The sequence below is a fragment of the Diplocloster modestus genome, assembly GCF_019042245.1.
Lineage (GTDB): Bacteria > Bacillota > Clostridia > Lachnospirales > Lachnospiraceae > Diplocloster > Diplocloster modestus.
This window is the reverse complement of the sequence record NZ_JAHQCX010000020.1, coordinates 1-100,133: the sequence shown is the minus strand read 5'-3', so window position 1 is coordinate 100,133 and position 100,133 is coordinate 1. Positions and strand designations below refer to the sequence as shown.

General features: G+C 48.3%; 93 protein-coding genes, 7 tRNA genes and 2 pseudogenes. 23 read left to right on the top strand and 79 right to left on the bottom strand.

What is annotated here, in order from left to right; genetic code table 11:
• Window positions 1-212 precede the first annotated feature (212 nt).
• The 11 genes and pseudogenes from KTH90_RS25370 to KTH90_RS21470 form a co-directional block, all read right to left on the bottom strand.
• Window positions 213-1,545, bottom strand: a pseudogene (locus tag KTH90_RS25370) (MATE family efflux transporter).
• A gap of 143 nt (window positions 1,546-1,688) precedes the next feature.
• Window positions 1,689-2,141 carry a MarR family winged helix-turn-helix transcriptional regulator gene (locus tag KTH90_RS21515; protein ID WP_158352962.1) on the bottom strand — a complete coding sequence of 151 codons (453 nt, stop codon included), beginning with the start codon at window positions 2,139-2,141 and terminating at the stop codon, window positions 1,689-1,691.
• Window positions 2,142-2,389: 248 nt separating this feature from the next.
• Window positions 2,390-2,908, bottom strand: a complete 519-nt coding sequence (locus KTH90_RS21510; protein WP_238727456.1) for a DUF4364 family protein — start codon at window positions 2,906-2,908, stop codon at window positions 2,390-2,392.
• A gap of 41 nt (window positions 2,909-2,949) precedes the next feature.
• Window positions 2,950-3,885, bottom strand: a complete 936-nt coding sequence (locus tag KTH90_RS21505) for a TIGR01212 family radical SAM protein (protein WP_238727455.1) — start codon at window positions 3,883-3,885, stop codon at window positions 2,950-2,952.
• Window positions 3,882-5,033 (bottom strand): NAD(P)-dependent malic enzyme, encoded by a 1,152-nt coding sequence (locus tag KTH90_RS21500; RefSeq protein ID WP_158352964.1) that lies wholly within the window; start codon window positions 5,031-5,033, stop codon window positions 3,882-3,884. Before KTH90_RS21500 ends, KTH90_RS21505 begins: the two co-directional genes overlap by 4 nt.
• Window positions 5,020-6,354 (bottom strand): replication-associated recombination protein A, encoded by a 1,335-nt coding sequence (locus KTH90_RS21495; protein ID WP_158352965.1) that lies wholly within the window; start codon window positions 6,352-6,354, stop codon window positions 5,020-5,022. The genes KTH90_RS21500 and KTH90_RS21495 overlap by 14 nt, the downstream gene beginning before the upstream one ends.
• A gap of 56 nt (window positions 6,355-6,410) precedes the next feature.
• Window positions 6,411-7,136, bottom strand: coding sequence for a tRNA threonylcarbamoyladenosine dehydratase (locus tag KTH90_RS21490; protein ID WP_158352966.1), 726 nt, complete (start codon window positions 7,134-7,136; stop codon window positions 6,411-6,413).
• Window positions 7,137-7,152: 16 nt separating this feature from the next.
• Window positions 7,153-7,854: a polysaccharide deacetylase family protein gene (locus KTH90_RS21485; protein WP_158352967.1), complete on the bottom strand. Its 702-nt coding sequence runs from the start codon at window positions 7,852-7,854 to the stop codon at window positions 7,153-7,155.
• A gap of 112 nt (window positions 7,855-7,966) precedes the next feature.
• Entirely contained in the window at window positions 7,967-10,120 is a 2,154-nt protein-coding gene (locus tag KTH90_RS21480; RefSeq protein WP_238727454.1) for an ASKHA domain-containing protein, read from the bottom strand.
• Entirely contained in the window at window positions 10,059-10,655 is a 597-nt protein-coding gene (locus tag KTH90_RS21475; RefSeq protein ID WP_158352969.1) for a hypothetical protein, read from the bottom strand. The genes KTH90_RS21480 and KTH90_RS21475 overlap by 62 nt, the downstream gene beginning before the upstream one ends.
• A gap of 146 nt (window positions 10,656-10,801) precedes the next feature.
• The gene (locus KTH90_RS21470) at window positions 10,802-11,365 is read right to left on the bottom strand and encodes a TetR/AcrR family transcriptional regulator (protein WP_238727453.1); all 564 of its coding nucleotides are present in this window, start codon (window positions 11,363-11,365) and stop codon (window positions 10,802-10,804) included.
• Between the two features lie 167 nt (window positions 11,366-11,532).
• Between KTH90_RS21470 and KTH90_RS21465 the strand changes: the two genes are divergently transcribed.
• The 5 genes from KTH90_RS21465 to KTH90_RS21445 all read left to right on the top strand — a co-directional run bounded on the left by KTH90_RS21465 (window position 11,533) and on the right by KTH90_RS21445 (window position 19,489).
• A complete protein-coding gene (locus tag KTH90_RS21465; protein WP_158352971.1) occupies window positions 11,533-13,617 on the top strand; it encodes an efflux RND transporter permease subunit in 2,085 nt (694 codons plus the stop codon).
• A 127-nt stretch (window positions 13,618-13,744) separates the two neighbouring features.
• Window positions 13,745-15,628 carry a WXG100 family type VII secretion target gene (locus KTH90_RS21460; protein WP_158352972.1) on the top strand — a complete coding sequence of 628 codons (1,884 nt, stop codon included), beginning with the start codon at window positions 13,745-13,747 and terminating at the stop codon, window positions 15,626-15,628.
• A gap of 130 nt (window positions 15,629-15,758) precedes the next feature.
• A complete protein-coding gene (locus KTH90_RS21455; protein ID WP_158352973.1) occupies window positions 15,759-16,580 on the top strand; it encodes an MBL fold metallo-hydrolase in 822 nt (273 codons plus the stop codon).
• Between the two features lie 116 nt (window positions 16,581-16,696).
• Window positions 16,697-19,288 carry an ATP-dependent chaperone ClpB gene (clpB, locus tag KTH90_RS21450; protein ID WP_158352974.1) on the top strand — a complete coding sequence of 864 codons (2,592 nt, stop codon included), beginning with the start codon at window positions 16,697-16,699 and terminating at the stop codon, window positions 19,286-19,288.
• Between the two features lie 15 nt (window positions 19,289-19,303).
• On the top strand, window positions 19,304-19,489 hold the full coding sequence (locus KTH90_RS21445) for a DUF4250 domain-containing protein (protein ID WP_158352975.1): 186 nt from the start codon (window positions 19,304-19,306) through the stop codon (window positions 19,487-19,489).
• A 224-nt stretch (window positions 19,490-19,713) separates the two neighbouring features.
• Here KTH90_RS21445 and putP read toward each other — a convergent pair whose 3' ends face one another.
• From putP to KTH90_RS21400, 9 genes are all read right to left on the bottom strand, one after another.
• On the bottom strand, window positions 19,714-21,270 hold the full coding sequence (gene putP / locus KTH90_RS21440; protein ID WP_158352976.1) for a sodium/proline symporter PutP: 1,557 nt from the start codon (window positions 21,268-21,270) through the stop codon (window positions 19,714-19,716).
• A gap of 93 nt (window positions 21,271-21,363) precedes the next feature.
• Entirely contained in the window at window positions 21,364-21,726 is a 363-nt protein-coding gene (locus tag KTH90_RS21435) for an ArsR/SmtB family transcription factor (protein WP_158352977.1), read from the bottom strand.
• Between the two features lie 53 nt (window positions 21,727-21,779).
• The gene (locus KTH90_RS21430; protein ID WP_158352978.1) at window positions 21,780-23,105 is read right to left on the bottom strand and encodes a S41 family peptidase; all 1,326 of its coding nucleotides are present in this window, start codon (window positions 23,103-23,105) and stop codon (window positions 21,780-21,782) included.
• A gap of 66 nt (window positions 23,106-23,171) precedes the next feature.
• Window positions 23,172-24,341 carry a murein hydrolase activator EnvC family protein gene (locus KTH90_RS21425; RefSeq protein ID WP_158352979.1) on the bottom strand — a complete coding sequence of 390 codons (1,170 nt, stop codon included), beginning with the start codon at window positions 24,339-24,341 and terminating at the stop codon, window positions 23,172-23,174.
• 9 nt (window positions 24,342-24,350) lie between these two features.
• Complete coding sequence (gene ftsX / locus KTH90_RS21420) at window positions 24,351-25,259, bottom strand: permease-like cell division protein FtsX (RefSeq protein ID WP_158352980.1); 909 nt, start codon at window positions 25,257-25,259, stop codon at window positions 24,351-24,353.
• Entirely contained in the window at window positions 25,249-25,941 is a 693-nt protein-coding gene (gene ftsE / locus KTH90_RS21415) for a cell division ATP-binding protein FtsE (RefSeq protein ID WP_158352981.1), read from the bottom strand. The genes ftsX and ftsE overlap by 11 nt, the downstream gene beginning before the upstream one ends.
• A gap of 18 nt (window positions 25,942-25,959) precedes the next feature.
• Complete coding sequence (locus KTH90_RS21410; protein WP_158352982.1) at window positions 25,960-27,048, bottom strand: PucR family transcriptional regulator; 1,089 nt, start codon at window positions 27,046-27,048, stop codon at window positions 25,960-25,962.
• Window positions 27,049-27,235: 187 nt separating this feature from the next.
• Complete coding sequence (locus KTH90_RS21405) at window positions 27,236-28,099, bottom strand: YitT family protein (protein ID WP_158352983.1); 864 nt, start codon at window positions 28,097-28,099, stop codon at window positions 27,236-27,238.
• Window positions 28,096-28,818 carry a WecB/TagA/CpsF family glycosyltransferase gene (locus KTH90_RS21400; protein WP_158352984.1) on the bottom strand — a complete coding sequence of 241 codons (723 nt, stop codon included), beginning with the start codon at window positions 28,816-28,818 and terminating at the stop codon, window positions 28,096-28,098. Before KTH90_RS21400 ends, KTH90_RS21405 begins: the two co-directional genes overlap by 4 nt.
• Before the next feature lie 441 nt (window positions 28,819-29,259).
• Between KTH90_RS21400 and KTH90_RS21395 the strand changes: the two genes are divergently transcribed.
• The gene (locus KTH90_RS21395) at window positions 29,260-31,053 is read left to right on the top strand and encodes a glycoside hydrolase family 2 protein (protein ID WP_238727452.1); all 1,794 of its coding nucleotides are present in this window, start codon (window positions 29,260-29,262) and stop codon (window positions 31,051-31,053) included.
• Between the two features lie 38 nt (window positions 31,054-31,091).
• Here the strand turns inward: KTH90_RS21395 and pfkB are convergent, their stop codons facing one another.
• The 13 genes from pfkB to KTH90_RS21330 form a co-directional block, all read right to left on the bottom strand.
• Window positions 31,092-32,003: a 1-phosphofructokinase gene (pfkB, locus tag KTH90_RS21390; protein WP_158352987.1), complete on the bottom strand. Its 912-nt coding sequence runs from the start codon at window positions 32,001-32,003 to the stop codon at window positions 31,092-31,094.
• A 26-nt stretch (window positions 32,004-32,029) separates the two neighbouring features.
• Window positions 32,030-33,151, bottom strand: a complete 1,122-nt coding sequence (gene ytvI, locus KTH90_RS21385; RefSeq protein ID WP_158352989.1) for a sporulation integral membrane protein YtvI — start codon at window positions 33,149-33,151, stop codon at window positions 32,030-32,032.
• A 266-nt stretch (window positions 33,152-33,417) separates the two neighbouring features.
• Entirely contained in the window at window positions 33,418-34,251 is an 834-nt protein-coding gene (locus KTH90_RS21380; RefSeq protein WP_158352992.1) for a metal ABC transporter permease, read from the bottom strand.
• Window positions 34,248-35,012, bottom strand: a complete 765-nt coding sequence (locus KTH90_RS21375) for a metal ABC transporter ATP-binding protein (RefSeq protein ID WP_158352994.1) — start codon at window positions 35,010-35,012, stop codon at window positions 34,248-34,250. Before KTH90_RS21375 ends, KTH90_RS21380 begins: the two co-directional genes overlap by 4 nt.
• A 3-nt stretch (window positions 35,013-35,015) precedes the next feature.
• Window positions 35,016-35,969 (bottom strand): metal ABC transporter substrate-binding protein, encoded by a 954-nt coding sequence (locus KTH90_RS21370; RefSeq protein WP_158352996.1) that lies wholly within the window; start codon window positions 35,967-35,969, stop codon window positions 35,016-35,018.
• Window positions 35,959-36,549, bottom strand: a complete 591-nt coding sequence (gene yihA / locus KTH90_RS21365) for a ribosome biogenesis GTP-binding protein YihA/YsxC (protein ID WP_158352997.1) — start codon at window positions 36,547-36,549, stop codon at window positions 35,959-35,961. Before yihA ends, KTH90_RS21370 begins: the two co-directional genes overlap by 11 nt.
• Before the next feature lie 12 nt (window positions 36,550-36,561).
• Window positions 36,562-38,880: an endopeptidase La gene (lon, locus tag KTH90_RS21360; RefSeq protein WP_158352999.1), complete on the bottom strand. Its 2,319-nt coding sequence runs from the start codon at window positions 38,878-38,880 to the stop codon at window positions 36,562-36,564.
• 35 nt (window positions 38,881-38,915) lie between these two features.
• Window positions 38,916-40,226 (bottom strand): ATP-dependent Clp protease ATP-binding subunit ClpX, encoded by a 1,311-nt coding sequence (gene clpX, locus KTH90_RS21355; RefSeq protein ID WP_158353001.1) that lies wholly within the window; start codon window positions 40,224-40,226, stop codon window positions 38,916-38,918.
• 218 nt (window positions 40,227-40,444) lie between these two features.
• Window positions 40,445-41,026, bottom strand: a complete 582-nt coding sequence (gene clpP / locus KTH90_RS21350) for an ATP-dependent Clp endopeptidase proteolytic subunit ClpP (RefSeq protein WP_158347616.1) — start codon at window positions 41,024-41,026, stop codon at window positions 40,445-40,447.
• A gap of 79 nt (window positions 41,027-41,105) precedes the next feature.
• Window positions 41,106-42,398, bottom strand: coding sequence for a trigger factor (gene tig / locus KTH90_RS21345; protein ID WP_158353003.1), 1,293 nt, complete (start codon window positions 42,396-42,398; stop codon window positions 41,106-41,108).
• A gap of 1,408 nt (window positions 42,399-43,806) precedes the next feature.
• The gene (locus KTH90_RS21340; RefSeq protein ID WP_238722827.1) at window positions 43,807-44,025 is read right to left on the bottom strand and encodes an alpha/beta-type small acid-soluble spore protein; all 219 of its coding nucleotides are present in this window, start codon (window positions 44,023-44,025) and stop codon (window positions 43,807-43,809) included.
• 96 nt (window positions 44,026-44,121) lie between these two features.
• On the bottom strand, window positions 44,122-44,865 hold the full coding sequence (locus KTH90_RS21335) for a DUF975 family protein (protein ID WP_158353005.1): 744 nt from the start codon (window positions 44,863-44,865) through the stop codon (window positions 44,122-44,124).
• A 21-nt stretch (window positions 44,866-44,886) separates the two neighbouring features.
• Complete coding sequence (locus tag KTH90_RS21330; RefSeq protein WP_158353006.1) at window positions 44,887-45,438, bottom strand: DJ-1 family glyoxalase III; 552 nt, start codon at window positions 45,436-45,438, stop codon at window positions 44,887-44,889.
• A gap of 170 nt (window positions 45,439-45,608) precedes the next feature.
• Between KTH90_RS21330 and KTH90_RS21325 the strand changes: the two genes are divergently transcribed.
• Both KTH90_RS21325 and KTH90_RS21320 read left to right on the top strand, forming a co-directional pair.
• The gene (locus tag KTH90_RS21325) at window positions 45,609-46,064 is read left to right on the top strand and encodes a CYTH domain-containing protein (RefSeq protein ID WP_158353008.1); all 456 of its coding nucleotides are present in this window, start codon (window positions 45,609-45,611) and stop codon (window positions 46,062-46,064) included.
• A 154-nt stretch (window positions 46,065-46,218) separates the two neighbouring features.
• Window positions 46,219-46,638 carry a helix-turn-helix domain-containing protein gene (locus KTH90_RS21320; RefSeq protein ID WP_238727451.1) on the top strand — a complete coding sequence of 140 codons (420 nt, stop codon included), beginning with the start codon at window positions 46,219-46,221 and terminating at the stop codon, window positions 46,636-46,638.
• 122 nt (window positions 46,639-46,760) lie between these two features.
• Here KTH90_RS21320 and KTH90_RS21315 read toward each other — a convergent pair whose 3' ends face one another.
• A complete protein-coding gene (locus tag KTH90_RS21315) occupies window positions 46,761-47,348 on the bottom strand; it encodes a manganese efflux pump (RefSeq protein WP_158353012.1) in 588 nt (195 codons plus the stop codon).
• Between the two features lie 113 nt (window positions 47,349-47,461).
• Window positions 47,462-49,180: an oleate hydratase gene (locus tag KTH90_RS21310; RefSeq protein WP_158353014.1), complete on the bottom strand. Its 1,719-nt coding sequence runs from the start codon at window positions 49,178-49,180 to the stop codon at window positions 47,462-47,464.
• A gap of 210 nt (window positions 49,181-49,390) precedes the next feature.
• Between KTH90_RS21310 and KTH90_RS21305 the strand changes: the two genes are divergently transcribed.
• Window positions 49,391-49,639, top strand: coding sequence for a hypothetical protein (locus tag KTH90_RS21305; RefSeq protein WP_158353016.1), 249 nt, complete (start codon window positions 49,391-49,393; stop codon window positions 49,637-49,639).
• Here the strand turns inward: KTH90_RS21305 and dhaS are convergent.
• Complete coding sequence (gene dhaS, locus KTH90_RS21300; RefSeq protein ID WP_158353018.1) at window positions 49,624-50,184, bottom strand: dihydroxyacetone kinase transcriptional activator DhaS; 561 nt, start codon at window positions 50,182-50,184, stop codon at window positions 49,624-49,626. The genes KTH90_RS21305 and dhaS overlap by 16 nt on opposite strands.
• Before the next feature lie 173 nt (window positions 50,185-50,357).
• On the opposite strand from dhaS, the gene KTH90_RS21295 reads away from it, so the two are divergent.
• Window positions 50,358-51,248: a VIT1/CCC1 transporter family protein gene (locus KTH90_RS21295; protein ID WP_158353020.1), complete on the top strand. Its 891-nt coding sequence runs from the start codon at window positions 50,358-50,360 to the stop codon at window positions 51,246-51,248.
• Between the two features lie 93 nt (window positions 51,249-51,341).
• Here KTH90_RS21295 and rpe read toward each other — a convergent pair whose 3' ends face one another.
• Entirely contained in the window at window positions 51,342-52,013 is a 672-nt protein-coding gene (gene rpe, locus KTH90_RS21290; protein WP_158353022.1) for a ribulose-phosphate 3-epimerase, read from the bottom strand.
• A gap of 207 nt (window positions 52,014-52,220) precedes the next feature.
• Here rpe and KTH90_RS21285 point away from each other — a divergent pair, with 207 nt between their 5' ends.
• Entirely contained in the window at window positions 52,221-52,601 is a 381-nt protein-coding gene (locus KTH90_RS21285; protein WP_158353024.1) for a CidA/LrgA family protein, read from the top strand.
• A gap of 3 nt (window positions 52,602-52,604) precedes the next feature.
• On the top strand, window positions 52,605-53,282 hold the full coding sequence (locus tag KTH90_RS21280; protein WP_158353026.1) for an LrgB family protein: 678 nt from the start codon (window positions 52,605-52,607) through the stop codon (window positions 53,280-53,282).
• A 29-nt stretch (window positions 53,283-53,311) separates the two neighbouring features.
• Here KTH90_RS21280 and KTH90_RS21275 read toward each other — a convergent pair whose 3' ends face one another.
• From KTH90_RS21275 to KTH90_RS21260, 4 genes are all read right to left on the bottom strand, one after another.
• A complete protein-coding gene (locus KTH90_RS21275) occupies window positions 53,312-53,779 on the bottom strand; it encodes a hypothetical protein (RefSeq protein ID WP_158353027.1) in 468 nt (155 codons plus the stop codon).
• On the bottom strand, window positions 53,776-54,189 hold the full coding sequence (locus KTH90_RS21270) for a DUF2871 domain-containing protein (RefSeq protein ID WP_158353029.1): 414 nt from the start codon (window positions 54,187-54,189) through the stop codon (window positions 53,776-53,778). Before KTH90_RS21270 ends, KTH90_RS21275 begins: the two co-directional genes overlap by 4 nt.
• Before the next feature lie 188 nt (window positions 54,190-54,377).
• The gene (locus KTH90_RS21265; protein WP_158353031.1) at window positions 54,378-56,522 is read right to left on the bottom strand and encodes a diguanylate cyclase; all 2,145 of its coding nucleotides are present in this window, start codon (window positions 56,520-56,522) and stop codon (window positions 54,378-54,380) included.
• A gap of 14 nt (window positions 56,523-56,536) precedes the next feature.
• Complete coding sequence (locus KTH90_RS21260) at window positions 56,537-56,887, bottom strand: Hpt domain-containing protein (RefSeq protein ID WP_158353033.1); 351 nt, start codon at window positions 56,885-56,887, stop codon at window positions 56,537-56,539.
• A gap of 298 nt (window positions 56,888-57,185) precedes the next feature.
• Between KTH90_RS21260 and KTH90_RS21255 the strand changes: the two genes are divergently transcribed.
• Entirely contained in the window at window positions 57,186-59,123 is a 1,938-nt protein-coding gene (locus tag KTH90_RS21255; protein ID WP_238727450.1) for an EAL domain-containing protein, read from the top strand.
• A 155-nt stretch (window positions 59,124-59,278) separates the two neighbouring features.
• On the opposite strand, the gene KTH90_RS21250 is transcribed toward KTH90_RS21255, so the two are convergent.
• Window positions 59,279-59,358 (bottom strand) — tRNA-Leu (locus KTH90_RS21250).
• Window positions 59,359-59,471: 113 nt separating this feature from the next.
• Window positions 59,472-60,053: an HdeD family acid-resistance protein gene (locus tag KTH90_RS21245; RefSeq protein ID WP_238727449.1), complete on the bottom strand. Its 582-nt coding sequence runs from the start codon at window positions 60,051-60,053 to the stop codon at window positions 59,472-59,474.
• 203 nt (window positions 60,054-60,256) lie between these two features.
• Between KTH90_RS21245 and KTH90_RS21240 the strand changes: the two genes are divergently transcribed.
• On the top strand, window positions 60,257-61,201 hold the full coding sequence (locus KTH90_RS21240) for a DUF4397 domain-containing protein (protein ID WP_275061465.1): 945 nt from the start codon (window positions 60,257-60,259) through the stop codon (window positions 61,199-61,201).
• Window positions 61,202-61,289: 88 nt separating this feature from the next.
• On the opposite strand, the gene KTH90_RS21235 is transcribed toward KTH90_RS21240, so the two are convergent.
• From KTH90_RS21235 to KTH90_RS21115, 25 genes and pseudogenes are all read right to left on the bottom strand, one after another.
• Window positions 61,290-62,108 carry a hypothetical protein gene (locus KTH90_RS21235; RefSeq protein WP_238727448.1) on the bottom strand — a complete coding sequence of 273 codons (819 nt, stop codon included), beginning with the start codon at window positions 62,106-62,108 and terminating at the stop codon, window positions 61,290-61,292.
• Between the two features lie 17 nt (window positions 62,109-62,125).
• Window positions 62,126-67,456 (bottom strand): fibronectin type III domain-containing protein, encoded by a 5,331-nt coding sequence (locus KTH90_RS21230; protein ID WP_238727447.1) that lies wholly within the window; start codon window positions 67,454-67,456, stop codon window positions 62,126-62,128.
• A 400-nt stretch (window positions 67,457-67,856) separates the two neighbouring features.
• Window positions 67,857-67,929, bottom strand: a tRNA-Lys gene (locus KTH90_RS21225).
• Window positions 67,930-68,020: 91 nt separating this feature from the next.
• Window positions 68,021-68,092 (bottom strand) — tRNA-Gln (locus tag KTH90_RS21220).
• A 4-nt stretch (window positions 68,093-68,096) separates the two neighbouring features.
• Window positions 68,097-68,170, bottom strand: a tRNA-His gene (locus KTH90_RS21215).
• Window positions 68,171-68,213: 43 nt separating this feature from the next.
• A tRNA-Arg gene (locus KTH90_RS21210) sits at window positions 68,214-68,287 on the bottom strand.
• Between the two features lie 45 nt (window positions 68,288-68,332).
• Window positions 68,333-68,403: transfer RNA gene (locus KTH90_RS21205), tRNA-Gly, on the bottom strand.
• 12 nt (window positions 68,404-68,415) lie between these two features.
• Window positions 68,416-68,490: transfer RNA gene (locus KTH90_RS21200), tRNA-Pro, on the bottom strand.
• An 88-nt stretch (window positions 68,491-68,578) separates the two neighbouring features.
• On the bottom strand, window positions 68,579-69,061 hold the full coding sequence (locus KTH90_RS21195; protein WP_158353051.1) for a metallophosphoesterase family protein: 483 nt from the start codon (window positions 69,059-69,061) through the stop codon (window positions 68,579-68,581).
• A gap of 13 nt (window positions 69,062-69,074) precedes the next feature.
• Window positions 69,075-69,671 (bottom strand): XTP/dITP diphosphatase, encoded by a 597-nt coding sequence (locus KTH90_RS21190; RefSeq protein ID WP_238727446.1) that lies wholly within the window; start codon window positions 69,669-69,671, stop codon window positions 69,075-69,077.
• A 20-nt stretch (window positions 69,672-69,691) separates the two neighbouring features.
• Window positions 69,692-71,398 carry a lectin like domain-containing protein gene (locus tag KTH90_RS21185; protein ID WP_238727445.1) on the bottom strand — a complete coding sequence of 569 codons (1,707 nt, stop codon included), beginning with the start codon at window positions 71,396-71,398 and terminating at the stop codon, window positions 69,692-69,694.
• The gene (locus tag KTH90_RS21180; protein ID WP_238727444.1) at window positions 71,395-72,552 is read right to left on the bottom strand and encodes a THUMP domain-containing class I SAM-dependent RNA methyltransferase; all 1,158 of its coding nucleotides are present in this window, start codon (window positions 72,550-72,552) and stop codon (window positions 71,395-71,397) included. Before KTH90_RS21180 ends, KTH90_RS21185 begins: the two co-directional genes overlap by 4 nt.
• Window positions 72,553-73,106: pseudogene (gene yfcE, locus KTH90_RS21175) on the bottom strand (phosphodiesterase). It abuts the gene before it with no gap.
• A 63-nt stretch (window positions 73,107-73,169) separates the two neighbouring features.
• The gene (locus KTH90_RS21170; protein WP_158353058.1) at window positions 73,170-73,475 is read right to left on the bottom strand and encodes a rhodanese-like domain-containing protein; all 306 of its coding nucleotides are present in this window, start codon (window positions 73,473-73,475) and stop codon (window positions 73,170-73,172) included.
• A 163-nt stretch (window positions 73,476-73,638) separates the two neighbouring features.
• Complete coding sequence (locus tag KTH90_RS21165) at window positions 73,639-73,905, bottom strand: hypothetical protein (protein WP_238727443.1); 267 nt, start codon at window positions 73,903-73,905, stop codon at window positions 73,639-73,641.
• Window positions 73,906-74,222: 317 nt separating this feature from the next.
• Window positions 74,223-75,572: a magnesium transporter gene (gene mgtE / locus KTH90_RS21160; protein WP_238727442.1), complete on the bottom strand. Its 1,350-nt coding sequence runs from the start codon at window positions 75,570-75,572 to the stop codon at window positions 74,223-74,225.
• Window positions 75,573-75,914: 342 nt separating this feature from the next.
• Window positions 75,915-76,547 carry an HAD family hydrolase gene (locus KTH90_RS21155; protein WP_158353064.1) on the bottom strand — a complete coding sequence of 211 codons (633 nt, stop codon included), beginning with the start codon at window positions 76,545-76,547 and terminating at the stop codon, window positions 75,915-75,917.
• Window positions 76,548-76,632: 85 nt separating this feature from the next.
• On the bottom strand, window positions 76,633-77,730 hold the full coding sequence (locus KTH90_RS21150; RefSeq protein ID WP_158353065.1) for a VanZ family protein: 1,098 nt from the start codon (window positions 77,728-77,730) through the stop codon (window positions 76,633-76,635).
• A 155-nt stretch (window positions 77,731-77,885) separates the two neighbouring features.
• Entirely contained in the window at window positions 77,886-78,392 is a 507-nt protein-coding gene (locus KTH90_RS21145) for a DUF1700 domain-containing protein (RefSeq protein ID WP_238727441.1), read from the bottom strand.
• Window positions 78,393-78,573: 181 nt separating this feature from the next.
• On the bottom strand, window positions 78,574-79,065 hold the full coding sequence (locus KTH90_RS21140; RefSeq protein ID WP_158353069.1) for a EutP/PduV family microcompartment system protein: 492 nt from the start codon (window positions 79,063-79,065) through the stop codon (window positions 78,574-78,576).
• Window positions 79,066-79,124: 59 nt separating this feature from the next.
• Complete coding sequence (locus KTH90_RS21135) at window positions 79,125-79,502, bottom strand: BMC domain-containing protein (protein ID WP_158353070.1); 378 nt, start codon at window positions 79,500-79,502, stop codon at window positions 79,125-79,127.
• Window positions 79,503-80,199: 697 nt separating this feature from the next.
• Window positions 80,200-81,939, bottom strand: coding sequence for an ABC transporter ATP-binding protein (locus KTH90_RS21130; protein WP_238727440.1), 1,740 nt, complete (start codon window positions 81,937-81,939; stop codon window positions 80,200-80,202).
• Complete coding sequence (locus KTH90_RS21125; RefSeq protein WP_238727439.1) at window positions 81,936-83,690, bottom strand: ABC transporter ATP-binding protein; 1,755 nt, start codon at window positions 83,688-83,690, stop codon at window positions 81,936-81,938. The genes KTH90_RS21130 and KTH90_RS21125 overlap by 4 nt, the downstream gene beginning before the upstream one ends.
• Before the next feature lie 44 nt (window positions 83,691-83,734).
• Window positions 83,735-84,763, bottom strand: coding sequence for a GGDEF domain-containing protein (locus KTH90_RS21120; RefSeq protein WP_158353076.1), 1,029 nt, complete (start codon window positions 84,761-84,763; stop codon window positions 83,735-83,737).
• Window positions 84,764-84,903: 140 nt separating this feature from the next.
• Window positions 84,904-86,304 (bottom strand): MATE family efflux transporter, encoded by a 1,401-nt coding sequence (locus KTH90_RS21115; protein WP_330656144.1) that lies wholly within the window; start codon window positions 86,302-86,304, stop codon window positions 84,904-84,906.
• Window positions 86,305-86,497: 193 nt separating this feature from the next.
• Between KTH90_RS21115 and KTH90_RS21110 the strand changes: the two genes are divergently transcribed.
• Window positions 86,498-86,845 carry an MGMT family protein gene (locus KTH90_RS21110; RefSeq protein WP_158353078.1) on the top strand — a complete coding sequence of 116 codons (348 nt, stop codon included), beginning with the start codon at window positions 86,498-86,500 and terminating at the stop codon, window positions 86,843-86,845.
• A 232-nt stretch (window positions 86,846-87,077) separates the two neighbouring features.
• Here KTH90_RS21110 and KTH90_RS21105 read toward each other — a convergent pair whose 3' ends face one another.
• Complete coding sequence (locus KTH90_RS21105; protein ID WP_238727438.1) at window positions 87,078-87,446, bottom strand: helix-turn-helix domain-containing protein; 369 nt, start codon at window positions 87,444-87,446, stop codon at window positions 87,078-87,080.
• A gap of 173 nt (window positions 87,447-87,619) precedes the next feature.
• Between KTH90_RS21105 and KTH90_RS21100 the strand changes: the two genes are divergently transcribed.
• A complete protein-coding gene (locus KTH90_RS21100) occupies window positions 87,620-87,901 on the top strand; it encodes a hypothetical protein (protein WP_158353082.1) in 282 nt (93 codons plus the stop codon).
• Between the two features lie 81 nt (window positions 87,902-87,982).
• Here the strand turns inward: KTH90_RS21100 and KTH90_RS21095 are convergent, their stop codons facing one another.
• The gene (locus KTH90_RS21095; protein WP_158353084.1) at window positions 87,983-88,282 is read right to left on the bottom strand and encodes a hypothetical protein; all 300 of its coding nucleotides are present in this window, start codon (window positions 88,280-88,282) and stop codon (window positions 87,983-87,985) included.
• A gap of 204 nt (window positions 88,283-88,486) precedes the next feature.
• Window positions 88,487-89,107 (bottom strand): recombinase family protein, encoded by a 621-nt coding sequence (locus tag KTH90_RS21090; protein ID WP_158353088.1) that lies wholly within the window; start codon window positions 89,105-89,107, stop codon window positions 88,487-88,489.
• A 213-nt stretch (window positions 89,108-89,320) separates the two neighbouring features.
• Here KTH90_RS21090 and KTH90_RS21085 point away from each other — a divergent pair, with 213 nt between their 5' ends.
• A complete protein-coding gene (locus KTH90_RS21085; RefSeq protein ID WP_158353090.1) occupies window positions 89,321-89,848 on the top strand; it encodes a hypothetical protein in 528 nt (175 codons plus the stop codon).
• A 143-nt stretch (window positions 89,849-89,991) separates the two neighbouring features.
• On the opposite strand, the gene KTH90_RS21080 is transcribed toward KTH90_RS21085, so the two are convergent.
• Window positions 89,992-90,789, bottom strand: a complete 798-nt coding sequence (locus KTH90_RS21080; RefSeq protein WP_158353092.1) for a MerR family transcriptional regulator — start codon at window positions 90,787-90,789, stop codon at window positions 89,992-89,994.
• A 189-nt stretch (window positions 90,790-90,978) separates the two neighbouring features.
• Here KTH90_RS21080 and KTH90_RS21075 point away from each other — a divergent pair, with 189 nt between their 5' ends.
• The 3 genes from KTH90_RS21075 to recA all read left to right on the top strand — a co-directional run bounded on the left by KTH90_RS21075 (window position 90,979) and on the right by recA (window position 93,555).
• Window positions 90,979-91,728: a nucleoside/nucleotide kinase family protein gene (locus tag KTH90_RS21075; RefSeq protein WP_158353094.1), complete on the top strand. Its 750-nt coding sequence runs from the start codon at window positions 90,979-90,981 to the stop codon at window positions 91,726-91,728.
• Window positions 91,725-92,072, top strand: a complete 348-nt coding sequence (locus tag KTH90_RS21070; protein ID WP_158353096.1) for a hypothetical protein — start codon at window positions 91,725-91,727, stop codon at window positions 92,070-92,072. The genes KTH90_RS21075 and KTH90_RS21070 overlap by 4 nt, the downstream gene beginning before the upstream one ends.
• Before the next feature lie 475 nt (window positions 92,073-92,547).
• The gene (gene recA / locus KTH90_RS21065; protein WP_158353318.1) at window positions 92,548-93,555 is read left to right on the top strand and encodes a recombinase RecA; all 1,008 of its coding nucleotides are present in this window, start codon (window positions 92,548-92,550) and stop codon (window positions 93,553-93,555) included.
• A gap of 14 nt (window positions 93,556-93,569) precedes the next feature.
• On the opposite strand, the gene KTH90_RS21060 is transcribed toward recA, so the two are convergent.
• Both KTH90_RS21060 and KTH90_RS25530 read right to left on the bottom strand, forming a co-directional pair.
• A complete protein-coding gene (locus KTH90_RS21060; protein ID WP_238727437.1) occupies window positions 93,570-93,737 on the bottom strand; it encodes a hypothetical protein in 168 nt (55 codons plus the stop codon).
• 31 nt (window positions 93,738-93,768) lie between these two features.
• Window positions 93,769-93,960 (bottom strand): helix-turn-helix transcriptional regulator, encoded by a 192-nt coding sequence (locus KTH90_RS25530; protein ID WP_408626303.1) that lies wholly within the window; start codon window positions 93,958-93,960, stop codon window positions 93,769-93,771.
• Window positions 93,961-94,277: 317 nt separating this feature from the next.
• On the opposite strand from KTH90_RS25530, the gene KTH90_RS21055 reads away from it, so the two are divergent.
• Complete coding sequence (locus KTH90_RS21055) at window positions 94,278-94,496, top strand: helix-turn-helix transcriptional regulator (RefSeq protein WP_158353098.1); 219 nt, start codon at window positions 94,278-94,280, stop codon at window positions 94,494-94,496.
• 81 nt (window positions 94,497-94,577) lie between these two features.
• On the opposite strand, the gene KTH90_RS21050 is transcribed toward KTH90_RS21055, so the two are convergent.
• Together KTH90_RS21050 and KTH90_RS25365 are read right to left on the bottom strand one after the other, a co-directional pair.
• On the bottom strand, window positions 94,578-94,715 hold the full coding sequence (locus KTH90_RS21050) for a hypothetical protein (RefSeq protein ID WP_238726077.1): 138 nt from the start codon (window positions 94,713-94,715) through the stop codon (window positions 94,578-94,580).
• A 115-nt stretch (window positions 94,716-94,830) separates the two neighbouring features.
• Window positions 94,831-95,079: a helix-turn-helix domain-containing protein gene (locus tag KTH90_RS25365; protein ID WP_238726076.1), complete on the bottom strand. Its 249-nt coding sequence runs from the start codon at window positions 95,077-95,079 to the stop codon at window positions 94,831-94,833.
• A 125-nt stretch (window positions 95,080-95,204) separates the two neighbouring features.
• On the opposite strand from KTH90_RS25365, the gene KTH90_RS21040 reads away from it, so the two are divergent.
• Both KTH90_RS21040 and KTH90_RS21035 read left to right on the top strand, forming a co-directional pair.
• On the top strand, window positions 95,205-95,465 hold the full coding sequence (locus tag KTH90_RS21040) for a hypothetical protein (RefSeq protein ID WP_158353102.1): 261 nt from the start codon (window positions 95,205-95,207) through the stop codon (window positions 95,463-95,465).
• Window positions 95,466-95,708: 243 nt separating this feature from the next.
• Window positions 95,709-96,626 carry a tyrosine-type recombinase/integrase gene (locus KTH90_RS21035; protein WP_158353103.1) on the top strand — a complete coding sequence of 306 codons (918 nt, stop codon included), beginning with the start codon at window positions 95,709-95,711 and terminating at the stop codon, window positions 96,624-96,626.
• A 758-nt stretch (window positions 96,627-97,384) separates the two neighbouring features.
• Here KTH90_RS21035 and KTH90_RS21030 read toward each other — a convergent pair.
• The 3 genes from KTH90_RS21030 to KTH90_RS21020 form a co-directional block, all read right to left on the bottom strand.
• A complete protein-coding gene (locus KTH90_RS21030) occupies window positions 97,385-98,332 on the bottom strand; it encodes a hypothetical protein (protein WP_158353105.1) in 948 nt (315 codons plus the stop codon).
• Window positions 98,333-98,511: 179 nt separating this feature from the next.
• A complete protein-coding gene (locus KTH90_RS21025; protein WP_238727436.1) occupies window positions 98,512-99,537 on the bottom strand; it encodes a GH25 family lysozyme in 1,026 nt (341 codons plus the stop codon).
• Window positions 99,530-99,946 carry a phage holin family protein gene (locus KTH90_RS21020; RefSeq protein ID WP_158353109.1) on the bottom strand — a complete coding sequence of 139 codons (417 nt, stop codon included), beginning with the start codon at window positions 99,944-99,946 and terminating at the stop codon, window positions 99,530-99,532. Before KTH90_RS21020 ends, KTH90_RS21025 begins: the two co-directional genes overlap by 8 nt.
• Window positions 99,947-100,133: the final 187 nt, after the last annotated feature.

The following is a 100,133-nucleotide window of genomic DNA, read 5'->3' as shown; positions in this document are numbered from 1 at the left end:
AAAGAAATTTGGGAGTATTAACTCCTTTTGAAAAATACGAACAATATATGTTGGCAGCATAAAAACTGCCACCAGCTTTTCGCATCTGGTGGCAGAAATAATTTTTATTTTTTTTAATTGTCTACTTGACGGGAAGCAGTTCATAATCGTAAGAGGGCTTTTATTTTTGTCTTTCGCTGAGTTCTGATTTTGCTTATTATTTTCTATGGTTTTTACGCGAAATGATACTTCTTTCTTTTCGTGACAAAGAACAGGATCGTAACCACAATGGCCAGCAGTTCAGCTATGACGATAGCCAGCCAGATTCCGTCAATCCCAAGGAAAATCGGAAGTATGAGTACTACAGCCACCTGAAATACCAGGGTTCTCAGGAATGAGATCGCAGCGGAGACAGCCCCATTGTTCAGGGCTGTAAAAAAAGCAGATCCAAAAATATTCATCCCGCTAAACAAAAAGGCCAGAGAGTATAAACGGAAGCCGCGGCAGGTGATGGAAAGCAGCTCGGCATCAAAGCCAACGAAGATTCTGGTCAGGGGCATGGATAATCCTTCGGCCATAAGAGTCATAGCTGCGCCGGCTGTTCCGACCAGCACCAGGCTGCGCCGGAACAGGCTTTTCATTTCCGCATGATTCTGAGCTCCAAAATGATAACCGATAATCGGCGCGCTGCCGATAGCGTATCCGAAAAAGATCGCTGAAAATACAAAGTTTACATACATAATGACTCCGTAAGCGGCAACTCCATCCTCTCCGGCAAAGCTTAACAGCTGAAAGTTGTACAGCATGGTGACAATGGATGCAGAGATGTTGGTCATCAATTCAGACGACCCGTTCAGACAGGTTTTTAGAAATACTCTCCCATCAAAACCAGCCTTTGTCAATTGCAGCAGGCTGTTATTTTTTCGGCTAAAATAAATGAGCGGGACAAATCCCCCCCACGGCCTGACTAATGGATGTGGCGATAGCCGCCCCGGCAAGGCCCCAGCTGAATACTGCTACAAACAGGTAATCCAGAATGATATTGGTAACGCCCGCCCCTATGGTTACCGCCAGGCCCAGATGTGGTTTTTCCGCTGTAGCCAGGAAGCTTTGGAATACATTTTGCAGCATAAAAGGCGTCAGGGCCAGAAGCACGATCCTCCCATACAGGACACAGTCCTCGAGCATCGTTCCCTTCGCGCCCAGGAAGGCGGAGACCGAGCGGAGACAGAGTATACCCACTCCGGTAAGCAGGATGCCGCCGATAGCTGTCACATAGATCAGCATGGAAAAATATTGGCTCGCCTTCTCCTGTTTTCCCTCTCCCAGCGTCTTAGCCACGATCGCGCTGCCTCCTGTGCCGATCATGAAACCAAGCGCTCCTAAAATCATCAGCACCGGCATAATCAGATTGATGGATGCAAAGGGTGTTTTCCCCACATAGTTAGATACAAACAGGCCGTCTACCACACTATAGATCGAAGTAAAAATCATCATTACAATGGATGGCAGTACAAAACGTATCAGTTTCTTATAAGTAAAATGTTCCGATAATTGTATTCTCATTGGTCATCTTCCTTTCCGCCGCAGTGCGATCCCTGCGGAGCGTTTTTTATTTCATAGGAGCACTTTTCCACGAAATAAAAGCCCGGTTATCCTGGCATAACCGAGCGCTTTTACAATCAGATACCTGAAGAAACTTGCATTGTTCAAGATTCCAGTATTGCATTTGTCTCTGTGCGTAACAAAGAAATGTGTTTCTGTGTCAATCTCAAAAATTCAGAACGTTCCTCATCTGTCAATTTTCCAAAAGCGTTTTGTTCCGCTTCCATCAGCGGCATGACATGTTCCTCAGCATAGTTCTTTCCTTTTTGCGTCAGTACGATCTCTTTGTTTTTTCGATTTCCCGGCAATGGGACCAGTTCTATATAATCATCTGCTTCCAGATTCTTAAGCGCGGAATTCACCGTCTGTCTGCTGAACGACCAGATTTCACTCAAATCCTTTTGCGTATAAGGCTCTACGCTCTCCTGCACGGAATAGAGGATCCAGAATGCGCAGTCCGATATTCCACAATGCTTAGCAAAATCATGATACAGCTCGTCCAGTTCTTTATAAAGTTTATTAAATGCACTTAGTTGTAAAGCCACCTCATGATCCATACTCCAGATCTCCCTTCTAAAAACCAAACGCAAAATCAAGCTGTCATAATCCGATTTCGGACAAAATATATAATAATCCGAAATCGGATTATTGTCAACAAGTTTTTTAATTTATTTCCCACTTTATTACCTACTTACCCTCACAATCCCAACTTACCACATGATAGATAACCTTCTGTCCCTGCATCCGGGCTATCACCCGTGCAGAGGAGGGAAGGCGCTTTCACTCGCTGCATTTATCACATACCTCATTCCCCAATCAGTTCAGAAATCAGATACGCATAGATATCCTGGCTCTTTGCCTTCCACTGATTACACACTGCCTCCGCCTGTTCCTCTGTAGGAACCATCAGGCTCAGCTCAATCAGGTGATGCGTCCGGTCCCGGATCACGCAGTGTGCCTCAAAATCATGATGGGTCGTCTTATAATAATCCGCGATCACAGAAACTTCATTTCGAAGCTCATATTTTTTTTCTTTCAGAAATTCATCAATCTCCGTTCGGATAGTTTCCGATATCCGGTTCCCGAAGTATTCCAGGGTGTCCCGGCCCTCCTGGGTGATCTGGTAAAAAGAACTGTTCCGGACAGATTCTGCCCCGATCAGTTCCGATTCCAGCAGCTCATTAATCGCCTGCTGAAGCGTAAAATAAGTTGTGTAACCCTGATCCAGTATAAAATCAGACAGCTGAGCATTTGTCAGCGGAAAGTCCACTTTATCTAACATATAAAGAATGATCAGCTTATAGAGTGTAAATGATTCTGACATGTTATATTCTCCCCTTTCCCTTTTTATCAGGAAACTCTTCCTCAGATTCCGGTAAAATATTTCCCCTGAAAACTTTCATTTTCCCTCATCCACTTATGTATGGTGTTCAGCACCCTGGTTTTGGCAGCACTCCATTGCGGGGCGATCAGAAGTTCTCTGGGCCCGTCACCGGTCAGCCGGTGTATCACGATATCCGGTTTCAGATGTTCGATACAACGGATCACGATCCGCACATATTCCTCCATCTCAAGAGTCCGGAATCCTCCCTTCCGGTAATAATCCGCCAGATCCGTCTGCTCCAGCACATGCAAAGACTGCAGTTTGACCCCCTGAATCCCCTTCAGATTCAGATATTCCACCGTCTCAAGCATTCTTTCCTCGTCTTCTCCCGGCAGCCCCAGGATCACATGCGTGATCACATCGATCCCGGCTTTCTGGAGCTTCTCCACCGCCTCGTCGAAACAGGACAGCGGATATCCTCTGCGGATAAACTCCGCGGTGTCCTCATGGATGGTCTGAAGTCCCAGCTCGATCCAGACAGGCTTGATACGGTTTATCTCACTCAGCAGTTCTACCACATCATCCCCCAGGCAGTCCGGCCTTGTCGCGATCGATAAGACCTCCACATCGGGATAACGGATGGCTTCGGTGAATATCTCCCTTAGATATTCCACCGGTCCGTAGGTGTTAGTAAACGGCTGAAAGTAGGCGATATAGGTCATGCCCTCCGGCTTCTTCATCAGAAGGCTGCGGGCATACTCCATCTGCTCCGGAACCGGCTGCTCCGGACGGCCGGCGAATTCTCCCGATCCGCCGCCGCTGCAAAAAATGCAGCCCCCGCGTCCCACAGTCCCGTCCCGGTTCGGACAGGTCATACCTCCGTTCAGGCACAGTTTATATACTTTATGGCCGAATTTTTGTTTTAAATAATAGTCCAGCGAATAATAGGGTTTGGGCCCCCACATTCTTACAATCATCGGATATGGTCCTTCACCGCACGGCTTACCACATCCGCCACCCTGGGATCAAAAGCCTCCGGCATGATATTTTCATCGGACAGCTCATCCTCCGGTACCAGTCCGGCTATGGCCACAGCCGCTGCCAGCTTCATCTCTTCCGTGATCTGGGCTGCCCTGCCCTCCAGCGCCCCTTTGAAAATACCGGGAAATGCCACCACATTGTTCACCTGATTCGGGAAATCGGAGCGGCCAGTCCCCACCACGCGGGCTCCTGCAGCTCTGGCTTCGTCCGGCATAATCTCCGGAACCGGATTCGCCATGGCAAACAGAATGGAATCCCGGTTCATGGATGCCACCATCTCCTTCGATACGATACCCGGAGCGGAAACGCCCACGAAGATGTCCGCGCCCTTCATAGCGTCTGCCAGGGTTCCCGACTTGTCCTTAAGATTCGTAACCTCTGTCATCTGCTGCTGCATCCAGTTCAGACCCTCCGTAGATTTTCCAATGATACCGCAGCGGTCGCACATGGTGACCTGCGTAAAACCATAGGTCAGCAGAAGTTTGGCGATGGCGATTCCCGCAGAACCCGCGCCATTTACCACCACCCGGCATTCCTCTTTTTTCTTCCCGGTCACCTTCAATGCATTGATCACACCGGCCAGTACCACGATGGCGGTTCCATGCTGGTCGTCATGAAATACCGGGATGTCCAGCAGCTTTTTTAGACGCTCCTCAATCTCAAAACAGCGGGGAGCACAGATGTCCTCCAGATTAATGCCGCCGAAAGCAGGCGCGATATTTACCACCGTACGGATGATCTCCTCCGTATCCTGGGTGTCCAGGCAGATCGGAATGGCATTCACACCGCCGAATTCTTTAAACAATACCGCTTTTCCTTCCATGACCGGCATCGCGGCCTTCGCTCCGATGTTGCCCAGTCCCAGTACTGCGCTTCCGTCGGAAACGACAGCAATTGTGTTGGCTTTTATGGTATACCGGTAAGCGGCCTCCGGGTCTTCAGCGATTACCTTACACGGCTCGGCCACACCCGGGGTATAGGCGATCGCCAGATCCTCCCGGCTGGTAACAGGCGCCTTGGATACGATCGCCAGCTTCCCGTTCCACTCTTCATGCATCTGTAATGCCTTCTCATTGGTTGTCATCTTCTGCTCCTCCTTTGATCCATTTCATATGCGCTTTTATTTGACGTTCGTATCCGTTGTCGGAAGGTTCGTAAAATGTCTCATTTATGATCTCTGACGGCAGATACTGCTGCTCCACATAGTGCTTCGGATACTCATGGGCATAGAGGTAGGTGAGGCCTCTGCCCAGCTTCTTGGAGCCTTTATAGTGGGCATCCTGCAGATGGGGCGGCACCGTGGTATGCACCTGCCGTACATTTCCCATGGCTTTCTCGATGGACATGACAGCGGTATTGCTCTTCGGCGCAGTGGCTACGTATTCACAGGCCTGCGCCAGAATGATCTGAGCCTCCGGCATACCGATCCGCTCCACAGCCAGTGAAGCCGTCACGGCTACCTGTAACGCCTGAGGATCCGCATTGCCCACGTCCTCAGAGGCGCAGATCATAATACGTCTTGCGATAAACTTGATATCTTCCCCAGCATACAGCATTTTCGCCAGATAATAGACCGCCGCATCGGGATCCGATCCCCGCATGCTTTTGATAAACGCTGAGATCGTATCATAGTGGTTATCTCCTGTTTTATCATACCGGACCACCCGTTTCTGGATACATTCACCGGCCACATCCAGCGTTATATGTATCTTCCCGTCACTGCCAGGCTCCGTGGTCAGCACACCCAGCTCGATGGCGTTGAGCGCGGCTCTCGCATCCCCGCCGGCGATATCGGCCAGAAACTCTTTGGCGTCGTCCTCGATCACCGCGTGGTACGCGCCCATTCCCTTTTCCTGGTCATAAACCGCCCGGTCGATCAGCGTCTTGATGTCCTCTTTGGACAACGGCTTTAATTCAAATATAATAGACCTGGAAATCAGCGCGCTGTTCACCTCAAAATAGGGGTTTTCCGTGGTGGCGCCGATTAAAATCAGCGTTCCGTCCTCCACGAACGGCAGCAGATAATCCTGCTGCCCCTTATTGAAACGGTGAATTTCGTCCACAAACAGGATCGTCTTCTTCCCGTACATGCCCAGCGTTTCCTTGGCCTGGCGGACCACTTCTTCCATGTCCTTTTTTCCAGCCACCGTGGCGTTGATCTGGGTAAATTCCGCGCTGGTCGTATTGGCGATCACCTTGGCCAGCGTGGTTTTGCCTGTTCCGGGCGGCCCATAGAAGATCACGGAGCCCAGCTTGTCCGCCTTGATCGCACGGTACAGCAGCTTGTCCTTTCCAATGATGTGCTGCTGCCCCACCACTTCCTCCAGAGTCGCGGGCCTTAAGCGGGAGGCCAGAGGCGACTCCGCCTTCATCTGATTTTCCCTCATATAATCAAACAAATCCATGTCTTTCAACCTCTTCTCATCTTAACACGCTTAATATGATCTAAATAGATCCGGTATCATTTCCCTGGTGATGCGCAGAGATCCATAATCACTTCCCTGGCGATCAGTATTCCGGCCACCGGCGGCACAAATGCCACACTGCCGGGAATGCTTTTCTTCTCACCCGCATCCTCATCTGTTTGCACAGCCTTCGTATCGATTGGCTGCTCATCTGAATACAGAACCTTAAGTTTTGGGATCCCTCTCTTTTTCAACTCCCGCCGCATCACCCGGCACAGGGGACAGACCGACGTCTCGCAGATATCCGCGATCCGGAACCGGGACGGGTCCAGCTTATTTCCAGTGCCCATGCTGCTGATCAGCGGTATACCTGTTCTGTTACAGTGCTCAGCAATGGAAAGCTTAGCGGTTACCGTATCCACCGCGTCCACCACATAGTCCAGATCCTCTGTAATCAGATCCGCGGCATTTTCTTCCAGCACAAAAGTATGAAACGTCTGTACATGCGCTCCCGGATGGATATCCAGTATCCTTTCCCTCATCACTTCTGTTTTCTGCCTGCCAATGGTACTGTGAAGCGCCACCACCTGCCGGTTGATATTCGTCAGAGATACCGTATCGTGATCTACCAGGATCAGGGTCCCCACGCCGCTCCTGGCCAGCGCCTCGATACAGTGTGATCCCACACCGCCGACGCCGAACACCAGGACCCTGCTGTTCTTAAGTTTGTCTACGCCGGCCCCGCCAAGAAGCATCCGCGTTCTGCTGAATTCATCTATCATATCTGTTCCTTTTCCCTCATTCCAGTATCAATTCATCGACCGTCACGAACTCGTACCCCTCTTTTTGCAGGATATCCACGATCCTTAAAGCGGCCTGAACCGAACTTTCGTAATAGTCATGCAATAAAATAATATCATTTTCTTTGACTTTCGTCACTACTTTATTTACCACGTTGGTGGCATTTCCCGTAGTCCAGTCCAGCGGATCCACCGTCCACATGACCGGGATCATCTGGATTCCGCACTCCAAATCATCCTTCCATAAACCGAAGGGCGGCCGCACATATTCCGTGGGTGAGCCGGTGATCTCTTCCACCAGATTACTGGTTCTCTCGATTTCATCGCTGGCCTCCTCCTGGGAAAGCTTCGTAATCTCCACATGGTCAAAAGTATGGTTCCCGATCAGATGGCCGTCATCCGCCATTCTTTTGATAATCTCTTCATTTCCCGTAACGTTTTTCCCAATTACAAAAAAAGTAGCCTGAACATTCCTCTCTTTCAACCCATCCAGCAGCTCAGGCGTAAACACCGGATGTGGCCCATCATCAAACGTCAGTGCGATCTTCGGCTTCATATCAGATGCCGCGATGGTCTGACTGGTCTCTATAACCGTCCTCTCCTGCTCTGTCCTCTCCAGCACATGCATGCGGATTCCCACCGCCGTTACCAGAACCAGTAAGTCTAAAAATACAAATATTTGCAGCCGCTGCTTCCACATCGAACGAATTCCTTTACGGATCTTACTCTTTAACAATATATGACCCTGGGAAAAAACATATGACCCGGAGCGTGGTGACTTATACGAGGCCTTTTAAACCGGGGATAAAGGGTTAATCACCAGCTTTCTGACAGCCCCGTGCTGGAAAATACATATAATCGATATAGAGCTGCCGGAATGTTTCGCTGTCGGCTAATTGGACTTCCCTGGCCTGCTTTGCAATATGGCTGGGGATACTTCCTGCTTCCAGCATATATTTTACGACTCCGCTAAGGGAACTGTTTCCCACCGCTTTCGCTCTGGATGTCAGTTGAGGGGGAATTAATCCTATGGCGGATGCCTTGTTAAGGTCCAGGCGGTAGCCAAAACCTCCTGCTACGTACATTGCGCCGATCTCTTCGGCAGTGGTTTTGTATTCGGTGATCAGAGTCTCCAGGCCGGCACGGATCGCTGCTTTAGCCATCTGGATTTCCCGGATGTCTTTTTGGGTTATGACAATGAGAGGAATCTGTTCTTCCTGATCTTCCTGCGTCAGAGGATAACCGGTTTCAAAGTATTCCGGGACCAAGAGACCGGTTTCATCGATCAGCCCGTTCCGGTATAGTTCCGCGATTCCTTCGATCAGACCGGTTCCGCAGATTCCTATGGGCGGACGGTCTCCGATCGTTTTTATGGCGGCTTTGCTGTCCGGGCCGATTGTTACCTGGCAGATGGCACCCGGAATACTGCCTGTTCCGAACGTGATATTTCCGCCTTCAAATGCCGGTCCGGCCGCTGTGGATGTGACGCAAAGATGCCCGCCGGTTCCTATGGCCATCTCCCCGTTTGTCCCCAAATCCAGAAACAGCGCCGGTTTTCGGACTTCATGCATTCCGCAGGCATATAGTCCAGCGGTAATATCCGCACCGACAAAGGCGGATATGCCGGGCAGCAGTATGACCGGACAGTCGATCCAGGCTGCCTTCTCGTTATCCCCCGGTATTTGCGGTAATTCCTGTTGCGGTGCCGTCTGGAACAGGTCTTGACTTTTTATTACCTGCAGGCTGTTGTGATAGGGTCTAAAGGGCGCTGTTCCCAGTGTACGGCAGGGATATTCCATCAGCAGATGCAGCATGGTCGTATTTCCAGCTATCCCTATTTTACTGATCCGATCGGCAGTTACGCCTTGTTCTGTGATAAGTTGTTGGATTCCCCGCTTCAAGTCATCCCGGATGGATTTTGCCAGGGCTTTCCCCTGTCCGGATACGGAAGCCTGGATTCGGGATACCACATCCGCCCCAAAGCGTCTCTGATGATTGATCCCGCTATAGCAGCCCAGAACCTCATGGCTGACCGTCCCCACCAGCTGGAGGACCAGAGTGGTCGTTCCGATATCTACCGCTATCACACAAGGTTCTCCGTTTACACCGGCTTTCTCAATTCTGCATGGCTTCCGGCCGCTGTTTTCACTTCGCTCATATTCCTGAACGATATCAAATTCCTCTTCCCGCCTCCACTGCCCCCGAGTCCGGCAGTCCGTTCTTTGGCAGACCGCACAGTTCATGATACATCTGTCCTTCATTCTGCAATTCACCGCCTCACAAGTATTACAATCATGTCCCATTCTCATCTGGCACCGGTCGGAACTGACGGTCAGCAGATAACCCATAGTTTTAACCGGCTCGAACATATGGCCTTTCGTAAGCCTGATTTTTTCCGTCTCCCTGCATTTGACCGCTTCCAATAGCTCCTCCTGGAATTCAGCCGGCAGGCGGCCGGGCGCCTCAAGCCGCTCCCGGATTCCGATTCCTTCTTCCCGGCAGTATTCCCGGATCCTGTCCTGAATCCACTCATCCAGCCGGAACAGGTATTCATCCGCCATAGAATGAAGCAAAAGCCCCTTCACACAGTCTCCTGTTATAAAAAGCCGGTCGGCCTCCCGGCTTATTCGCTCCCCGGTACTGACCAGCACATATATCACATCCGCGTCCGGCCCCAATACTTGAACCGCCGCGGAGTCCCGGGGTATCTTCCCTCTGCGGTACACCGCCGCTGGTTTTGCCAGACCGTAAAGTCTTGGAAGAAGCTCATCGAACTCCTCCCCCATTTTCTGATAGACATCACTGCCTTTTTGGCACTCCATCCTGTGCAGAACCTGTTCTTTCCCTATCTCAGGATGCGAAACAGCGGACGTATACAGACCCGCCCGCTGATTATAATTCATCTTATTCACGTTCTTCCTGATCCTCTTGAGCAAAAGCCTGTCCGCCTGCTTTCTCCGCTTCATCCTTCTGTGCTTCTTCCGCCAGCTCAGCCTCATCTGCTTCATTGTCCGTCAGCTGGGCATTTCTGGCAGCCGCATCGGCAGCCGTGGGCAATGGAGAAGGATCCGCCTCCTCTTCCTGCACCACCTCATCCACGATTCCCAAAAACTCTTTCCTGAACTTCTGTCTCGGTCTCATACTAAAAGCATAGACAATAGCTCCCACCAGGCCCACCGTGCTGTTCCCGTCCGGATTCCCCAGCATAAATACGAACAAAACCAGACCGCCGATCCCAATAATATCTGTCCCCAGATATTTGATATATCCGGTTTTCCGTTCCGGAGTCAAATCTTCAAACTCCTTGAGCAGATACGGTTCCAAAACGTCCAGCAGCAGAACATAACACACCAGCCAAACGCCCATAATCACCTGAAACGCCGTCATATTTGTATTCTTAGATAAAATGGAATACCCAAAATACGCCAGCACAATTGCCGTAAGACCAATCAAAATTCCGGTTATCAGCCTGCGGACTTTCTTTATCTCCTGTTCACTCATATCTACACATTATCTCCTTTTTCAGTCATTGGTTTATTATATCGCATTTTCTGTACATCTTCAAGGGTCAATGCTAATCCTGCAGGATTACCCTGCCGGGCTGCGCTACCATTGAAGGCCAGCTGGGAGGGGACTGCAAACTGATTTTAAAGTCCGGCCCCATTAGACAGCCGTACAACCATCTCCGCCATCTGAGACAAAGGAATCCTGCGTTTTTCCTCCAGCCACTTCAGAATCAGGCTGAAACTCCCGGATGCGATGTAGGTATATACATATTCTGCAAGGGCCGGATCCATGGCCTTTTTCCTCTGATAGTCCTTTACGAAACCTTCCCGGATAATCATAGTGATTCTTCGCTGGAAGTCTGGGTTTCCGTTTCCTCCCAGCAGGATCAGGCACAGCTTCTCATTCTGCTCGATGTATTCCAGGATCTTGGTCAGCATCACCAGCATATCCGAGGGATTTTCCTGGTAGTCAAAGCTCTGCAGATACATATTGATATTATCGATTACTTCCTGCTCCACCGTGGCCAGCAGGTCCATCGGGTCGGTATAATAGCTGTAAAATGTGGCCCGGTTTATTTCAGCGGCCTGGCAGATTTCCGTGACCTTGATCTGGGTTACGGGTTTGTCCTGCATCAGGTTGATCAACGCTTCTTTTAAAAACAATTTCGTATAGCGGACCCGTTTATCTTGTTTTTTTATTTCCATCCTTATCTCCATGAGGGCGTTTGCCCGGCAATTTCCCTGATATTGTTTAATAATATACATTTTATAGCGTATTTGTTTGGCATATTACAGTTCGGGATTTTCTGATTGTTGAATTAGTATCACCATGTATATTATTATAGATATATGAAAGAAAGTCAACACGACGTATGAAAACAGAGGTGATTTTTCTGGAAATTTTATCGAAACACTTATTAAAACATAAAAAAAGTGTGACGGTTCTGTTTCTTACCGCGGCCCTCACATTCGGTCTGCTGATCCCCCTGGTCAAGATCAATTACAATATGGCCGACTATCTCCCCGAGCACGCGCAGTCCACGAAAGCCCTCCAGATCATGGCGGACGAATTCGGCGGTTCCGTGCCCAACATCCGCATTATGGTTCCCATTTCCTCGATACCGGAGGCATTGTCTTTTAAGAGACAGTTGGAGGCGATGGGTGGGATCTCGGAGGTCCTCTGGCTGGACAGCGCCGCGGATCTGAAGCAGCCGCTTCAAATGCTGGATCCGGACACGGTGGGAACTTATTATAAAGATGGCATGGCGCTCTTTGACGCCACGATCAGCCCCGGCGGGGAAGCCGCTGCTGTGGAAGCCCTTTACCGCCTGGTGGGAACCGGCGGCGCCCTATCCGGAGAAGCGGTTACTATCGCCTCCGCCCAGGAGATGGCCCAGACCGAAACTCTGCGGGCCATGCTGATCCTGGTTCCCCTTATCCTCCTTATACTGCTGCTTTTTACCTCCTCGTGGATAGAACCGTTATTCTTTTTGCTGGCTATCGGAGTTGCGGTGCTGATCAATCTGGGCACCAACCTGTTTCTGGGAGAAATCTCATTTATCACCCAGGCGGTCAGTCCGATTCTGCAGCTGGCGGTATCTCTGGATTATGCCATCTTCCTGCTGCATCGGTTTTCCGAATGCCGCCAGGAGGTGGAGGATCCGCAGCTGGCGATGCAGATGGCTATGAAAAAAGCCTTTTCGGCTATCGCCGCCTCCGCCGCGACTACCTTGTTCGGCTTCGTAGCTCTGAGCTTTATGAAATTCCGGATCGGCCCGGACTTAAGCCTGAACCTGGTGAAAGGAATCCTGCTGAGTTTCCTGTCCGTAATGATCTTTCTTCCGGCCATCACAATGTGCTTTTATAAATGGATCGACAAGACCAGACACCGTCAGCTGCTGCCGGTCTGGAAGGGAATCGGGAAATTCGCGCTGCGTCTGAGGATCCCGGTGCTGGTGCTGATGGCGCTGCTGATCATTCCGGGATATCTGGCTCAATCACGCGCGTCTTTTACCTATGGTATGGGGGATAATTCTCCCGGAAGCCGGCTGATGAAAGACGCGGAGGCCATCAACGATACCTTCGGGGAGTCCACCGCCATCGTTCTCCTTGTCCCCAGGGGCGACATGGCGGCCGAAAGGGAGCTGGGTCTTACCCTGAAAAAGCTGGACCCTGTGACCGGTGTCATCTCCTATACAACCATGGCGGACGCCGCGATCCCCTCCGATTATCTGGACGCGTCGGTTACCAGCCAGTTTTATTCGGAGCACTATGCCAGGATCATTGTAAATACGGATACTAAGGAGGAGGGGACGGTGGCCTTCGATACGGTGGAGCAGGTAATGGCCGCGGCACATTCCCTGTATCCGGAAGGCGTCTACTCCTGCGGGGAAAGCGTCAACCTCTATGACATGAAAACTGCCGTAACGGCAGATAACCGCTTGGTGAACCTGATCGCGCTGCTCTCCATCGCGCTGGTGCTTCTATTGACCTTCCGTTCCCTGACATTCCCGCTCCTGTTGCTTCTAACCATAGAAACGGCGATCTGGATTAATCTGGCGGTTCCATATTTCCAGGATTCCACCCTGAACTATCTGGGATTTCTGGTTATCAATACCGTTCAGCTGGGTGCCACGGTGGACTATGCCATCCTCCTGTCCGACAGGTACAAAGAGAACCGTAAGAACCTGCCCGCCAGGGAATCCCTCTGTAAAACTCTGGCGGACAATTATTTGTCGATATTGGTTTCCGGGTCCATCCTGTCCTCCGCCGGTTTCTGCCTGTATCTGACATCATCGAACCAGATTATCTCCCAGCTGGGGCTTTTGCTGGGGCGGGGGACTATTCTGTCTATGCTGATGGTCCTGCTCTTCCTGCCCGCGTTGCTGCTGTTGTTTGATCCGCTGCTGCGGATCACGACGATCCGTTCCAATTTTTACAGGAAGGGACGCAGTTAAACGCGCCACTGGAGGTTAAGGTTGAACAAAATGTTCACCCATCTCTTCGCATAGCATGTGAAAAAAGGTACCGTGTACCTTTTTCCGTAGAATTTATGGCGCGGTAAACGCGCCACTGGAGGAAAATATGAAAAAACGAATTCTCTGTCTGATTTTGGCTGCCGCGCTGCCTCTCTCCTGCTTTCTCGCTATGGCCCTGCCTGTACAGGCCGGGGAAAATAACGAACCTGCATCCGGCCAGGACAGCACCGCCGGCACCCCTCTGGATGATTATACCAAAGATGAGGTAGTCTACGGTAAGCTCTCTTCAGACGGGTTGGTCCAGTCCGTCTATGTGGTCAATACGCTCTACACCCGGGAAGCAGGGGTTGTCATTGATTATGGCGCATACGACTCTGTCTCGAACCTGACCGATGAGTCCGCCATCCGCTCAGAAAATGGGGAAAATTTCCTGACTGTGCCTGATGGTACGTTCTACTATCAGGGAAATCTGGACGCTCGCCCGCTTCCCTGGACCTATACCATAAATTATCAGCTTGACGGCGTTCTGGTCCGCGCGGACCAGCTGGCCGGCGCAACTGGACATCTGGCCCTGCAGATCCATACCGCACAGACTCCGGATATGGATCCGTCCTTCTACGACAATTATATGATGCAGATCACTGTTACCATGGATAACCGGCTCAGCCGGAATATCATCGCCCCGGATGCTTCCATCGCGAATGCCGGCTCAAACAAACAGATCGTATTCACCGCGCTTCCGGGTAAGGAAGGCGATTTTTCACTGGAAGCCGATGTGAATGACTTTGCCATGGACGGTATTATGATCGCCGCCCTCCCCTTTTCTATGGCCATCGAGATGCCGGACACTTCCGAAATGACCGGTGATATCACGGAACTGTCCGATGCCATCGATCAGCTGAATCAGGGCGTGGCGGACCTGTCCGGAGGCATCCGTGCGCTGCAGGACGGCAGCAAGGATCTGGCGTCCGGTTCTGCGAAGTTCCAGGACGGCATGCATAAGCTGGACGCAAATACGGATAAACTGCAGGCCGCCTCCGCCACGATCCGGGACGCTCTGGACACCATATCCTCCTCGCTTAAGGATCAGGCCGGAGATATAGACATGAGCAGTCTGAACCAGCTGCCCGGTGCCCTGCGGGAGATGTCCGCAGGCCTTAATCAGGCTGTCGGAGGCCTTACACAGCTCCGGGATAATTACAAGCTGGCTTATGACGCCCTCGTGCCGGCCTTAGAAGCGCTGGATGACAGTCAGCTGACTTCCGAAGAACTGGCGTTCCTGCAGTCCATGATGACCCCCGGCTCCGGTACCGGCAGTCAGCTGCCGCTGGAGCTTACCCCCCTCGTTCCGATTCTTCAAAAATTGGCCAACACATACACATCGGCCCTGACCGCCAAAGGGACTTTCGATGCTGTCAAAGAGGCGTTCGGCGCGGTAGACTCGACTCTCTCTTCGCTTATCACGCCGCTTGGAACCATCAGCTCTTCCCTTGGTACTATGGCAGACGGAATTGGACAGTCACTGAAAGACAACGATATCTCCTCCGCGCTGTCTCAATTGACGAAGGGGCTTTCCGATCTGTCCTCCAATTATTCCACGTTCCATTCCGGGCTTGTCGCATATACAAATGGCGTGTCCGATCTGGCCAGCGCTTACGACGTGCTGGATCAGGGAATCGGGCAGCTGGCCGACGGCACAAGCGAACTTGACAAAGGCGGCGGCCGGTTGAAATCCGGAACCCATGAACTCTATGTGAATACCAGGGATCTGCCCGACCGCCTGCCGGAAGAGATCGATAAGCTCATGGAGGAGTATGACAAGACAGACTTTCATCCGGTGTCTTTCGTGGACGGCCGCAATAAGCATATAGAACAGGTCCAGTTTGTCGTATCCGCGCCGCCTGTCAAAATTCCCGAGAAAGCGGCTCCACAGGCAACGGATTCCAAACCGCAGACAATTTGGGAGAAATTCCTGGATCTGTTTCGGTAGGAATGCCGTAAAACCACTCCTTCCCCCCTCCCTGAGACTGTCCAAAACTTGACAATCCAATGATGACAGGATTAAAGTATTAAATGATAGATTCGGAATCCGCACTAAAAAGAAAGGAACATCCGAAGTCATGAAGATAACCTGGTATGGGACTGCATCCATAGTACTGGAATCCGGTGGAGAAAGGATACTATTCGATCCTTTTGTCCAGCTTCGCGGCGGGGAACACATATTCCCGCCGGACACATTTGCGCAGGAAAAGCATATATTTATCACCCACGGTCATGTCGACCACCTGCTCTCAGTACCTGATATCCAGAAAATCTCCGGAGCGGATATCTATTGCACAGATCGCCCGGCAGACACTCTGGAGCATTACGGCGGCAGGTATGGACAAATGATCCGCATCACTCCGGGTGACCGGATCAGCATCGGCGGTATTCAGGTCACGGTATTGCCGGGTAAGCATATATCGTTTGACTGGCGCCTGATCGTAGTTGTGTTATCTCGTCCGCAGACTTATCTGCAGCTGCGAAACAGTCTGTTCTTAGCAAAAATGCACCACCGGTTTCCGGAAAACGGTGAGATCGTGATATATCAGATTGAGGCGGAAGGGAAAATGTTGTTATTAATGGGCAGCCTGGGCCTTTCAGACGGAGTGGATTATCCGCGGGGTGCGGACCTTTTGATCCTTCCGTTTCAGGGCCGCAGCCGGCTTTCAGAAGCTGCTCTCCCTGTGATCGAAAAACTGAATCCCAAGAGTGTGCTGCTGGATCACTTTGACGATGCGTTTCCTCCCATTTCCAGTTCAATCAGCACTGTAGAATTTGTGAAACGGATGGCAGAGATACATCCTGATCATAAAATAATCATTCCGTTGGCAGGCATACCCATTAATATAACCGCTTCCCCCTCATCCCTCAAAAACCGCATTCCTCCAAAGAACGTCTAATATTTTGAAAAAAACTATTGCTTTTTTTTCTTTTATCTGTTATATCTATTATAGAACAGACATTCAAAGAGTAAATTGACATTTTTCAGATATAATGACTATAAGGAGGAAAACATATGAACATCAGTAAATTTACCCAAAAATCCATTCAGGCCGTCAACGACTGTGAAAAGCTGGCCTATGAATACGGAAATCAGGAAATAGAACAGGAACACCTGCTGTACTCCCTGCTCACCCAGGAGGACAGCCTGATTCTGAAGCTGATCGAGAAGATGGAGATTCAGCCGAAATACTTCGTCAACCGGGTAGAACAGGGCCTGCAGAAACGGGTCAAGGTATCCGGGGGAAATGTATATGTAGGGCAGAATCTGAATAAGGTGCTTCTCTCAGCCGAAGAAGAGGCGAAACAGATGGGCGATGAATATGTGTCGGTGGAGCATCTTTTCCTGGCTCTGATCCGTCAGCCCAATCAGGAGATCAAGGCAATTTTCAAAGAATTCGGAATTACCAGAGACCGTTTTCTTCAGGCCCTTTCCACAGTCCGGGGAAACCAAAGAGTAACTACGGATAACCCGGAAGCCACCTATGATACCTTAAATAAATATGGATATGATCTGGTGGAGCGGGCCAGGGATCAGCAGTTAGATCCTGTCATCGGCCGTGATGCGGAGATCCGGAATGTGGTCCGCATCCTCTCCCGTAAAACCAAGAACAATCCCGTGCTGATCGGTGAGCCCGGCGTCGGTAAGACCGCAGTCGTGGAAGGACTGGCCCAGAGAATCGTCCGGGGTGACGTTCCAGAGGGATTAAAAGACAAAAAATTATTTGCCCTGGATATGGGTGCTCTGGTGGCCGGCGCCAAGTACCGCGGTGAATTTGAGGAGCGTTTGAAAGCCGTACTGGAAGAAGTGAAAAAAAGCGAGGGGCAGATTATCCTGTTTATCGATGAGCTTCACACGATCGTAGGAGCCGGCAAGACCGAGGGTTCCATGGACGCCGGTAATATGTTGAAGCCCATGCTGGCCAGAGGCGAACTGCACTGCATCGGCGCCACCACGTTAGACGAATACCGCAAATATATCGAGAAGGACGCCGCCCTGGAGCGGAGGTTCCAGCCGGTGACTGTGGATGAACCCACAGTGGAGGATACCATTTCCATTCTGCGGGGTTTAAAGGAACGCTACGAAGTATTCCATGGCGTAAAGATCTCGGATGCTGCCCTGGTATCAGCGGCTACCCTCTCCCATCGCTACATTTCCGACCGTTTCCTGCCGGATAAGGCCATCGATCTGGTCGACGAGGCCTGCGCCCTGATTAAAACCGAGCTGGACTCCATGCCTACGGAGCTGGATGAATTACAGCGTAAGGTCATGCAGCTGGAGATCGAGGAAGCTGCGCTTAAGAAGGAAACCGACCGGTTAAGCCAGGATCGTCTGGAATCCCTGCAGAAGGAACTGGCGGATCTGCGGGAAGAATTCCAGGGAAAAAAAGCCCAGTGGGATAACGAGAAAAAATCCGTGGATAACCTGTCCAAATTAAGAGAAGAGATCGAAGAATTAAACAAGCAGATTCAGCTGGCCCAGCGGAATTACGATCTGGAAAAAGCTGCTGAATTACAATACGGAAAACTGCCGCAGTTAAAACAGCAGTTAGAAATCGAGGAACAGCGGGTAAAAGAAAAAGACTTAACATTGGTCCATGAAAGTGTTACGGATGAGGAAATCGCCAAAATCATCTCCCGCTGGACTGGAATCCCTGTGGCGAAATTAACGGAAAGCGAGCGCAGCAAAACCCTGCATCTGGATGAGGAACTGCACAAGCGGGTGATCGGCCAGGAGGAAGGCGTAACTAAGGTAACCGAAGCGATTATCCGCTCCAAAGCCGGGATCAAAGATCCCACCAAACCCATCGGTTCCTTCCTGTTCTTAGGGCCCACCGGTGTGGGGAAAACTGAGCTGGCAAAAGCTCTGGCAACCAGTCTGTTCGATGACGAGCAAAACATGGTACGGATCGACATGAGTGAATACATGGAGAAATATTCCGTCTCCCGTCTGATCGGAGCGCCTCCCGGATATGTAGGTTACGAGGAAGGCGGCCAGCTGACAGAAGCCGTGCGCCGGAAACCCTATTCGGTGGTCCTGTTTGACGAGATCGAGAAAGCCCACCCGGATGTGTTCAACGTACTGCTGCAGGTGCTGGATGACGGCCGGATTACCGATTCCCAGGGACGTACCGTGGATTTTAAAAACACCATACTGATCATGACCTCCAACATCGGATCTTCCTATCTTCTGGAAGGTATCGACGAGGAAGGTAATATACAGTCTGAGAACGAGGAACTGGTCATGAATGACCTTCGTGCCCATTTCCGCCCCGAATTCCTGAACAGGCTGGATGAAATCATCATGTTCAAGCCATTGACGAAGGAGAACATCCGTAGTATCATCGACCTGTTGGTGGATGATCTGAACCGCCGGTTATCGGATCGTGAACTTACGATTTTCCTGACCGATGCGGCTAAGGTGTACGTCACGGATCACGGTTATGATCCGGTGTACGGAGCCAGACCTCTGAAGCGTTTCGTTCAAAAGTATGTGGAAACCCTGGCTGCCAGATTAATTTTATCCGATCAGGTTAGGGCCGGGGACACCATTGTGATCGATACTATGGGGGATGACCTTACCGCCTACGCATCACATTCAGAATAAGGAGATTTTCCATTCATGCTGCCTGACACACTGCCCAAGGACCCCGTAATACTACTGAGCTATATAAATACCCAGTTAAGAGATTTCTATCCGGACTTGTCCAGCATGTGCAAAGCACTGCAGATCAGTAAATCGGATTTGATCTACAAACTGTATGAAATTGATTATGAGTACGATCCCGCTGTCAATCAGTTCCGGTAAGAAACGGGCAGGGACTCATATAAAATAGAGTTTCGCTTGCGAAACTCTCCGCCTGCGGCGGGCCGCGTAAGCGGCATCTTCCTTTCCGCCGCTGTGCGATCCCCCGGAGGGTTTTAATTTCATAGGAGCACTTTCCTATGAAATTAAAAAACCGCGCCGGCTGTTATGTTACCCATAACAGCCGGCGCGGTTTTTATTTATACAGAGGCATCCGAGCCGCAGTTTTATTCAACACCTATATTTCCGCTTCTCACATCCTCAAATTCCTGAAGCATTTCTGTGGAAGGAGCCTTGGTCAGCAGGCTGACCACCACGATCAGGACCAGGCTGATAGCAAAGCCGATGACCAGCGAATACAGGCCCGTCACTGATCCCAGTGTCTGTCCGTTAACAAGAGGTATGTAATCCCAGATAATAACCGTCAGGCCTCCGGAGACGATACCCGCGATGGCGCCGCCCAGATTCGCCCGTTTCCAGTACAGGGACAGTAATACCGTGGGGCCGAAGGCGGCACCCAGGCCCGCCCAGGCGTTGGACACCAGTCCCATAATACTGCTGTTGGGATTCCAGGCGATGAAGTAGGCGATGACCGCGATACAGACTACAATGATCCGGCTCAATAAAAGGACATTCTTATCCTTGGCCTTCGGGTTGATGACCCCTTTGTAGAGATCCTCTGATGCGGAGGACGCCGCGACCAGCAGCTGGGAATCCGCTGTGGACATGATCGCCGCCAGGATGCCGCACAGGAAAATACCGCCGATGAACGGAATACGGATGTCTTTTGTAAATACTTGAACAATCATATTGATAAACACATTCTCAGCTGAGCCTGTGGTCTCCGTGCCCAGGATCGTGGGGAAGAGATAAGCCCTTCCGATGATACCGATAAAGCAGCCGAAGAACAGGGAGACAGCCACCCATACAATCGCAATAATTCTGGACTGTTTGAGTTCCTTCTCACTCTTAACCGCCATGAATCTGACTAAAATATGGGGCATACCGCAGTAGCCCAGTCCCCAGCCGATCTGGGAAATAATATCGATGAACCCAAAAGGTTTTCCGCCGTTATGGAAGATATTCAGATAGGAATCCACCCCTCCGGCCACATTGGTCTGAGCCAGGATATCGGACAGATTCGCAGGCCCTACAATTACATAACAGAGGATCGGAACCGTCATCAGCCCCACCAGCATCAAAAGCCCCTGGATAAAGTCTGTGGTACACACGGCCATAAAGCCGCCCATAAAGGTGTAACCCAGTATAACCACCACGCCGATGGTCAGCGCGATGCGATAGTCTACTCCAAATACGATATTAAACATCTTACCGCCGGCCGCAAACGCGGATGCCGTATAGACGACGAAAAAGATCACGATCACGATGGAAGACGCGATCAGCAGAATCCTTTTCTTGTCATGGAAGCGGTTTTCAAAATATTCCGGCAGCGTCAGCGAGTTATTCGCGCGTATCGTATACCGTCTGAGTCTGGTCGAAATGAAAAGCCAGTTGCATACGGTTCCCAGGAATAATCCGATGGCGATCCAGGACTGTCCGGTTCCCAGCGCATAGACTGTGCCGGGAAGTCCCATCAGCAGCCAACCGCTCATATCGGAAGCCTGGGCCGACAGGGCTGCCACCCATTTTCCAAGGCCGCGGCCCCCCAGGAAATAATCCTCCGTATTCTTGGTCTTGCGCATGAAGCTAAATCCAATCAGAAGCATTCCCAGCATGTAGACCGCAAACGCCACCAAAACCCATACTAAATCTGTTTTACTCATTCTCTCCTCTTCTCCTCACTTCTCTTTTTTCTGAACAGTTTCCTGTTGCTGTGTCTTACGGTATCCCCCACACCAAATGTCCGCGGAACACCTTTATTCTTCTATATGTTCCAGCCCCTGGTTCATAATCGTTTGAATGTGATCATCCGCAAGGGAATAGAAGATCGTCTTTCCATCCCGCCTGAATTTCACCAGTTTCATCTGCTTCAGCACGCGCAGCTGGTGCGAGATGGCCGACTGTGTCATGCCAAGCAGCTGTGCAATATCGCAGACACACATTTCCGCCTGGAACAAAACATATAAGATTTTGATTCTCGTGCTGTCGCCAAATACCTTAAAGAAGTCAGCCAGATCATACAACTCCTGTTCCGGCGGTATACGGTTTTTCACTTTTTCCACGATATCCTCATGTACATGGATATATTCGCAGCGTTCCACACCATTGTTATTGCTCATTGTTTCCTCCTTGCGTGCGTTTTCCCGCCCAGATCGGTATACCAATGTGCTGCTCACTGCCCTTTCAGTATTTCTATTGCCTTCTGCAGCTGATTATCCTGCTCCTTCGGGATGATCGCCATCTTTTTCAGATCGTCGTTCAATTCAATTTCCACATCCGGATCGATTCCCACTTCGTGAATATAATTCCCCTTTGGCGTAAAATATTTCGACACGGTTAATTTCACCGCAGTGTCATCTCCCAAGTCAAAGATTTTCTGTACAATTCCCTTTCCATAGGTTGTGGTTCCTACCAGGGTGCCGATGCCATAATCTTTTACAGCCCCGGCAAATATTTCTGCTGCACTGGCACTACTGCCGTTGACCAGGACTACCAGCGGAATGTCTAACGGGTTTTTCCCCTCTCCGCTGATCTCCTCGCGGTTGCCATATTTATCTTCCGTGTATACGATCAGCCCGGCCGGAAGGATCTGCTCCAGGGTCTTGCACACCGAATCCAGCACGCCGCCCGGATTATCCCTTACATCGATAATCAGTGAAGTCATCCCCTGGTTTCTCAGATCTTCCATGGCTTCCTGGAACTGTTGCTGGGTTACCAGATCGTCAAACTGGGTAATCAGCAGATAACCGATCCCATCGTCCAGCATCTCATACTCTACAGTAGAAACCGTCACCTCACGGCGTTCCACATCAAACTTAAGCGGTTCTGTCTCATCATCCCGGACGACCTCCACACGCACAGTGCCGACACCGTCGTTGCTGGTCTTTACAACGGATACTACACTCTGCAGGTCCATACCGGTCACTTCCTGGCCGGCCACTTTGTAGAGGATATCGCCTCTTTGCAGTCCCGCCTCCTCGGCAGGGGAATCCCGGAACACTCTCAGCACAGTGACCACTCCGGTCTTCATATTCTGGGACATCAGAATACCGATCCCGTTATAAATACCGGTGGTGGATTCCATCAAAGAGACGTAATCCTCTTTTGTATAATAGACGGAATAGGGATCGCCGAGCCCTGCCACATATCCATAATACAAGGTCTCAACGAGCTGCTCCTCATCTATATCCCCCATATACCTGGTATCGATCAGAGACTTGATCTGTTCCAGTTTCCGGTCAATCGCATCCGTGTCAAGCTGCTGTTCTGCCGCCGGATCTCCAGGGGTCTGCGAGGGCTGTGCTCCCGCTCCTTTCGGTTCCAGACTCTTAATAAAAAATACGACAGCCAGGACACATAAAGTGGCCAAAACTCCCCCAAAAAAGCCTTTCCAGACACCATGATTTCTCTTCGGATCATTCATCTGAAAATCTTCCGGCTCGATATCTCCATCCTTTTCCCGCTCATTCTCTTGATTCCATTCTCTTTTTTCCTGCATCTTGCCTCCTATAAGCGAAGCAGAGCTGTCCGAAGACAGCCCTTTCTTAATTTTGCCTGTTCTCAGTTAACTGACATAATTCCATGGACTGACATAGCTTCCGTTCAACCGAACCGTAAAATGCAGATGCGGGCCGGTAGAGCGGCCGGTAGAACCTACTGCCGCTATCTGCTCCCCCCTGGATACTTTCTGCCCGGAGGATACGTAAAGGGCGGAAGCATGCATATAGATCGTGTATAAACCACTGCCGTGATTGATCATCACATAATTTCCCATGACCGAATCGTAAGCGGCGCTGACAACTTCGCCGTCATAAGCCGCCAGTATCGAGGAACCGGTAGGCGCTCCGATATCAATTCCGTTGTGGAATTTCTCATATCCCAGAGTCGGATGATATCTGGTCCCATAATCGCTGGTGATTCTGGTACTGGCCGGACACGGCCAGGCGAATTGTCCGTTATCATAAGTCTGCCCTGTTTGCCCGCTGTTACTCAACTCCTGCTGGCGTTTTTTCTCTTCTTCCTCCAGACGCTTCATAACCTGGGTCATCTGGGCTAATTCCTGCTCGTACTCCTCTTTTAACTGTTCCGCGTCTGCAATGTCATTTTCGTACCGCTCGATTTCATCATTCTTTTTCTTGATCGCGGACTCCACGCTGGATTTTCGGTCCTCGGCCTCAGACTTCATATCTTCCAGCTCCGTCTTTTCCTGGGTCAGCTTTTCTTCCGTCTCTTCAATATATTCCTTGGTCTCCTGAAACTTCACCAGCATTTTCCGGTCGTACTCTGACATGGCACTCATGTACTCCACCCGTTTGAGTAATTCCGATATACTGCCTGCCTCCAAAAGCATCGAGAGCTGGGAACCCGTACTGTTCTCATACATATATAGAATGCGCAGCTTCATCGCTTCATATTGATCGGCTTCCTGCTCTTTGGCAAGCTCCAGTGCCTCCTGTGTATCGGCGATCTGCTGCTCTTTCTCGGTCAGCTGTTCTTCCAGGGAACCCAGATCATCGACGATCTGGTTCAGGGAGGAATCCAGCTTCTTTATGTAATCCTCCAGGTTTCCCTTTGTCACCTTCATATCCTTTATCTGTTGTTCAACTTCTTTTATATTGGATTCTATTCCGCTTTTTTCCTTCTTCGCGTCCTGAAGGGAGGTTGCAAAAGCGGGCGCCGCCATGACCGTTATCAGTACCCCGGACAGCAGAACCCCTAATATTCGCTTCGTCATGGACAACACCTATACCCTCAAATGCTTACGGATCGTAAAGAAACTACCCAGGAACCCGATACCGACTCCCAAAATCAGTCCAACCGGAAGCAGGGAGTGGAACACTTCCTCCGCCGGCAGAAATACAAACAACCGTGCAAGAGTGATAAACTGGGTCTGCACATAATCCACCAGCTTACTGTAAAGGTAGTAAATAATCCCCAGAGGAATCGCCGAGCCGATTAAGCCGATCAGCAGGCCTTCTACCACAAACGGCGCGCGCACGAAAAAGTCCGTGGCACCGATTAATTTCATAATTGCAATTTCTTCCTTCCGGACCGCGATGCCGATCGTAACCGTATTACTGATCAGGAACACAGCCACCGCCAGCAGGATAAAGATAATGGTAACTGATACATACCCGATCAGCATATTAAAATCGCTCAGGGTATTGGCGGTTATCTCAGACTGGTTCACCTTCTGCACCTCATCCAATGAAGTGATATAGGACACCAGCGTTTTCTGCTTGGATACGTCGTTCATGTAGACTTCCAGGTTGGCCGCCTTGGCAAGGGGGTTGTCCTGTTCAAAACCTTCTGCCAGTTCGCCGGCGTCCTTCAGATAATCCTTGGAAAAAATCTCCCACGCTTCATCCGCGGAGACGTAGATCACATTGGAAACCTCATCCCGCTTTTCGATCTTGCCTTTTACCTCCAGGATCTGCTCTTCCGTTATATTGTCCTTAAAGAAAACGGTGACCGCAACCCCGGCCTCTATATCTTTGATCATACTCTGAAAGTTCATCACTATAGCGAAGAAAAGTCCGAAGAGAAAAATACAGGCTGACATCGTGGCAATCGATGCCAGCGAAAACATTTTATTTCTATATATATTTTTCAGTCCCTGTTTGAGACTGTAGACAATTGTACTAAGCCTCATAATTGTTATACCCGCCTTTTTGTTCGTCGCTTATAATAACGCCCTTATTCATAGTTACGACCCTTTTCTGCATGGCATCCACAATCTCACGGTTGTGGGTGACCACGAGAATGGTGGTTCCCCTGCGCTCATTGATCTCGCTTAACAGCTGCATGATATCCCAGGAATTCTTCGGGTCCAGATTACCGGTGGGCTCGTCACATAACAAAATAGCCGGACCGTTTACCAGCGCCCTGGCTAACGCCACCCTCTGCTGCTCCCCTCCGGAGAGCTGTTTCGGAAATGACTTATATTTCTCCGCAAGCCCAACCAGCGAGAGCATCGCCGGTACCTGCTTGCGGATTCTTCTGGTGGGTGTCTCGATCACCCGCTGTGCGAACGCAATATTTTCATAGACATTGCGGTCCTTCAACAACCGGAAATCCTGGAATACCGTGCCGATATTCCTGCGGTATCTTGGGATCTGACGCTGCTTCAGATCCCCCAGCACTTTATTACCCACAATGATGGAGCCTTCTGTGGGTTCAAGCTCCTTTAGCAGCAGCTTGATCAACGTCGACTTGCCCGAACCGCTGTTGCCGACGACGAACACAAATTCCCCCTTATCGATATGTAAGCTTACGTTCTTCACTGCCGGCGAGCCGGTGGAATAGGATTTGCTTACGTTCTTTAATTCGATCATGTTACCTCCTGTATCTGATTAGTAATTTATCGACTCCATATACTTCATGTATTTTACAACCATCAGTGCGATCTTAAAGGTGATGGCATCCTCAAACACCCGAAGGTCCAGTCCGGTACTCTTCTGCAGTTTATCCAGACGGTATACCAGCGTGTTCCGGTGGATATACAGTTGTCTGGAGGTCTCGGAAACATTCAGGCTGTTCTCGAAAAACTTGTTAATCGTTGTCAATGTCTCTTCGTCAAAATCATCCGGCGATTTGCCGTCAAAGATCTCTTTGATAAACATCTTGCACAGCGGAATGGGCAGCTGATAAATCAGACGGCCGATCCCCAGCGCGCTGTATGCGATAATATCTTTCTCGTCAAAGAAAATTTTGCCCACGTCCAGGGCCATCCGGGCTTCCTTATAGGAGCGGGATACTTCTTTAAGTTCATTGACCACAGTTCCGTATGCGATGTGCACATCGGTCTCACCCTGAGCGGTCAGAAGATCCAGGATCATCCTGGCGGTTTTGTCCAGATCCTCATATCCTTCGTTGACAGCCACTTCTTTGACCACGATTACATTCTTTTCATCCACTGCCGTCACGAAATCTTTGGATTTCGTTCCAAACAGGCCGCGGATATTTTCCATGACGTTGTTATCCTTCTCATGGTCAGTTTCCACGATAAAGACCACCCTGCGCACATCTGTCTCTATGTGCAGCTTCTTGGCCCTGTTATAGATATCGACCAGCAGCAGGTTATCAAGAAGCAGGTTCTTAATAAAGTTATCCTTGTCAAAACGTTCCTTGTAGGCTACTAAAAGGTTCTGAATCTGGAATGCAGCAATCTTCCCAACCATATAGACGTCGTCACTGCCGCCGTTCGCAAGTAATATGTACTCTAACTGCTGGTCATCAAAGACCTTGAAAAACTGGCACCCCTGTACTACCTGGGCATCTGCTGGGGATTCCACAAAAGCCAGCACAGCGTTCTCATAGACCTCTGCTCCCGCAAACGTCGTCGCCAATGGCTTCCCTTCCGTATCTACGATGCATAAATCAATTCTGGTAATTGCTTTCAACCCTTCAATTGTGTTCTGAAGTATCTGGTTGGATATCATCTGCTTCACTCCTTCTACATAATATAGTTATTTTTCACAAAGCGCCCACAAGATTCCCCGCGATTCAAAAGTAACCTAACATATATATTAATGCAATATTACAAAAAAAGAAAGAGGAAATACGAATTTTTTTATGCATTTCCTCAACTTTTTTATGGTAAATCTGTTTTTTTGTGGTATACACAGTTCACAAATGCACTTCCAGGAACCCTTCTCCCAGCACTTCACGGGCATCTGTCACAATTACGAAAGCGTTAGGGTCCATTTTGACCACGATTTGTTTGAGCTGCACGATCTCTTTTTTGGAGACTACACAGAATAACATCAGCTTGTCCGCCCCTGAGTACATCCCTTTCGCTGGGACGCCGGTCAGTCCCCTGTCCAGCTCACTCATAATCATATCCGAGACTTCTTTTTGACGCTCCGTTATAATAAAAGCCGCTTTTGAGAATTTTAATCCTTCTATAATTCCGTCCGACATTCTGGAAACCACAAAAATCGCGATTACCGCATACAATGCCTTGCTGATTCCGAATACATACGCGCCCACCAGCACAACCAGAGCGTCCACCACCTGCATGATCTGAGCGATCGTATAATGGGGCAGATAGTGCTGGATCAGGGCAGCCACCATATCGGTTCCGCCTGTGGTGGCTCTGGCCAGGAACACCAGGCCCATTCCGATTCCGCTGATCACACCGCCGAACAGGGACGCCAGGACCAGGTCATCGATCATCAGGCTGAACACCGGGATCACATACAGCCACGCGGAGAGCGCGACGGTAGCAAACAGCGTTCTTCCTATATAGCGGACTCCTTTTATTTTAGCCGCCAGCAGAAAAACCGGAATATTCAGACAAAGGTTCGTAAGCCAAAGCGGGATACCGCCTTTCAGCAAAGGCCCTGTCATTTCCTTCGCTATTATGGCAATACCTGTGAAACCGCCGGTAACCAGGCCATTGGGATCATAGATCACATTGATGGCCACCGCCATAAGCCCCGTACCTGCCAGGATCAGCAGATAATCCACCCAGGTACTTCTCTTATTCATTTTTCCTGATTCTCCTTTTCCTGATCTCGGTACTTCGTGACTCTTCTCTTGAAAATGCTCTTCTCAATCAGTTTGCTCAGCCAGCTGGTTTTTATTCCTGTATCGCTTATCCCGCTCTGGCTTTTTCCCATACCAACCCATACTTTCGCATTGATCTTCTGCTTATTCCGGATCACGAACTCTTCCTGAAACGGAGAATCTAATGCCGCCATTACCACATCCGGCACAACACTGTTAATCTCGTTCACTATGACATCCTCATCCCCGGTAGTTGTATTCGTGGCGCAGCTGCCGGCAATGTTAACCATAGGATGATGTTCTGTCATATATTCATAAAATTTTTCAAGTTCCATTTCTGTATTCGTCAGTAAGAACAGACTTTTATGCTCGCTTTGCAGCATTTTGATCAGTTCCCGCAAGAATACGTTATCTTCGATCTCCTGCACCCGCTGCGGGTCCGGCATCTCCAGTATACTGAGAATCTCTTTTTCTCTGGCCATACACAGATCCATAGACCTGATCGCCTCTTTTAATTCCGGGTCTTCGTCCGCCGCGACAAAGAGCTCCGGTGTCAATAGCTCCAGGCTGTTCAGACAGTCATTTTCCAGATATTCTTTTACAAGTTCCAAAGCTTCCTGTGCGCTGTAGTCCATAATCTGCAATCCCAAAATATTCATAACCTGACTCATCTTATCACCCGGCAGTTTATCTGCCTTCAACTTTCCAGATTTCTTGCCTATCAAACGCAGGCAGTCCACTAGTCCTATTGAACATTCCACACTCAATAAATTTGAGATCTTAGACCCGAAAACTGCGGGAGGAGGCCCCCGCTTATTTCATTTATAACCAGATATACGTACCTAGTATATCAAACCGATTTTTACTTTGCAAGTGAATTTTGCGCTGTGTACCCTCTAGAATTTTGCGCTGTGTACCTACAGAATTTTGTGCTGTTGGAGCTGGAATTACTGGTCAATAAGATAAAATGATCCTTCGGGCGGGTTGTTATGAATATAGTTTTATAGTAAGATAATTATTATTATGTTTCATTTGTTTCTAACTTGGTTTTCTATAAGGTTTTAGGTTTTGGGGGTTGGGTTAGAATTGGGTTTGAGGGTTGATTTAGTTTCATAAAATATCGATGGAAGGGATGATGCGGTATGGGCGAAAATTGGGATGGCTTGAGAACGATATATACGAAGTGGGGAAAAAAGGTGGACCGGAAGTGCCCGCTGCCGGAGCATCCCCGGCCGCAGTTGATGCGCGGGCATTGGCAGAATTTGAATGGGGTGTGGGAGTACGCGATTCTGGATGGAGTGCCGGGGAAGATTCCTACTCGGTTTGATGGGGAGATCGTGGTGCCGTTTTCGCCGGAGAGCGCTTTATCGGGTGTGGAAAGGATGCTTGAACCGGGGCAGACTTTGTGGTACTCGAAAAAGGTGCGTTTTGACGCGGGGGACGGGGAACGGGTTCTGCTCCACTTTGGAGCGGTGGATCAGTGCTGTACCGTGTATTGTAATGGGAATACCGTGGGAGCGCATGAGGGCGGTTATTGGCCGTTTTCATTTGACATTACAGATTTTTTGAAGGATGGGGCAAATCTGATTCAGCTGGCGGTTACGGATGAATCGGATGGCGGGCTGCAGGCTTACGGGAAACAGAAAATGGAGCGGGGCGGAATCTGGTATACTCCCCAGAGCGGGATCTGGCAGACGGTTTGGGTGGAGTATGTGCCGGAAGTCTATATTCGGGATCTGAAGATTACTCCTCACTATGATGAGGGGTGCGTGGATTTTACTCTGTTTTTTCAGGATCATCTGCTGCCTTCGGAAGTGTTGGTGGAGATTTTTGACGGAGATACCGCTGTGGTGCGGGAGAAGTTTCAGAGTAACCGGATCCGGGTGTCGGTTCCGGAGTTTAAGAGCTGGAGTCCAGAATCTCCGTTTCTTTATCGGGTTATTTTGACGGTAGGTGAGGACTGCGTGGAGAGCTATTTTGGGATGCGTAAGTTCGGGATGATGGTAGATGAAAACGGTTGTCCCAGGCTTTCGTTGAATGGACGGCCGGTTTTCCATAATGGACTGCTGGATCAGGGGTATTTTAGCGACGGTCTTTATACGGCGCCGTCAGATGAGGCGATTGTGGAGGAACTGAGCCGTGTGAAAGCGCTGGGCTTTAATATGCTGCGTAAGCATATGAAGATCGAGCCTATGCGGTGGTATTATCACTGTGACCGGCTGGGGCTTTTTGTGTGGCAGGATTTTGTCAGCGGAGGGGGGCCTTTTGATATCTGGGTGGTCCGGAATCTTCCATTTTTGGGCGTGGAAGTGAAGGATAACCGGTACAAACTGCTTGGGAGAAGAGATCCCCTGGGACGCAGGATATTTGAGAAGAATATGAGGGATACGGTTAAGGCCCTGTATAATGTGGTGAGTCTGGCTGTCTGGGTTCCTTTTAATGAGGGTTGGGGACAGTTTGACGCAGTGCGGATCACACAGGCGCTGCACAAGCTGGATTCCACCAGGCTGATCGATCATGCCAGCGGCTGGTATGATCAGGGGGCGGGGGACATCTGCAGTTATCATGTGTATAATAAGCGGTTCCGGATGAAGAAGGACCCCTGCGGACGTATTCAGGCGCTGACGGAATTCGGGGGATATAGCTGGCCCTGCCGGAAGCATATGGTGTCCAGACGGTTATTTGGGTACCGGATCCTGAAGAGCCGGGAGGAATTGACAAAAGCTTATGAGAAGCTTTACCGGGAGGCGGTGCTGGCCAACGTGGAATCGGGGTTAAGCGCGGCCGTATATACCCAGGTCAGCGATGTGGAGGATGAGATCAACGGCCTGTTTACTTACGATCGTGCCGTGCTTAAGGTGAATAAGGAGACTGTACGAGGGATTAACCGGGAAATACAGGAGATGTTTGAGAAAGTGACCGCTGCTTCTGATTAGAGATACCGCGGCCTTGATCAAAGGAACTGCAGCCCTGATTATAGCGGCTGCAGTTCCTGATACGCTTTGAGAACCTGATCTTTTGTGGCCAGCCATTCCTGGAAGGCGGTAGCGCTCCCCGCAGCGATACCCATACGAAACGCGGCGGCGTAGTCCTGTTCTTTCAGATATCCGGCCAGGAATCCGGCTACCATCGAGTCTCCGGAACCAACGGAGTTTACCAATATGCCGGATGGAGCCGGGGAGGTATGGAACTGCCCATGCCGGTCTATGAGAAGGGCACCGTCTTTTCCCAGGGATACCAGTACGTTAAGGGCGCCATCCTGTTGTATCCGGATCGCTCCCTGCTTTATTTTATCCATCGTGTCACACCGGATGCCGCAGAGCTCTTCCAGCTCTGCGGCATTTGGTTTTACCAGGAACGGATGGTATTTCAACGCATTTTTTAAGAGATCGCCCGTGGCGTCTACCACAATGCGCGTTTTGCGGTCCCGCAGTCTGCGCATGATTTGTTCGTAGATGTCGGTGGGCAGGGAATTCGGTATACTTCCGGCCAATACAAGGATATCCTCCGGGCCGCAGGCATCCAGCCTTTGAAACAGCGCTTCCAGAGCTTCCGATGGGATATGGGGACCTTGGCCGTTGATTTCAGTTTCTTCCCCAGACTTGATTTTTATGTTGATTCTGGAATTCCCACGGTGCAGCGGGATGAATTCCGCGTCACAGCCGTTTTCTGCCAGCAGCCGTTCTATTTCTCTCCCTGTGAATCCTGCCGAGAATCCAAGAGCCTTGCTGGCATACCCCAGATTTGACAGCATGATCGACACATTGATTCCCTTTCCTCCCGGATACAGGGCCTGCCCTTCCGACCGGTTGGTCGCTCCCTCTGCCAGATTCGGGACCCGCACGATATAATCTAAGGATGGATTGAAAGTTACTGTGTATATCATTGTGCCCTCTCCTTATCTTTTGGTATTTAATTTTTACGGAACGTATTAAAATCATCCACCAGGCTTTTCACATCCCGTATCATATCATCAAAGATCCCTGCTTTATACAGGTTCAGGATAATCAGGCCCAACGGGACAGCCAGAATCATCCCCAGTACCCCGTCAATCCGGTATCCAAGGAACATGAATAACAGGGTCATCAGCGGATCCAGACCCACGGAATCCCCCACCATCTTCGGCTGGATCAGCTGGCGGATCAGCTGGCTCACACCATAGATGATCAACAGGCCGATGGCCATTCGGTAATCCGAGGTTAATATTTTAAATAATGCCCAGGGTATCAGCGCCGTTCCCGTACCAAAGAATGGCAAAAAGTCCAGAATGGCAATTAGTATCGCAAAGATTATCGCATAGTTGACTCCCAGGAATACGAATCCGATAAACAAAATCAGTGCCACAATTCCCATGATTTTGAACTGTGCTTTGAAATAACCGCCCAGTATATGCTTAAAATCCCCGGTAATCATGTCCACTTTCTTCTGGATGGCCTGGGGGGTATGGCGCCGGAAAAATGCCAGGATTCTCTCCCGGTCCGCAATAAAGAAATAGGCGGATAAAACTGCGAAAATAATAGAAATCAGCACAGACGGAAGGTTCCTTGCAAGGTTACCGGCAGCCGCCACGGTAGGCTTGCCGATTCCCTGCATGATCCCGCTTACGTAACTGCCAAAATCAGCAGACACTTCCGCCCACCACTCCTGCACGCCCTGAGGGAGCTTTTGAAAAAAAACGGAGAGCTTCTGTCCCGCTTCTGCAAAATCCATAGATACCGACTCATACATTTCAGGCAGATTTCCGACAAAACTTCCCAGCTCGGTAATAATTTTTGATATGGCCAGATAACCAACCAGCACCACCAACGCCAGAGTCCCGATAATGATCAGCATGGAGCCGTGCTTGCGCACAATCTTCAGCCTGCGCTCCAGCAGCCGTACCAGAGGATTCGCGATCATCGCAATGATCCATCCTATGACCAGCGGCATGAAGAATACAATCAGCCTCGGAGCAAAATAGCACAACAGCACGATTCCCACAATCCAGATCAGCAGATTCAATATCGTCTTGAAGTATTTTGTGGCCTTATTCATAACCCTTGTCCTTCCCCGCACCATAGCTATGAGCACTTAGCGGCTGTTTTATAGCCGCTTACGTGCGATGCATGAAAAATAGTCAGCGAGGCTTTTTCGAGCGCTACTATTTTTTATTGCTATGAGCACTTAGTGTCTATATTTTTTAAGCTTGTCTATCTTGTAAGTTATATTACAATTACCGGAATTTTAGAACTGTTCCATAACGAGTTCTTCCATCTTATTTTATCAAAGAACCATGGTCTCTACAAGAGAAAGCTGCCCCGCTACTTCCCATGCCGTGAATAGAAGTACGTAGCGAAGAAGATCACCGACGCGATAATGACAATCGTTGGTCCGGTAGCCGTATTCACATAATAGGATATAATGAGTCCTACAATGCCGGAGAACAGGGAGAACAATATGGAGAAGAAATGGTACTCCCGCATATTTTCAGAGATGTTCCGGGCGGAGGCCGCGGGCAGGATTAAAAGGGCATTGATGATCAGGATTCCCACCCACTTGATGGAGAGCATGACGATCACTGCGATGCAGACTGCGAAGAGATTTTCGATCAGCTTTACCCGGATTCCGCGGCTGGCGGCAAGGGACCGGTTGATGCTGATGGAGTTCAGCTGATTTGAACAGAAAATCCAGAAAATCAGCGTTCCTATGAGCAGCAGGACCAGGTAGAGGATTTCCCGCGGGGTAATACTTAAGATATCACCAACCAGCAGGCTCGAATATTTGCTGAAATTACCTCCCTGGGCCAGGATAACCAGGCCGATGGCGATGCTGAAAGAGGAGAACACAGAGATGATCGTATCGGTTGCCATCAGGTTTCTGCTCTTGATCTGGTTCAGAGCAAGGGCAAAGAGTACCGCAAAGATCAGCATGGCCAGATTCGTGTCCGGTATCCCGAACAGGACGCCGACGGCTACGCCAGTCAGGGCGGAGTGTCCCAGAGCGTCGGAAAAAAAGGCCATTTTGTGATTTACAATCATGGTACCCAGGATCCCGAACAGGGGGGTGATCAGCAGGATGGCCAGAAAGGCCTGCTTCATAAAATCGTATTGTACCCAGGAAAAAGGCAGGACAGATTCCAGCAGTTCATAGATCATTTCGCTTCCTCCTGTTCTAATTGATAGCGGACGGCTCCAAATACACCCCGGAATTCCTCGCTTTCGAAAACTTCCGCCGGCGGGCCGTCTTTTAGGATTCTGGTATCCAGAAGGATTACTTCATCCGCATATTCAGCCACATATTCCAGATCATGGGAAACCAGAATAATAGCCAGATCATGATTGTTTTTGTAGTCATAGATCGTACGGTAGAATTTGGCCATGCCGTTTTGATCTATGCCGGAAGCGGGCTCGTCCAGGATCAGCAGGTCCGGATCCTGGATCGTCGCCAGGGATAAGAGCACCCGCTGAAGCTCACCGCCGGACAGATTGCAGACCTGCTCGTCGATCAGGTGCTCCACCTGGAAGTTAGACAGCTGTTCCCGGATTCTTTCATGCTCTTTCCGGCTCTTTTTTAAGAAAACCGGGACACGGCTCGAAAAACCGGCGATCAGATCATATACGCTGGTGGGGGTATTTTTGTCGATATTTATACTCTGGGGGACATATCCGATGTGCAGGCTTTGGACCTGCCCGTTCTCCTGGTTCGTAAATACGATCTCGCCGGTGTGGGGGATCTCCCCCAACATTGCTTTGACCAGTGTGGATTTACCCGCGCCGTTTTTACCGATGATGACATTTAATTTACCACAGTGAATATGGATATTGATATCTTCCAGGATCACTTTTCCTCCCCGGACCACACCGATATGATTCATTTTTATACAGTGCAGGCCGCAGGGTTCTGTGTGTATTCCCATGAGCTACAGCGCCTCCCTCAATACTGCCAGATTTTCTTCCATACCCCGGATATAGCTGTCAGGGTCCCCGTCTCCGGTGACCAGGGAATCCAGGACATATACCCTGGTGCCGCTTTCTTTTGCAACCGCCTCGGCTACCTTCGTGCTGTACTGTTTTTCCACAAACAGCATTTTTACCTCTTTCTCTTGGATCACCTGCATCAGATGGGCCAGTTGACCGGCGCTCAGGGTATTATCCTCTTCGAGCTCGATGACATCCGCTACCTGCAGCCCGTACGCGTCCGCAAAATAGGCAAAGGAGTCATGGAAAATAATAATATTGGTCTGCCCGGCATCCCGTGTGATCTCTTGCGCTTCCGTCTGGAGCGGTTCCAGCTTTTCGCAGTACCTATCCGCATTTTGGCGGTACTGATCCGCATGAGCCGGGTCCAGGGATGCAAGTCCCTTTGCAATGTTATCCACTTCCTGCATATATTTGGAGACATCCATCCACACATGAGGATTCCTGTCCCCATGGTCATGCCCTTTATCCATATCTGCCTCCGGCCCGGATATTCCAAACGTTTTTACCTCAAGCATGGCTATCCCGTCGCTGGCTGTGATTACCGGCAGATCAGGGTAATTTTTCAGCACTGTGTCCAGAAAGCTCTCGATCCCTCCGCCGTTGATGATAAACGCATCCGCGCCCGACAAAGTCTGCATATCTTCCGGGGACAGCTGATAGTCATGGAGGCAGCCGGTCTGGGGCCTGGTCATATTCGTAAGATGTATATCGGTGATATCCCCGATGACATTCTCAGCCGCGATATACATAGGATAAAAGGAGGTGACCACCTCAAGTGCTCCCTCCCTTTCCTCATGCGGCTCTTCTGTAATTGTGGTAAAATGAATCACTGCGGCGCTGACCGCAGTGATCATCGCCAGCAGGATTCCTGCAAATACATATTTATTCTTCATTGATGAATTGCTCCATATAATCCCAGATCTCTTCCCTGCCTTGTTTGGTCAACGCAGAATAGGGAAGTACCGGTACCTGCTCCGGCACTTTGAGGCCGGTGCGGATCAGTTTGATCTGTTTTTGCAGCTGGCTTCTCTTAATCTTATCCAGCTTCGTGGCAATGATAATGGGCTGAAATCCCTGATGGTTGATCCAGTCGTACATCATCCGGTCATTGGCGGACGGATCATGACGGATATCGATCAGCAGGAACACCGCCTTTAACTGCTTCGAACCGTGCAGATAACGCTCGATCATCTTCCCCCATTTTTCCTGCTCCGCCCTGGATACTTTCGCGTAACCATAGCCTGGCAGATCCACCAGGTACATCTGGTCGTTAATATTATAGAAATTAATGGTCTGCGTTTTTCCCGGCGACGAGGATGTCCTGGCCAGGGCCTTCCGGTTCATCAGGCCGTTGATCAGGGAGGATTTACCCACGTTGGATTTGCCCGCGAAGGCGATCTCCGGCTTATCCGTTTCCGGTACCTGGCTGGTGATTCCACAGACGGTTTCCAGACTTACATTTTTAATAATCATGGGCTGTCTCACCTACTTTGCAAGGGCATATTCCAATACTTCCGTCATATTTTCCACATACCGGATATCGATGCCCTTCTTGATTTCCTGGGAAATCTCCGCGATATCCCGTTTGTTCTTAGCCGGCACCAGTACCATCTTAATTCCGGCGTTTTTCGCGGCCAGGATCTTCTCCTTTAATCCGCCGACCGGAAGCACCCTGCCCCGCAGCGTGATCTCACCGGTCATAGCCACATCGGCCCGGACCGGGATCTTCGTCATGGCGGAGAGCATCGCCGCCGCCATGGTAATACCCGCGGAGGGACCGTCCTTGGGAACCGCCCCTTCCGGGATATGTATATGAATATCGTTTTTCTTAAAGAAATCATCCGAAATCTTATATTCTTTGCTGATGGAGCGCAGGAAACTGATTCCTGCCTGAGCGGATTCCTTCATCACATCACCCATCTGGCCGGTCAGACGGAATTCTCCTTTGCCCGGCATGATATTAACCTCGATCTGGAGGGTGTCGCCGCCCACACTGGTCCAGGCCAGGCCTCTGGCGATACCGATCTCATCGGTTTCATTGGCCATATCGAAGACAAACCGCTCTTTTCCCAGGTACCTGCCCAGATTATTCTCCGTGATCCGGACCCTCTTTTTATGGTCTTCCATGATCTCCCTGGCCGCTTTCCGGCAGATCTCACCGATCTTCCGTTCCAGATTACGCACACCGGCCTCTCTGGTATAGCCGCGGGCCATCTTGTTGTAAGCGCCGTCACTGATGGTCAGAAGCTCTGGAGTCAGACCGTGTTTCTCCAACTGTTTCCGGTATAGATGTTCTTTGGCGATGTGCAGCTTTTCATTTTCCGTATAGCTGCCCACCTCGATCAGTTCCATACGATCTAACAGAGGCCTTGGGATCGCGTTCACATCGTTGGCTGTGGCAATAAACAGCACTTCGGACAGATCGATGGGAATCTCCACATAGTGATCCCGAAAGTGGCAGTTCTGCTCAGAATCCAGCACCTCCAAAAGCGCGGAGGAAGTGTCCCCTTTATAATCACTGCTCACCTTGTCGATCTCGTCCAGCAGCAGCAGCGGATTCTTCACTCCCGCCTGCCGAAGGCCGGCGGCGATTCTGCCCGGCATCGCCCCGATATAGGTACGGCGGTGACCGCGGATCTCCGCCTCATCCCGCACGCCGCCCAGACAGATCCGCACATACTGCTTGTCCAGAGCTCTGGCCACAGATCTGGCGATGGATGTTTTTCCGGTTCCGGGAGGGCCCACCAGGCACAGGATCGGGCTGTCGCCCTTTTTGGTCAGCTTGCGGACGGCCAGGAATTCCAGCACCCGTTCTTTCACCTTCTCCAGTCCGTAGTGATCCTCCTCCAGAATCTGTTTTGCGTTTTTGATATCCTCTTTGTCCTCGGACTTCTTATCCCAGGGCATTTCCAGCAGGGTCTCAATGTAAGCCCGCTGTACGGCGGACTCTGAAGAATTCTGTCCGCTGTTTTTAAAGCGTTGGATTTCCTTTTGGATCTTCTCCTTGACGGAGTCCCGCGCTGTTAATGTCTCCAGTTCCTCGGCAAAGCGGTCCGCATCGGAAACCGTATTATCCTCGCCCAGTTCCTCCCGGATTAGCTTTAACTGCTCCCGGAGAATATAATCTCTTTGATTTTTATCGATGCGTTCTTTCACCTTCTGCTGGAGATCATTTTTAATCTTACTGATCTCCACCTCATTGCTCAGTATGACACTCAGCAGCTCATATCTGGCCGTTAAGTTGACCGCTTCCAGAATCTTCTGTTTTTCCTCATAATATAACGGGATATTGATGGAAATCTGGTCCACCAGCCGTTTCAGATCCGCTATTTCCAGCAGCTGCTTGATCAATTCTTTTCCAAGCTTTGGATTCTCCATCGCGTACTGCCCGAAAATCTCTTTTAAGTTCCGGACCATGGCTTCCCGGCTGTTCTCGGGAATCTCTTCCAATTCCTCCGTATCAAACCGGATCACCTCAGCATTCAGATACGCACCATCGGTTTCCAGATATGACAGCTCCGCGCGTTCGATTCCTTCTACCAGCACCCGCAGTATATTGTTGGGCAGCTTAATGATCTGTTTGATCACCGCTATGATCCCGATTTTATAGAGCTGATCCTGCTTCGGTTCCTCCGCTTCCGCGTCCCTCTGCGCGATCAGGAAAATATTCTGATCCTGGAGCATGGCTGCTTCCGTAGCCTTGATCGATTTTTCTCTGCTTACATCAAAATGTACTATCATATCCGGAAGAATTGTCATTCCCCTGAGTGCAATTGCCGGTAAATGTCGAATAAGCTCACTCATACCGCTTCCTCCTTCGTCCATATTATTCCATCGGATCAGGCGATTTCATCCGCCTTACCGAATAATTTCCTTTTCTGGGAACGGGTCTGCGTTCCCGCCTCTATCGCCTGCCTGCGGACGATTTCCGGTTCCTGTGACCCTTCCACCGCCTCTTTCGTCAGTCTGCATTCCACGATATTATCATCGGAAGGCACTTTGAACATGAGATCCATCATGGATTTTTCCATAATGGAACGCAGTCCTCTGGCCCCTGTTTTTCTCTTGATGGATTTTTCCGCGATCATCTCAATGGCTTCGTCATCGATCAGCAGCTTAACGCCGTCCAGCTCAAAAAGTTTGCGGTACTGCTTGATCAGGGAATTCTTAGGTTCCGTCAGGATTTTGACCAGCGCGGCTTTATCCAGGGAATCCAGGGATACCACAACCGGCAGCCGGCCGATGAATTCCGGAATCAGTCCGTATTTGATCAGGTCTTCCGGCAGAACATGCTTTAGGACCTCGCCTAAGTTTTTCTCCCGGCGGCTGGCGATTTCTACGTTAAATCCGATGGACTTCTGGTCCATTCTCGTCTCGATAATCTTATCCAGGCCGTCAAAAGCACCCCCGCAGATGAACAGGATATTACTGGTATCGATCTGAATCAGCTCCTGGTGCGGGTGCTTTCTGCCTCCCTGGGGAGGCACCGACGCTACGGTTCCCTCGATAATTTTAAGCAGCGCCTGCTGTACGCCCTCTCCGGACACATCTCTGGTGATCGAAGCGTTTTCCGATTTTCTGGTAATCTTATCAATCTCGTCGATATAGATGATGCCGACTTCCGCCCGCTTCATATCATAATCCGCGGCCTGGATAATTTTCAGCAGGATATTTTCCACATCTTCGCCCACGTATCCGGCCTCTGTCAAAGAAGTGGCGTCCGCGATGGCGAACGGCACATTCAGAAGCTTCGCCAGAGTCTGCGCCAGCAGAGTTTTACCGGAACCTGTGGGGCCCAGCATGAGGATATTGCTCTTCTGAATCTCCACATCCAGATCCTTCTCCGCCATAATCCGCTTGTAATGATTATAAACAGCTACGGAAAGCACTTTCTTCGCATCATCCTGCCCGATGACATACTCATCCAGAAACGCCTTGATCTCCTCGGGTTTCAGCAGATTGATGTCGTTTAAATTTTCCTCTTCAAACTCTTCATCCTCGAATTCCTCTTCCAGGATCTCCGAGCAGATATCCACGCAGCTGTCGCAGATATAGGTACCGTTCGGTCCTGCGATCAGACGGTTTACCTGTTCCTGGGGCTTTCCGCAGAAAGAACATCTGATTTTATCGTCACTATTTTTATTTGCCATATTTACCTCCTGTGCCGCACTTTGCTGCGGCTTATTTTCAGGGATTTGTGAAATTAATTTCACATTACATCCTGTGCCGCATTTACTGCGGCTTATATTAAGGAATACATTCCATCATTTTCCTTTTGATTTTTAAAGACTCCTGCGTGAATCACAGGAGTCTTGTGATCCCTGCGGGCCGCCGGCACTACATACCGCAAAATCCACAGAGCATATCTTTAGCGTCTAACAAATACATCGTCGATCAAACCATATGCCTTGGCCTCTTGCGCATCCATATAGTTGTCTCTTTCGGTATCTCGTTCAATTACTTCAAGAGGCTGGCCTGTATTTGCCGCCAGAATTTCATTTAATTTCTTTCTCGTCTTGAGAATCATATCTGCCACAATCTTGATCTCAGTCGCCTGGCCTTTTGCTCCTCCTGAGGGCTGATGAATCATGATTTCCGCGTTGGGAAGCGCAAAACGTTTGCCCTTCGCTCCGCCGGACAGTAAAAATGCTCCCATGCTGGCCGCCATACCTACGCAGATCGTAGATACATCACATTTGATATAGTTCATTGTGTCGTAAATAGCCATTCCAGCTGTAACACTGCCGCCCGGGCTGTTGATATATAAATGGATATCTTTTCCCGGATCCTCAGCTTCCAGAAATAACATCTGTGCAACGATCAGGCTTGCTGTTGTGTCATTGACTTCCTCTCCCAGAAAAATAATTCTCTCTTTGAGCAACCGGGAGTATATGTCGTAGGACCGCTCGCCTCTGCTGGTCTGTTCAATGACATAAGGTACTAAACTCATGGCTTATCCTCCTGCCTTTCCATATAATTGTCCACTCTTCGGTCATCGGGAAACCCCTGATGCCCAAACGCGAAACAAATTATTTTGCCGTTTCAACGGCCGCTTCCGCTACAAAATCCACTGCCTTCTGAACAGCAATGTCTTTCATCATAGAAGTTCTCTCATAATCGGAGAGCGCTTCCTTTAACTTGTCGGCTTCCATCTTGTACATTTCCGCCATTTTTTCAATTTCTTTTTGTAATTCTTCCTCTGTAGCTTCGATCTTCTCCGCCTCTGTGATCGCTTCCAGTACCAGTCTGGTCTGGATTCTCTTCAGAGCCTGCGGTTTCATCTGCTCCAGCATCTGATCCGGAGTAGATCCGGTAAACTGCATGTACTGTTCCATGGACAGCCCCTGCATCTGAATCCTGCGGGCAAAGTCCTCCACCATCTGGCGTGTCTGCGTATCAATCATCGCATCCGGGATTTCCATAGAAGCATTTTCAACAATCTTATCAATCACCGCGTCTTCCTTGGCGGTTTTGGCATCTTTTTCCTTCTTCTCCTGAAGTTTCGCCTTGATATCGGCTTTGTATTCATCTAATGTATCAAATTCGGAAACATCCTGCGCGAAATCATCATCCGCTTCCGGAAGCTCTTTTACTTTAATTTCCTTGACTGTCACTTTGAACAGCGCCGGCTGTCCTGCCAGTTCCTTCGCCTGATACTCTTCCGGGAAAGTAACATTTACTTCCACTTCTTCCCCGATGTTCTTTCCGATCAGCTGCTCTTCGAAGGTATCGATAAAGGAATGGGATCCGATTACCAGAGGATAATCCGTGCCTTTTCCGCCGTCAAACGGTACACCGTCCACAAATCCCTCAAAATCGATGGTGGTCATATCGCCGTCCTGCACTGCTCTGTCGTCTACAGTGATGGTTCTGGCATTGTTCTCTCTCTCTTTATCCAGTTCTGCGCTGATCTCGTCGTCTGTAACTTCCGCGCTTACCGCTTCCACTTCGATGCCCTTATACTCGCCAAGGGTGACTTCCGGTTTCAGAGCCACTAAAGCGGTAAAGATGAAAGGTTTTCCCTTTTCCAGCTGCACGACATCGATCTCCGGCTGAGACACGATCTCTAAATCACACTCTTCGGTTTCTTTTCCATAAACATCGGGAATCAGGATATTGGCCGCATCTTCATAGAAGATTTCCGGTCCATACATCTTCTCTATCATCTGGCGGGGCACTTTACCTTTACGGAACCCGGGAACACTGATGTTACTTTTCTGCTTCAGATATGCTTTCTGAAGCGCTCCCTCTAATTCTTCGGCGGTTGCTTCCAGCGTCAGTTTCGCCATATTTTTTTCCAGTTTCTCTACTTGTAAACTCATCTTCTTTTGATTTCCTCCTTAAAAGTTATATGAAAAAGAGTTTCGCTTGCGAAACTCTCCGCCTGCGGCGGGCCGCGCACGCGGCATCTTCCTTTCCGCCGCAGTGCGATCCCCCGGAGGGGTTTTATTCAATAGGACGCTCTTTCCTGTTGAATAAAAATTTCTTCGGACGTTCCTAAAAATATCCATTCTTACAGTCATTATATGAGTATAGCATAACGTTTTCCAAAACACAAGAAAAAATTCCGTGAATCCGCTGTAGGACTGGGGTTGTGGTACTCTATCGGTATACTATGGGGAATGGGAGGATTTACTTAGGGACGGGGCGAGAGGGACGGGGCGTGGCTTTGGGCGCCGGGCGGCAAATCTTGCGGGGCCTAATCACTTCGGCTGGACCTAAGAACGGCTAACTCCGAGAGCAGGAGAACCTCTTATTGGCAGGGCCCGGAACAAACTCGCCAAAGGACGGCTCGGACAGTGTTCCAGGCCCTGCGAGGTTCTCCTGCTCTCTTCGTAAGCCGTTCTAAGGCCCGGCCTCAAGTGATTAGGCCCCGCGAGATTTGCCGCCCGGCGCCCAAAACCACGCCCCGTCCCTCTCGCCCCTGCTTTACTAAAAGCCTTTTTCCATGTTCTTATTGACCGAGGTTTCCTACTCCGCACTGAATCTTTTCTTAGTTAATAAAAATAATAAAAAAGACAGAAATTCTAAGATACGGCAGGAGCATTCTTCCTACGGGAAACGGAGCGGCTGCCAGGATTCTTATCCTCTTTCATAAAAGTTAAGCAGTAAAGACCGTTCAAACTGTGAATACAATCAATATGTACATCCCGATCAAAAAAACAGCATTTTAACTACAAACACCTACTCCTCTGCCGTCTAAGAATCTATAACCATTACAATTTACACTTTGTCTGTTTGAATACGGAAAATGGCCGTATATAAAGCAGGGCTGGGAGGGAAAGGGCGCGGCCGGGCGGCACCAGGCGGCAAATCTCGTGGGGCCAAATCACTTGAGACCGGGCCTTAGAACGGCTTACGCAGAAGTCGGGAGAACCTCGCAGGGCCTGGAACACTGTCCGAGCCGTACTTTGGCGAGTTTGTTCCGGGCCCTGCCAATAAGAGGTTCTCCCGTCTTCGGAGTTAGCCGTTCTTAGGCCCGGCCGAAGTGATTTGGCCCCGCGAGATTTGCCGCCTGGTGCCGCCCGGCCGCGCCCTTTCCCTCCCAGCCCGGCCCTTTCATCACCCTTTCATCATGCATTCAACAGTCGAAGCGTATAAAAAGCCCCAAAATAGACCAGCCGGAAATAGTCTAAGAAATTCTTGAGACTATTTCCAGCTGGTCTATTGGGCCATGCCCACTATGCGATTAATAGAAAGTCTGAGATCAGATCTTTCTATTATCATAGATTACAGATTTGATCCGGAAGACATCTGCTGTTCCTGTTTCATGATCATTTTTTTGACCATTTCACCACCGATGGAACCAGCCTGTCTGGATGTTAAATCTCCATTGTAACCATCTTTCAACGGTACTCCTAATTCGCTGGCTACTTCGTTACGGAAACGTTTCATAGCTTCTTTCGCTTCGGGTACTGCCATCTGATTTGTGTTAGAAGAATTGTTCATTGTGTTTCACCTCCATGTTTGTCTTAGACAAGTAACTTGTCTGTACTCCTATTATGTACATGTGAGATAAAACTATTACTGGAAAAAAATGTATTTTTATAGTACACCGGGCAGCTCATAAGTATTGGTAATTCCCTGGCTGAGCACGTTATTTCTTAGGACGGCATACAGCTCTGCTTCCGTAGCCGCCGGGTAGGGATTTACAAAAAGCGTGCCGATCCCGCACAGCAGGGCGCCTCCCAGGTACCAGAGAAGAAACGACAGATCCAGCACAAACATATCCCACTTATGCCCCATCGTCATCTCCCTGCTCAGCTCAAACGCACGCTGCCGGCTGATCGTTGGATTCTCTGCCAGAATATACGGGATCATCCGATATTCATAACTCTTGACTATGCCTGGGATAATAAACACCAATGTCCAAAGAAACGTGAACAGATCTCTTAAAAACATGATCCCCACGACATTCATATATTGATCGGAAAAGGCAAAGCCCAACTCGCCAAAAGCTGCTTTTACCTCCCTGCCGGCCAGGAAGAATCTTTTTCCGCCTACCATCAACGGATTCGTAATAAATACCACAATCACTACAACTATCACGGATGCAACCGCGGCCACAGCGAAAACCGTGACGAACAGCAGCGCGATGTACTGCGCGCCATGTCCCACCGGTGTAGAATAGTTGGCCGCACTCACCGCACCATTGCTGAGTGTCTGCGCTGCCCCGCCGCTGTTGTCCCCTCCCAGGATTCCCAGTATCAGGCAAATCAGGAATCCCATCCAATAGTTGATTCTAAGCCGGTCTTTTGCCCGGTTCTTCAGGTCACTTCTCGTCCACATCTCCTAAATCCTCCTCACTCTTTATTTCCGATATACGATCGCATCCCGCACCTTTTGCGCGGTTTCCTCGTCTGCCAGGCGGCGGATTAATTCCAGCCCAAAGGGAATCGCAGTCCCCAGCCCCCGGCTGGTCACCACATTCTGGTCGGATGCCACTTCATCCTCCACCACCTGTGCTTTCAGCAGATGGGATTCAAATCCCGGATGGCAGGTTGCCTTTTTACCCGCCAGCAATCCCAGATCTCCCAGTACACTGGGCGCCGCGCAGATCGCTGCCAGCATTTTATCTTTTTGGTAAAATTCTTTTAACAATTCAACCAGCCCAAGATGATTCGCCAGGTTCGGAGTCCCCGGTATCCCGCCTGGAAGTACCAGCACATCAATATCCGAATATGACATCCCCTCGAACAGCCGGTCCGCCTTGATCTGAATTCCGTGGGAACCTGTCACCTGCAAACTGGAAGTGACTGAGACCATGAAGGTTTCGATTCCGGCTCTGCGCAGAAGATCCACTACCATCAATGCCTCGACCTCTTCACAGCCTTCTGCTAAAAATACACATACTTTACTCATAAAAAACAGCTCCTTTCTTATTTTTCATCTACCTGATCTTTCTGAATAAAATTAAAATTCACAAAGAATTATAATCTTATCCTAATATAACATATCTATTGACGTTATGTCCAAAAAAATACTATTATTAACATAGCAGTGCTCGAATCTAAAGAAAGAGATGAATACAAATGGAAATTGAACGAAAATATCTGGTCACCAGTTTACCAGATACATTGGAACCATATTCTTATCACATGATCGAACAGGGTTATCTATGTACAGAACCTGTGGTGCGGATCCGAAGACAGGATGATGATTATTTTCTCACCTACAAATCGAAAGGCCTGATGGTGCGCGAAGAATACAATCTTGCGTTGACCCGGGACGCATATCTGCATCTTCGGGAAAAGACAGATGGCAGCATAATTTCGAAAAAAAGAGTCCTTATCCCTCTTACCAACGAGCTCACAATAGAATTGGACATCTTTGCTCCCCCTTTTGCTCCTCTCATGATGGCGGAGGTGGAGTTCCCCACAGAAGAAATGGCCCTTCGTTTTGAACCGCCGGCCTGGTTCGGCCAAGATGTCACTTTTGACGGCAGATACCACAACAGTGCATTAAGCCGTCAGAAAATACAGGTTTAATTATTAGAACAATTTATAATTCAAACTATGTTTTTGTAATAAAAGATTCATATTGAGACTTTTTATCCAAGATAGGCTTCTACCTGTAGCCTTGTGAATATTATTTCAATGTTATTGATATAATATCTACATTATTGTTCAGGGAGGTTTTTTCTTGGCAAAAAAGAAGACTGATTTAGATATCGGCGAATCTCTCAGATACATCAGAAAGCAAAACAACTTCACGCAGAAAGAAGTTTCTGAGTATCTGAATATTGCGCGCCAGACCTATACGAATTACGAAAATAATGAGCGCTGTCCGGATCTGAGTATTATTTATGCTTTAGCATGTAAGTATAAAATACTGATTGATCAGCTGTTAAATTATGGCAGGCTCTCCCTTCCTTACATAATTCAGGAAGAGACCACGTATGGCTCCGATACACGTCCGGTATATGAGACCGCTCTGCTGTCCGGTTCCGAACAGGTACTGGTCAGTTTATTCCGGGAACTGCACCCGGATCAGCAGAAGGAGCTGATCGAATATATCCGTTTCAAACTGCATGAAAATAATACCGGCAAAAATAAGAAATAACCGGAACAGACCTTTTACAGGTATCTGTTCCGGTTTTCTTTTACATTCTTATTAATAATTTCTCCGCGTGTCGATTCTAACCATGGTATGGGACGCATATAATTTATGGATAGACGGCATATTCAGATTCCCAGGCACTCATAAACCCCCAGCGCCAGCAACAGAATACCGGAAAGGAACACCGAATATTTGGTAACCAATCTTCCCATCAGACTTTTTCCGGCCAGCAGCCCCAGTTTGATGCAGACCCACGTACATAGAAATGTGGCGACGGATACATAAAATGCACTGATATAAGCGATACCTGCCGCTATGCCGATCCCCGCATTGTTGATGGACAGCACCAGCGCCAGCACGATCGCCTCCACCGTGGACATCGCCCGTTCCTCCTGCATCTGCAGCCCGGATACGTTACCGGAATCCTCCCGTTCCTTTTTCTTCTGATGGATACAAAACTTCACGACAAAATAAAGGCCGATCAGAACCAGGGTCAGTCCCCCGACCAGATTGGCAGCCTGAAGGCTGATCATCTGGGAAAAAGCGGTTCCCACTTTCATCGACATATAAGTAAATGCGCTGGTAATTCCCGCAATCAGAAAAATATTCTTGGCAGAAATCCGTACATGGCTGACGCCAAAAGGAAGCATTAATACAAACGTATCAATATTCGCCGATATAACCAGAACGGCGATCGAAATAAATAGCTCCATAAACACATCCTGAAAATCCAATTTATTCTATTATATGTCTGAATCCTCAAGGGGTGTTTAAAGTACAAGCATTCCTTACTGTCCTTTTGCTCATCCGCCACCAGCGGTCAGGCCTACCGGTAGGAAGTTTTCAACGCCTCGGCTAATATCTTGGGGTTCTTTTTATAAGGTGTTACGGGGCAGATTTTTTTGTGGGTTACATTCATCAGGGTGTAAACAGCGATTCTGGCTGCGCGTACTGAATATTCTTCGGTGAACACCATATCCTCGGGAATCTCAACGAACTGGCTGATCATGGCAAAGTTCGTGGAGCCTTCCGGAACTACCTTCGGGCGGTCGGACATCTTTCTGGGCTGGAACTGGGAATCGATGTAGGGCATCATGCAGGGAATAACATTGACCACGGATTCCATGATCTCATCGATCTGATCCTCCATGTGCAGGTGATGCAGAAGTTCGGTCAGCATCTCTTCGCCGGTGCATTCCCGCATGGGCTTCTTTACATAATCGCCGGTATTTTCCGTGTAAAGGCCGTATCCCCAGAAAATTGTGGTATCGATAGGCTGGTTTCTAAAATGCGGCTGGGCGGCTACAACAATACTCATCAGCCAGCTGGAGTCTTTGAACGTCATAAGGGCGCCGGAACCGGGAATGTTTCCGGAGTAGTCTTCGATCATCTTCAGAAGCTTGTTGCCCTTCATTGTGACGGTGAAGCTCTCCCAGTTGGTTTCTTCCGGTTTTCCGAAGAAAGGTTCCGGGTTGCCCAATCCTTCTTTCTTTTCTGCTACTTTCGCCCACAGACTGCCGGAGATAGGATTTTCCGGTTCGTAGGAGGCCGGGGTGTGCAGATCGCCCAGGGTGGCGCAGTCCGTCATACATCCATTGGTCATGATGCAGATATCGCCTTCGTTTACGGTGACGACTTCTTCTTTGGACTCTTTTTTGAGGTGGATCGCATTGACGGTGATCTGGCTTCCCGGTTCAAAATCCAAATCCGTTACGACTGCGTCAGTTACAAAATGGACCCCCTGCTCTGTGAGCCAGGTCTTTAAGGGGAGTATTACAGATTCGTATTGGTTATAGGGCGTTCTGGTCACTCCCTCCAGGGTTTCGATCCTGGAAAATTCAAAAATCATCCGCTCCATATAGCGTTTGAATTCGAACAGGCTGGACCATTTCTGGAACGCGAAGGTGGTCTGCCACATATACCAGAAGTTTGTTTCAAAGAAGTGTGGAGTCTCTTCAAACCATTCCCTGATCGTCATATCATCCAGATCTTCTTCCGGCGTCAGCATCAGTTTTCCCAGCGCCAGACGGTCATCATTGTTGAATCCCATGCCGGACACGTCCTGGATGACACCTTCCTCATCAATGAGGCGGGCCTGGGCATGAGTTGGATGCAGATGATCAAAATTCAAGATTTCCTGAGTCACACTCATATTGGGTTTTTCCAGGGACGGGATAGAGGAAAAGAGTTCCCAGAAGTTCTCATAGGTCTCCTCGTTGAGCATCCGGCCTCCCCGGCACACAAAACCCTGGCCGGGATCACCTGCGCCGTCGTTGCTGCCGCCCAGGATTTTCATTCCTTCAAATATGGTAATCTGATCTCCGGGATAGTTGCAGTCCCGAACCAGATAAGCAGCCCCAGCCATGCTGGCCAGTCCGCCGCCGATGAACCAGGCATGCTGTCCGTTGTAGTCACGGAGCTGCATTTCCGTTCTGGCTTTCTCGTTTTCCATGTTCTCTTTTTCTTTCCTGGCTTTTACCGCCACTGCTGTTGCTCCTGCCACCGCGCCTGCGGCCAGAATTACTTTTTTTAATTTTTTATCCATATCTATCTCTCCTTTTCTTTTGCTTTGATTCGATGGTCACAGTATATTCCATTTTCCAGTTTTCGTCATCATACACTTTTTTTCAGCTGTCGTAAATCCTGACACTTTTCAAATACTGTACAGTTTTTGGACAAATATACGATTTTGTCTATACAAATATGGAAAAATACTGATTAAGATAAAAGTAATTCCTATTGGAGATGAACGAATATGCGTCTGGATAATAAAATAAAAAGTGCCACGCTGGACACGGCACTTAAGTTTATGCTGAATAACAGTAAAAAATCGCTGGATCGAAATGCCAGAAATATACTCGAACTGGGCTGCACCCTGTCTGGCCGGCGGCTCCCGGAAAAAGAAGCCGAGGTCCTCTATCAGGAACTATATCAGATGCTGGCACAGGGCAGTCAGTCTCTGGTCAAAGACTGGCTGATTGAGCAGTTTCACCTGTTTGCATAGATCTCATATCCCAGTTTTTCACTGCCCTGGGCCAGACTTTTAAGCTTTCCGGACAGCTTTTTGGTATCTTCTTTCATTCCGGACTCCACCCAGGCCACCACCACGCCGCAGATCCCATAGGCATAAAACTGAGAATAGAATTTCTTGTCCTCATCCGACAGGCTCTTATCCTCATCCAATTTGTCGATGGCCTCATAAAACAACGTAGCAACGATTTCCAGCAGATATTCTTTGAAATAGCTGTCGTCGTTCTTTATGGTATTCCGGTAAAATTCCTGATCCGCTTTCATGGTGTCCAGCAGATCTTTCAGCTTCTCATGCCAGTTCTCCAGTGTGATTCCGTCCATGACATATAGAAATCCCTCGTTATAATAAATCCAGCTGAGCAGCTCATACTTGTCCTGAAAATGATAATAAAAAGTCTGCCTGTTTAATCCGCAGGCCGAGGTAATATCGCCAATCGAGATTTTCCCGAACGGTTTGGTAAGGGTCAAATCCTTCAACCCCTGAGCGATGGCCTTCTTCGTAATCAGCGACTCTGACATCAGGAAATCATCCCCTTTTCTACTTTTTCTCTTTCCCGCCCCTCTTCTGTGGAAATCCGGGCTGTATTGTGGTAAGATACACCTTAGCGAAGTTTCATGTAAGACCCGCAGTTGCGGTCTGCAGGCGCACCGTAAAGATACCTGCGCAATCGATACATATGAGGAGGATTATCATGTCACAGAATACCCTAAATATTTCCCCAAAAGCGATGGCCGCTCTGAAAACAATGCAGCAAAATGAGCTGACGGAAAGCGAAACCTACCGCGCCATCGCGTCCAGAATGAAAGACAGCAAGAACAAGGATGTGCTGCTGCGATTGTCCGCCGAGGAGAAACGCCATTACGAACTCTGGAAAAAATATACCGGCACCGAGATGAAGCCGCAGCGCTACAAGGTCTGGTGGCGCAAGCTTCTGACTTTCCTTTTAGGTTTTACCTTTGTCATAAAATTAATGGAAAAAGGGGAGGAAGGTGCCCAGGTAAACTACGAAGAACTGGAAAATGAAGTTCCTGAAAGCGCTTTGATCCAGGATCAGGAAAATGCCCATGAAAATGCCCTGATGTCCATGCTGGATGAAGAACGTCTTCAATATGTGGGTTCCATGGTTCTGGGCATGAACGACGCGCTGGTGGAACTGACCGGGACACTGGCCGGCCTGTCCTTAGCTATGCAGAATACCCGTATCATCGCCCTGTCCGGTCTGATCACAGGCATATCCGCCACTTTGTCCATGGCTTCTTCTGAATTCCTTTCCGCCAAAAGTGAGGGGAATGAGAATGCCCTGAAATCCTGTATATACACAGGTATCGCCTATCTGATCACCGTCACGCTGCTGATTCTGCCCTATCTGATCTTCCCGCCCCAGGCGTGGGTCTGGGCCTTGGTCACCATGCTGGCTGCCGTTGTCGTTATCATCGCCGCGTTTAACTACTACATTGCCGTCGCCAAAGACCTGTCCTTCAAACGCCGTTTTGGAGAAATGGCCTGCATCAGCCTGGGTGTGGCGGTACTCTCCTTCGCAGTAGGTCTGATCGTCAAGAATGTACTGGGTGTGGATATGTAAGGACGGCGTTCCAAAGTTTCCTTTCAACATTTGGACCGCCGTATTATTCTTATCAAGAATTCCTATGAACAAAACGATGAAACGCTATTTTCCTTACCGAAGCTCGATGGCTTCTCTGAGCTTCTGGATTCCCAGATCCAGATCGATGTTTTTATTAAAGAAGCTGGAAGTACCAGCGACAAAGATATCGCCGCCTGCTGCCGACATCTTCCGGGCATTTTCAAAGCTGACATTCCCGTCCACTTCTATTTCCACATCATAGCGTCCCTTATCATCCAGGTATCTGCGTACATCCGTGATCTTCTGAAGGGTCTGCGGTATCAGCTTCTGGCCCGCGAATCCCGGATTGACAGTCATCACCAGAACCGCCTTAATATCATCGATCACATAGTCCAGCGCGGAGATTGGTGTGGCCGGGTTGAGAGCCAGCATAGCTTTTGCCCCGGTAGCATTGATCTTCTGGAGCGCCCGCTGCACATGGGCCGTGCTCTCAGCGTGTACCGCCACGTATTCACCGGGTTGAAAATCAAACCAGTCTATTTTATTTTCCGGATTATAGATCATCAGATGTACGTCCAGCGGTATATCACTGGCTTTCCGAAGACTCTTCACATAGTCCGTCCCCAGCATCAGGTTCGGCACAAACTCTCCGTCCATCACATCAATATGTAGATATTCGATTCCATTTTTTTCAAACGCGCTCAGATAAGTACCAATCTCCAACACACCGGAACACATCATGGAAGGGGATATTTTCTTCTTCATATTTACACTCCTCCTTGCTATTTGCTATCATAATTATCCGAATCGTATAACTTCTTACTCTCCTATTTATACTACCATAATCCCCTTTCGTTTGCCACCCCGAAATCTTTTCAAACGATTTAATAAAACTCCGGCGTAAAAAATCTTGAGCTTTGGTCTGAAACACGGTATTATGGGGAAAGAGATTTTTTGAAGGAGCGATTGATTATGAATATTTTGAAGCAGTGCTTTTATCTGCTGCTGATTTGTTTTATCGGGGAGGCTTTTGCTTTGGTGCTTCCGATTCGCTTTCCCGCCAGTATTATCAGCATGGTTCTGTTATTCATACTGCTGCTATTTGGCTGGTGCAAAGAAAAACAGATTCGCGAGGTTTCCGATTTTCTGCTGGCCAATATGGCCGTGCTCTTTATACCGGCCGGTGTGTCTATCATCAATTATTTCGATGATATACGGAATGTATGGCCTGCGCTTCTGGCTATTATTATAATCAGTACGATCGTCACTTTTCTGGTCACGGCTTTTACGACGCAGCTGATGATCCGGCTAATGGCGCGCCGGACTGCGGACACAAAAAGGGAGGGGGAGTAAGCTATGGGCGAACTGACTTCTATGGCTTTGTTTGGCCTTGGGCTGAGCTTGGGCGCATTTGAACTGGGTAAACTGATACAGAAAAAATGTAAAAATCCTGCCGCCAATCCGCTGCTAATCGCCATTGTTCTGGTCATTGCGGTGCTTCAGATCTTCCATATACCATACGAAGATTATGAGGAAGGAGGAAAATTGATCTCCATCTTCCTGGGGCCTGCCACGATCTGCCTTGCGGTCACGGTCTATCGGCAGGTGCGTATTTTAAAAGCCAACGCTCTCCCGATTCTGGTCGGTACGGCCGTAGGTTCCGCTGCATCTATCCTGACAGTCATCGGTCTTTGTTATCTGTTCCGGCTGGATCAGGTATTCCATGTCTCTTTGATCCCCAAGTCCGTCACCACCCCCATCGCCATGGAAATTTCCCGCACTCAAAACGGGATCGTTCCGGTCACTGTGGCAGCCGTGGTTCTGACCGGTATTCTGGGGGCCATGATCAGTCCCCTGCTGATCCGCGTCTGCCGGATAAAAAATCCCGTGGTCGCAGGCGTCGCCATCGGCACCAGCAGCCATGTGATCGGCACCTCAAAAGCCGTGGAGCTGGGGGAGATAGAGGGAGCCATGAGCAGTATCAGCCTGGTGATGTCCGGTATCATCACGGTTATCTATTCTTTGTTTCTATAGTAAAGCGGTTACTTTAGCCAAGCCTCTTTCTATAGTCCGGCGGTTTCTACAGAATCTTTGTCTCTGCAGCCTCTTTGTTCCAGAATAAAATTCACCAGGAAACCGGCGCCGGCCATTAAAAGTGAGGCTCCCAGCCCGGTATAAAAAGTCCGGATACAATGGGGCGGCCAAAGATCTGACTGCCGCAGGAAAATTCCGAACGTCATCATGCCTGCCATGATGCAATAACTTTTCACATCAAAAAAACGTAGAATGTGAATCCTGCTCTGATCGTAACCGGTAATCCGTACCGTATGCTTTTGGATCAGCCGATGGAAAATCAGTCCATAAAACAGCCCAAATACAGCCAATGCGGCAGCCACAGCCAGCGGACTCCAATTCCGGTCCGAAGCGGTAATGCCGATCCGAATAATATTCACACCTGCTGCGAACCAGACCAGACCTGCCACCAGAAGCAGATAGTTTTTGGGTATTTGATAAAATTTTCTTACTGTCATTCTCGTGACCAGCTCCTCAAACTTAAAAATAATAATAGTAACCCGATCCCGGTCAATATGTGTCCAATACCAGCGACACCGGATACCGCTGCGTCCATTCCCCTGGAAATCTCCTGCCCCGTCACCTGCACTACTCCCCTGATCAGCAGCAATACAGATGTCAGAATCACTCCCACATTGTATAATACGTAAAAAACCCGAAATTGTTTACGGCTGTTCAGATCAAACCGGGCTGCAAAAAGTCCGATCACCAGGAACATAACCATCCCCAGCAAAAATAGATGGGTATGTACAAAAGCAAGGCTGGTCCTGCCCTCAAAACCCTGAAACTTCGTGAATTCGCGGTAAAAAACCCCGCCGGCCATAGCGGCTATCGCATAGGCAAATGCCGTATTAATCATTTTTCTCATAAGCTTAACCTCCTTATGACTCTTATACGCTTCAACTTGAACATTGTTCATTATAGTACATAGCCCTATGCTTGTCAAGTAAACTTAAATACAAGGACCGGCCTCCTGCTGCTCCCTGTCTCCCCACAAACAGCGGACACAAAAACCCGGCGGCAGGGTATCTGTCACCGGGTCATCCTTTTTTTCATTTATTCCACATACTCATCCACCCCGGAAAGCATAGTCTGGAACGGAAATCTTCCGCAGTCATCATGATAGATCTGATAGCCATTCTTCCCCAATCTCTTGGACAGATACAGCGCCTGATCTGCCTTATGCAAAAGTGTTCCATAATTATCACCATCGTGAGGATAGCGGGACACTCCCAGGCTGCAGGACAACTGGCAGCCATCGCAATCTCTGCTCAGATTATCACAGATACTCTGCAGCTTTTTTTCCAGCGCTTCGTCGGAGGATATATCCCTTAAGAAGATAACAAATTCATCTCCTCCGATTCTGCCCACCAGATCCGTGTTTCTGCTGTTGGACAGCAGAACCGATACCACATGCTTCAGCACGCTATCCCCGAACAGATGGCCGAAATCGTCATTCACAGATTTAAAGTTATCGATATCAATAAAACAAAGAGCTGCGTGTTCGGTTTTGCCTTCGCTTAAAATCTGGCTGATCTGCTCCTGGATGGCCTTTCGGTTCAGCACCCCGGTTAGCGGATCACTGTCTGCCTCCTTTTGGAGTTTCAGGTTCATACGTTTCTGCTCTTCGATATTAATCAACTTGCCGATATATCCTACACATTCCGCATCATATCCGGCATCCCAGATCGGATAGAGGTAGACTTCAAACCATTCAAATCCATTACCATCGAGATTGATCTCCATCTCCAGCTTGCAGTCCGGTGATGAGTAGGTAATACCGGATATTTTTTCCCGCAGCCTCTCTAAGTCATTCGGCTGCATTTTTTCAGGATCCGTTATAGCCTGGCGCAGATTTTTAATAATCAGATCATTCCCGGTCAGTGTCTGATATTTTTCTGAAAATACCAGCTTATCCGTCTTTATTTCATATTCGAACAGAATCTCTCCCGAGAGCTCGGACATCACGCGGTATTTCTGACGTTCCAGCTCCAGAAGCCGCAGTGTACGATACGAAAGGTCCCCTTCCTGCATCTTCAGGTCCGGCGCTTCCTGTACGTTTTCCTCTTTCGCCTCCGACGGACGGTTTTTTTGCTGTTCCCGCTCTATCTGAGCCTGATCAATACCGTCTTTGAAGGTGGATACGATCTCCAAAAAACATTCCAGCAGTACTGGATTGAAAACTCCGCACTCACCGTTTAAGATCATCTGTACGGCCACATCACTGGAATAGGCCTCCTTATATACGCGCTTACTGCTTAACGCATCATACACATCCGCCAGGGACACTGCCTGAGCCCATATGGGCGTTTCATCTCCAACCAGTCCGTCCGGGTATCCCCTGCCATCCCACCGCTCGTGATGGTGACGGCAAATCTCATAACAGTAATCGTAATAAGTCAGACTCTGCACACTGACCAGCTTCTCAAGGATCTCACATCCTCTGACCGTATGCGTTTTCATAACCTCAAACTCCTCCGGAGTAAGCTTCCCGGGTTTATTCAGGATCTGATCCGGTATGGCGATCTTCCCAATATCATGCATAGCCGCAGCTTCAGAAATATTCTCAACCATCTCATCTGTTAAACCGTATTCCTGATGACGTTTTTTCAACTGGTTCAACAGCATTCTGGTAATAGTACGGATATTGGCAATATGCTGAACCGATTCCGTATTCTTAAATTCGATAATAGCACTCAGCGTATCAATCATCTGCGCGCTGTTTTCCCTCAATTTCTGTGACTGGCGCCGCAGAGTCTCCGTCTGCTCCGCCACCAGTTTTTCCAGATGCAGTTTATAGGTATACTGCTCTATAATATTGCTGATTCGCTGACGGATTATATTTGGATTAAAGGGTTTACTGATAATATCGGCGGCACCCATCTCGTAACCTTTTTGCATTACCGAGTCGGAAGTCTCCGCGGTAATCATGACAACCGGTATCCGGCCGCTCCAATGCCGCCTGACCATTTCCCGCAATACACCGAAGCCATCCATAACGGGCATCACAATATCCAGTAGTATCACTGCCAGAGAGTCCGCATAAACCTCCAGAATTTCTATCGCTTTTTTTCCGTTTTCCGCTTCCAGAACATCATACTCACCGCAAAAAAGTTCACTTAATATTGCTCTGTTTAGTTCAACGTCGTCAACGATCAGGAGTTTGGGTTTTATCGGTCCCCTCGGATATACCCCAGCCATTACTCCACCTCCAGTTAATCGATCTGCCTCAGGCACTGCAGGACAGCGTCATATTCCTCCTGCGCAATACGAAACAGCGGAGTAATCTTTTTATTTTCCCCTTCTCTGACCGCCATAACCATCTGTGCACATATTTCACTCAACTTTTCAAATCCCAGATTCGCACTGACCCCTTTCAGAGTATGCGCACTGGTTTCTACTTTTCCATAATCTTCCATCTCTACATTATTCTTTAATTCCTGAAAGGTCGGATCCTGAGGAAACTTTAACAAATATTTTTTCAGCAGTCCTTCATTCCCTGAAAAACGATATAATATCTCATCATAAGGGAATCCTGCTTCTATCAAAATCTCTTTTAATGCCATATTTTCCTGCTCCTTTCCCTGGATAGTCTGTTTTCATTTTACCTCACTTTTATATAAAAGTAAAACATATTCCTCACATTTCGTGAATACCGGCGAAAAATTGAGGAGAGAATCGCTTGGAGCCGGAAAGAGAAAGGACAGGTGAGGCCTCTGGCCGATCCTGCCTCCGGAGGGCTTCCCATCCCTAAGTGATGCAAGTCCCCATTTACCGCCTAAAATGATTGTGTTTTACAGTAAATCATATTATAATAGTTTTATTATATATAGCACTGATTCATCGGTGCGGGGGGAATCATTTTTGACCTGGAATATAGCAGCAGAAAGTATATCGATCGTTTTTTTGAGTATTATATGGGGATATTCCAGAAAAGGAAGTTTAATCCCAAGTCTGAAAAACAGATGTTTTCAGGCTTGTTTTTTGGTAACATTCTGCGCCATGATCACGAATATCATATCTACCCTTATGCTTCAGAATTATCAGGTCGTTCCGCTGTGGATGATCTGGCTGGTAACCACCGTATATTTTATTTTTACGCCTTTGATGGGGCTGGTTTATTTTTTCTACACGGCAGCTGTTATATATGAGAACCGAAAAGGGCTGCCCAGGGTGATGGTGTTGGCCAGCATCCCGAGTATTGTTTATCTTTTTATGGTCTTTTTGAACCCCATTACGAAAAACCTGTTTAACATCAGTGATAACCGTGGCTATATACAGGGGCCTTTGATTTCTACTACTTATATTCTGTTTTATATGTATTGTATTTTCTGTGTGGTACTGGTACTTGCCAGAGGAAAGTGGCTGAATCTGTCCACTTACCGGATTTTGGCGGTGTTTCCGCTAATCGCTGTTCTGGTTATTATTTTCCAGCAGTTCTTCCCCTCCATCATTTTGACCGGCTCTGCGGCGACCTGTGCGCTTTTGATCATTTATCTATATCTGCAGAACAAACAGATTTCCATCGATTATCTGACTAATATACCCAACCGGCAGGAACTCCTGCATATGATAGAACTGTTGCTGCACCGGCCAATTCGGCCGTCTTTTGCTATCATTGTGATTTCCCTGCGGGACTTTAAACACATCAACGACACGTATGGTCAGCAAAATGGTGATCAGTTTCTGCGTGCCATCTGCCTGTATCTTTCCTCCATATCAGAACCCAGAACACTCTACCGGTTTAACGGGGATGAGTTTGCTATTTTATCTAAAGATTCTTCCCGTGAAAAGCTCGTTCAGCTTACCTCGGCTATTCAGGACCGGATGAAGCTGCCGTGGGAAATTCCCGGGTGTCAATGCACCATCCCTGTGGCCATCGGAATCGCCCGCTATCCGGACAGTTCGAAGAACCTGGAGGGGCTGATCCATGGTATTGAATATGCTGTGTACGGTGCGAAGTCTTCGAACAAAGCCGGTATCTGCTATTGTGATCAGAAAATGTTGAATGAAATTCAAAGGAAGCATCAGGTTGTGGAAATTCTGAAAGAGGTCTGCGCCGACAACAGTTTTGAACTGTATTACCAACCCATCCTCGATGTGGATACCGGACGCTATCTGTTTGCCGAGTCACTGATGCGGATTAACAACACACCGCTAGGACCGATCTATCCCTCGGAATTCATTCCTTTGGCAGAAGAAACCGGTCTGATCGTGGAACTCACCTATCAGATTCTGGACAAAGTATGCAAATTTATCAACCGTCTTGCGGAACAGCATATCGATATAGAACGGATTCACGTTAATTTTTCAGCCATACAATTCTCACAGCCCAACCTGATCGAACGGGTCTGCGAGACGATTCTAAGAAATGGGACTCCCTACTCCAAAATTAAAATTGAGTTTACGGAGAGTGCCATTGCGGACAATCCACAGGTGGTTTCCCATTTTGTGGACGAGATGCATCAACTGGGAATCCGGCTGGGGCTGGACGATTTCGGAGTTGGATATTCCAATCTGGACACCGTCGTACATATTCCCTTTGACACCATAAAGCTGGATAAAAGTCTGGTCTGGTCGGCCACACAGCAGGAGAAATCAGCAATCATGGTAAGAAATATAACCAATACCTTCCTGGAATTAGGTATGAAGGTACTGGCTGAGGGCGTGGAAACGCCGGTACAGGACGCTTTCGTCCGAGACTGCGGAATTAATATGATCCAGGGATATCTCTACGCACGTCCGATCACCGCCGAAGAGACCGAAGAATTTTTACGTTCTTCGTCCTGCCCTGCCCCATAATACGGTGGTATATTCAGTTCTGTCACAGTCTGTCCGTCCGTATATCAAGATTGCTTAAATCATATCGCTTCCCCTCAAACTAGCTCATAACAATAAGGGAACCCGAAAATCGGACTCCCTTATTCTGTGCACATATGATGTGTCGCTCACACTTATGCGGGCAACAGGACTTGAACCTGCACGGTCTCCCACTAGAACCTAAATCTAGCGCGTCTGCCAATTCCGCCATGCCCGCGCAAAACGCTATCCAGATAACGAACAGCGCCGCTTTGATATTATACCATCCTGTACCTGCAAATTTCAAGAGCTATTTTATATGTTTTTTATAATCGTCTCCGGCAGCATTCCTTACTGGTTAAGTACATCATTCATTACCTCTTCCATCTTCTTAAATTCCTTCACCCGTTTGGACACACAATAAACACTCCAAAAACTGGCCGCGCCATCCGCGATCAGGCAGATTCCAATCACGATCACGAAGGTCTTCATGGCACTAAACGGATTGATCAGGAGCAATATCCCCAGTACGGCTACCAGTACGGACACCGCCAGAGCCGTCCACCATTGGTCGTAACCGCCTTTTTTCAGTCCCAGCGCATTTTGGATCTTAATCACAGCTTCCATCAGGAAAAAGATACCTACGATAACCGGCAGTATTGAAGCCACGATCGATGGCTTCGCCAGCGCGAAGACGCCGAATACCAGGCAGATGATCCCTACAAACAGGTCCAGCTGGAAGGTACGGAATTCTTTATTTATACTGAAATATCGAAACAGCTGTACCACTCCGTAAAGAACGGTCATAATTCCGAAGAAATAGCAGACCAGCTTTAGAGACAGGGATGGCCAGATGATCAGCACAATTCCCAATACGATATATAAAATCGAAACCAGAACAAAATGCTTTTTAAAATCTTTTAAAATCTCCATTACACTTCCTCCTTCATGATCTCCCTCAGCTACACGCGCCCAGCGTTCTTTTATTGGCTTCATCATACACTTTTTTGTGTCAAACATCAACCATTTAACGGTCAGTCCGGGCATTATCGTTTGATTTTTTTGCGCTGGTCCGGGAACCAATTGTCTTTTTTCTCATATGATAATAGGAATAATATTATAAGGAGTCTATTTTTATGGAAGAGAATACGAATTACGAAGAAGAGATGCAAAACGAAGAAGAACGCAGAGTCGACCGACCAGTTCCACCGGTCGCACCTGAGGGAGGCGCACCCGTCTTTCCCGGCCCTGATGCAAATATCCCTGTCCCCCCCATTGCACCGGAAGGAGGCCAACCCGTTGAGCCGGGATTCCCATTCCCGAACAATCCCTGGGAGAATATACCTGAAACACCGATCGCTCCGGAAGGCGGCAGACCAGTAGCTCCCGGCCCATTCCCCAGCTTCCCCGGACCGATCCGCCCTAACCGTCCGGGTACCTGTCAGGTACGTTTCCTGAATGCCGCAACCAATAACCTGCCCCTGAACATATCCATTGGCAACCGTATGGCCGCCAGTAACCTGCGCTTCGGAAATATCTCCTCTTACGAAACCATTTCCGACGGCTTCCGCCCCGTCACCATCGTCAGTGCGGTAGGTCCCCGCATGGTCTTCTATAATCAGACGCTGCCTTTTGTCGCAGGGGAAAAGATTACTATGGTAGTGATCGACGCTTCCAACGGCCTGGATCTTGTGCGCGTATCGGATCTGGGCTGCCAGAATATGCCGCGCAACACAGGCTGTTTCCGCATGGCCAATATGTCCTACAATAATTCGGCCTACGATCTGATGCTGTACGGCGGGGATGTAGTATTCACCGACGTGCGCTTTAAAGAAGTTACGCCTTTCAAACAGGCAAGGCCCGGGGAATATGAATTCTATATGACGAACACAGCCCGCTATGGAAACGTGCTGCGTGAAATCCCTGTCATCATCATCTCCAATGTCCGGCCGCCTTTTAATTCCGGCGAACCTCTGCTGTCCTTTGTGACTACCATCAACGCCGGCGAAATGTATACCGCTTATGTCATTGGGAATACCTGGTCTGCGTTCAATCTCAGGGTTGTGATGGTACAGAATTAGGAAGAACTGATTCCTGTATATTCTAAATGAAAAGCACCCCGGCTGAGGCTTTACCCAGAACAACCGGGGTGCATTTTATGATGTTAGTTTATTTTTTTCTCCGCATGACAATCACAGCAGCGATCGCAGCGAGCGCCAGAACTCCGATCACGATATAAATGGCAATCGGATTGTAGTCTCCTGTTGTGGCCGCGCTTACCGAGTGTGTTTGATCTGAAGAGTTGCCGCCGGAAGTGGTGGAGTTGTGCTTCGGATTTTCAGTTACAGACGGCGTTGTCTGGGGTGTTACGGTAGGAACCGGCGTGAGCGTGGGGGCCGGGCTTACCGTCGCCTGAGGCTCTTCGGTCGGAGCGGGACTTACAGTCGGAACCGGACTTTCACTGGGCTTCGGTTCAGCGGCCGCAGGTATGACTACGGTCGATGCCTCAGGCATCTGGTCAGCCGCCAAATCCTGAACCGCACGGGTATTTCCTGCGGTATTTAATTTTTCCGGAGTGATCTTTAGATTTACGCCGGCCTGGTTCTCATCCGTCACCGTGATCATCCCCATCTTAAGCTCTGTCTGCCCTTCATCCAACAGGTACTCCCTTCCCGATACGATCAGATGCAGCAGACCGGTCTGTTCATCATAAGATGCTTCATACACAAGGGCGCGGCTGCTGATCTGGTTGGAATAGTCAAATTTTATATCTTTCGCACTCCCTGCCGCCGCTTCCAGTTTCAATTCTATATCCAAGGACCGCATGGTTTCATCCGTGAGGTTCTGCAGGTTTATATGGATTTCATTTCGGTTGGTTACCTCGTATTGTAATGGGCCTGTCCCGACGGTATCCGCATAAACGGTCACCGGCGCTGTGATTGTCAGTACGAGAAGAAGCACCAACATCATGATTATTCTATTTTTCATTGATATTCTCCTTCCCTTCATTTCACTTGATTCTGCATCTGATACCGGGAGCCGGATCCCTGCAGTTCGATCTCCGGTATGGTCTCGGGCAGCTGGGTCCACAGTGTGTCGCTTACCAGTCTCTCACCCAGATTCGTGTTGGCGTCATCCACACGGTAAAGTTCAGCCCGTACTTTGATGAGACCTTCCTCCATGACAGAATCCAGCTGATCGGGCTCTATATAATAAACCCAGTAGCCGTTTTCCGTCTCTCCCAGCTCGCCGTGGGCCGGAACATCAGCAAATATCACCTGTACCCCCTCGATCAGTTCATCTTTTTGATTATATAGCTTCAGAGCATTGTAGGCCGGATTTCCTTTATAGCCGCCGGTAAAGATCAGGGAACCTTTCGGGATTTTATCCCCTGTACTCTGATCCAGTACGTAATCGGATTTTAATATGCCGATTCCTTGGTCGGTCAGCTCCACATTATCGCCGGAAGGCCCTAACACGTCTACTTCTGAGACGGATACCTGCTTCTGGTTCTTTGCAGTCAGTCGCAGACAGGAGGCATCATAGGTATAGAGCCAGCTGTCATCTTCCTTGTTAAAATAAACCACTGCCGTACGGTTTTCATCCAGAACGAAGGTTCCGATCTTCACGGTTTCCCAGTTCTGGTTGTCTGTACTTACCTGAATCTCGTAATTCTTGATTGGTGTTCCGTCCGTTCCGGCCGTGTACTTGAAGCCGGCAACCGTAAGCAGTTCCTGGAAATCAAGTGTTATCACAGCGTTTCCGCTTTTTACTGATCCGGTATACGAATTGCCGTAATCACGATCGATCACTTGATCAACCGCCGAGATCACTCCGGGTTCCGGATTCTCATCGCTTCCCACTTCTGCCGTATCTTCCTCAGAGGACATATTCGTCGCCGCGATCCAGTTAGTCTTGTCCAGACTTCCGTCGTGGGAGATCTTAACCGGCGCAAGCGTTACCGGCTGCGCGGCATTCAGCCACTTGTCATAGGCTGTCACTTGGTAGGTAAATACCCGGTTGTTCACAGTGGCGATGGTATCCGTATACTGATCCTGATCGGCTGTGACAAAGGCGATCGCTTTGCCATTACGGCTGATTTCATAACCCAGCATGGACGACGCGTCCGCCCCCTGCAGACTGAGATTCAGCTTCACCTGGGTTGAGTTCCCCTCATGGTCCAGGGACGCCTGCACTGACGCCTGACCGGCTGTGGAGGCATTTCCTTCGATCGTGTAGACTCTGGCCTCATCATTGATATACCAGATCGGCCTGGTCTCCTTCTCAAACTGGGCGGCATAAGCTCTGGTCGCCTCATTGGGCACCATACCCCAGTGTTCAAAGAAGGAGAGCAGATCCTTTTGGGCGGCTGCGCAGGACAGACGCATCAGATTATTGTCCACGTCTTTTCCTTCCAGGGTGAGCTTTACGCCTCCGGGCGCCGGAGCAATGGCTGTGTTACGGGCGTACGCGTCAACCCGGGCGAAAAACAGACTTTGGAACTGCTCCGCATAATCCGTATAGGTCTTATAGTTATAATCCTTATCGTAGGCCAGATGCAGCTGCCAGTACATGCCCAATGCCGTAAATACATTGGCGGCTCTTCCCGTTGTACCGGATGTCACTTTCTCGTAGACATCCTTGTACTGGAAGCGGACGCTGTCATTGGTATCATGTGCCTGGGACAAGACTGAAAAATAGTTGTTGGTGATCTCCGCTATCGCATACTGGCTCTGATTGATTTCATGTCCGATCTCATGAGCGATTCCCCAACCGAAGAATCTTCCGCCGGACCATTTCCCGTTCTCCTCACTGACCAGGGAGGGAGAAGCGGACAGGCCGCCGACAGAGCCGAACTCTATACCGATATGTTTTCCTCCGGCGTACATAAACGCGCCGCTGAACATTCTCATGTATCGGATATTCAGCCGGGTTACCGGAAGGTTATTCTTATTCCCGTAGGCCGCCAGGAAATCTGGATCGTTTTTTTGTTCCTGCGTATAGGTGCCCAGCCCTTTGTGCTGATAGAAAAGGTCTGTCATACGTTCCATGGCATCCATAGAACGGTCCAGCTGCTGTGCCTGCTCTGCTGCCGTGCCTTTTCCAAGCCCTGCCAGAACCTGCGTGGCCGGAACGGACAGCAGTACCCGGTCCAGAACGATTTCCGTCGCGTTATTGATGCAATCCTGAGGCCGGTACGCAAAGTTACAGTTTGTATCCTCTTTTTCATGCTCCTGCAAATGTTTCTGTTCTAATCCGTCCGTGTAGGTAATCAGCTTCTCCACATATGCCGTAATCTTCTCCAGCCTGTCAGACTCTGATGTTTTCGACAGATCCAGCACCGGTATGGCCGTTCCTCCGCTCACCCGGACACTGTACTTCTCAGCTGCGTTGTTCCCCTTATATTCGATGTATAAGGATCCGCCCAGTTCCATATTCAGGCTGGAGATCTGGGGAATGGTCACTTCATTCATTCCCACCTTCAGGGTTTCGGCCACCGTCTTTGACCAGGCGCTGGCTTCCGCGTGGTACTGGGTGGCCACCAGGCGCAGGTTCGTGTTATCTCCGGTTTTCTTACCGGTGCTTCCCACATAGACATTCAGCGTTTCACCGCTTCTCGCCGCGACCCCAAGCGGCTGCCCGGAATTCAATCCGCCGGCGAATCCCGTCTGGCTGTCATATGCGGAGGATACCGCCGTATCGATGGACAGCGGCACGTCCAAACCGGTATCGTTCAGAACCGCCATCGCGTTATCCAGCTCCCGCAGCAGCAGGCCTTTCTTCGGGTGCAGATCGCCGCTCACCGCGTCGGGCGTATTAATCCGGTCCCTCAGATCGTTCAGTCCCACCAGCGTAACCGAATCTTTCAGTATCATATGTAAATCATCCTGCCAGAGAGCATTGATCTCATCTTCTAACGGGCTGTATTCATAGAAATTCAGTTCCGATATCGTAACAGGGTCCGCGTAATATCTGGTATAACGAACCCGGATCTTCTTCACGTCCGATTTGGGGAAGTTTACCTGGATGGTATTCGACGCCCCGGACACTCCGGCAGTCGTAACGCCCTTGCCGATATCCCCGCTTCCGTACACGGTCTGCGTCCCCTGCGCGTCCCATACCATTACCTGCCATTTCGCGAAAGAACCGAATCCTTCCCCTTGATAAGCGGAAAGAATCAGATGATCCATCGTATATTCCCGGTCAAAGGTAACCGTTGCTCCCGCTAACTGGGCATTGGAATTGGAATAATAATAAGTATCATAATCGCCGTCCACCACCCAGGCCGGGTCGAAGCCGTCCGGATACTTGCCTGGCAGATATCCGTCCGTGGTGACATTTTCGATATGATCTGTCAGTGAGCTTCCCTCTTTCTGGCGGTTAATCAGCTGATACCTGGTAACCTTAACCTGGCTGTTCTTCGTGGTTCCCGTGTAGATGGCAGATGCCTTGCTGGTACCCACTTCATTGGTGCCGGTCAGATAAATAAAATACTTCGCATTATTTTCCAGATCGTCCAGGGTATAAGTTGCAGTTGTTATTCCTGGAACAGACTGATACTGGCTCTCTTTGTCCTTCTTATAGTACAGGGTATAGGAGTCCGTATCTTTCATTTTCTTCCATGAAATTTTCAAGCCCCGGTACAGGCTGCCCACCGATACATTTTCCGGAGGGTCAGGCACCTTGTTGGCTACCGGAACCGCTTCTATCGATTCGGAGTAACCGCTGCGCCACTCATCATTGACAGACTGTACACTGATCTGATAGACCACTTTATTTTCAAGCTTATCGTTATTTAATGTGGTGATCTTCAGACTGTTTTGCGCCGTGGAAAATACCTGGGATTTTTCCCCGCTGACTACTTTTACCTCATAGCCGGTCACATTGGTCTCACGGCTCCATTTGACCGTAATCTCCCGGCTTCCCGGTTCCGCGGTCAGATTCTTCGGAATATTCATCTGAGGCGCCGGAATCCGGTCTTCCATCTGATTCAAAAATTCCACCTGGGCGATATCCGCCAGCTTCTTGCTGCTGGTATCCGTCACTTTAATCGTGATCTTTTTCACCGCGACCTGACTCCCCAGATTTACAACAATCGTTCCATCCGCCTCCATAACCGCTTCAGGACCTAAAGATCGGGACCGATAATAAGCGGCTTGGGACCGTACCGGACAGGTGAGCGTACTGCCATCCTCCAGGGTAAGCGTAATCTCCGCCTCCTGAATCCGGTTATCAGAGTTTACCGGCGGATGTATCGCGAATCCTTCCATGACAACAGAACCGGTCTCGATCTCCAGCTGAACCGGCTGTTCCGGTGTAATCTCTTCTCCTCCGTCACGTCCCATACTTACAAACGATCCGTTATCGTCCAGAATATCCTTTAATTCGCCATTTACCATCACATTCGGCTCAGAAACCTGCACCTGCATCTCTGAAGTCAGAACAGACCGATACGGCACGGCTTCCAGCGGTTTTGCCTGGTAATTGGCTGTAAAATACTGAAGGTCCGCCAAGTCCACCAGCTGGTCCGCATTCAGATCACAGGCGCTGTCCGCTTCCTGCCCTATCATGGCCGCTATCAGCTCTTCCTTATCCGAATCATCGATCTTCCCATCACCGTTCACATCCCCGTAACCGATCACTCCGGGATGTACTTCCAGGGCCCGGTAGGTCTCGTCCAGTTCATGGCTGTTCAGGAACGCCGCCCGGTATGACAGTCCCTTTGTATCCAACGAAAGCTGCTGGATATAGGTTTCATATCCCGTCCCCCACAGTTTCAAACTGTATTTTCCCGTTGGCAATTGCCCGAATACCGCAGCCTGCTTCTCAACCGTACCGTCAGCAGCTACGGGGCCTAATGCCTTTACGAGCGCTTCCCCCTGCTCAGGCTGTATAGAAACATTCAGCTCTTTCTTCGCCTCCGGCAATAGGAAGCCTATTTCTACTGTTAATTCGCAGGTATTGTTAATCCCCGCATTCTCTTTGCCAGCATCTCCGTTTTTTTGCTCCTCCGGCCCCGCAGCCGGCAGCACTCCGGCAGCTGTCATATCAGGAGCTGTCCCTTCCGGCGTGCCGACAGGCTTCACTCCTTCCGGTGTCGCTGCAGGTGATCCGGTATCCGGCGTGACAGCCGGTGTGCTCTCCGGCGCCTGAGTTGATTGCGCTCCTGCCGGTGTTTCACTGGGTATCGCATCGTTCAGGCCGTCCTGCACCGCTTCGGTCTGCTTCCCAGGTGTCTCCGTCGCTGCAGACGCATAAACCGGCGTGCCGGCGAACAGCTGCAGTGAACATTGCAGCACCAGCATCCAGGCTATAACTTTCCTCAAATCCCTCATTCCTTTCCCTCATTTACTTATAAGCTGAAAAAGAGTTTCGCTTGCGAAACTCTCCGCCTGCGGCGGGCCGCGTAAGCGGCATCTTCCTTTCCGCCGCTGTGCGATCCCGCGGAGCGTTTTTTATTTCATAGGAGCACTTTCCTATGAAACAAAAAAACAGTGTTCTAATGAACACTGTTATAAATTTTATACTACCATTTTTTGACAATACCTGTCAATCAACAATCACGCCACAGTCACACATTTTATGTACTGCCATTATCCATGAAAAATGATCAAAATCTCACATATCTACATGCAGTCTCCGACTTCTTCCCTGTTAGAGGCAAATTCCTATACAAGTAATAATGATCGAAAAAGCACCGGAAACCAAAAGGTTACCGGTGCTTCATTCTGTTACTGAGGCATCGGGGATTCGAACCCCGGACAACTTGATTAAAAGTCAAGTGCTCTACCAACTGAGCTAATACCCCATACACAATCATCAAATTCAGACAGGCTTACCACGGAAGGCACAGACCACACATACACAACTTTACATTCTGTAAGCGGCAACCCTGCAAACTGGGCTAGCTGGATTCGAACCAGCGAATGCAGGAGTCAAAGTCCTGTGCCTTACCGCTTGGCGATAGCCCATTAAGGTGGATACAGGGATTCGAACCCTGGGCCTCCAGAGCCACAATCTGGCGCGCTAACCAACTGCGCTATACCCACCACATAGTATATACCATTTGCCAAGTTTGATACTTAACAAAAACGTGCCTGAAGGGATTCGAACCCCCGACCCACGGCTTAGAAGGCCGTTGCTCTATCCAACTGAGCTACAGACACTTATGCAATTATTGGAAATCTCTTTCCCCGCTGACGGATCAGCGAAGCAGGTGATGGGAATCGAACCCACGTATCTAGCTTGGAAGGCTAGTGTTCTACCATTGAACTACACCTGCATGTCCTATTTATCGGGGTGACAGGATTCGAACCTGCGACCTCCTGGTCCCAAACCAGGCGCTCTAGCCAAGCTGAGCCACACCCCGCAATGATCATACCTGCGCCCGACCGTGACGCAAGATATATTATATTATAAGGTTTTTTATATGTCAACCATATTTTACAAATTTTTTATTATAAATAATTAATGGTAAAATGCGCGTCCCCGTGCGTGTCCAGATCCATGATGACATAGCTGGGACGCCTCCCTTCCTGCCTGGGATAGGACAGACTTCCCGGATTGACCGCTATGACATCTCTGTCAATGTCCACCAACGGCCGGTGGGTATGACCGAACATCACGATATCCATCCCCCGCCCTCTGGCTTCCTTCTTTATCCCTTCCGCATCCACCGACACATAGTAATAGTGTCCGTGAGTCAACAGAACCTTATACCTGCCGATCTCGATCTCTTTTTCTTTCTCCAGATCCGAGAAGAAGTCATTGTTCCCGGCAATAATCTCCACCGGGCATCCAGCCTGCTCTGCGATATACTCTTCGCTTCCTTCCGCATCCCCCAGATGGATCAACAGGTCAATGGGACTCACCTTCTTAATTACCTCCAGCAAATTTCCATTCTGTCTGTGCGTATCACTTACGATCAGGATCTTTTTCACGCACGATTCCTCCTTATTTTAACAGATCTTTTAATTTTTCTTTCATTTGGCGCAATGCTTTTCCCCGGTGGCTGCACTCATTCTTCTGTTCCATCGTAAGCTCGCTGCTGGTACAGCCATATTCCGGCAGATAGAAAATAGGGTCATAACCAAATCCGTTGGCCCCTTTTTCCGCATAGCCGATTCTCCCCTCCATAGCCGCCCGGGTGGTGAGGATTGTCCCATCTGGGAACGCCGCCGCTATGACGCAGACAAAACGCGCGGTGCGCTCTTCGTCCGGGACACCGCTTAACCGGTCCACGATCATCCTGTTTTTAATATGGTAGGAAGTGTGCTCCCCGGCATATCGGGCCGAGTAGACACCGGGTTCCTTGTTCAGGTAATCCACCTCCAGGCCGGAATCGTCCGCCAGAACCAGCTGACCGGTCAACTGCATAATCGTCCTGGCTTTGATGACCGCATTTTCTTCAAATGTATCACCGTCCTCCACAATATCCACATGAATTCCTGCGTCCTTCATGGACAGAATCGGCATGTCCAGATCTTTGAGTATCTCCCGTATTTCTCTCATTTTCCCTTCATTACCGGTAGCAAAAATAATTTTCTCCATCTCGTAGTCCTCGTGCTTTCTTATTCCATGTTGTCCGTATATGCTTTTAAGCAAAAATTACATTGATAGTTTTCTTCCAGTGAATCCCAGGTACTTCCATATAAACTAATATATCCTTCTCCGTCCGACAAGTCAACGTCCATTGTGACATCATCTGCCGGGTATTCGATGGCAATGGGATGAATGGAGTTGGGCGTTTTTATCTTGACCACAACGGCGAATTGTCCGCCGGGCGTCAGATCCGCAGGAGCATCCAGCGGAATCGTATAAAAGCCCGCGTTACTGATATACCCGGACTGGATGTACTCCCTCTGGTTCAGGGAATCCGGCCCCTGAAAATCTCGCACTACAGAAATCTCATATTCCGTATCCTTCCCGGTCGCGTAAAATCCCACGGCCTGCAGCCGCTGTGCTCCCTCAGCCTGATAGACATTGGCGAAATAAGCAGTATCGGAACCGTAACCAACCTGGCCGACCCAGCCGCACAGATCGGACTGGTACAGATGATCATAATTGTCAGGCTCTTCCACTGACGTGTAAACTACATTGTGCATCCCGATATTGGTATCATAATAGGAGACATAGAATACGCCATCGTCCCCAAATTCCTCTCCCCAGCTGTTCTGACAGATAAACGCGCCGTCGCCTTCCAGCTCGGTATTAAAATTCTCCTTTGGATAGTTATCATCCCACCCGATAATCACGATATCGTGGTTCGGTTTCTCGGTTCCTATATAGCAGTAAGCGTAATTCTTCTGATTATAATACATAGAACGGCTGGCGGAACCGGTAAGCGACGTGTAGAGGGAGGACTGAACCCCTCCATATTTATAGACCGCTTCCTTAATCCGCTGGAAATCCTTTCCCTCTATAATCTGGACCTCCTGTACATGCTTCACCGCATCCAGTCCTTCCGGCGAATAACCGTCCCCATAGGGGTCATCCTGTTCCAATACAGGCCCCTGCCACGCGCTCAGGTAAGCCATAGCCATGGTGTATTCCCCGCCGGAATTCTGATCTCCACAGAAGCTGTTCTTCAAACTCATGTGATCCGGTGAAAACTGCAGATTCTCTTCCGGTAAAATCGAGGAGGACAGTGCCGTCAGGGATGCGAACGCCCAGCAGGTCCCGTATTTCCCCTGATCGATCACAGCCGGCTTACGCCCTTTCTCCCGATAGTCGTAGGCATATGGAATTGCGGGCTCATCCGGCTTCTGATTCACCAGCAAAGCCTGATTGTCCTGAATATTCCACTGATAGGAATAGTTCAGCCCCTCAGCCACCTGTTCCAGCGAGACGTAATAATTACCATCCTGCTGCACCATCGAAGTGGTAACCGGCACTTCATTCTGATTCCGGAACATGATATCTGAATTCAGCAAAAACTCCAGTTCCACCGCATTCTTCTCCACAACCAGCTTATTCCGGTCATAGAGATTCACAGCGCAATTGAAGCTGTTGGTTATGGCAGTAACCGGCAGCATCAGATTCTTATCCTGATCCATATACAGTTGTTCATCCGGCAATTTCATTTCTTTGCTGTCCACGATCAGCGCGATCGGCTTGCTGTTGACACTTCCGGCGATCAGCGGATTCCAGGTTTCCTCATCCAGTTCCGACTGCTGATTCGGTTCCACCGCTTCCACGTCGGTAAAAGGTACCGCCTGCACATATAACAGCAGCGCGAGAATGATCATGAAAAACAGATACGCTTTTTTATGTCTCAATTGATCCCCGCTTCTCTCCTTGGAGGCTTAGGCCCCAGAAACTGGTAATAATATGTTTTCAACATTCCGTTATAGATCTTCCGGTTCTTGTCAGCCTTTCTGCCCATATATTTCTCGATGTCCTCATAACTGGTGATAATATAGGCAGACCAGGAATCCAGCCTTTTATACGCCTCGCCAATCTGGGAGTACAGGGCCGGAAGATTTGCTCTCTCTTCAATTCTTTCCCCGTAAGGCGGATTGGTAATCAGAAAACCGTATTTTTTTGGATGATTCAATGCGCTGACAGGCCGTTCCTGAAAATGGATCAGATGATCCACACCGGCTTCCCGGGCATTCTCCCTGGCTGATTTTACTATCGCTCCGTCGATATCATAGCCCTGGATGTCCACATCGATATCGTCCCTGATCAGGTCGTTAGCCTCATTAGCCGCCTCATACCAGGCCTTCTTCGGGATCAGGTTCATCCAGGCCTCCGCCGTAAAGGACCGGTTCATCCCGGGAGCGATATTCGCGGCCATCAGCGCCGCCTCGATGGGAAATGTCCCGCTTCCGCAGAATGGATCCACCAGTATCCTGCTCTTATTCCACGGTGTGAGCATAATCAGCGCTGCGGCCAGCGTCTCCGTCAGAGGCGCCTTACTGGTCAGCTGCCGGTATCCCCGCTTGTGCAGGGAGGTTCCGGAGGTGTCGATTCCCACACAGACCTCATCCTTGTACAAAAATACCCGCACCGGATATTCCGCCTGATCTTCCGGGAACCATTCCACATGGTAGGACTGCTTCATCCGCTCCACCATCGCCTTTTTCATGACAGACTGGATATCGGAAGGACTGAACAGCTTACTTTTGATCGAAGACGCTTTCGTAACCCAGAACTTTCCATCCTGGGGGATATAGTTTTCCCATGGAATGCTTCTGGTCCCCTGAAACAGCTCTTCGAATGTGGCAGCCCGAAAACTGCCGACCTTTAACAGGACACGCTCCGCCGTTCTGAGAAAGATATTCGCCCTGGGTATCGCGGCGATATCCCCGTAAAATGTAATCCGTCCGTCCTCCACACAGCTTATGTCATAACCCAAATCCTGCAGTTCCCGTTTTAAAACAGCCTCCAAGCCAAAATGGCAGGGGGCAATCAGTTCTATTTTTTCCATTTATTCCTCCAGAGATACTTCCAAACTCTTTATCATCTCTCCCCCGAAACCTTTGATCGTAAACAAACCATTTTCCAAAATGCCATAGGTTTGGATGTTGCCCTCTTTCGGCAAAGATATGGAGCCTGGGTTCAGCAGAACATAATGTTCCCTTTTCTTAGCCTTTAAAACATGAGTATGGCCATGTATAAAGATATCCCCTTCCTTAAGCGGCGGAAGATTATCTTTATTATAAATATGTCCATGGCTCGCGTAGATCGTGCGGTTTCCCTCCAATATGATACCATAATCGGCCATAATCGGGAATTCCAGCACCATCTGGTCCACTTCCGCGTCACAGTTGCCTCTGACCGCGCATATGTCATTTTTAAATCCATTCAACAGTGAAATGACCTGCTTCGGCGCATAATCTCTCGGCAAATCATTCCTCGGCCCATGATAAAGCAGGTCGCCCAACAGGATCAGGCGATCTGCCTTTTCTTTTTGATAAGCTTCCAGCATTTTTTACAAAAATATGCAGAGCCGTGAATATCAGATGCGAACATCAATTTCATTTGTATTTTCCTCCAAACTGCTTATCTCTATATTAAAGGTACTTCAAAAGCATGTCAATCTTTTCATTCAGTTTCCAGATACCGGCCGCGGTAGGCCAGAATGCCTCCAACCACAGTTTTCACATGATATCCTTCATTCCCCAGATGTTTGGCAGCCATCAGGCTGATTCCGCCTCTCTCGCAGTACAGAATCAACGTATGGCTGCCGAAGGATCCTTTATATCGATCCAGTTCATCATATGGTATGTTATAGGCGCCCCGAATATGCTCATTCCGGAACTCTTCCCTCTCGCGCAAATCTATAATGAAAACTCCGGGTTGGCCGACATAACTGTCGATGTCCTTAGCCGGAATTGTTTCAAAGCCCATATAATCACCTTTCTTCCTTATTATAACATATCATATTCATAGGGACGAACAGCAGTGAATGTTCAAAGATGATTGATAAGGAAAAAGATCTGCCGCAGTACAAGGATCCCTGCGGCAGATCTTTTTCTTTTCCTACAGTCTTACAGAAAGCTGCTAATCAATATTAGCAGTTGCTGGACTTATCCTGATAGTTGTTTTTATTCTGGTTCTGATTCTGGTTCTTGTTCTGGTTTTTGTTTTTCTGATTGTTTTTGTTGGCATTGGAGCTGCTGTTGTTGTAATCATCAGAAATGTTGTTGTAGCTGTTGGAGCTGCTGTTGTTGGAGTTATTGGTGCTGGTGTTATTGTAGTCGTTATTGGTGCTGTTAGAATAGTTTGAATAGTTTTGTGAGCTGTTCTTGGAATTGTTCTGATTATTATTTCTTTCCATGATATCTGCCTCCTAAGGGATTAATATATTTACAAACTTTATTATCCCACCAAAGAACAGATTTATACGAACACAAATCAGATTCCAGAATTCGGTATATTCGGATAATTTCGGGAATTTTCGATTTTTTATTGCAAATTGAAAAAGAATATATTATAATTGGATAGTAAAAAAATTTACCCTTCAAAGATTTTTTTACATTTATAACCCCTTATTTAATTATTTATACTCCCCTCATCGAACGACCTGGTGGCTCCCCCACCAGGTCGTTCACTTTTCCGGATTTCTTCCGTTTTTATATTTATGTAATCCACTTTTTAAAGCTTCAGCAGCCGTTCCGCCACGTTAAAATAGATCACCAGCGAGCAGGCATCCACAATCGTCGTAATCAGCGGAGCAGCCATAATCGCAGGATCTGCTTTGACTGATTTCGCTACAATCGGGAGAATGCCGCCGATCGTCTTAGCTACGACAACGGTAGCCAGCAACGCAAACGCGACGGTTAAAGCGATCAGTTCATTTCCCGGATACATGATAACCAGCCTAACAAAATTGACCGCGCTGAGCACCACCCCCACAATGAGGCTGACCCGCAGTTCTTTCCAGAGCACCTTCAGGAAATCTCCAGGACGGATCTCACCGACAGCCATGCCCCGGATCACCAGCGTACTGCTCTGACTGCCCGCATTACCGCCGGTGTCCGTCAGCATCGGAATGAATGTCACCAGCAGCGGCAATGCCGCAAAAGACGCCTCGTATTTACCGAGAATTCCGCCGGTGATCATCCCGGAGACCATCAGCACCAGCAGCCAGACGATCCGGTTCTTCGCCAGCTCAAACACATTTGTTTTCAGGTAAGGCCGCTCCGAGGGAGCCATGGCGGCCATTTTTTCAAAATCCTCCGTGGCTTCCTCTTCCATAACATCCATGACATCATCAACGGTGACAATGCCTACCAGACGGTTTTCATGATCCACCACCGGCATGGATATAAAATCGTAGCGCATCATGCGCTGCACAGCCTCTTCCTGGTCCTCTGTCGTCCGGGCCGTGATCACATCCCTTTCCATCAGATCGCCGATCACCGTGTCATCCGGGGACAGAAGCAGTTCTTTGACCGTCACCACACCTTCCAGACAGCGCCTGCTGTCAGTGACATAGCAAGTATAGATCGATTCCCTGTCCTCACCGATCCTGCGTATGCGGTTGATGGCACCGCTGACCGTCATGTTTTTCTTCAGATCGATAAATTCGGCGGTCATTATACTGCCAACGGAATTTTCCGGATAATTCAAAAACTGATTGATCAGATTCCTGGTCTCTGGCTGGGCATTTTTCAGCACCCGCTTGACTACATTGGCCGGAAGTTCTTCCAGCATATCCACAGCGTCATCCACAAACAAATCTTCCACGATGGCCCCGAGCTCCTCATCCGTGATCGACCGGATGATAATCTGCTGTGTTTCGGGCGGAAGATTGGAGAATACCTCCGCCGCCAGTTCCTTGGGCAGCGTCCGGAAAACGACCGTCGCCTTATCCTGGGGCAGGTTCTCCATGAAGTCAGCGATGTCCACCTCGTTCTCCTCAGCCAGCGCTTCTCTCAGGCTCCGGTAGTCCCTCTCTTCCAGATACCGGTTCAGCATTTCAAAATCATATTCTTTTTCCATTGGTCCATCCTCCTGTCTTAAGTTTAGCAGCGAGGAAGCATCCAAACAGACAAAAACCGTATGAAAATACTGCCGCAAAGCAACACTTTCATACGGTGACATTCATGACAGGGCATACTTCCAGCCCGGTTCAGGGGAATTCTCTATGCACGCAGAAAAATAAGCGGCATAACGGTATTTCTCTTATCCCACAAGTGAATGTCACTGTCCATTTCGCAACTTCGTCCGCATATGTCCACTTATTTTTCCTCCCTTTTTTATTTTACTAGACTTCCATAGTATGCCAGAAAACTGGAGTTGTCAACTCCCATTCCTCAATTTTAAGGTAGTGGGAATCTCCGATCACAGCAGGTCAGGAGTGATTTCAAGTATGTCTGAGACGATTTTGTCGGCTGCTGTGACGTCCTGGCCGAATCTTTCATCTGCTTTTCCTATCACGTACATACCCGCGCTTTTCGCGGCTGTGATGCCGTTGTGCGAGTCCTCGATTACGATACATTCACCGGGAGAGACCTGAAGCGCATTGGCAGCTTTCAGGAAAATCTCAGGATCGGGCTTGCCGTTTACCACTTCATCCCCACAGACCACCGCGTGAAAATAAGAAAGGAGATCACACTCGAAAAGCACCTGTGTAACAACCTTTCTCATGGTGGAAGAAGCCAGGCCTATCTTATAACCGGATGTCTTCAGGTACTCCAGCAGTTCCGGAATTCCTCTGTTCAGGATTTCTTTGTAATGAATAGTTACCCTATCCCTGTAGGTTATGTAAGCTCTCTTTAAATCATCTGGCGAGGTTCCGGGATTGAGTTCGGATACCTTAGTCCACATATTGTTCATGGATCCGCCCACAAAGCTTTTTCGGACCTGTGCGGGTACCCGCAGTCCCTGCCCGTCAAAAAAGCCGCCCTCCAGCTTCGCGTAAATCGGTTCGCTGTCTATGATTACTCCATCCATATCAAAAATAACTGCTTTCATTTATAAATTTTCCTCCGCCCTTTTGGGAAATAAAATAAAAACCAGCTGCTGTTCCTATCCCATGCTGGTTTTTATTATACTATGCCTACGCAGGCAATAGCCATATTTTTTCATTTTTTTGTTTTTGTTTCGATATTGCGCCAACAGTACTGACGCATTCCGTACGGCTGATCCGCTCGTGGAGCAGAAGTCTCGGCTTTTCCCGGTAACCGGTGCATACATCGAAGATATAACCGCAGAACCAGATAATCGGTAATGGGATCAGAACGAAATAGAGCAGGCCGGAGCGGAGTGCATATTGATACAGGGCAGGTTTTCTTTCATTTCTTCCGGTTATCCGGATCCGGCAGACCCACTTGCCGGGGGTATAGCCGTCAGTCGCCCATGGGATCAGAATAAAGTAACCGGCGATCACAAACGCGTAGACAAAGCCGGGAACGACGACCAGGGCCGGGATCAGAAGCGGAACCGCGATCATACATAGTATTAGAAGAATGCCGATCAGCAGCCAGTCCAGAAGAAATGCGGCAAATCTCCGGCAGCAGGTTACGATTCTGCCTTTGAGATAAGCATTCTGATCCAATTGTTCTCTGGACGGAAGTAATCTGAGTAACAGAGGCGCCGCTGCGTATCCAAGCATACCGCCCCATGTGTTCAGCATCAGATCATCCACATCAAAGAGCCGGTAACCCCGGGGATATATTCCATACAGCCCGCTAAGCTGCGTAAATTCAAAAAACAGGCTCACCAGAAGGCTGATCCATATTGTTTTGACCAAACCGCAGCGGAAATAATATCGAAGATAAATTCCAAACGGCAAGAACATGAATATGTTACAGATTACCTGTAAAAAACAGTTCTGTGTGAGTGCCGTCAGATACGTACCCGGATTCATAATATCAAGCTTCGTCTCTCTTAAAAAATCTCTGACGAACTGAAACGGCAGAAGCTGAACCGAAGGACCGGTCTGTCTGGCCACCTCATCAACCGGCGGCAGGGGCAGGATCACCAGGAAGTACATGCAGAGCAGATATAACAGGAAGGAATATAAAATGACGGTCCTTAATAAGGGAATCGCGCCATACCTGCGGTATTGAACGATCATATAGGGAAATGTCAGGAAAGCAGCCAGCAGCGGGAACACCGCCAGTGCCGTCCGTATAGGAATCCAATAAGCTTCCATCAATCACACCACCTTTTCTTGATGATAGGATCATACCAAAAAGGAGAAATGCACCGCCATAATTATGGCTTACATTTCTCCTTTTAAGCTTACACTTTTGTAAGCTGATCTTTATCTGACTGAATTTCGCCCTGCTGCACTCCCGATACCGCATCCTATCGGCCGCTGCCGCCCCGTATAATCCGATATATAATATAGATGATCAGAAGCGGAACAAGAATCGGAAACAAAAAAGAGATCAGGCCTGTAATCATGGAAATCACCAGAAAAACGGCCAGAACGATTACCGCTGCAATCAACACTTTCTCGAACCACGGACGCTTCGGCTTATCATAATGCATATTCCAGCCGTTCCCGTTAAACTCTGCCCGGAACCCTCTGTCGGAATTACCGTTGGCTCCCGCGGACTCCTCCTGGTAATAATCGCTCTGCTGACCAGCCTGCTGGTAAGAACTCTGTCCTCCGCCGGATGTATCAATAATCGTACGGGCAATTAATCTGGGATCTCCCAGCTCGCCCATCACATCCTCTTCACTTCTTCCCTTTTGTATTTCATCTGAAATATATCCCTCATAATAACTCAAGTTGTCCCTTATCACCGACGGCGCCACTTCACCGTTCAACGCGGTTCGCAATCCATCTAAAAATTCCTGTCTGCTCATGTATTTCCTCCGTGGACTTCCATTCCTCTGTTCCTTCATTGGCTTGCACGGTTCTCTTCCGTACCACTTTCTGCATTTCAGGAACATTCTAACATATTATCTGCCACTTCGTAAACAAAAATCCGCAGCCCGGCACATTATTCTTCTGTAAAAAGAAAAACCGATGCGCGTCCTCCACTCATTACTTCGTGGATAAAACCACCCGCGGCCGTTCCGCCTCTTCCTGATCCCAGGGCAGCACGTCACCATCTTCCCTTAAATACTCCAGAATCTGCCAGATTCCCTCGCCGGTATACGCGCTGACCCGAAACACCTCTTCACACCCCGACAGCCTCAGCCAATCCTCTGCCCGATCCGGATTCGCGTCCGGATGATCAATCTGCGTAACGATACCGATCACCGGCCTGGCGGAAGAAGCCGTCACGCAGGGAGGAAACAAGGAATACGGTTCCTGTGCCCCGATCAGCAGTCCCACCACATCCGCTTCATAAGAATACAGAGCCAGCGCCCTGCCCAGCCGGTTCGTCTCCGCGTATTCCCCCGGCGTATCAATCACCACATCATAATGATTGATATACTGTGTTTTATGGTAATGAATCTTATCCCCTTTTAAAGCCTGACGCAGCGTTGTCTTTCCACACTCGCTGCGCCCCATAAGAATTATTTTTTTCATATCAAATCATCAATCCTCATTATCTGCTATCTCATACACCTATCCATCCATGAAATACATTAAGTGCGTGTAACTTCACAAATAGTAAATCCCAAAGTTTCTTTCAAATAATCCGTAATCGCGTGAATCGCCGTCTCTACCTCAGCCACCCTGCCGGTAAAAATAAGCGTCCCGCTGAACCGGTCAATAAACCCCAGATCAATATTCGCCTTTTTCACAGCCAGATCCCCTGCGATCACCGAGATCTCCGCCGGGCTCATACTCAAAATACCGATAGCGGCTTTCCCATAGTCTATACTGGGATCCAGCCCCAGCTTTTTATAAACGATCGGATCCGGACTAGCAATCACATGAGCCAGCGTTACCTGTTTCCCCGGCACCAGTTCCTGGACAATCCTCAACTTTTCTTCCCCTGACATCCGATTCACAAAATCCATACCATCACCTCAAAATCACCTCAAGATTAACTATCTCTATTTATTAGTTAAATCTATAGATCTATAGTAGTCCTCTCTATAATACAACATAACCCAACAAAATACAATAAGAATCCAATATTTTAGCCAGGAAGTAATCCAATATTTTAGCAGTCATTTAAGTGATTGTTTCATAAGAGCATCAAAATAACAACAAACCTCCCCAAGCCCTCACCAATGCAGGGAATCGTCCGGACGGCCTTTTCCTCCCGGCGGGACTGTCCTAAAGCCAGGGCGCAGTCTGCCAGGGATCCGCTTTGTACGGACGCGCCCTATGGGGTACCCAGCAGGACGGGAGGTGTCTATTGCCCTCTTCCTCACATAAGACGCCCGTGTGAAATCTTAATGAAATCGATCCGGCAGGTTTGTGGCGAAAGACTGCGTTCCCTGCAGTCTTTCGGTGGCTGCTGAGCCGCGAATGCATCCGGCATTCGGGGCGAATCAGCCACGGACCGCAAACCTGCCGGACCGATTTCATTTAGATTACACCGGGTAACAGTCTTAAGTGAGGAAGAGGGCAATAGACACCTCCCGTCCTGCCGGGTACCCCATAGGGCGCGTCCGTACAAAGCGGACCCCTGGCAAGGCTGCGCCCTGACTTTAGGACAGCCCCAACGGGAGGAAAAGGCCGCCCGGACGATTCCCTACCCCCGCCCCCTCAATTCGCGAACTGGCTCTCATAAAGCTTGGCATAGAACCCTTGTTGGGCGATAAGCTCTTCATGTGTTCCGGTCTCCATGATACGGCCGTCTTTCATGACCAGTATCACATCAGCCTCTCTGATCGTGGACAGACGGTGGGCGACGATAAAGCTGGTGCGCCCCTCCATCATTTGGGCAAAGGCCTGCTGGATCTTAATTTCAGTGCGGGTGTCTATGGATGAGGTAGCCTCGTCCAGGATTAACATCGGCGGCAGGCACAGCATAACTCTGGCGATACAGAGGAGCTGTTTCTGGCCCTGGGACAGGTTGCCGCCGTCCTCTGTGATGACCGTGTCGTAGCCTTCGGGCATACGCTTGATGAAACTGTCCGCATGGGCGGATCTGGCAGCCTGGATGACTTCTTCCCGGGCCGCCTGGGGACGTCCATAGGCGATATTCTCATGTACGGTGCCGGATTTCAGCCAGGTCTCCTGCAGGACCATTCCAAAACTCCTTCTCAGGCTGTCTCGGGTGATTTGACGGGCCGGATGTCTGCTTACACGGATTTCCCCCTGATCTACATCGTAGAAGCGCATGAGAAGATTGATCATAGTGGTTTTGCCGCAGCCGGTGGGACCTACGATGGCGATCCGCTGTCCGGGTTTTACAGATAGATTCAGGTTCTCTATCAGTTTCACTTCAGGATGGTAGGAAAAAGATACATGTCTAAGATCAACGCTGCCGTCAACCTGCTGCAGGGTGAGCGCACCGGGCGCATCCGGCTCCTGGGGTGTCTCGTCGATCAGATCAAAAACCCTCCGGGCAGAGGCGAACGCATTCTGCAGTTCCGTTACCACGGATGAGATCTCGTTAAAGGGTTTCGTGTATTGGTTCGCATAGCTTAAGAAGCAGGACAGCTGTCCGACGGAGATAAGGCCCCGCATAGCGGACAGGGCTCCTATGATTCCCACTCCCGCATAGACCAGGCCGTTTACAAACCGTGTAGCCGGATTGGTAATGGAGGAGAAAAAAGTAGCCTTTGTACTGCATTCGCGCAGTCTTTCGTTGATTCCGGCGAATTTTTCTCTGGCCCTGTTTTCATATCCGAAAGCCTGAACCACCTTCTGATTGCCTACCATCTCTTCTACCAGAGAGGTGATTTCCCCTCTTGTTTCAGACTGGGCTTTGAACATGCGGTAGGTCCGTTTGGCGATAAAGCTGGCCACGAACAGGGATACCGGAGTGATCAGGACGACTGCCAGGGTTATGGTGATGTTGATGGATAACATGAATCCCAGCGTACCCAGTATCGTTATCACGCCGGCGAACAGCTGATTAAAGCCCATGAGAAGGCCATCGGACAGCTGGTCCACATCAGTAATGACACGACTGATGGTGTCGCCGTAGGGGTGGGAATCCAGATATTTTAACGGCAGGACCTCCAGTTGATGGAAGGCTCTGGTGCGGATATCTTTCGCCACATAGTAGGTCAGTTTATTGTTGCACAGATTCATCAGCCATTGGGCGGCGGAAGTCAGCAGGACCACTGCCAGAATCTGAATGAGAATCGGCAGGATCCGTGTAAATCCCACCTGCCCCGGGCCTGCGATCAGATCCACCACATTTCCGATCAGAATCGGGGCGTATAGGGTCAGGGCGACGCTGATCACGGCAAATATCAGGGAGAGGATCAGCTGAAGCCGATAGGGCCTGATGTATAGCAGGATTCTTCGGATCGTGTCTTTACTGTTAGTCATGCCCCTGCCACCTCCTCTTTCGACAGCTGTGACAGACAGATTTCTTTGTAAACCGGGCAGGTGTCCAACAGTTCTGTGTGTGTTCCCACACCGACCAGTCTGCCGTCATCCAGAACCAGTATTTTATCCGCCTGGCGCACGGTTGCCACCCGCTGGGATACCAGGAATACCGTGATTCCACTTGTCTTAGTGCGAATGGCCCGGCGCAGCCTGGCATCAGTCGCATAGTCCAGTGCAGACGCGCTGTCGTCCAGTATTAATATTTCTGGCTTCTTAGCCAAAGCCCGGGCAATCGTCAGGCGCTGCCTCTGGCCGCCGGAGAGGTTCTTTCCTCCCTGGGAAATCCTGGTGTCAAGGCCTTCCGGTTTTGAATCCACGAATTCTCTGGCCTGGGCGATTTCAAGTGCCTCATAGATATCTTCATCGGCGGCATCCTCTCTGCCCCAGCGAATATTTTCCCGGATCGTCCCTTTAAAGAGAACCGCCTGCTGGGGTACGATTCCGATCTTGCCGCGCAGCGCCAAGAAAGAATATTCCCTGACATCGGTACCGTCTACCAGCACGGTTCCGGCAGCCGTATCATAGAACCGCGGGATCAGGTTCACCAGCGTACTCTTACCGGAACCTGTGCCGCCGATAATGCCGATGGTTTCCCCGGCCTGTGCAGAAAAGCTGATGCCGGTCAGGGCTTCTGCTTTCGCACCCTGATAGACCGCCGATACGTTTTGGAACGCTACCTTTGTATCATTCCCTGTATTTTTCCCAAATTCCGGAGACTTCGGATTTTTTTCGCCACCCTCCTGCATGGTGGAGGTCACAGCGAACACCTCGTTAATCCGGATAGCGGACGCACTGGCCTTGGTTGCAGAGATAATCAGATTCGCCAGGGCCACCAGGGCCAGCAGAATCTGCGTCATGTAATTTACAAGAGCGATCACTTCCCCCTGCGTGATCATCCCCCCATCCACCTGTTTACCTCCGAACCAGAGGACCGCGATAATGGCTAAATTTACAATCGTGTAGGTTATAGGGTTTTCAAATGCGGAGATCTTGCCGGCCAGCAGCTGTATTTTTTGCAGCTGCCGGGTGGTCTCATCAAATTCTTCTATCTCATCTTCCTGCCTGGCAAATGCACGTACTACTCTGGCCCCTGTCAGATTTTCCCTGGTCATGCGCAATACCCGGTCTAATTTGTTTTGAACCCGCCGGTATACCGGAATTCCCGCCGCCATCACCGCATAAATCACCAGCGCTAACAGCGGTACGGCGATGAGGAAAATAACGCTTAAGCGCACACTGATCGTAAATGCCATAATAACCGCTCCCACCACAATAAAAGGTGAGCGCAGGAACAGCCGGAGCAGAAGATTTACCCCTGCCTGGGCCTGATTGATATCACTGGTTATTCTGGTCACCAGCGTGGAAGTTCCGATCTTATCCAGTTCCGTATAGGAGAGTCCGTTAATATGGCCGAACATATCCCGGCGCAGCTCGGTGCCAAACCCCATAGCCGCTTTCGCTGCAAAATACTGGGCTGTCAGGGAGCAGGTGAGCCCCAGTACGCCGAAAAACACAAGCAGACCTCCCATTTTCCAAATATATGGGACGTCTGCGTTCTTAATTCCGATATCGATCATATTGGCCATAACTAATGGCACGATCAGTTCAAAACATGCCTCCAGCAGTTTGAACAGGGGGCCGATGATACTCTCCTTCTTATAATGTCTTAAATATCCTGCTAGTTTAAACATAACTGTCCATTCCGTTTCTTATCAATTCTTATAGACGGTCCGTATCACAATCCCACTATCTCGTAACCGTCCCTGCCCCTCTCTTTCACTACATATAACGCGCTATCCGCAGCTTTGTATACTTTGTCATAATGCATGCCCGAGGAAACACACGCTGCGCCAACGCTTACGCTGATCTTTTCTTTGTGTTCCTGTTCCGTGTATTCCTTAACCTTTCTGCACAGGACACGGCATTTTTTCTCCACGATTTTCCGGTCCCGCACTCCGGCCATGAATACCAGGAATTCATCTCCTCCCAGCCTGCCTATGATATCGTCCTTTCGGAAAGTCTGCTGCAGGACTCGGGTGATTCCAATTAGAACCTGGTCACCGGCAAGGTGGCCGAGCCGGTCATTAACTCCTTTAAAATGATCGATGTCTATAATCAAAAATGCCCCTTTATTCCCTCTGCCATCCAGATAATTCTGAATGAGGTCACGGCTGGCATTTGGATGATACAGCCCGGTCAGACCGTCTTTTTTGGCTTTGTCCGCCCAAAGTTCTTTCTCCTCCATCAGCTGCTGGATGTCTGTAATTTTTCCAACTACATAGACCGGGCGGTTTCGTCCGTCAACCACCAGTTTCTTCGTAATCTGAAACCAGCGGGTACCGCCCTTTAACAGCCTGGCCTGGAGTTCCTGGCTGTCTTCTCTGACCTCGGTCAGATACCGGATCAGCCCTGCCTCCGGCGACTTATCCCATTCTGTCTGTTCTAATAAGGATGACGCACGGTCGATCCTGGGTTCATATCCCAGATTTTGCGCGCCATGCCCCGAAAAACACAGCCGGTCCTTTTTCACGTCATATTGAAAAAAACATTCATTGCTAAGTTCACAAAGCTGGATACAGCGCTCATGCTCCAATACAGTCATTCGCTTCTGCCATTTTCCCAGGCAGGCGTACCAGGCCAGGAAAGCCACCATAAAAACAAGCACTACCAGAATCCCCAGCAGGATACCCTGCTCCGGGTTTCCTCTCAGGTATTCCGTTAAAGAAACCTCCTGCGTCGCTGCCGCCGCTTTTGTTACATCCATATACTCACCTGTCTCTTTTTTGTCATTGAATTGTGTCTTTTGTTATTTTTTTCACTATTATAACAATATTCTACCATATTTTACTAAAGAAATACACTCGTTTTTCTCCGGCCTAAAGTGCCAGGCCTATGGTAATTGGCTCATGCTGTTCCCTCCTGCGCTTCCACCTGTGCGTTTAGTTCCCGGAAAAATGGAACCAGGAAGAAAAAGCAGGCGGCAAACGTAAACAGGTCTGCCAACGGCTGGGTCAGCTGGACGCCGTAAAGCCCGATCACCGGAGGCAGCAACAGAATCAGCGGCAGGAAGAAGATCCCCTGCCGGGCGGCGGAAAGCAGCGTAGCCCATAGGGATTTACCGATCACCTGGAACGTCATATTGCTGATCACCCCCAGCGGAAACAGAGGCAGCACCAGGCACTGGGCCCGGACCGCATACGCGCCGATCGCGATCACCTGTGCGTCTTCCTTCCGAAAAAGTGCCATCAGAGACGGCGCGGTTATCCATCCCACCACCGCCAGAATACTCATCAGCACAATCCCTGTTTTCAGCGAGAAGAAAAACGCTTCCTTCACTCTCCGGTAATTCTTAGCCCCGTAATTAAAGCCGGCCACCGGCTGGAAGCCCTGACCAAATCCGATCATAGCGGCCAGAACCAGCATGAAAATCCTCCCTACTATAGACATCGCCGCTACCGCCGGATCTCCATAGGCAGCCGCCTGAATATTCAGGACCGCCGTGGCGATACTGGCCAGACCCTGGCGGCAAAAGGAAGCGAACCCGGTAGTCACGATATCCACGTAGGTCGACCCTTTACGGGATATATTCCGGATGTGCAGACGCACCGTGCTTTTTTTGGTAAGGAAACAGGCCAGCAGGATGAAAAAGCTCACACACTGGCTTAGAACCGTGGCAATGGCTGCTCCGGATATCCCAAGCCCCATGCCAAATATAAAAATAGGATCCAGAATGATATTCAGGATTCCGCCCAAAGAAATTCCCACCATGGACAACGTGGCTTTTCCCTCCGAACGCAGAACGTTATTTAATACGAAGGAACCACCCATCACAGGCGCTCCCAGCAAAATATATTTTGCATAATCACTGGCGTAAGGCAGGATTGTCGGCGTAGACCCCAGCAGCCTCATGAGCGGCTTTAGAAAGATCAATCCAAGTACCGTAACAACTAGACCGAACACCAGCGCCATAAAGAAACCGGTGGACCCCACCTGATCCGCCTCTTCTTTTTTCTTCTGCCCCAGCAGTCTGGATATCAGGCTTCCCGAACCGATACCGAGCATAAAACCCACTGCCTGAATCAGGGCCATAAGCGAAAACACGATGCCGACTGCTCCCGCCGCACTGGTACCCAGCTGAGATACAAAAAACGTATCCGCCATATTATAAACGGCAGTCACCATCATACTGATAATCGTCGGAACCGCCAATGTCGTGATCAGCTTGTGAATAGGCGTCTGTGTCATTCTTCTATACTGCTTTTGTTCCTCCGTCTCCTCCTCATAATCCATGGGTACGTCTCTCAATTCCCCTCACCCTTTCCATACTCACTTTTTGCGTTTTTATTTCTCTGAACCCGCAAAAAGGACTGCATATATTTATCATAACCGATTCACCGGCTACTTACAATCTGTCCGGTTGTAGTTCTTTTTAAAATGTGTATAATAAAAAGCAGAGAAACATCAGAATACAGCTGTCTGATTTCAGGAGGTAACAGCTATGGCATCCGAACTGACCAAACATATTTATCAAATTGTACAGGACATCCCATACGGCAAAGTGGCCACGTATGGTCAGATCGCCCGTCTGGCCGGGAATCCCCGTGCTGCCCGGGCCGTCGGCTTCGCTATGCGCAACGTTCCTGATGGTCTGTGTCTCCCCTGCCACCGGGTAATCTTTCAGGACGGTTCCCTATGTACCGGCTTTGCCTTTGGAGATCCTCAGATTCAATATCAGATGTTGAAAAAGGAGGGTATCACCTTCGATGCCCAGGGCCGTGTAAGGCTCGACCGTCACCGTTATATCCCGGGTCAGCGTGATCTCCCGGTTGAATGTCCGATTCAATAAAAGCCGCTTTCTTTTGAAAAAGAGTTTCGCAAGCGAAACTCTCCGCCTGCGGCGGGCCGCGTAAGCGGCATCTTCCTTTCCGCCGCTGTGCGATCCCCCGGAGGATTTTCATTTTATAGGAGCACTTTCCTATGAAATGAAATAAAAACTGCGCCTGTCCTCAGCGCAGTCCACTATTTCTTATCGCTATGAGCACGTAAGCGGCTGTCTCTTTCGCCTCTTACGTGCGATACTATATTTTATCTTTTAAAAATTCAATCGTTTCACAGATTATTTTCTTTTGCGCCATGCTAAAGTATTTCATCATTCTCAACAACTGCCTGTCATAAAAATCCAGTTCCTTCAGCTCTTCTTTTTCATTGTCTGTTTCCTCGTCTCCGACTCCCATAATCTGACTCATCGGAACGCCAAAATAACTTCTGATCGCATACAGTATATTTGAACTTGGATATTTTCTTCCGGTTTCTATGGAACTCATATAACTGGAGCTAATCCCAATCGCTTCGGCCAGTTTTTCCTGGGTCAAACCATGTTCCAAACGTATTCTCTGAATATTTGCACCAACATTTTTCCTGTCTTCCAGATCAACTTTAGCACTCATAGAATCAGCTCCTTTCTTTTCCATATTGTATATTCTATTTTTTTACTTTATAATTAAAAATAGGTGTAGTTTGTACTATCCCTATTTTTAAAGTTTTAATACTATCGTTATAGTTTCTTTTATTTATTCCTTGTAGTTACTTTATATGATTGGAGAGATATGGAGGTGAGAAATTGGATAATGGCCACGACATGAATCCATTACAGTCAGATTTATCGGAAGATTATATCAATTCTATAATACAGCGCGGAAATAAAATCCGACAGGTAATGGGTACCTATTGGATGTTGGATTATGAGATGCTGACCTATATCTTTGGGGAGTACAGAGGAGATCCCTGGCGGCAGGCTGAAATTTTGGAGCTGATATATGAGAAAATAGATAGGGCGCTTTTGGAGAGAGAAACAGACGAGGAACAGAACTTTCTAAAGACGCTGTATTGCTTTGATTTTTAAATTGAATATTACTTTTCCGCTAAAAATGAAATTGAATTCAGAAATAAATACGGTCAGATAATAGAATACGGAGATTTTGATTTAGGAACCAAAATCTCCGTTTGTATGATTCTTCACGAACAGATACTGCTGCGCCTCCTGCACGTTGGTAAATGACAAGGAGCGTCTGGTTATATAACTTACCGCTTCATTCCACTGCTGTACACCGAAACTATCCTTTGTGATCTGGCTGATCTCTTCTGGCAGTTGTCCCTTCAGATATAAAGAATGCAGATCTGACAGATAGTCACAGTGCGCCTCCCTGGCTATAAGATCCAACAGACTCTCGCTGCGCTCAGAAGCAGAACCCGGACCGGGCTGCACATCATTGGTCTTTTTCATTTGTATCCTCCTGCTTTCTATATAGACTGCTAAGCAGCACACTGACATAAAGTACACCATTTGTCAGTTACATGATTGCTATGATTCTGAATCAGAGGTTTCGAAAATAAATAAAATTTTACATACATTTTAGCATTTTGAAATGGAATTGTCTAGACTAACAGTCTTTGATTCCGCAAAATATGCACTGACATAAAGTGTACTTTATGTCTGGTCGCAAATCCCCCCCGTTTCTGTTATCTTAATTCTTCTGAAAAATGTCCGTTCGCAGATTCCCAGCAGATCCGCCGCCTGTTTTGAGGTCAGTTCTTTTTCACGCCACCGGCCAGCAATCATTTCAAAATTCATCGGAAGCTCCTTCGGCGGCCTGCCAAACCGTACCCCTCTTTTTCTCGCGACTTCAATCCCCTCCGCCTGACGCTGCCTGATATTTTCCCGTTCGCTCTGCGCCACGAAGGACAGAAGCTGGAGAACAATATCACTGATCAGGGTCCCGATCAGGTCCTTACCCTGTCTGGTATCCAGAAGGGGCATATCCATAACAACAATATCCACCTGTTTCTCTCTCGTCAAAAACCTCCACTGTTCGATGATTTCCTGATAGTCCCTTCCCAATCGGTCGATACTTTTCACCACCAGCACATCCTTGGCCTGAAGTTTTTTTAACAGTCTCTGGTACTCGGGCCTGTTAAAATCTTTTCCACTCTGTTTATCCACCAGAATTGCTGATCTGGGAATCCCATAGTGAATCAGAGCCTCCAGCTGTCGGTCCGCATGCTGATCCTTTGCGGAAACCCGTGCATAACCATAAGTTTTTTCTGTCATAAATACCTCCTTGTGTGTCAATATCCCTTATGCAGTAGTTACCATATCATTATGCACATTTTTCCTGCCTTCTTTCAAAGGTTTCCTGAAAATCATTTGACGTTTTGATAATTTTCACTAAAACAGTGAAAACGATAGAAATCGGATGCTTCTTATCCTTTTTTTTGTTATAATCGAATACAAATATGGATACTCATAAGAAAAGAGGGACCTATGAAAAAACCAGGACAGGTATCATTGTATAATGTGATCTTTCCCGTATGGATGCTGTGGCTTTTCCCATTGACCTGGCTGTATATATTACCTGCCAATTTTATCATTGATTCCGCGGTATTACTGCTGACAATCAAATTTCTGAATATGGGGGAATGGAAACCGATATATAAAAGAAGTGTTGTGAAAATATGGATCTTTGGATTTCTCGCAGATATTGTCGGTGCTATTATGATGCTGGCCGTTGTGCTTATTGATTCCCTTCTGGTATCCGAAAGCCCTGTGGGACAATGGTGGTATAGGAATATGACGAATACCGTGACTTACAATCCGTTTTCTAATATTTATGCCTTTCTTTGGACCACTGTTTGTGTGACCGCGGCGGCGTTATTGATTTATTTATTTCATGTAAAAATCAGCTTTCGCAAGCTGCCGATCGAGCAGGCTTTGAAGCGGAAACTGGCTCTTTCGTTGGCTGTGTTTACCGCTCCTTATCTTTTTTACCTGCCGACCTTTTGGTTTTATTAAGTTACCTGCGAAGAAAGTATTGCTGGCTGCTGGAGCCCAACGGCAGTTCTTTCCTCCGACGTTTTTCTATGCTTCGGGGGGTGGGCCGGGACCGGGCTTCAGTCCGTTATGTCCTGCCCGGCGTCCTATATCCGGGAGGCCGCTTAGATTTTCACAATCGGAAATAGAATTCCTGTTTCCAGCTCTTCCGGGGTCCGCGCCGTCTTTTCGTCTTTCAGATACCGCTCAATGGTAGGGCCTGCCATCCGGTATTCCGGATGTTCCTGAAGCCACCGGCAGATCGCGCCGTAAGCATCCTGTACCTCCTTAAGCGGCCCGGTGTGGGTCGTTGCCGCGCAGATGCAGGCGGGCATGGTTTTCACGTCCGGATGATCCGAATTTACCTGCATCTGGATCTCCACCTCCGTATTCTCATGGCTGAATTCTTCATCCAGATAAACCATCTGGAGAGGTCCCGCCTGCTTCAGCCCTCTTTGTTCCGCTTCTTTTTTCATTTCCTGAATAAGCGCATGAATCTCCTGCCCTTTCATCGATATATTTCTCCTGAGTCCGAACACCTTCTGTGCCGGATTTTCCATAATGATGACATGATATTCTCTTAGCATTTCTGTTCCCTCCATGAACCGTATTTCGTTTTCCATACGGCGAAGGTTCCGCTGCAAATCCCGTATCTGAACGTCCAGCCGGTCTCTCTGAACATGAAGCCAGTGCAGTTGTTCTTCCGGCAGCAGCCTGCACAGATCACTGATCTGCGCCAGGGTAAAGCCATAGCATTTCCAGGTCTCAATCTGTTTCAGCGTATTCAGCTGAGATGCCTCGTAATAACGGTATCCGTTCTCTTCACCCACATTGGCTGGGCTTAGCAGTCCGATACGGTCATAGTGCCGCAGCATTCTGGCAGATACCCGGCTTAACTTGGAAAATTCACCGATGGTAAACATAGTTTTCAGTCTCCTTTTATAACATTCAGAACCGGTTCTGAAATCATCTTACACCTTCGCATTGTGTCAAGGTCAAGAGGATTATCTCTTTTTAGACAAATTGACAATATCCGCGGGACGTATTAAACTGAAAATAAATGCTTATCTCAGGCATAATACTGCCGCAGACGGCGGCTGGAGGAGGTCTCTATGGAGATAACCCTTACAATCAATGGCTTTCCGGTAACTGCTGCTTTTCCCGATTCAGACATCCGCCTCATCTGGCTTCCACTTCTACAGACTCTCGATCAGCTATATCTTACTAAGAAGAAGCGTATTGTAGTATTTCTGGCAGGACCTCCTGCGGCCGGCAAGTCGACTGCTGCCAGTTTTCTGGAATATCTGTCCCTGAATATGCCGGGCCTTGAACCTGTTCAGGCGCTCTGCATGGATGGTTTTCATTTTCCCCACAAATATTTATTATCACATACACTGTTCCGAAATAACCAGACCGTATCCATGGCAAGCGTAAAAGGCTGTCCCCAGACCTATGACACCGATGGGTTCAAACAGCATCTGTGTATGCTGAAGGAGTCCAAATGCCGCTGGCCGGTTTACGACCGCACGCTTCACGACGTCATTGAGGATCAGCTGGAAGTAGAGTGCAATATCGTGGTGATAGATGGGAATTGGCTGCTTCTGCCGTTCGAACCATGGTGTTCTATTGCCGATGAGTTCTGCGATTATTCTATTTTCTTTTCTACAGAGGAACAGCTTTTGAAGGAGCGTCTCGTTCAGCGGAAAATTTCCGGCGGCCTGACGCCAACAGCTGCCGCGGATTTTTATCGGGAGAGCGACGGACCGAATGTCAGGCTGGCTTTGGCAGGACATCGGAAGGCCGATCTGGAAGTGCTTTGGGATCCGTCGGCAAACAGCGCGAAACAGGAGCTAATAAAATGAAAACATGGAAACTCGTGTCGGGAATCGTATCTATTGTGCTGTGTATTTTTGTATCATTCCAGTCGTGTGCAGCGGGTCTTGGCAATGCTTTGTCCGCAAATGGGGAAGTGAGTGGATCTGCAGGAATTATTGTATCCATTATGCTGCTGGCTGCCGGTATCGTATCCATCGCTTCCAGAAAGGGGGGAAAGGGCGGAAGTATTGCTTTAATCGTATTATACGGGATTGGTGCATTATGCGGCTATACTATGGCAGGCAGTTACTCTGATCTGATTATCTGGGCTTCCTGGTGTCTGATTTGTGCTGTTCTGGCCATCGTTTCTCTGGTAAAAAGCAATAAATAACTACTCAAAAGTCATATTACGGATATGCTTCCGTGAATAATTTGTATTATTTTCGTGAGCATCCTGTCTATGGCTTTTTTTAGATATATACAGGTAAGCGTATTGATATTAAAAAATTACTTTGAATTAAAAAATTTGTAATGCAACATGAAAAAAAGAACCCTAGTAAACACTAGGGTTTTACAATGGAGACAACGGGGCTCGAACCCGTGGAACAACTTACATACAAACCCGCATATTTACGTACATTGGCTCTGTAAGCTTATTTATGACGTTTGTATTTTTCTGTAAAGTATATTTTCTTTCCATAAATGATGTCATTTTTCCACGTGATGCAACACGAAATGCAACACGATATTACGATCTCGCGAAATTACTTTTCAAACACATGTTCGATTTTTCCATTGACTCTGCATTCGTATGGTGTTATTATGTTTTTGCAAACAAATGTTCGATTTTTATGGAGGTATAGATGATGGGAGTAGAAGAAAAACTAAAAGCGATTGAGGATGCAATAGCAAAGATTGAAAAAGATTGTGGAAAAGGTGCGATCATGAAGCTGGGAGAAACATCTACCATGACGGTCGAGTCAATCACAACGGGTTCCCTCGGTCTTGATATCGCTCTGGGTATTGGCGGAATACCGCGCGGGCGGATCATAGAAGTATACGGCCCGGAGTCCAGCGGCAAAACTACTATCGCATTACATATGATAGCAGAAGCACAAAAGGCCGGCGGATTGGCGGCTTTTATTGACGCTGAACATGCCCTTGATCCTGTGTATGCAAAGAATATCGGAGTCGATATCGATAACTTATATGTCTCTCAACCAGATAATGGGGAGCAAGCACTCGAGATTGCTGACATGCTCGTCCGCTCCGGTGCCGTTGATATTATTATCGTAGACTCAGTAGCCGCACTGGTTCCCAGAGCGGAGATCGACGGTGACATGGGGGATTCCCACGTAGGACTGCAGGCGAGGCTGATGTCCCAGGCGCTGCGGAAACTGACCGCAAATATAAGCCGAGCGAATTGTAGCATAGTTTTTATTAATCAGCTAAGGGAAAAAATTGGAATCGCATACGGCCCATCTGAGACCACTACCGGAGGGCGCGCCTTGAAATTCTATTCTTCCGTCCGTCTGGACGTGAGAAGGATTGAGACACTTAAGCAGAGCGGGGAAATGATCGGAAACCGTGTCCGGATCAAAGTGGTGAAGAATAAAATTGCTCCGCCGTTTAAAGAGACAGAGCTTGAGATCCTGTATGGGAGAGGGATCAACCGTACCGGTGAATTGATCGATATTGCAGCGGATAATAATGTCATAAAAAAGAGCGGATCGTGGTACTCGTATGGGGAAGTTGTGATCGGCCAGGGCCGGGATAATGGGATTACTTTTTTAGGAGAGCATCCAGAGATAGCAAATGAGGTTGAAAAAAATCTTAATGGACTATTACATAAAGATAAAAGGGGCTGCGCTTAACAGCCCCCAACTATTTATGTATCACTCAAATCTCTTTTTCTTTTTATGACTCTATCACATATCTGGCGTATTTGACGCACTTCATCAATCGTTGCATACAATAGCATTGATTCAGATATAATCACCTGCTCTTCTGTAATTTTTACCAAATAAGGCATTATGATTTTCTTGTGTTTTTTCATACTCCCATCCCTTCTGGCCCGGCAAGCCATATTATAATTGGAAGATATCTTCAACTGGTACGCGCAGGGCACGCGCCAGTTTGAGTGCGGTTTGCACGGATGTGTTTAGATGATTCCCATTTTCAATCGCATTTATAGTCGATCTACTCACCCGACTGTATAATGCTAATTGATTTTGCGACCATCCTTTAGCTGATCGTATCGTAGCTAATCTGTTTACCATCTCGTGCGCACTCCAAGTATCAAGATATAAAGTATGCGCATCCTTTATCATCTAAATACATGCTACCATATTTTGTGTCTCATAGGGTATCCGATTTTAGCGGTCAGGAAGAGACATTTTAAGGACAACGCTATCCTCCGATTCTGTTGTTTTGCTATAATAAATCAGGGATTATTTGTAATTATATTATAGACATTGCCAGCGCCTTCTGTGCTGGTAATTTTTTCCAATTATCCAAGAACATATGTTCTGAATTATTATTTAGCTTGCAATCGCACCAAAAAAGCTTCATAATGTAGCAATTAGGGGGCGAGCATATGAACATTGGGAAAAAACTGGCCGAATACCGGCATGCTGCCGGCCTAACGCAGCGGGAAGCCGCCGATCAGATCCATGTCTCAAGACAATGCCTGGGGAATTGGGAAACCGGACGCCGGGAGCCGCGGATCGGGGACGTGGTGCAGCTGTGCCGGGTGTATGGGATCGGGCTGGATCAACTGGTGGCGGAATTAAAAAAGGACCTTTTCGGGCCCTGAAATTTATGCTATGATAATAAAAACGGGGGAGCGGTGGCAAGCCCGCCCTCCCTTGTTTACCCTTTAGAGCCTTTGGCTCTTTTATTTTTCGTTGCTTTCCGCCTCTTTGATCACCTTTTCGATGATCTCTTTCGCTTTATCCGTATTGCCGGTCTCCATTAGAGCTTGTATAGAGTAGAGCAATGTAAGCAGTTCCAGTCTTGTCATAGCCTCCGTCATTGTTCCTCCTTTCCCCGGCTTGCCTCCGGCTATTAAGTTAATCTCTTAACTTAATATAAGTATACATTATATTCCATGTATTGTCAATATACTTTTACATGTTTTATCATGTATTTTACTCAACATATTTTAAAATGTTCCCTGGCTGCATATCCAGTAACTTGCATATCTGATTAAGAGGAACCGGGCCGACTGGCTTCCCTTCACGCAAATACTGTATCGCACTTTCGTTCAACAGTTTTTCCCGTCTTAGCCGGGTAGTCGTATATCCAGCCTCTTTTAGCGATTCCAAGACATCAATTTTATATTTCAACAAATCCTTCACCCCTTTCCTATTATTTATTGTACATGATTTTTCATTCATTGTCAATTACACGATTTTTAATTCATTTTGCACAACTTTTTACATGATATTTCATGCATTATGTCGATGGAAATTACATGAAATATCATGTATAATTGAACTATCAAATGAAGGAGGAAACGAAGATGAAAAAATTATACAATGAAAAGGAAATCACAATGGAAAACGTATTGGAATTACTGCAGGAGGTTGATACCACCGAGGGTCCGGATGACATGATGGAGGAAGAGAAAGAAATCATCCGGAAGGTTGCATCCCAGGACTATGAAGGATGCGAAGAAGATCTGGAATACCTCACAAACAGACTAGAAGAGGAAAAAAACAGTGCGAATTTGCAAGATGTGTACGATGTACTGTCTCAAGGCGATTGGTTTTACAATGATTAACACTCCTATACAAAAATGTAAAAAGACAAATAAGCCGTCTGGGCGGCTATAAAGAGTCCTCAAGCCCAGAGCGTCCGCCGGGAAACCGGCGGGGTGGATATTCAGATTTTAGTATATTGTTTAGCAAGTTTTGGCCCAGTTTAGCGCGAACCTGGCGTCGGTCAGCAAGTTTGACGGGTTTTTAGTGCGAAAGCCCGGAACCTAAAATCTGAATATCACTATTTTTTTTCAACGAGGTTGCTTATGATTTGCGTTAAATTTGTAAAAAAGAATGTTTATTTTCCAGATTTGGTAGACCATTGGTTTAGAAATCATTCATTGGAAATAACCGCCGGAAGCGCTCTTAATTACAGGAGCAAAGTGCGATATTTAAAAGAAAAATTCCCCATCAATGCGAAAAAAATCACAGTATTCATGCTGCAAGATATGGTTATAGAACTGATTGAAAAAAATTACACTCCTAATACCCTTTGGGTGTATAGGAAAATTTTACGCATGATATTTGCATTCGGATGTAAATATTATTATTTGCCAGAAAATCCTGTTGAATCGGTTGTCTTTCCAAAGCCCACATCCGCAGAACACGAACCGTTCTGCGCCGACGAAATAGAAAAAATACTGCTAGCAGAAACAAAAGATTGGATTAGAGATGCTATTATAATAGCGCTAAAAACGGGAATGCGAAAAGGGGAAATATTTGCCCTGAAATGGACAGACATCAATTTTGAAAAACGTGCGATTTATATAGGCAGGACTCAAGCACCAGATTTAAACGGAGGTGTTATATTGAAAAAACCAAAAACAAAATATTCCGAGCGTACAATTTTTGTCGATAGCAAATTAATCGATCATTTGTACAAGTTGAAAGAATTATCGAAATCAGAGTATATATTTTCAATGCCTGATGGATCTAATCGAGATCCGCATAACATGTCAGCCGAGTTTCGGAATGTATGTGAAAAGGCCGGAGTAAAGCCTCGATCATTTCATACTTTACGGCACACTCACACAACGATTCTGCTCGAGTCCGGGATATCAGATACTGCTATTGTCGACCGGCTCGGGTGGGGGTCGACTGCTATGTTGCAAACATATGGTCACGTCACACCCAAAATGAGGGTGGAAGTGGAAAAACTGTTTTATGATTTCCCTGGCCTTTGATGATATGATACCACCAAAGCAGATAAGGTAAATAACCAAAATCTACTTTGGGGGTATCATATCACGATGACCGGGGAGGGAATATCTCATATTGCAACATACTTGAGGTTCTACGGTAACTTGTCATATAATTTTGCACGATTTCTTATTTGTCTTGCACATTTATATCGTTATCTATTACATTAAATATCCTCTTTAATACCATAAAAAGATTCATCAATAATACAAATGTCAAATAATATATCATACAACTACTTATATTAGCAAACTGTTGAGAAAATAATTCAATAAAGCACATGAACAAAATCACAATACTAACCAAGATTTCAAACATTACAGAATAATATGTTTCCTTTAATAATTTTGTCGAAATACTTGCATCATTAGCATTATAAGTTTTATCCTGTTTTATTCTTTTTCTCATGTCCAGTATTAAAGTAAGCATAGTAAATAGCATAGAAGTCAATATAGAGATGATAATTGTTAAAATGTTTATAACCGTTTCGTCTAAAGGGCGTATCTGGACTAGTGCCAGTGCAATAATGCACGGAACTCCAAAATATAAAAATATAGATGTAAAAGAATACTTGCCATCCTTTTTTTTAAAACACTCAAAATGTTTTCTTATGATTGCCTTACAATTCAGGAATCTCTTTTTGAAAACCACGTGTCCCATTAGTAACATGATTATTGCTAAAACTAATAAACCGCATGGGGTTATTAAAAATTTTATCGCATTCTTTACCATCTCTTAGCCTCTATTCTATCAATCCACGTGCTTGCAAATAATCCTCTCCAATTTCTTTCATAACTCTACATAAGCTGTTAAAAACGGGAATACCATTTTCCGTATCAACTTCGCTTGTTACATCCTCATTTATAACAATCTTATCCAAACCTTTCATACTTATAGTTTTTACCCTTTTGCCAAATCCAAACTCCATCTTCAGGTCATCTATTTCAAAATCCTCAATCTCAATAATCTTATCAAAATCTCTTTCACCACGCATGCACTCCATAATATTTTCGTACTTATTCTTTATAAACCCTATTGGCTTTTTTATAACAATTTCTTGTGATGATTTTTTAGTGTTCCTATCTAAACCAAATCTATCTGCATCATCATCTGGAATATTGAATCTGATAAGACGTATTGATTTTAACACCCCTTGGGTAAGCAACCTTTCCATATATTGCCGAGGCACAACAGGATTCATCACTATACGCAGTTGACTATCTATTATTCTGATGTATTCATTTAATTTTTGCTTAATTATGCTAGTAATGCCATTTCTGCCTAATGATTGAATCAAAATAATACCTTCTGAATATTCACCACAGGGAACCATTATGCAACATCCGAAAGGTAATACATCTGCTTCGGTTGGACTTTTAGTATGTGTGGTTTTTCCTGTATTACTATTAACTATTTCAGATTCTTCACCATACTCCCCTGTTTTCACCCTAAGATATAAGATATCATAAATAGGCTGTTCAGCTGTATTAAATATAGTTTCCTTCATAACAATATTATGTGCAAATACATTTTCCAAAGACGTGTTCTTTTTGTATTCATCAACTAACGCACTTGCTACATCGTAAAAATAATCAATTAAGACCTTACCATAAATATCGTGCAATTCTAGATTTCGACTATCCTCGTTTCTAACATTGATACCGTAAGCTGTGACCCCTACAAGTTTCATTATTATCCCTCCGCAAATAAATATTTGTTTAAATGATATACCATAAATTGGCAGTTATCAACAAATATTGACCTTTATTTTTGCGATTGAATAAATATATTATAGAACATATGTTCTTTTTAATCAATTGACGAATTGCACAAACTTTCCCCGGCTATTTAAGCCGGGGATTTATGTGCTTATAACAGGCTCGTAATCGTGGCCGGACCGCAGATATAGTCCACCTTAAGTCCGTGCAGCTCCTGCCACAATCCTACAATCAGGCGGGTGTCGTTGCCAAATCGGCCATCCTCGGTCAGCAGGTGCCCAATCAAGGCGATGATTCGGTCTCCGATCAGCTCGTTAAGTCTGATCTGCAGCCAATTGACCAATACGCCCTCGGTCCCGACCGTATACCAACCGCCGGAATATGCCCCGGCCTTGAGCACGATCTTCCCAGCGACATAATCTGTTTTACCGCCCTTGAGTCCGTCCACCTCCAACGGCTTCCCGGAGGCGTCCCGGTATCCGTCGCAATTGGCGGAAAACTGGAAACTCTCAACGGTATCACTGTACTTAAGTCCGTGCGACGGGATCACCATGTCTGTGCTGCCAGATCCGGTGCCGGCGTAATCCCGGTATAGGATGTTGCAGTCCACATTGCCGCTGATCCCCGGTACTCGACCGCGGCTTGTATACTGCCATCCGGACATGTCTGTGATACTGGGTTTAAACCGCTCTTCGGCTCTTCCGTTGTTGGCCCCGTACCGGGCGATCCACCAGTCATCTGCATGGATCTGGCTGATAGGTAGCACATTTCGATACCAATCCAGATTGCAATAGACGCCGGTCCGGTACCCCGACACCCAGATCTCATTCATAAATTCGTTGGCTATGTCTGCCAAAACAACTGCTGGCAGCCCTCGCTGACACGTGTTCTCCATGTCAAACCAGATAGGCAACTCCATTGGTCTGCCAGCCAAGAGCGCAATCACCTGCCTGGCCTCCTTGATGGCCGCCTGGACAGATGTCGCATAGCTATACTTGTATCCTCCCCTTTTGATCTTGGCAGCCTGGCACCCGGCATAGTTGGCCTCAAACTGATAGTCCGTCTTGCCAGATCCCCGGGTCGTCCGAAGGATCGCAAACTGTACACCGCCCGCGGCTGCCTCCGGCCAGTTGATCTTGCCCTGGTTGTCACTGACATCAATACCAAATTTACTCATTATCATTATCCTCCTTGTTGTTCTTGTCTCGAAGCTGCAACAACGTATTTTTTAATTTATCGGGTATCGGCACAAATTCGGCCGCATTTTCAAGCAAGCTTAATGCCTCATTGCATACGTAAAACATGATCACAACCTCTCGCAGAGGGATCACATCACTTATAAGTCGCTGTATGATAAACGCGACCGCGATCACTATGAACATAACGATCTTTTTCAGCAGCCCCTTATATCCGATCTCGGATGATAGCTGCTTTTGGTAAACGCCTTTGATTACCCCGGTAACGTAATCGAGGACTGCCAACGCTACAATTGTGATTAACAATGCATCCCAGCCCCCTAGCCATTTAGCAATAAATCCACCGATAACCCCAAAAACAAAACTGATTGTATTAAATATTTTCTCCATCTTTTTTCCTCTCTTTCTTAAATTAAAACCGGCCCCCCGCAGGGACCGGCCGAAACTATATCATATTTTGTCTATCACCTTCTTTGCGTAAATCCAATCGTACGTTCGATAAATAATAATTTAGCGACCCATAAAACTTCGGGTGATCATGACAGTAGATATATTAAAAAATCAGGCAATGGTACGA

Excerpts from the sequence above, each read along its gene's own strand:
- KTH90_RS21515 (WP_158352962.1), bottom strand. The coding sequence starts at position 2,141 with ATGGATCATGAGGTGGCTTTACAACTAAGTGCATTTAATAAACTTTAT.
- KTH90_RS21510 (WP_238727456.1), bottom strand. The coding sequence starts at position 2,908 with ATGTCAGAATCATTTACACTCTATAAGCTGATCATTCTTTATATGTTA.
- KTH90_RS21505 (WP_238727455.1), bottom strand. The coding sequence starts at position 3,885 with ATGATTGTAAGAATGTGGGGGCCCAAACCCTATTATTCGCTGGACTAT.
- KTH90_RS21500 (WP_158352964.1), bottom strand. The coding sequence starts at position 5,033 with ATGACAACCAATGAGAAGGCATTACAGATGCATGAAGAGTGGAACGGG.
- KTH90_RS21495 (WP_158352965.1), bottom strand. The coding sequence starts at position 6,354 with ATGGATTTGTTTGATTATATGAGGGAAAATCAGATGAAGGCGGAGTCG.
- KTH90_RS21490 (WP_158352966.1), bottom strand. The coding sequence starts at position 7,136 with ATGATAGATGAATTCAGCAGAACGCGGATGCTTCTTGGCGGGGCCGGC.
- KTH90_RS21485 (WP_158352967.1), bottom strand. The coding sequence starts at position 7,854 with ATGTGGAAGCAGCGGCTGCAAATATTTGTATTTTTAGACTTACTGGTT.
- KTH90_RS21480 (WP_238727454.1), bottom strand. The coding sequence starts at position 10,120 with ATGAAGCGGAGAAAGCAGGCGGACAGGCTTTTGCTCAAGAGGATCAGG.
- KTH90_RS21475 (WP_158352969.1), bottom strand. The coding sequence starts at position 10,655 with ATGAGTGAACAGGAGATAAAGAAAGTCCGCAGGCTGATAACCGGAATT.
- KTH90_RS21470 (WP_238727453.1), bottom strand. The coding sequence starts at position 11,365 with ATGGAAATAAAAAAACAAGATAAACGGGTCCGCTATACGAAATTGTTT.
- KTH90_RS21465 (WP_158352971.1), top strand. The coding sequence starts at position 11,533 with ATGAAAACAGAGGTGATTTTTCTGGAAATTTTATCGAAACACTTATTA.
- KTH90_RS21460 (WP_158352972.1), top strand. The coding sequence starts at position 13,745 with ATGAAAAAACGAATTCTCTGTCTGATTTTGGCTGCCGCGCTGCCTCTC.
- KTH90_RS21455 (WP_158352973.1), top strand. The coding sequence starts at position 15,759 with ATGAAGATAACCTGGTATGGGACTGCATCCATAGTACTGGAATCCGGT.
- clpB (WP_158352974.1), top strand. The coding sequence starts at position 16,697 with ATGAACATCAGTAAATTTACCCAAAAATCCATTCAGGCCGTCAACGAC.
- KTH90_RS21445 (WP_158352975.1), top strand. The coding sequence starts at position 19,304 with ATGCTGCCTGACACACTGCCCAAGGACCCCGTAATACTACTGAGCTAT.
- putP (WP_158352976.1), bottom strand. The coding sequence starts at position 21,270 with ATGAGTAAAACAGATTTAGTATGGGTTTTGGTGGCGTTTGCGGTCTAC.
- KTH90_RS21435 (WP_158352977.1), bottom strand. The coding sequence starts at position 21,726 with ATGAGCAATAACAATGGTGTGGAACGCTGCGAATATATCCATGTACAT.
- KTH90_RS21430 (WP_158352978.1), bottom strand. The coding sequence starts at position 23,105 with ATGCAGGAAAAAAGAGAATGGAATCAAGAGAATGAGCGGGAAAAGGAT.
- KTH90_RS21425 (WP_158352979.1), bottom strand. The coding sequence starts at position 24,341 with ATGACGAAGCGAATATTAGGGGTTCTGCTGTCCGGGGTACTGATAACG.
- ftsX (WP_158352980.1), bottom strand. The coding sequence starts at position 25,259 with ATGAGGCTTAGTACAATTGTCTACAGTCTCAAACAGGGACTGAAAAAT.
- ftsE (WP_158352981.1), bottom strand. The coding sequence starts at position 25,941 with ATGATCGAATTAAAGAACGTAAGCAAATCCTATTCCACCGGCTCGCCG.
- KTH90_RS21410 (WP_158352982.1), bottom strand. The coding sequence starts at position 27,048 with ATGATATCCAACCAGATACTTCAGAACACAATTGAAGGGTTGAAAGCA.
- KTH90_RS21405 (WP_158352983.1), bottom strand. The coding sequence starts at position 28,099 with ATGAATAAGAGAAGTACCTGGGTGGATTATCTGCTGATCCTGGCAGGT.
- KTH90_RS21395 (WP_238727452.1), top strand. The coding sequence starts at position 29,260 with ATGGGCGAAAATTGGGATGGCTTGAGAACGATATATACGAAGTGGGGA.
- pfkB (WP_158352987.1), bottom strand. The coding sequence starts at position 32,003 with ATGATATACACAGTAACTTTCAATCCATCCTTAGATTATATCGTGCGG.
- ytvI (WP_158352989.1), bottom strand. The coding sequence starts at position 33,151 with ATGAATAAGGCCACAAAATACTTCAAGACGATATTGAATCTGCTGATC.
- KTH90_RS21380 (WP_158352992.1), bottom strand. The coding sequence starts at position 34,251 with ATGATCTATGAACTGCTGGAATCTGTCCTGCCTTTTTCCTGGGTACAA.
- KTH90_RS21375 (WP_158352994.1), bottom strand. The coding sequence starts at position 35,012 with ATGGGAATACACACAGAACCCTGCGGCCTGCACTGTATAAAAATGAAT.
- KTH90_RS21370 (WP_158352996.1), bottom strand. The coding sequence starts at position 35,969 with ATGAAGAATAAATATGTATTTGCAGGAATCCTGCTGGCGATGATCACT.
- yihA (WP_158352997.1), bottom strand. The coding sequence starts at position 36,549 with ATGATTATTAAAAATGTAAGTCTGGAAACCGTCTGTGGAATCACCAGC.
- lon (WP_158352999.1), bottom strand. The coding sequence starts at position 38,880 with ATGAGTGAGCTTATTCGACATTTACCGGCAATTGCACTCAGGGGAATG.
- clpX (WP_158353001.1), bottom strand. The coding sequence starts at position 40,226 with ATGGCAAATAAAAATAGTGACGATAAAATCAGATGTTCTTTCTGCGGA.
- clpP (WP_158347616.1), bottom strand. The coding sequence starts at position 41,026 with ATGAGTTTAGTACCTTATGTCATTGAACAGACCAGCAGAGGCGAGCGG.
- tig (WP_158353003.1), bottom strand. The coding sequence starts at position 42,398 with ATGAGTTTACAAGTAGAGAAACTGGAAAAAAATATGGCGAAACTGACG.
- KTH90_RS21340 (WP_238722827.1), bottom strand. The coding sequence starts at position 44,025 with ATGAACAATTCTTCTAACACAAATCAGATGGCAGTACCCGAAGCGAAA.
- KTH90_RS21335 (WP_158353005.1), bottom strand. The coding sequence starts at position 44,865 with ATGTGGACGAGAAGTGACCTGAAGAACCGGGCAAAAGACCGGCTTAGA.
- KTH90_RS21330 (WP_158353006.1), bottom strand. The coding sequence starts at position 45,438 with ATGAGTAAAGTATGTGTATTTTTAGCAGAAGGCTGTGAAGAGGTCGAG.
- KTH90_RS21325 (WP_158353008.1), top strand. The coding sequence starts at position 45,609 with ATGGAAATTGAACGAAAATATCTGGTCACCAGTTTACCAGATACATTG.
- KTH90_RS21315 (WP_158353012.1), bottom strand. The coding sequence starts at position 47,348 with ATGGAGCTATTTATTTCGATCGCCGTTCTGGTTATATCGGCGAATATT.
- KTH90_RS21310 (WP_158353014.1), bottom strand. The coding sequence starts at position 49,180 with ATGGATAAAAAATTAAAAAAAGTAATTCTGGCCGCAGGCGCGGTGGCA.
- KTH90_RS21305 (WP_158353016.1), top strand. The coding sequence starts at position 49,391 with ATGCGTCTGGATAATAAAATAAAAAGTGCCACGCTGGACACGGCACTT.
- dhaS (WP_158353018.1), bottom strand. The coding sequence starts at position 50,184 with ATGTCAGAGTCGCTGATTACGAAGAAGGCCATCGCTCAGGGGTTGAAG.
- KTH90_RS21295 (WP_158353020.1), top strand. The coding sequence starts at position 50,358 with ATGTCACAGAATACCCTAAATATTTCCCCAAAAGCGATGGCCGCTCTG.
- rpe (WP_158353022.1), bottom strand. The coding sequence starts at position 52,013 with ATGAAGAAGAAAATATCCCCTTCCATGATGTGTTCCGGTGTGTTGGAG.
- KTH90_RS21285 (WP_158353024.1), top strand. The coding sequence starts at position 52,221 with ATGAATATTTTGAAGCAGTGCTTTTATCTGCTGCTGATTTGTTTTATC.
- KTH90_RS21280 (WP_158353026.1), top strand. The coding sequence starts at position 52,605 with ATGGGCGAACTGACTTCTATGGCTTTGTTTGGCCTTGGGCTGAGCTTG.
- KTH90_RS21275 (WP_158353027.1), bottom strand. The coding sequence starts at position 53,779 with ATGACAGTAAGAAAATTTTATCAAATACCCAAAAACTATCTGCTTCTG.
- KTH90_RS21270 (WP_158353029.1), bottom strand. The coding sequence starts at position 54,189 with ATGAGAAAAATGATTAATACGGCATTTGCCTATGCGATAGCCGCTATG.
- KTH90_RS21265 (WP_158353031.1), bottom strand. The coding sequence starts at position 56,522 with ATGGCTGGGGTATATCCGAGGGGACCGATAAAACCCAAACTCCTGATC.
- KTH90_RS21260 (WP_158353033.1), bottom strand. The coding sequence starts at position 56,887 with ATGGCATTAAAAGAGATTTTGATAGAAGCAGGATTCCCTTATGATGAG.
- KTH90_RS21245 (WP_238727449.1), bottom strand. The coding sequence starts at position 60,053 with ATGGAGATTTTAAAAGATTTTAAAAAGCATTTTGTTCTGGTTTCGATT.
- KTH90_RS21240 (WP_275061465.1), top strand. The coding sequence starts at position 60,257 with ATGGAAGAGAATACGAATTACGAAGAAGAGATGCAAAACGAAGAAGAA.
- KTH90_RS21235 (WP_238727448.1), bottom strand. The coding sequence starts at position 62,108 with ATGAAAAATAGAATAATCATGATGTTGGTGCTTCTTCTCGTACTGACA.
- KTH90_RS21230 (WP_238727447.1), bottom strand. The coding sequence starts at position 67,456 with ATGAGGGATTTGAGGAAAGTTATAGCCTGGATGCTGGTGCTGCAATGT.
- KTH90_RS21190 (WP_238727446.1), bottom strand. The coding sequence starts at position 69,671 with ATGGAGAAAATTATTTTTGCTACCGGTAATGAAGGGAAAATGAGAGAA.
- KTH90_RS21180 (WP_238727444.1), bottom strand. The coding sequence starts at position 72,552 with ATGGAAAAAATAGAACTGATTGCCCCCTGCCATTTTGGCTTGGAGGCT.
- KTH90_RS21170 (WP_158353058.1), bottom strand. The coding sequence starts at position 73,475 with ATGGGCTTTGAAACAATTCCGGCTAAGGACATCGACAGTTATGTCGGC.
- KTH90_RS21165 (WP_238727443.1), bottom strand. The coding sequence starts at position 73,905 with ATGGAAAGAAATAATAATCAGAACAATTCCAAGAACAGCTCACAAAAC.
- mgtE (WP_238727442.1), bottom strand. The coding sequence starts at position 75,572 with ATGGAAAAAGAATATGATTTTGAAATGCTGAACCGGTATCTGGAAGAG.
- KTH90_RS21155 (WP_158353064.1), bottom strand. The coding sequence starts at position 76,547 with ATGAAAGCAGTTATTTTTGATATGGATGGAGTAATCATAGACAGCGAA.
- KTH90_RS21150 (WP_158353065.1), bottom strand. The coding sequence starts at position 77,730 with ATGGAAGCTTATTGGATTCCTATACGGACGGCACTGGCGGTGTTCCCG.
- KTH90_RS21145 (WP_238727441.1), bottom strand. The coding sequence starts at position 78,392 with ATGAGCAGACAGGAATTTTTAGATGGATTGCGAACCGCGTTGAACGGT.
- KTH90_RS21140 (WP_158353069.1), bottom strand. The coding sequence starts at position 79,065 with ATGAAAAAAATAATTCTTATGGGGCGCAGCGAGTGTGGAAAGACAACG.
- KTH90_RS21135 (WP_158353070.1), bottom strand. The coding sequence starts at position 79,502 with ATGGATTTTGTGAATCGGATGTCAGGGGAAGAAAAGTTGAGGATTGTC.
- KTH90_RS21130 (WP_238727440.1), bottom strand. The coding sequence starts at position 81,939 with ATGACTAACAGTAAAGACACGATCCGAAGAATCCTGCTATACATCAGG.
- KTH90_RS21125 (WP_238727439.1), bottom strand. The coding sequence starts at position 83,690 with ATGTTTAAACTAGCAGGATATTTAAGACATTATAAGAAGGAGAGTATC.
- KTH90_RS21120 (WP_158353076.1), bottom strand. The coding sequence starts at position 84,763 with ATGGATGTAACAAAAGCGGCGGCAGCGACGCAGGAGGTTTCTTTAACG.
- KTH90_RS21110 (WP_158353078.1), top strand. The coding sequence starts at position 86,498 with ATGGCATCCGAACTGACCAAACATATTTATCAAATTGTACAGGACATC.
- KTH90_RS21105 (WP_238727438.1), bottom strand. The coding sequence starts at position 87,446 with ATGAGTGCTAAAGTTGATCTGGAAGACAGGAAAAATGTTGGTGCAAAT.
- KTH90_RS21095 (WP_158353084.1), bottom strand. The coding sequence starts at position 88,282 with ATGAAAAAGACCAATGATGTGCAGCCCGGTCCGGGTTCTGCTTCTGAG.
- KTH90_RS21090 (WP_158353088.1), bottom strand. The coding sequence starts at position 89,107 with ATGACAGAAAAAACTTATGGTTATGCACGGGTTTCCGCAAAGGATCAG.
- KTH90_RS21085 (WP_158353090.1), top strand. The coding sequence starts at position 89,321 with ATGAAAAAACCAGGACAGGTATCATTGTATAATGTGATCTTTCCCGTA.
- KTH90_RS21080 (WP_158353092.1), bottom strand. The coding sequence starts at position 90,789 with ATGTTTACCATCGGTGAATTTTCCAAGTTAAGCCGGGTATCTGCCAGA.
- KTH90_RS21075 (WP_158353094.1), top strand. The coding sequence starts at position 90,979 with ATGGAGATAACCCTTACAATCAATGGCTTTCCGGTAACTGCTGCTTTT.
- KTH90_RS21070 (WP_158353096.1), top strand. The coding sequence starts at position 91,725 with ATGAAAACATGGAAACTCGTGTCGGGAATCGTATCTATTGTGCTGTGT.
- recA (WP_158353318.1), top strand. The coding sequence starts at position 92,548 with ATGGGAGTAGAAGAAAAACTAAAAGCGATTGAGGATGCAATAGCAAAG.
- KTH90_RS21060 (WP_238727437.1), bottom strand. The coding sequence starts at position 93,737 with ATGAAAAAACACAAGAAAATCATAATGCCTTATTTGGTAAAAATTACA.
- KTH90_RS25530 (WP_408626303.1), bottom strand. The coding sequence starts at position 93,960 with ATGGTAAACAGATTAGCTACGATACGATCAGCTAAAGGATGGTCGCAA.
- KTH90_RS21055 (WP_158353098.1), top strand. The coding sequence starts at position 94,278 with ATGAACATTGGGAAAAAACTGGCCGAATACCGGCATGCTGCCGGCCTA.
- KTH90_RS21050 (WP_238726077.1), bottom strand. The coding sequence starts at position 94,715 with ATGACGGAGGCTATGACAAGACTGGAACTGCTTACATTGCTCTACTCT.
- KTH90_RS25365 (WP_238726076.1), bottom strand. The coding sequence starts at position 95,079 with ATGAATGAAAAATCATGTACAATAAATAATAGGAAAGGGGTGAAGGAT.
- KTH90_RS21040 (WP_158353102.1), top strand. The coding sequence starts at position 95,205 with ATGAAAAAATTATACAATGAAAAGGAAATCACAATGGAAAACGTATTG.
- KTH90_RS21035 (WP_158353103.1), top strand. The coding sequence starts at position 95,709 with ATGATTTGCGTTAAATTTGTAAAAAAGAATGTTTATTTTCCAGATTTG.
- KTH90_RS21030 (WP_158353105.1), bottom strand. The coding sequence starts at position 98,332 with ATGAAACTTGTAGGGGTCACAGCTTACGGTATCAATGTTAGAAACGAG.
- KTH90_RS21025 (WP_238727436.1), bottom strand. The coding sequence starts at position 99,537 with ATGAGTAAATTTGGTATTGATGTCAGTGACAACCAGGGCAAGATCAAC.
- KTH90_RS21020 (WP_158353109.1), bottom strand. The coding sequence starts at position 99,946 with ATGGAGAAAATATTTAATACAATCAGTTTTGTTTTTGGGGTTATCGGT.